A 102,165-nucleotide genomic window follows, 5' to 3' on the forward strand; every position below is an offset into this window, starting at 1 on the left:
AGGCCGGCATCTCCGCGCTCGGGCAGACCTACTACCCGCCATCGCTGGCCGCCGCGCTCGACCGCACCTGGCGCAAGGACGCCGAACTGTATCCGGAGCGCCGGCTGCAGCGCCTGATCGGCGAGTTCAGCGCCCGCAACCTCGAGGGCCGCCTCTACGCGCGGGCACAGAACGTCCGCGGCACCTTCGTCGCGGCATACGACCGCGCGCTCACCGACGTCGACGTCCTCCTCATGCCGACCTGCCTGACCACGGCACCGGCCTATCGCGAACGGCCGGACTTCCCGGCACTCCTGACGTGGGCCGAAGGCAACGACGACCGCGCCATGGGCCTGCCCGGCCTGCGCAACACCCTCCCGTTCAACTACACCGGCCACCCAGCCATCACCATCCCCTGCGGACGCTCCGACGGCCTCCCGGTCGGCATGCAACTGGTCGGCCGCCACCTGAACGAGGCCACCATCCTGCGCGCCGGCTACACGTACCAGCACTCCGTGCCGTTCGACGAGCTGATCAGGGTCGGCTCCGGCCGCTGAGCCGCTCCGTTCACGCACTCGTAACGCGCGAGTGGCGCATGTCACGTGGCCGTAATGGTCGCCGCACGCCCGAGTAACGACGGATCGCCACGATCACAGGGACGTGGCCGGCCTGTGAACGGGTCCGGCGTTCCGACTCGGCTAGGAGCCAACGATGCCCGAACTCAGCGCGGGCGACACCGCGTGGGTGCTCACGAGCGCGGCCCTCGTTCTGCTCATGACCCCTGGACTGGCCTTCTTCTACGGCGGCATGGTGCGCGCCAAGGCGGTCCTCAACATGCTCATGATGAGCTTCCTCTGCCTGGCGATCGTGCCGGTGATCTGGGTGCTGTGGGGCTACTCGCTGGCGTTCGACGGCAGCAACGGCGGCCTGATCGGCGGGCTGGGGAAGGTCGGCCTGGACGGCGTGGGCGTCGACAGCATGGCCGCGGCTCCGATCCCGGAGTTCGCCTTCGTCGCGTTCCAGGCGGTGTTCGCGATCATCACCGTCGCGCTGATCAGCGGCGCCGTCGCGGAGCGTGCGACGTTCCGGGGGTGGGCGCTGTTCGTGCCGCTGTGGGTGACCATCGTGTACTTCCCGGTGGCGAACTGGGTGTGGGGCGGCGGCTGGATCTTCGAGCTGGGCGCGCTCGACTTCGCCGGCGGCACGGTCGTGCACATCAACGCGGGCGCGGCGGGCTTCGCGCTGGCGCTGGTCCTGGGCAAGCGGGTGGGCTGGCCGAAGCAGCCGATGCGGCCGCACAACCTGCCGTTCGTGCTGCTGGGCGCCGGGCTGCTGTGGTTCGGCTGGTTCGGGTTCAACGCGGGCTCGGCGCTGGGCGCCAACGGGCTGGCGTCGGCGGCGTTCGTGAACACGCTGGTGGCGACGGCGGCCGCGGTGCTGGGCTGGCTGCTGGTCGACGTCGTGAAGCAGAAGCATTCGACGACGCTCGGTGCGGCGTCCGGCGCCATCGCCGGTCTCGTCGCCATCACGCCGGCCTGCGCGTTCGTCAGCCCGATCGGCGCGATCGTCATCGGCGTCGTCGCGGGCGCGGTGTGCGCGCTGTGCGTCGGGCTGAAGTACCGGTTCGGGTACGACGACTCGCTCGACGTGGTCGCGGTGCACCTGGTGGGCGGTGTCGTCGGCACGCTGATGATCGGCCTGCTCGCGTCGGCCGACTTCACCGGCGGCCCCGAGGGCCTGTTCTACGGTGGCGGCGTCGACCTGCTGTGGCGGCAGGCGGTGGCGGCCGCGGCCGTGATCGTGTTCTCCTTCGTCGTCGCCTACGCGCTGGGGAAGGTCATCGACCGGACGCTCGGGTTCCGGGTCAGCGAGGAGGAGGAGGTCGACGGCATCGACCTGAACAGCCACCTCGAGACCGGCTACGAGCTCACCTCGACGTCGGCCGGCCCCACCCGCGGCGTGCCCGCGCCCGCACCCGCCCGCGTCGACTCCACCCAGGGAGCATGACCTCATGAAACTCGTCACCGCCGTCATCAAGCCGTTCAAGCTGGACGAGGTCCGCAAGGCGCTGGAGGCGTTCGGCGTCAACGGCATGACCGTCACCGAGGCCAGCGGCTACGGCCGGCAGAAGGGCCACACCGAGGTCTACCGGGGTGCGGAGTACACCGTCGACCTCGTCCCGAAGGTGCGGCTGGAGGTGCTGGTCGACGACTTCGACGTCGACCAGGTACTGGGGGTCGTCGCCGAGGCGGCCCGGACCGGCAAGATCGGCGACGGCAAGATCTGGGTCACGCCGGCCGAGGCGGTCATCCGCGTCCGCACCGGGGAGACCGGGCCGGACGCGCTCTGAGCGCCACCACCGACCGGTTCGTCGCGCTGCGCCGGGCGATCGTCGACGACGACCGCCTCGGCGCGGCGCAGCGGGCCGCGACGCTGTCCGAGCTGGCCGACGGCTGGCTGGCCCGGCTGTTCGCCGACGTCCCGGCCGCCGCGCGGCAGGGCTTCGCGCTCGTGGCCGTCGGCGGGTACGGACGGCGCGAGCTGCTGCCCGGCAGCGACCTCGACGTGCTGCTGCTGGTCACCGGCCGCGGCGACCCGGCCGCCGTCGCCGACGCCGTGTTCTACCCGGTGTGGGACGCCGGGCTGGCGCTGGACCACTCGGTCCGCACGCCCGGCGAGGCGCTCTCCGTCGCGGCCGGCGACCTCAAGGTGGCGCTGGGGCTCATCGACGCCCGGCACGTGGCCGGCGACGAGGGGCTGACGGACGAACTGCGGGCCGGCGTCCGCGACGGCTGGCGCAAGCAGGCCGCCGTCCGGCTGCCGGAACTGGCTGCGATGTGCCGCTCGCGGGCGGCGAGCGTGGGCGAGCTGGCGCACCTGCTGGAGCCGGACCTCGTCCAGGCCTACGGCGGGTTGCGCGACACGCTGGCGCTGCGGGCCGTCACGGCGTCCTGGATCGCCGACCGCCCCCGCACCGCCGGCGTCGATCTCGCCCGGCAGTGGCTGCTGACCGTCCGCGACGCGCTGCACCGCACGACCGGGCGGCGGCAGGACCGGTTGCTGTTCGAGAACCAGGACGACGTCGCCGTCGCGCTCGGCCTCCCGGACGCCGACGCGTTGCTGCGCCGCGTCGCCGAGGCCGGCCGCAGCATCGCCTATGCCTCCGACGTCACCTGGCGCGACGTCGAGCGGACGCTGGCCGGGCTGCGCCGCCGCGGACGGCGCCGGCCCCTGGTCCGCCGCCCCCTCGCCGACGGCGTCGACGAGTACGACGGCGAGGCCGTGCTGGCCCGGTCCGCCGACCCCGTCCGTGATCCCGTCCTGCCGTTGCGCGCGGCCGCCGCGGCGGCGCAGGCCGGGCTGGTGCTGGGGCCGCAGACGCTGGCCCGGCTGGCCGCCGAGTGCCCGCCGTTGCCCTCGCCGTGGCCGCCCGCGGCGCTGGACGCACTGGTCAGCCTGCTGGGCGCTGGGCCGGGGATCGTGGCGGTGTGGGACGCGCTGGAGGCGGCCGGGCTGGTCGTGCGGTGGTTCCCCGAGTGGGAGCGGATCCGGTACCGCGCCACGCGCACCCCCGTCCACCGGCACACCGTCGACCGCCACCTCGTCGAGACCGCGGTCGTCGCGTCTCGGCTGACCCGCCGGGTGACGCGGCCGGACCTGCTGCTGCTCGCGGCGCTCGTGCACGACCTCGGCAAGGGGGTGCACGGCGACCATTCGGTGGCGGGTGAGCCGATCGCCGTAGAGCTCGGCCGCCGGGTCGGGCTGCCGTCCGGCGACGGTGCGCTGCTGGGCCGGCTGGTCCGGCACCACCTGCTGCTGCCGGAGATGGCCACCCGCCGCGACCCGGACGACCCGGCGACCCTCGCGACGGTGGTCGATGCCGTCGAGACGCCGGAGTTCCTGGACCTGCTCGCCGGCCTGACCGAGGCGGACGCGACGGCGGCGGGGCCGGTCGCATGGACGTCGCTGCGCTCCCGCCTGGTCGGCGACCTCGTCGAGCGGACCCGGCGTGCCCTGGCCGGCGGAGCAGCGGCGTCGGCGGTGGAGTCGCTGGTGGCGGCGTCGGCGTCGGCGGGAGTCTGTCGGTGCCCGCCCGTAGGGTGGGCACCCTCCCTAGAGGGGCGGGTCATACTTACCACGGCGCACGCGGACGAGCTCGCGCCGGCGGACGGCGATCGGGCCGGGCTGGCAGTCGAGATGACGCCGCCGGACGGCGACGGGGCCGGGCTGGCGGCCCAGGTGAGGCCGGCGGACGGCGACGGGGCCGGGCTGGCAGTCGAGATGACGCCGCCGGATGGCGACGGGGCCGGGCTGGCGGCCCAGGTGAGGCCGGCGGACGGGAACGGCGATCGGGCCGGCCTGACGGTCGAGGTGACACCGCCGGATGGCGACGGGGCCGGGCTGGCCACGGTCACGGTCGTCGCGGCGCGAGAGCCGCGGGTGCTGGGCGTCGTCGCGGGGGTGCTGGCGCTGCACCGGCTCGACGTCCGGTCGGCCCGTGCCCACACCGCCGGCGACGCCGTCGTGCAGGTGTGGCGGGTGGTGGCACGTCGCGGCGAGGGGCCGGACGGGGTGCGGTTGCGCGAAGACGTCGCCCGGGCGCTGGCCGGTCACCTGGACCTGACCGCCCGGCTGGCGGCCCGCGCGGCCGAGTGGCGGGGGGGGCGGGTCATCCAGCATGCCCGGCCACGGGTGGAGCTGCTGCGCGACGTGTCGGCGGACGCGACGGTGCTGGAGGTGCGCGCGCACGACGAGCCCGGCCTGCTGCACCGCCTCGCGACGGCGCTGAGCGCGCAGGGCGCGCAGGGCAGGCCAGGCGCGCCGGGCGTGGAGGTGCGGTCGGCCGTCGTCGGGACGCTCGGGTCCGAGGCGATCGACGTCTTCTATCTGGTCGACGGGGAGACCGGCGGGCCGCTGGGGGAGCGGGCCGAGGAGGACGCCGTGGCGGCCGCTCATGACGCGTTGGGAGCCGGCCGCGCCGACGAGTGAGCGGTGTCAGTATCGACGGGTATCGTCGGCGCTGTCGCCTGCGAAGACACCGGAAGGAACCGCCCATGCCTCGTGTTGCCCTGGTCACCTGCGCCGAGTTGCCCGAGCTCGACACCGACGACCAGCTGGCGGTCGAGCCGCTGCGCGCGCTCGGCGTCGAGGTCGAGACGCCGGTGTGGGACGACCCCGCCGTCGACTGGACGGCGTTCGACCTCGTCGTGCTGCGCAACCCGTGGGACTACGCGCGCCGCCGCGAGCAGTTCCTGGCCTGGACGCACACCGTGCCGCGGCTGCTGAACCCGGCGAAGGTGGTCGAGTGGAACACCGACAAGGTGTACCTGCGCGAGCTGGCCGCCGCCGGCCTGCCGGTCGTCCCCACCACCTGGCTGGCGCCCGGCGACGCCGCCGAGCTGCCCGAGAGCGGCGAGTACGTCGTCAAGCCGTCGGTCAGCGCGGGCTCGGCCGACACCGGCCGCTACGACCTCGCCGACGACGCCCAGCGCGCGCTCGCCGTCGCGCAGGTCGAGAAGCTGCTGGCGCGCGGGTCCACCGTCATGCTGCAGCCGTACCTCAGCGCCGTCGACACCGCCGGCGAGACCGCCATGCTGCACATCGGCGGCGCGTTCAGCCACGCCATCCGCAAGGGCGCCCTGCTCGACGGGCCCGACCTCCGCGACGGCGAGCCGCTGTGGAGCGAGCAGATCGAGCCGCGCGAGCCGACGGACGCCGAGCGCGAGCTGGCCCGCCGCACCCTCGACGCCATCCCGGGCAGCGACACCCTGCTGTACGCCCGCGTCGACACCATTCCGGGTCCCGACGGCACGCCCGTCATCCTCGAGGTCGAACTCACCGAGCCGAGCCTGTTCCTGGCCACGTCGCCGGGCGCGCCCGAACGTCTGGCGCACGCGATCACGGCCCGCCTCTAACCGCTACCATCGACCCCGGCCAGAACCCCCACACCAAGGAGCACGTCGTGTCCGAACAGATCCGTGTCGTCGTCGCCGGAAGCGAGCGACAGGTCGATGCGGGCACGACGGCGGCCGAGCTGTTCGCCGACGACGCCGCGGTGGTCGCCGCTCGCGTCGGCGGCGCGCTGGTCGACCTCGCCCAGGTGCTGGCCGACGGCGACGAGGTCGAGCCGGTGGCCATCGACAGCCGCGACGGCCGCGACATCCTGCGGCACTCGGCGGCGCACGTCATGGCGCAGGCGGTGCAGCAGCTGTACCCCGCGGCCAAGCTCGGCATCGGCCCGCCGGTCGAGAACGGCTTCTACTACGACTTCGACGTCCCCGAGCCGTTCACCCCCGACGACCTCAAGAGCATCGAGAAGCGGATGCAGCAGATCGTCAAGGAGCGGCAGTCGTTCGTCCGCCGCCCGGTCAGCGACGACGACGCCCGCGAAGAGCTGGCCGCCGAGCCGTACAAGCTGGAGCTGATCGGCCTCAAGGGCGGCGCCGCCGAGCAGGCCGCCGAGGGCGCGTCCGCCGAGGTCGGCGGCGCCGAGCTGACCATCTACGACAACGTCAAGCCCGACGGCGAGCTGGCCTGGAAGGACCTCTGCCGCGGCCCGCACCTGCCGACGACGCGGAACATCCCGGCGTTCAAGCTCATGCGGGTCGCCGCCGCCTACTGGCGGGGCAGCGAGAAGAACCCGCAGCTGCAGCGCATCTACGGCACCGCCTGGGAGAGCCGCGACGCGCTCAAGGACTACCTCGAACGCCTCGCCGAGGCCGAGCGGCGCGACCACCGCAAGCTGGGCCGCGAGCTCGACCTCTTCAGCTTCCCCGACGAGTTGGGCTCCGGCCTGCCGGTGTTCCACCCCAAGGGCGGCGTCATCAAGCGCGAGATGGAGGACTACGTCCGCCGCCGGCACCTGGAGGAGGGCTTCCAGTACGTCGGCACGCCGCACATCTCCAAGCAGGGCCTGTTCGAGACCTCCGGGCACCTGCCCTACTACGCCGACGGCATGTTCCCGCCCATGGAGCTGGAGGGCAGCTCGTACTACCTCAAGGCGATGAACTGCCCCATGCACAACCTGATCTTCCGCTCCCGCGGCCGGTCCTACCGTGAGCTGCCGCTGCGCCTGTTCGAGTTCGGCTCGGTGTACCGGTTCGAGAAGTCCGGGGTGGTGCACGGCCTCACCCGGGTGCGCGGCATGACGCAGGACGACTCGCACTCGTACGTCACCCAGGAGCAGGCCGCCGGCGAGATCACGCACCTGCTGAACTTCGTCCTCGGCCTGCTGAAGGACTTCGGTCTCGACGACTACTACCTCGAGCTGTCCACACGCGACCCCGAGTCCGACAAGTTCATCGGCACCGACGAGCAGTGGGAGCAGGCCACCCGCACGCTCGAGGAGGTCGGCGTGGCGTCCGGCCTCGAGCTGGTCCCCGACCCGGGCGGCGCCGCCTACTACGGCCCCAAGATCTCCGTGCAGACGCGCGACGCCATCGGCCGCACCTGGCAGATGTCGACCATCCAGCTCGACTTCAACCAGCCGGCCCGGTTCGAGCTGGAGTACCAGGCCGCCGACGGCACCCGGCAGCAGCCGGTCATGATCCACTCGGCGAAGTTCGGCTCCATCGAGCGGTTCATCGGCGTGCTGGTCGAGCACTACGCCGGCGCGTTCCCGCCTTGGCTGGCGCCGGTGCAGGCGGTCGGCATCCCGATCTCCGACGAGCACGTCCCGTACCTCGCGACGGTGGCGGCGAAGCTCGCCGAGCAGGGCATCCGGGTCGAGGTCGACGACTCCGACGACCGCATGCAGAAGAAGATCCGCAACGCGCAGAAGCAGAAGATCCCGTTCATGCTGATCGCGGGCGACGACGACGTCGCGAAGGACGCGGTCTCGTTCCGCTACCGCGACGGCAGCCAGAAGAACGGCGTGCCGGTCGACGACGCGGTCGCCGAGATCGTCGACGCCGTCCGCCGCCGCGTGCAGGTCTGACCGGTGCCGGAGGCCGACCGCCTGGAACGGCTGTGGACGCCGTACCGCATGGCGTACATCACCGGCGAGCCGGGCAACGGACGCGACGGCGACGGCTGCCCGTTCTGCGAGATCCCGCGCAAGTCCGACGAGGACGGGCTGATCCTGCGGCGCGGTGACACGGCCTACGCGGTGCTGAACCTGCATCCGTACAACCCGGGCCACCTCATGGTCGTCCCGTACCGGCACACCGGCGAGTTCGAGACGCTCACCGACGACGAGTCGCGGGAGCTGACGTCGATGACGCAGGACGCCGTCCGCGCGGTGAAAACGGCGTCACGCCCGCAGGGCTTCAACGTCGGCCTCAACCTCGGCGGCGTGGCTGGCGGGTCGCTCTCGTCGCACCTGCACCAGCACGTCGTGCCGCGGTGGAGCGGCGACGCCAACTTCATGACGGTGCTCGACAACACCAAGATCATGCCGCAGCTGCTGGCCGACACCCGGGCGCTGCTCGCCGCCGCCTGGCCCGAGTAGTCCGCCCTAGTCGTCCGCGAGACCGAGCGCCTTCATGGTCTCCGTGGCCCGCTCGGTCCGTTCGTAGAGCACCCGCCGGCCCTGCCGGCGACGCCGTACCAGGCCGGTGCGGTGCAGCCGGGCGAGGTGGTACGAGACCGTCGACGGCGCCAGCCGCTGGCGGGCGGCGAGCTCGCTGGTGGTACGGGCGACGCCGAGGTCGGACAGCAGCCGGGCCCAGCCGTCGCCGAACAGCCGCGCCGCACGCGCCGGCGCGTCCGAGCCCGCCCAGACCTGCCCCTGGCGCAGCGCCGGGTACCCGAGCATCGCGGTGCCGCTCCAGCCGTGCCAGACCGCCGGGTGGGGCAGGAACGCCGACGGCACCAGCACCACGCCGCCGGACGGCTCGAACGTCAGGTCGAACGGCCGGGGGAGGACGACCCGCGCGCCGTCCCAGCTCAGCCGCGGGTCCAGCAGCTCCACGACGGAACCGATGCCGCGGCCGGCCGCCTCGAACGCGTGCTCACGCACGTCCGCGTCGTTCACGGCACGCACCGACGGCCACAGCGGCGCGAGCGCGGCGTGCCAGAACCACTCGAGCTGCCGGGCCAGACACCGGCAGAGCCCGTCCACGCCCTGCCGCTCGAGGACGGAGGCGACGGGCGCGGGGAGCGCTCGGCGAGGCTCGCCCAAGACGCCGCTGAGCTGCGCGAACGGGTCCGGCTGCGGCGGCGGGTCCAGCCGGTAGGCGAGCGCGAGCTCCCGCTGGACGCGACCGGCCGGGGCCGTCGCCACCGCATGCAGCTCGTCGTCGAGGCTGGACTCGTACGCGGCCGGCACGGGAGCGAGGAAGTCCGGGACGTACCAGGTGGCCTCCTCGGCCAGCGCGAGCAGGACGCCGATGCGGTCGCGGTCGACCAGGCGCGCCGTGTCGGCCACCCAGTGCCGGGCGTACGGCGCCCGGCCCGGGTGGACGAGGACCTCGACGGCGTTCAGCAGCTCGGCCAGCTTGGGCAGCGCGAACCTGGTCAGGGCCAGGCGGGGCGCGTCGAGCGAGATCCCGAGCACGCGCAGGCACCTCGGCTTTCGATGATCGTCGAATCATTGGCCAGGCCATCGGCCCGCCTGGTCGACTTTGCCACGGCAACGCCACCACCCACGGACCAGGGAGGCACCATGTCCGACCCCACCGCGCCGGGCTCGCCGGCCGCACGGCACGGCATCGGCCGGCGCCCGTTCGTCGTCGCCGCGCTCGGCGCCGGGCTGACGGCGGCGGCCGCACACGTGACGGCGAGCGCGGGCCCGGCCGGCCGGCGGGTCTCGTCCGCGGCCCGCCACCAGGTCGGCGGGCTGGAGGTGATCGCCCTGCTGGACGCGTCCGGGCCGTTCCCCGCCGCCTGGACGGAGATGTTCCCCGACGCCACCGACACCGACTGGGCGGCGGCCCGGGCGATCGACCCGGCCGCGTTCGGCGACGACGGCCGCTGGCACCTCGACTTCCACTGCTACGCCGTCCGCCGCCCGTCGGGCCGGGTGATGCTGGTGGACAGCGGCGTCGGACCGGCCGGCAGCCCGGCGTCGGGCTGGGCGCCGGTGCCGGGCCGGCTGCCCCGGGCACTCACCGAGGCGGGCATCGCCGCCGGCGACGTCGACCTCGTGGTGATGACGCACCTGCACGAGGACCACGTCGGCTGGGCCGTCGGGCCGGACGGGACGCCGATGTTCCCCGACGCCCGCTACCTGGTGCAGCGCGACGAGGTCGACCATCTCGCCGGCGACCCCGGCAGCGTCGTGTGGGGCTACGTGGTCGAGCCGCTGCTGCGGACCGGTCAGCTGCACCAGGTGCGCGGTGCGGCCCGGCTGCCGGCCGGCCGCCGGGGCGAGCGGGTGCTGGCCGTGCCGACGCCCGGGCACACTGTCGGGCACCAGTCAGTGGTGGTCGGCGGGCCCCGCGACGAGGTGATCATCACCGGAGACGTGCTGGTCCACGCCGTCCAACTGGCCGACCCCGGTGTCGCCTACGCGCTGGAGAACGACCAGGCGACGGCGCGCGCGACCCGGCGGGCGCTGCTGCGGCGCGCGGAGCGGGCGGACGCGGTGCTGGCCACCGCGCACCTGCACACCCCCTTCGTCCGCAGCCGCCAAGGCCGGTGAGGCGGCGAATCGACCCGCGCCGATAGGGTCGGCGGCTGTGAGCGACCCCGAACCGAAGCCCAAACCCAAGGACGACGACGTCCCGCATCTCGAGGACGAGCTGGTCGTCACTCACCACGTCCTCGACATCCCGGACGGCCCGCTGCACTACACGGCCAAGGCCGGCCGGGTCGTGCTGTGGGAGGACAAGGTCGAGGACGACGTGTGGAAGGGCCGCCGGCCGCGCGCCCAGGTCGGCCTGACGGCGTACACGCTCGACGACGCCGCCCCCGGCACCCGCCCGGTGACCTTCGCCTTCAACGGCGGCCCGGGCTCGGCCAGCGTGTGGCTGCACCTCGGCGTGCTGGGGCCGCGCCGCGTCGTCATGGGCGACGCCGGCGAGCTGGCCCCGCCGCCGTACGGGCTCGCCGACAACCCGGAGTCGCTGCTCACCGTCAGCGACCTCGTCTTCATCGACCCCGTCTCCACCGGGCGCTCCCGCGTGGTCGACGGCGAGAAGGCCGGCGACTTCCACGGGTTCACCGCGGACATCGAGTCGGTCGGCGAGATCATCCGCCAGTGGGTCACCGCCGAGGGCCGCTGGCTCTCGCCGAAGCTGCTGGCGGGGGAGTCCTACGGCACCACCCGCGCGGCGGCGCTGGCCCAGCACCTGCAGGGCTCCGGCATGTACCTCAACGGGCTCATGCTGATCTCCTGCGTCCTCAACTTCGGCGCCCACGACTTCACGGAGGGCAACGACACCGCCTACGCGCGGTTCCTGCCGTTCTACGCCGCGACCGCCCACTACCACGGCAGGCACGCGGGCCGGGAGCTGCGCGACGTCGTCGCCGAGGCCGAGGAGTACGCCGGCCGCGACTACCTCTACGTGCTGGCCCGCGGGTCCCGCCTGAGCGACCAGGAGCGCGCCGACGCCGTCGCGACGCTGGCCCGCATCACCGGCGTCGGCGAGGACTACGTCGACCGCGCCGGCCTGCGGCTGGAGCACTGGCGCTACTTCACCGAACTGCGCCGCACCGACGGCCTGAGCGTCGGCCGCCTCGACTCCCGCTTCACCGGCCCGGCCGGCGACGGTATCGCCGACGGCATGGACGCCGACCCGTCCATGGACGCGATCCTCGGCCCGTACGCGACGGCGTACCAGCACTACGCCCGCGCCGAGCTCGGCATCGAGGACACCTCGCCGTTCCATGTGTTCGGCCGCGACGTCATCGGCAAGTGGAGCTACAAGGAGTTCGAGAACGCGTCGGTGTCGGTGCTCGACCGCCTCTCCCGGGCCATGCGGCAGAACCCGCACCTGCGCCTCCACGTCGCCTTCGGCTACTACGACGGCGCCACCCCCTTCTCCTGCGCCGAGGACGACCTCGCGCACCTGAACATCCCGGCTGAGCTGCAGGGGAACATCGAGCGCCGGTACTACGAGGCCGGCCACATGATGTACGTGCACGAGCCCAGTCGCCTGCGCCAGAGCGCCGACCTCGCCGACTTCGTCCGCCGGGCGACCACGACCTGAGGGGTGCGTCTCCGGGCACCTCTCAGGGGACGGGGGCAGTTGGGGCACACCTCGGGCATCGGGGACGACCAACGGCGCACCCGCGACGGCCGACGTCGCCGACGAGACGCCGACACGATCAAGCAGATCACGGAACTAGGGTCGGTCCGCCGTCACCTTGGCGGCGAGGTTGTGCGGCATCGGCTCGTAGCGGGAGTAGCGGCGGGTGAAGGTGCCGGTGCCGTGGCTCATGGCGCGCAGGTCGATCGCGTACCGGACGATCTCCGTCTGCGGCACGTGGGCCCGCACGACCGTGCGCCCGGAACCCACCGTGTCGGTGCCCAGCACCCGGCCGCGCCGACCGGCGAGGTCGCCCATGACGGCGCCCACGTAGTCGTCCGGGACCATGACGGAGATCTCGTCGACCGGCTCCAGCAGGTTCACCCCGGCCGCGGACGCCGCCTCGCGCAGCGCCAGGCCGCCGGCCGTCTGGAATGCCATGTCGGACGAATCGACGCTGTGCGCCTTGCCGTCGTGCAGCGTCACCCTGATGTCGACCATCGGGTAGCCGGCGACGGTGCCGCGCTCCATCTGCGCACGCACGCCCTTCTCCACCGACGGGATGAACTGGCGCGGCACCGAACCGCCGACGACCTTGTCGACGAACTCGAAGCCGCCGCCCTCGGGGAGCGGCTCGACCACGATCTCGCAGACGGCGTACTGGCCGTGGCCGCCGGACTGCTTGACGTGCCGGCCGCGGCCGTTCGCCTTGCCGGCCAGCGTCTCGCGCAACGGCACCCGCAGCGCGACGGTGTCGATGTTGACGCCGTGGCGGGTGCGCAGCCGGTCGAGGACGAGGTCGGCGTGCGCCTCGCCCATGGTCCAGAGCACCAGCTGGTGCGTCTCGCCGTTGTTCTCCACCCGCAGCGTCGGGTCCTCGGCCACCAGCCGGGCCAGCCCCTGGACCAGCTTGTCCTCGTCGGCCTTCGCGGACGGGACGATCGCGAACGGCAGCAGCGGCTCGGGCATCGTCCACGGCCGCATGAGCAGCGGATCGTCCTTCGCCGACAGCGTGTCGCCGGTCTCGGCGCGGGACAGCTTGGCGATGGCGACGATGTCGCCGGCATGCGCCTCGGCCACCGGCCGCTGCGTCTTCCCGAGCGGGCAGGACAGCGCGCCGACGCGCTCGTCCTCGTCGTGCTCGTCGTGCCCGCGGTCGGCCAGGAAGTGGCCGGAGACGTGCACCGTCGCGTCGGGGCGCAGCGTGCCGGAGAACACCCGGACCAGGCTGACCCGGCCGACGTACGGGTCTGACGTGGTCTTGACGACCTCGGCCAGCAGCGGGCCGGCCGGGTCGGCGGTGATGCCGTCGCGGGGCGTGCCGTCCAGCGTCGTGACCTCGGGCAGCGGGTGCTCGGCGGGGGAGGGGAAGCCGCCCGCGATGACCTCCAGCAGTTCCTGCGTGCCCAGGCCGGACGCGGCGCACACCGGGATCACCGGATGGAACGACGCCCGCGCGACCGCCCGTTCGAGGTCGTCGACCAGCACCTTCAGCTCGATGTGCTCGCCGGCGAGGTAGCGCTCCATCAGTGTCTCGTCCTCGGACTCCTCGATGATGCCCTCGATCAGCTCGCCGCGGGCCTCCTCCAGCAGCGCGGCCTCGTCGTCCGACGGGTCTCGCTCGGCGCGCCGGCCGCCGTCGTACGTGAAGACCCGCTCGCTGAGCAGGCCGACCAGCGCATCGGTCCCGCTGGGCAGGTAGAGGGGGAGCACCTGGTCGCCGAAGCCGTCGCGGATCGCGGCCAGCGTGCCGGCGTAGTCGGACCTGGGGTGGTCCAGTTTGGTGAGGACGACGACGCGCGGCATGCGGACCGCCTCGCACTCGGCCCAGAGCAGCCGCGTCGTGCCGTCGATCGGTTCCGCGGTCGAGACGACGAACAGCGCGCAGTCGGCGCCGCGCAGCCCGGCCCGGAGGTCACCGACGAAATCGGCGTAGCCGGGGGTGTCGAGCAGGTTGATCTTCGTCTGCTCGTACAGCAGCGGGGCGAGCGCGAGACCGACCGACCGCTGCTGGCGGATCTCGCTCTCGTCGTGGTCGCTCACGGTGGTGCCGTCCTCGACCCGGCCGGCCCGGTGGATCGTCCCGGACGCGACGAGGAGGGCCTCGACCAGCGTGGTCTTGCCGGAGGACGTCGGGCCGACGACGGCGACGTTGCGGACGTCCACCCCGTCGGCCGGAGGTACGCCTCCGGCGTCGGACTGTTCTCCTGCCTGGTGCCGTGCCGCCATGGGCCAGCCTCCTGACTCGCAGGCGACGCGCGGCCCGGCGGTCCCAGCGCCTCGTTGCGCCGCCGCGGTTCGTAGATGTGGTGATGGCCACTTTGCTGCCGGACGCGTGGATGCGCAAGGGTGATCGGCATATCGCCAGTAGCATGGCGGCGCCGGGTGCCGCTCAACCAGCGGGCCGGTTTCGAACACTGGAGTCGAACGGACGGGCGATGCTCGACAAGTACACCCGGGTCTACTCGACCCGCATCCTGACCCCGGCGGCGCGCGGGATGCTGCGACTCGGGCTGGGCCCGGATGCGGTGACGGTCATCGGCACCCTCGGCGTCGTGGCCGGTGCGCTGATCTTCTACCCGCAGGGCGAGTTCCTCTGGGGCACGCTGTTCATCACCGCGTTCGTGTTCTTCGACAACATTGACGGCATCATGGCGCGGTTGCAGGGCCGTACCAGCAAGTGGGGGGCGTTCCTCGACTCCACGCTGGACCGCTTCGGCGACGCCGCGATCTTCGGCGGGCTGGCGCTGTGGTTCGCCGGCGACGGCGACAACCTGCGCATGGTGGCGCTGCTGATCGCTTGCCTCACGCTGGGCGCCGTCGTCTCGTACGCGAGGGCGCGGGCCGAGAGCCTCGGCTACACCGCCGGCGGCGGCATCGCCGAGCGGGCCGACCGGCTGGTCGCCATCCTCCTCATCACCGGGCTGGTCGGCCTGCTCGACCTCCCCGTCGCGGTGCTCGAAGTGTTGTTGTGGCTGCTGACGGCGGCCAGCGCGTGGACGGTGTGGCACCGCATCAACACGGTGCGGCGGCAGGCGGCGCTGGAGTGAGTGCGTTCGGCGACCGTCGCCAGCTGTGGCTCTACAGCACCGGCTGGAAGGCGGTCCAGCACATGCCGGAGCGGGCGGCGTACCGCTCGTTCCGGACCATCGCCGACTTCTTCTGGCGTCGCCGCAGCCCTTCGGTGCGGCGGCTGGAGCTGAACCTGGCCCGTGTCGGCAAGTACGACCCCGACGAGCTGCGCGAGCTGACCCGCCTGGGCGCCCGCTCGTACATGCGGTACTGGTGCGACGCCTTCCGGATGTCGGAATGGAGCCACGAGCGCATCATCGAGGGCGTCCGCGTCGAGGGCGAGCACCACTTCCGCGACGCCCTGGCGGCCGGCCGCGGCGTCGTCGTCCCGCTGCCGCACATGGGCAACTGGGACTGGGCCGGCGCGTGGGCCTGCCTCACCGGCGCCCCGCTGGCGACGGTGGCCGAGCGGCTGCGTCCGGAGGCGCTGTACGAGCGGTTCGTCACCTACCGCGAGGCGCTGGGCATGACGGTGCACCCGCTGGGCGGCGACGGCGTCATGAGCGCGCTGTCGGACCACCTGAACCGCGGCGGGCTGGTCTGCCTGCCGGCCGAGCGGGACCTGTCGCGCCGCGGCATCCCCGTCACCCTGTTCGGCGAGCCGACCCGGATGCCGGCCGGCAGTGCGATGCTGGCCCTGCGCACCGGGGCCGCGCTGATCCCCGTCACGCTGTCGTACGAGGGCCGCGAACCGGAGCACCGCCTGGTCATCCGGTTCCACGAGCCGATCGACCCGCCGGAGGAGCGCGGCGAGCGGCTGGTCACCATGACGCAGCGGATCGCCGACGTCTTCGAGATCGGCATCCGGGCCAACCCGGAGGACTGGCACATGACCCAGCGGCTGTTCCTGGCCGACCTCGACATCAACGACCCGCGACGGCGGCCGCAGCAGGTGGCGCCGTGAAGGTCGGCATCGCCTGCCCGTACGCGTGGGACGTCCCGGGCGGCGTTCAGGTGCACATCCGCGACTTCACCGAGGAGCTGACCCAGCGCGGCCACAAGGTCTCCGTCCTGGCGCCCGGCGATGACGACGACGACCTGCCGCCGTACGTCACCACCGTCGGGCGGCCGCTGGCGATCCCGTACAACGGGTCGGTCGCGCGGGTCGCGTTCGGGCCCCGCATCGCCGCGCGGGTGCGCCGCTGGCTGGTCGACGGCGACTTCGACGTCGTGCACGTGCACGAGCCGGCGTCGCTGTCGCTGGGGCTGATCACGACGCTGTGGGCCGAGATCCCGATCGTCGCGACGTCGCATTCCGCGATGCGGCGGTCGCGGGCGATGAGCGCGGCGCAGGGGATCCTGAAGTCGGCGTTCGAGAAGTTCACCGCCCACATCGCCGTCTCCGAGGAGGCCCGGCGCACCGTCGTCGAGCACCTGGGCGTCGACGCCGTCCTGATCCCGAACGGCCTGTTCGTCGACCGGTTCGCCGTCCCGCCGCGCGAGTCGTGGCGCTCGCCGGAGGGGACGCTGTCGTTCCTCGGACGGCTGGACGAGTCGCGCAAGGGCCTGCAGGTGCTGCTCGAGGCGTGGCCGGCCATCCACGACGCGTTCCCCAAGGCGCGGCTGCTGGTCGCCGGCCGGGGCGAGATCGACGACATCCGCCGCGGCATCGAGCCTCGGTATCGCGACGCGGTCGAGTTCCTGGGCGGCGTCAGCGACCACGACAAGGCGACCATGCTGGCCAGCAGCGACATCTACGTCGCGCCCCATATCGGCGGCGAGTCGTTCGGCATCGTCCTGGCCGAGGCGATGGCGGCCGGCGCGCCGGTGCTGTCCAGCGACCTGGAGGCGTTCCAGGCCGTGCTGGACAACGGCCGGCTGGGCGCCATGGTGCCGGCGGGCGACTCGTCCGCGCTGGCCGCCGAGGCGATCGCCCTGCTCGGCGACCCCGCGCGGCGGGCCCGCTACCGCGCGGCCGCGTCGCTGGGGGTGCGCCGCTACGACTGGTCCCGGGTCGCCGACGAGGTGCTGGCCGTCTACGAGATGGCCGTCGCCGTCGGGTCCGGCGGCCACATGTTCAAACTGCCGGGGCTGCCGTGAACTGGGAATGGCTGTTCGTCACCATCGCCGTGCTCGCCGCCCTGGGCGTCTATCTCTCCTGGACGGCCGGCCGGCTGGACCGGCGGCACGCGCGGTTGGAGGCGTCGCGGGCGGTGCTCGACGCCGAACTGCTGCGGCGGTCCGGGTCGGTGCTCGACCTCGCGACGGCCGGGCTCCTGGACCCCGCGACGTCGGTCGCCCTGGCCGACGCGGCGTCACGGGCCCGGACCGCTTCGGAAGGGGTCGAGCGGTACCAGGCCGAGAGCGACCTCACCGCGGTGCTGACGGCGGTCCTGGACGACCCCGCCGACCTCGACGGGCTGCGCACGGACCCGGCCGCCGCCGCCGCGCTGGACGAACTCGCGATGGCCTGCCGGCGGGCGGCGCATGCGCGGCGATTCCACAACGAACTGGTGCGGGGCGCCGTCAGGTTGCGGCGGAAAGCCCTCGTGCGGTGGCTCCGGCTGGCCGGCTATGCGCCGATGCCGGAGACCGTCGAGCTGGACGACACCGTGCCGCGGGGGTTGGCTTCCGAGTAGCTCGCTGGCGTCTCTCCCATGATCATCAAAGAAAAGCGGCGCCAGGACGCCCCGAAACTTTGATGATCATGGGGAAGCGCGCAGGAATGGGGCGCGAGGGCGTCACCCGCGAGGACGTACCATGGTGCTGTCCACCACTCCGTCGACTCATGGGGTACGAGCAGCAGTGTCCGAAGAGACGCAGTCCACCGTCGGTACCGCCCGGGTGAAGCGCGGCATGGCCGAGATGCTCAAGGGTGGCGTGATCATGGACGTGGTCACGCCCGAGCAGGCCCGCATCGCCGAAGACGCCGGCGCCGTCGCCGTCATGGCGCTCGAGCGGGTGCCGGCCGACATCCGCGCCCAGGGCGGCGTGGCGCGCATGAGCGATCCCGACCTCATCGACGGCATCATCGACGCGGTGTCGATCCCGGTCATGGCGAAGGCCCGCATCGGGCACTTCGTCGAGGCGCAGCTGCTGCAGAGCCTCGGTGTCGACTACATCGACGAGTCCGAGGTGCTCACGCCGGCCGACTACGAGCACCACATCGACAAGTGGAAGTTCACCGTGCCGTTCGTGTGCGGCGCGACGAACCTGGGCGAGGCGCTGCGCCGCATCGCCGAGGGCGCGGCCATGATCCGCTCCAAGGGTGAGGCCGGCACCGGCGACGTCTCCAACGCGACGACGCACATGCGGCAGCTGCGCGACCAGATCACCCGGCTGGCGTCGCTGCCCGAGGACGAGCTGTACGTGGCGGCGAAGGAGCTGCAGGCGCCGTACGAGCTGGTCAAGGAGGTCGCGCAGGCCGGGAAGCTCCCGGTGGTGCTGTTCACCGCCGGCGGCATCGCCACCCCGGCCGACGCCGCCATGATGATGCAGCTGGGCGCCGAGGGCGTGTTCGTGGGGTCGGGCATCTTCAAGTCCGGCGACCCCGCCCGCCGCGCCGAGGCCATCGTCAAGGCCACCACGTTCTACAACGACCCCGACACGCTGGCCAAGGTGTCGCGCGGCCTCGGCGAGGCCATGGTCGGCATCAACGTCGCCGACGTGCCCGAGCCGCATCGGCTGGCCGAACGCGGCTGGTGACGGCGCAGCCTGAGCATCGCCACGCTGCCCGGGTGATCGTCCTCGACGAGGCCGGGCGGGTGCTGCTGATGCGCGGCTTCGACCCGGCCGACCCGTCGAACGTCTGGTGGATCACGCCCGGCGGCGGGCTGGAGCCGGGTGAGGACGAGCGGGCCGGCGCCGTCCGCGAGCTGTTCGAGGAGAGCGGGCTGCGGGTCGGGCCGGACGAACTGTCCGGCCCGGTCGCGGCCCGCACCGCGTTCTTCAGCTTCATGGGGCGTCCGTACCGCCAGGACGAGGTGCTGTTCTACACCCGGCTGACCGGCGCGCCCGACATCGACGGGTCCGGGTGGACGGACATCGAGCGGGCGTCGGTGACGGAACTGCGCTGGTGCACGGCCGACGAGGTCGACGCGGTCGGCGAGCCGGTGTACCCGCCGGCGCTGCCGTCGATCGTGCGCGGACTGCTCGACGGCGGCTGGGACGGCGCGCGGCATGAGGTCGACTGACCGGCCGGGCGGTAAAATCGAAGGCCGGAACCCGAATGAGAGGCATGCCGTGTCCCAGCCCACCGTGGGCGTCCTCGCCCTGCAGGGCGACGTCCGCGAACACCAGCGCATGCTGGCCGACGCCGGCGCCGCGAGCACGCCGGTGCGCACGCCGGCCGAGCTGGCCGCCGTCGACGCGCTCGTGCTGCCCGGCGGCGAATCCACCACCATGTGGCGCCTGGCCAGGACGTTCGGGCTGCTCGAACCGCTGCGCAAGCGCATCGCCGCCGGCCTGCCGGCGTACGGGTCGTGCGCGGGCATGATCCTGCTCGCCGACCGCATCGAGGGCGGCGTCGCCGGCCAGGAGACCGTCGGCGGCATGGACATCACGGTGCGCCGCAACGCGTTCGGCCGCCAGGTCGACTCCTTCGAGGCCGACCTCGACTTCCCGGCGCTCGGCGCCGGCCCGCTGCACGCGGTGTTCATCCGGGCGCCCTGGGTCGAGAAGGTCGGCGACGGCGTCGAGGTGCTCGCCCGCGTGGCGAACGGCCGCGCCGCCGGTAATATCGTCGCGGTCCGGCAGGGACGGCTCCTGGCCACGTCCTTCCACCCGGAACTGACCGCGGACGCGCGTGTGCACGCGCTCTTCCTCGACATCGTGAAGGAGGCTTGACCCTCTATGTCCGGCCACTCCAAGTGGGCGACCACCAAACACAAGAAGGCCCTGGTCGACGCGAAGCGGGGCAAGCTCTTCGCCAAGCTGATCAAGAACGTCGAGGTGGCGGCCCGCACCGGCGGCGGCGACCCCGCCGGCAACCCGACGCTCTACGACGCCATCCAGAAGGCGAAGAAGTCGTCGGTCCCGAACGACAACATCGACCGCGCCGTCAAGCGTGGCTCCGGCGCCGAGGGCGGCGGGGCCGAATACCAGACCATCATGTACGAGGGTTACGGCCCCAACGGCGTCGCGGTGCTGATCGAGTGCCTCACCGACAACCGCAACCGCGCGGCCTCCGAGGTCCGCGTCGCCATGACCCGCAACGGCGGCTCCATGGCCGACCCCGGCTCGGTGTCGTACATGTTCGACCGCAAGGGCGTCGTCGTCGTGCCGGCGGCCCAGGAGGGCGGCCGCACGATCACCGAGGACGACCTGCTCGAGGCCGTGCTCGACGCCGGCGCGGAAGACGTCGAGGACCTCGGCGAGGCGTTCGAGATCCGCAGCGAGGCCACCGACCTCGTCGCCGTCCGCACCGCCGTCCAGCAGGCCGGACTCGACTACGACTCCGCCGAGTCGTCGTTCGTCCCGTCGGTCAACGTCCCGCTCGACGAGGACGGCGCCCGGAAGATCTTCCGGCTCATCGACGCCCTCGAAGACAGCGACGACGTGCAGAACGTGTGGGCCAACTTCGACGTCTCCGACGACGTCATGGCCGCGGTCGGCTGACGGCGCGCCTGCGTCGCCCGTGCAACGCCCGCCGGTAGGGTCGGCACCGAACTGGTGTTCGGTGAAGGGTGCTGCATGCGGGTGTTGGGGGTCGATCCAGGGCTGACGCGCTGCGGCCTCGGCGTCGTCGAGGGGTCGCCCGGGCGGCCGCTGAGCCTCGTCGCCGTCGACGTCGTCCGCACGCCCGCCGACGCCGAGCTGGGGCACCGGCTGCTGGCCATCGAGGCGGCGATCGAGGAGTGGGTGGCCGCGCACCGGCCCGACACCGTCGCCGTCGAGCGGGTGTTCAGCCAGCACAACGTCCGCACCGTCATGGGGACGGCGCAGGCCAGCGGCGTCGCCACTCTGGTCGCGGCGCGCCACGGCATCCCCGTCGTCACGCACACGCCCAGCGAGGTGAAGGCCGCCGTCAGCGGCAGCGGCCAGGCCGACAAGGCGCAGGTCGCGTTCATGGTGACGCGGCTGCTGCGGCTCGACGCCCGGCCCAAGCCGGCCGACGCCAGCGACGCGCTGGCGCTGGCGATCTGCCAGGTGTGGCGCGGGTCCGCGCAGAACCGGCTGCAGGCCGCGGTCGCCGCGGCGGGGAGGGGACGACGGTGATCGCTTACGTCCGTGGCCAGGTCACGGTGGTCCGCCCGACGGAGGCCGTCGTCGACGTCGGCGGCATCGGGCTGGCGCTGCACTGCACGCCGGCCACCACGTCGGCGCTGCGGCTCGGCGAGGTCGCCCAGCTGGCCGCCAGCCTCGTCGTCCGCGAGGAGTCGCTGACGCTGTACGGCTTCGCCGACGAGGACGAGAAGACGGTGTTCGAGCTGCTGCAGACCGCCAGCGGCGTCGGGCCGCGGCTCGCGCAGGCCATGCTGTCGGTGCACTCGCCCGACGACCTGCGCCGCGCGGTCGCCACCGATGACCTCGTCGCGCTGACGAAGGTGCCCGGCATCGGCAAGAAGGGCGCCCAGCGCATCGTCATCGAGCTCAAGGACAAGCTCGGCCTGCCCGGCGCCGGCCCGTCGCTGGCCGCCGTCCCGTCCGCCCCGGCGGCCGGCGGCGACAGCTGGCAGGTCCAGGTGCACGAGGCGCTGCTCGGCCTCGGCTGGTCCACCCGCGAGGCCGACCGTGCCGTCGACACCGTCGCCACCGAGCTCAACGGCGACGCCGGTGACCACGACGTCTCCGCGCTGCTGCGCAAGGCGCTGCGTACCCTGGCCAGGACATGAGCTTTCCCGACGACCACGTGCACCGGCTGGTGGGCGGCGACGCCGACCAGGAGGAGCGGACCGTCGAGGCGGCGCTGCGGCCGCGCACGCTGGCCGAGTTCGTCGGGCAGGAGCGGCTGCGCGAGCAGTTGTCGCTGGTCCTCGACGCCGCCCGGGCGCGTGGACGCAGCGCCGACCACATCCTGCTGTCCGGCCCACCCGGCCTCGGCAAGACCACGCTGGCGATGATCGTGGCCGCTGAGATGGAGGTGCCGCTGCGCATCACCAGCGGCCCGGCCATCCAGCACAGCGGCGACCTCGCCGCCATCCTGTCCTCGGTGAACGAGGGCGACGTGCTGTTCTTCGACGAGATCCATCGCATGGCCCGGCCGGCGGAGGAGATGCTCTACACCGCGATGGAGGACTTCCGCGTCGACGTCGTGGTCGGCAAGGGCCCCGGCGCTACGGCCATCCCGCTGGAGCTGCCGCACTTCACCATGGTCGGCGCCACCACGCGCACCGGGCTGCTGCCCGGGCCGCTGCGCGACCGGTTCGGGTTCACCGGGCACCTGGAACTGTACGAGCCGGCCGAACTGGAGCTGGTGCTGCGCCGCTCCGCCGGGCTGCTCGGCGTCGAGCTGAAGGGCGACGGGACGGGCGAGATCGCCGGCCGGTCCCGCGGCACGCCGCGCATCGCCAACCGGCTGCTGCGCCGGGTCCGCGACTTCGCCGAGGTCCGCGGCAACGGCGTCATCACCGGCGACGTCGCGCGCGCGGCGCTGAAGGTGTTCGCCGTCGACGAACTGGGGCTGGACCGCCTCGACCGCGCCGTGCTGACGGCGCTGTGCAAGAGCTTCGGCGGGGGACCGGTCGGGCTCGGCACGCTCGCCGTCGCCGTCGCCGAGGAGCGCGAGACGGTCGAGGAGGTGGCCGAGCCGTTCCTCGTCCGGGCCGGGCTGCTGGCGCGCACCCCACGCGGGCGGGTCGCCACGCCGGCCGCGTGGACGCATCTCGGGCTGTCCGTGCCGGCGCAGACGGCGTTCGGACGCGGGTTCGACGAGCCCGACCTGTTCTCGGCCGCCGACGGGGCGTAACCTTCGCCCGCGACGCGGGTAGACTCGTACTTTCGGCGGTCACCGGGACCGCCGGCCGCCGCACGGCCTCCGCACCTGGTTGTCGTGGAAAGGATGCTTGTCCACATCATGGAAGCATTGCTGCTCCCGATCCTGCTGATCGCTGTCTTCTACTTCCTGCTCATCCGGCCGCAGCAGAAGCAGCGGCGCCAGATGGCGGACCTGCAGCAGTCGGTCGCGCCCGGGACGAAGGTCATGACGACGGCCGGCCTGCTGGCCACGGTCGTCGAGGTCGACGACGACGAGGTCGTGCTCGAGGTCGCGCCCGGCGTGCACAGCCGCTACGTGCGCCGCGCCATCGCCAACGTCGTCCTGCCGAAGGAGCCGGTCGCGCCCGCGCCCGACGACCTCGTGGCCGACACCTCGGCCGACACAGTGGCCGACGCCGACGACGCGCCGAAGCACGAGGTCGTCCAGGCGAAGGCCGAGGACCGCACCAACGGCGACGACATCCGCTGATCCGGCCGGTGTGCGCCGGGCGTCCACGCGATACCCTCTGACCTCGTGACAAGCTCTCGAGCGTCCTCCGCCGGACCGGCTGCGAGCCCGCCGGCGATCGCCGATTCCGACCGCGACCTGCTGCTCTCCCGCATCCGGGACGTCCCGGACTGGCCGGAACCGGGCGTGGTGTTCAAGGACATCACGCCGCTGCTGCGCGACCCGGCCGCGTTCGACACGATGACGGAGCTGCTCGGCGCGGTCGGCGGCGAGGGCGTCGACGTCGTCGTGGGGATCGAGGCGCGCGGGTTCATCCTCGGCGCGCCGGTCGCGCACCGGCTCGGCGCCGGGTTCGTGCCGGTGCGCAAGGCGGGCAAGCTGCCGTGGCAGACGGCGTCGGCCAGCTACTCGCTGGAGTACGGCGAGGCGACCATCGAGGTCCACGTCGACGCGTTCCAGCCCGGTGAGCGGGTCCTCATCATCGACGACGTGCTGGCCACCGGCGGCACGGTCCGCGCGACGGTCGACCTGGTGCGCGGCGCCGGGGCCGACGTCGTGGGCGTCGGGATCCTGATGGAGCTGGGCTTCCTGCACGGCCGCGACAAGCTCGACGACGTCAACGTGCGGTCGCTGCTGCTCGTCTGAGACGCCACGCCACGCCCAGCGGGATCGCGCTGCGTTACCCGTCGGGAACACCGACCCCCTAAGCTGTGTTGTGTCCTTCACACGGGGCGAAAGGGGGCCTGTGGCCGAGCAGACAGTTCCCAGCGGCGCGCTGACCCCGGTCAGGGTGCGGGCGAGGCTCGCCCGCCTGACCGCGCAACGTCAGCAGTCCGATCCCGCTCTGGAACCGCTGTTCCGGATCATCCGGGCCAACCACCCGAAGGCCGACCTCGAGGTCATCGAGCGTGCCTATCGCACCGCCGCGCGCGCCCACAGCGGGCAGAAGCGCAAGAGCGGCGACCCGTACATCACGCACCCGCTGGCGGTCACCACCATCCTCGCCGAGCTGGGCATGACGCCGCCCACGCTGGCCGCGGCGCTGCTGCACGACACCGTCGAAGACACCGAGTACGGCCTCGACCAGCTGCGCGGCGAGTTCGGCGACGAGATCGCCATGCTGGTCGACGGCGTCACGAAGCTCGACAAGGTCAAGTACGGGCAGGCCGCGCAGGCCGAGACCGTCCGCAAGATGGTCATCGCCATGGCCAAGGACATCCGCGTCCTGGTCATCAAGCTGGCCGACCGCCTGCACAACGCCCGCACCTGGCGCTACGTGCCGAAGGAGTCGGCGCGGCGCAAGGCGCACGAGACGCTGGAGATCTACGCCCCGCTGGCGCACCGGCTGGGCATGAACACCATCAAGTGGGAGCTCGAGGACCTCTCCTTCGCCACCCTGCACCCCAAGGTGTACGACGAGATCGTGCGGCTGGTGGCCGAGCGGGCGCCGTCGCGCGACGACTACCTCGCCTCGGTCATCGACCAGGTGCAGGGCGACCTGCGGGTGTCGAAGCTCAAGGCCAACGTCTACGGGCGGCCGAAGCACTACTACTCGATCTACCAGAAGATGATCGTCCGCGGCCGCGACTTCGCCGACATCTACGACCTCGTCGGCATCCGCGTGCTGGTCGAGTCGGTGCGCGACTGTTACGCCGTCCTGGGCATCGTGCACGCCCGCTGGAACCCGGTGCCCGGCCGGTTCAAGGACTTCATCGCGATGCCGAAGTTCAACATGTACCAGTCGCTGCACACCACGGTCATCGGGCCGGGCGGCAAGCCGGTCGAGCTGCAGATCCGCACCCACGCCATGCACCGCCGGGCCGAGTACGGCATCGCCGCGCACTGGAAGTACAAGGAAGACTCCAACGCCGGCCGCGAGGCCGACAAGCACGTCAGCCACGGCGACGCCGCCGGCAACGACATGGCCTGGCTGCGCCAGCTGCTCGACTGGCAGAAGGAGACCGAGGACCCGGGGGAGTTCCTCGAGTCGCTGCGGTTCGAGATGGAGTCCAACGAGGTCTTCGTCTTCACCCCGAAGGGCGACGTCGTCGCGCTGCCGGCCGCGGCCACGCCGGTCGACTTCGCGTACGCCGTCCACACCGACATCGGCCACCGCACCATCGGCGCGCGCGTCAACGGCCGGCTGGTGCCGCTGGAGTCCAACCTCGACAACGGCGACGTCGTCGAGGTGTTCACCTCGAAGGCGCAGGGTGCCGGCCCGAGCCGCGACTGGCTGACGTTCGTCACCAGCGCCCGGGCCCGCAACAAGATCAAGCAGTGGTTCTCCAAGGAGCGCCGCGAAGAGGCCATCGAGCACGGCAAGGACGCCATCGCGCGGGCCATGCGCAAGCAGGACCTCCCGCTGCAGCGCATGATGAGCCAGGAGTCGCTCAAGGCCGTCGCCGACGACATGCGCTACCCCGACATCTCCGCGCTGTACGCGGCGGTCGGCGAGGGCAACGTCTCCGCGCAGAGCATCGTGCAGAAGCTGGTGCAGATCCTCGGCGGCGAAGAGGGCACCACCGAGGACGTCGCCGAGGCGGCCACGCCCGACCGTCCCCGCCGGCGCAGCGGCGGCGACCCCGGCGTCGTCGTCAAGGGCGTCTCCGACGTGTGGGTCAAGCTGGCCCGCTGCTGCACCCCGGTGCCCGGCGACACCATCGTCGGCTTCGTCACCCGCGGTTCCGGCGTGTCGGTGCACCGCGAAGACTGCGTGAACGTCGACGGCCTGCGCCGCCAGCACGGCCGCATGGTCGAGGTCGAGTGGGCACCGACGGCCAACAGCATGTTCCTGGTCGCCATCCAGGTCGAGGCGCTCGACCGCGCCCGGCTGCTGTCCGACGTCACCAGGGTGCTGTCCGACCAGCACGTGAACATCCTGTCGGCCACGGTCTCCACCAACACCGACCGCATCGCCACCAGCCGGTTCACCTTCGAGATGGCCGACCCGAAGCACCTCGGCCACGTGCTCAAGGCGGTCCGCGGCGTCGAGGGCGTCTTCGACGCCTACCGGCTCACCAGCGGCATCCCGGCGCCGACCCACTGAGTCGGCGCCGGCGGCGTCAGCTGGTGAACTCCTCCAGCGCCTGCTGAGCCTGCTCGAGCCACGACTTGCGGGCGGTGATGGCCTCCTCGGCCTCGCGCAGCTTGCGCTCGTTGCCGGCCTCGCGGGCCTTGGCGGCCTTCGACTCCAGGTCGGCGATCGACGCCTCGAGCTGCGTGACCGTGGCCTGAGCACGCGCCCGGGCCTCGGGGTTGGACCGCTGCCACTCGTTCTGCTCGGCCTCGCGGATGGCGTCCTCGACCTTGCGCATGCGGCCCTCGATCGAGCGCATGGAGTCGCGCGGCACGTGGCCGGCGTCCTCCCAGCGCTCCTGCAGCCCACGCAGCTGCTGGCGGGCGGCCTTCCAGTCGGTGATCGGCAGCAGCGCCTCGGCCTGCGTGAGGATGCCCTCCTTGACCTCGAGGTTGGCCACCTGCTCGTCGTCGCGCTGGGACTGGTGCGTGGTCCGGGCGCCGAAGAAGATGTCCTGAGCGGCCCGGAACCTCTTCCACAGGCTGTCCTCGACGCCGCGCGGCGCCGGCCCGGCGGCCTTCCACTGCGACATCAGCTCGCGGTAGCGCCGCGACGTCGGACCCCAGTCGGTCGAGCCGCTGATCTCCTCGGCCTCGGCGAGGATGCGCTCCTTGATGACGCGGGCCTCGTCGCGGCGCTCGGCCAGCTCGGAGAAGTGCGCCTTGCGCCGGCGGGTGTAGTGCGTGCGGGCGGACGAGAACCGGCGCCACAGCTCGTCGTCGGTGCCGCGGTCGAGCCGGGGCAGGCCCTTCCACTCCTCGAGCAGGCCGCGCAGGGTGTCGGCGCCGTTGCGCCAGTCGTTGCCCTCGGCGATGGCCTCGGCCTGCGACGCGATCTGCTCCTTGCGCCCGCGCGCCTCGTCCAGCGCCTTCGCCCGGGCGGCGCGGCGCTCGGCCCGCCGCTCGGCGATGCGGGCGTCGAGGGCGTCGAGCCGGGTCGTCAGCGCGCCGAGGTCGCCGATGGCGTGCGCCTCGGCGATCTGCGCGCGCACCTTCGAGACGCCCTGGGCGGTGTCGTCGGGCGCGGCGGCGCCGGACTCGAGCCGGGTCTCCAGCAGGTCGACCTGCACGGCGAGGTCCTCGTACTTGCGCACGAAGAAGGCCAGCGCCTCCTCGGGCTTGCCGACCTGCCACGAGCCGATGCTGCGCTCGCCCTCGGCGGTGCGGACGTACACCTCGCCGGTCTCGTCGACGCGGCCCCACTCGTTGGAGGCGACGGTGGGCGCGGCCGGCCCGGCAGGTGCGGGCGCCGGCTCAGCGGCCGCGGGCTCAGCGGGCGCGGGCTCAGCGGGCGCGGGCTCAGCGGGCGGGGCCTCGGCGGCCTCGGGCTCGGCCGCAGCGGGCGCCGGCGCCACGTCGGCCGGGGTCGGCACGGGCGCCGGTTCGGGAGCGGCGTCCTCGGCCGGCGCTCCGGCCGGCTCCGATGCTTCCTCCGACGGCACGTCCGGCGCTGCCTCCGACGGCGCCTCGGCCGCGAGGGCTGCGGGCGTGGCGGCTTCGGGCGCCGGCTCGGCGGCGCTCGGGGACTCGGGGGCCGTGGGCTCGACTTCCGCGGCAGGCGTCGCCGGGTCGTCGTGCTCGGGGCTACCAGTCGTGTTCGTCACGGTGTCCTCATCCGGGTCAGGCGGTGGTGACGGAATCGAGGGTGACCGGGGTGATGGGCGCGCCATCGTCCGATCCGTTGTCAGTTCCAGCGTCGGCGATACCGGTGATCACGTCCAGACCGGAGGTGATCTGGCCGAAGACGGTGTAGTCGGGCGGCAGCTGGGAGTCGCCGTACACCAGGAAGAACTGGCTGCCGTTGGTGTTCGGCCCGCCGTTGGCCATCGCCACGGTACCGGCCGGGTAGGTGGCGCCGTCGGTGTTCTCGTTGTCGTACTCGTAGCCGGGGCCGCCCGAGCCGGTGCCGGTGGGGTCGCCGCACTGCAGCACCTTCAGGGAGTCCGACGTGGTCAGGCGGTGGCAGGTGGTGGCGTTGTAGTAGCCGGCGGCGGCCAGGAAGGTCAGCGAGTTGACGGTGCACGGCGCGCCGGCGTCGAGGGTGACGGTGACCGGCGCCCCGTTGATCGTCAGCGTCGCGGTGGTCGGCAGCGGCGTCGTGAGCGCGGCAGGGTCGACGGCCGGAGGCGTGCCGAGGTTCGGGACGGCCGACTCGCCGGCGGCGCGGTAGGCGCAGGGGCCCGCTGGGGCCTCGGCGGACGGCGAGGTCTCGGAGCCGGCCGCGACCGGGTCGTCGTCGCCGCCGAGCGCGCCGGACACCAGCAACGTGCCCATGACCAGCGCCACCACGACGATGGCGGCGCCCACGACGAGGCCGATCCTCCGCCGGCGCGCCGCCTCGGCGGTCCGCCGCGCCTGCTGGCGCTCGTGGTGCTGGCGCGCGAGCTCACGTCGCCGTTGCTTGGAGCTCTGGGCCACCGGCCATCCTCCCGCTTCGTCGCAAAACGTCCGGGAAGGCCGCGGCGACCCCCCTCCACGTCTGTGGTACGCGGAGACAGTCTAGGCAGTACACGGCGGGAATCAGGTAACGAGTTCGCGGCGATGAGTGGCCCGCCGGTAACCTGCGTGGGTGCTCCTACTCACCGTCGTCGCGCCCGTCCTGGGCACCAACTGCTACGTCGTGGCGGCCGGGACCGGCCGCGAGTGCGTCGTCGTCGACCCCGGCATCGGGGTCGGTGAGCCGCTGGCGAAGCTGGTCGCGGAGCACGGGCTGACGCCGGTCGCCGTCCTCGTCACCCACGGTCACCTCGACCACACCCATGGGCTGAGCGAGTTGCCCGGCCTCCCCGTCCACCTGCACGAGCGCGACGCGTACCGGCTGGCAGACCCGCTCGGCTCGCTCGGGCCGCAGCTGGCGGCGCAGTTCGCCCAGTTCGGCGCCGCGTGGACGCCGCCGTCCGACGTCCGCACGTTCGACGGCGCCGAGACCGAGTTGGACCTCGCCGGCGTCGGGCTGCGCGCGATCCACGCCCCGGGCCATACCGAGGGGTCGACGCTCTACTACGCCCCCGCCGACGGCGTCGTCCTCACCGGCGATGTGCTGTTCGCGGGCACGGTGGGCCGCACTGACCTCCCCGGCGGCGACGACGCGCTCATGCGCGCGACGCTGACCCGGCTCGCGTCGGACGACGAGTTGCCCGGACTCACCACCGTCCGGCCCGGCCACGGCCCGTCGTCGACCCTCGACCGCGAACGCGCATCCAACCCGTACCTGCGAGGACTGTAAGACGTGACTGAACCTGCCTTCCGTGCCCCGAAGGGCACCTTCGACCTCGTGCCGCCGCGCGGCGAGGCCATGCTCGCCGTCCGCGACGCCATGGCCGCCCCGCTCCGCACGGCCGGCTACGGCTACGTCGAGACGCCCAGCTTCGAGGAGACGACGCTGTTCGCCCGCGGCGTCGGCGAGTCGACGGACATCGTCAGCAAGGAGATGTACTCCTTCACCACCCGCGGCGGCGACGACGTCACGCTGCGGCCGGAGGGGACGGCGCCGGTGCTGCGCGCCGTGCTCGAGAACAACCTGCACCGTGGCGCGCTGCCGGTGAAGCTGTGGTACTCCGGGTCGTACTACCGCTACGAGCGGCCACAGAAGGGCCGGTACCGGCACTTCTCGCAGGTCGGGGCCGAGATCCTGGGCACCGAGGACGCCGCCAGCGATGCCGAGCTGATCGTCCTCGCCGTCGACGCCTACCGGGCGCTCGGGCTGACCGGCGTGCGGGTGCTGCTGAACACGCTCGGCTCGCACGAGTCCCGTCCGGCCTACCGCGAGGCCCTGCAGGAATACCTGCGCGCCCTCGACCTCGACGACGAGACCGCGCGGCGGGTGGAGCTCAACCCGCTACGGGTGCTCGACGACAAGCGGCCGGAGATCCAGAAGGCGCTGGCGTCGGCCCCGCTGATCACCGACTTCCTGTCGCCGTCCGACCGCGCCCACCACGACACCGTCCGCGCCCTGCTGACGTCGGCCGGCGTCGAGTTCGAGGACGACCCGCGGCTGGTGCGGGGCCTCGACTACTACACCCGCACCCTGTTCGAGTTCGTCCACGACGGGCTCGGCTCGCAGTCCGCGGTCGGCGGCGGCGGCCGCTACGACGGCCTGTCCGAGCTGATCGGCGGGCCGTCGCTGCCCGGCGTCGGCTGGGCGCTCGGAGCGGACCGCACACTGCTGGCGATGGAGGCCGAAGGGCTGCCGCTGCCGGGAGCCACCGGCGTCGACGTCTTCGCCGTCCCTCTCGGAGACGAGGCGGCGGCGTGGGCGTTCGGCCTGGTGACGTCGCTGCGGCGTGAGGGCGTCGCGGCCGACCTCGCCACCGGCGGCCGCGGCCTCAAGGGCGCCATGAAGGCGGCCGACCGCAGCGGCGCCAAGTACGCCGTCGTCGTGGGGGAGCGCGACCTCGCCGAGGGCGTGGCCCAGGTGAAGGACCTCACGACCGGCGACCAGCAGGCGGTCTCGGTGAACGGTCTGGTCACCCACCTCAAACGGCTGGTGTAGCCGCCAGCGCTGGTGATGATCATCGGCGATCGACCACATGATGACGTGGTCGATCGCCGACGGTTCGCCGGTCATCGTGCGCCGGCCGCCCCGCCCGCGGCGCGAGGTTGTCGGTGCCCGCCCATAGGGTGGGCACCCTCCCTAGAGGGGCGGGTCATGCCTACCCGAACGCGACGCCCGCGCTGCCCCAGTCCTCGCCGTTGATCATCAACCTTCTGTGCTGCTATCACAACGCAAAAGGTTGATGTTCAACCCGAGAGCGGCTAGCGGAGCCGGCCGAACGCCCGCCAAGGTGAGCGGCCGGGCAAAAATTGCGTGGCGCCGGCCGGGTTCGCCGACCACACTGTGGGCGATGCTGATCGATCACTTCCCCGTCTTCGGGCTCCGGGTGCGGACCCCGAGGCTGGAGTTGCGGCTGCCCGCGCCCGAGGAGTTGGCCGAGCTGGCCGAACTGGCCATGGACGGCATCCACGAGCCGGACCTCATGCCGTTCGGGAACCCGTGGTCCGAGCTGCCGCCCGCCGACCGCGCCCGCCGGGTCATCCAGCGCCACTGGAGCACCCTGGCGGAGCTCAAGCCCGACTCGTGGGCGCTGAACCTGGTCGTCTTCCTGGACGGGCGGCCGGTCGGCGTCCAAGAGGTCGAGGCCGACGACTTCGCCATCCAGCGGCAGGTCCAGTCCGAGTCCTGGCTCGGCCTGCGCCACCACGGGCAGGGCATCGGCACCGAGATGCGCGCGGCCATGCTGCACCTGGCGTTCGCCGGGCTGGGCGCCGACGAGGCGGTGTCGGTCGGCTACCTGGACAACCACGCGTCGCTGCGGGTGTCGCGCAAGCTCGGCTACGCCGAGAACGGCACCAGTCGCGGCATCGCCAGGGGGAAGCTGGCCCTCGAGCAGCGGTTCCGGCTGACCCGGCAGGCGTGGGACGAGCACCGCAGTGTCGACGCGACGATCGACGGGCTCGCGCCGTGCCTGCCGCTGCTGGGGGCCGTGACCTGACTTGCCACCCGTCCGAACGTGTGTTCGAATAGGTGGGTGCGCTGGGATGGTCAGGAGCTTGCGGTGGCCGACGGCGGCGCGCTGCCGGGGCTGCAGCGCATCGCCGGGCTGGTCCGCAGCGTGCGCACGCCCGAGTTCGACGGCATCACGTTCCACGAGGTCACGTCCAAGTCGGCGCTGAACAAGGTGCCGGCGGCGGCGCACGTGCCGTTCCGGTGGACGGTGAACCCGTACCGCGGCTGCAGCCACGCCTGCACGTACTGCCTGTCCGGCTACGCGCCCGTCAGCATGGCCGACGGCTCCACGGTGCCGCTGGCGCGGGTCCGGCCGGGCGACCACGTGCTCGGCACCCGCCGCGAGGGGCAGAGCCGCCGGCTGGTGCGCACCCAGGTGCTCGACCACTGGCGCACGTCGAAGCCGGCGTTCCGGGTCGAGCTCGACGGCGGCACGTCCATCGTCGCGAGTGGCGACCACCGGTTCCTGACCGCCGACGGATGGAAGCACGTCGCTCCGGGCGGCGACGGCGAGCCGGAGCGGCCGCACCTGACCACCCGCGACCGCCTGATGGGCCTGCGCCGCAGCGTCGTCGGTGCGGCGGTGCGGCCCGGCGACGCGCTGGCGGTCAGCTACGTGCGGGCGATGGACGTCGAGCTGCCGATGTTCGACCTCACCACCGGCACCGGCGACTTCATCGCGCACGGCGTCGTCAGCCACAACTGCTTCGCCCGCAACACCCACACCTACCTCGACCTCGACGCGGGCGCTGACTTCGACCGGCAGGTCATCGTCAAGGTCAACGTCGCCGACGTGCTGCGGTGCGAGGTCGCCCGGCGCACCTGGGCGCGCGAGCACGTCGCCATGGGCACCAACACCGACCCGTACCAGCGCGCCGAGGGCCGCTACCGGCTGATGCCCGGCGTCATCGAGGCGCTGGCCGGGTCCGGCACGCCGTTCAGCATCCTGACGAAGGGCACGCTGCTGCGCCGCGACCTCCCGCTGCTGCGGCGCGCCGCCGAGGACGTCCCGGTCGGCATCGGGGTGTCGCTGGCGCTGCTCGACGAGACCCTGCACCGCTCCGTCGAGCCGGGCACGCCGACGCCGAAGGCGCGGCTCGACCTCATCCGGGCCGTGCGCGCGGCCGGGCTGCCGTGCACCGTCCTGCTGGCGCCGATCCTGCCCGGGCTGACCGACTCCGAGGAACAGCTGTCCGCGCTGGTCGCGGCCGTCGCCGAGGCGGGCGCCACGGGCATCAGCCACATCCCGCTGCACCTGCGGCCGGGCGCGCGGGAGTGGTATCTGGGCTGGCTGGAGGCCACCCGGCCCGACCTGCTGCCGCTCTACCGGCGGCTCTACCACGGCGGTTCGTACTCCGATCAGCGCTACCGCGACTGGCTGCGTGCCCGGGTCGAGCCGCACCTGCGCAAGCACCGGCTCCGTGACGACGACGAACCGTCCGACCGGCCGCTCGACGACCGCCGGCACCCGCTGCACGGCAAGCGCTGGGGCCCGCGGCTCACGCCCGAGCCGGCGCCGGCAGAGCCCGGCCAGGACGCACTGTTCTGACCGGGGTAATCGCCTCGCCGTCCGCGCGGCGTGTTACGTAGGATCGCGGGGTCAGCACAACGACCCCGAGAGGACCATCCGTGCTCCGCACCCACGAGGCCGGCACCTTGCGTGCCGGCCACGCCGGCCAGACCGTCACCCTCACCGGCTGGGTGGCCCGCCGCCGCGATCACGGGGGAGTGGCGTTCCTGGATCTGCGCGACGCGTCCGGGGTGGCGCAGGTGGTGGTGCGCGACGAGGCGGTGGCCCATGGGCTGCGCAACGAGTTCTGCGTGCGGGTGACGGGTCAGGTCGGCCGCCGTCCGGACGGCAACGAGAACCCGAACCTGCCCACCGGCGAGATCGAGGTCGTCGCCGACGACGTCCAGGTGCTGAGCGAGGCCGAGCCGCTGCCGTTCCAGATCGACGACCACGTCGACGTCGGCGAGGAGGTGCGGCTGAAGTACCGCTACCTCGACCTGCGCCGATCCGGCCCGGCCGCGGCCATCCGGCTGCGCAGCGCCGTCAACAAGGCCGCCCGCGACGTCCTGCTGGCCGAGGACTTCGTCGAGGTCGAGACGCCGACGCTGACCCGTTCGACGCCGGAGGGGGCGCGCGACTTCCTGGTGCCGGCCCGGCTGCGGCCGGGGTCGTGGTACGCGCTGCCGCAGTCGCCGCAGCTGTTCAAGCAGCTGCTCATGGTGGCCGGGCTGGAGCGGTACTTCCAGATCGCCCGCTGCTACCGCGACGAGGACTTCCGCGCCGACCGCCAGCCCGAGTTCACCCAGCTCGACATCGAGATGAGCTTCGTCGAGCAGGACGACGTCATCGCGCTGGCCGAGCGGGTGCTGACGGCGCTGTGGGCGCTGGTCGGCCACGAGGTCACGACGCCGATCCCGCGCATCACCTACCGCGACGCCATGGACCGCTTCGGCTCCGACAAGCCGGACCTGCGCTTCGGCCAGGAGCTGACCGAGGTCACCGAGCACTTCGCGAACACCGCGTTCCGGGTCTTCCAGGCGCCCTACGTCGGCGCCGTCGTGCACCCGGGCGGCGCGTCGCAGACCCGCAAGGAGCTCGACGGCTGGCAGGACTGGGCCAAGGCGCGCGGCGCCCGCGGCTTGGCGTACGTGCTGGTCGGCGCCGACGGTGAGCTGTCCGGGCCGGTCGCGAAGAACCTGTCCGAGGACGAGAAGGCCGGGCTGCCGAAGCTGGTCGGCGCGGTCCCGGGCGACGCGGTGTTCTTCGCCGCCGGCGCCCGGCGCGGGTCGCAGGCGCTGCTCGGCGCGGCCCGGCTGGAGATCGGCCGTCGCGCGGGCCTGATCGACGAGAGCGCCTGGGCGTTCACCTGGGTGGTCGACGCGCCGCTGTTCGAGCCGGTCGACGAGACCGACGACGTCGCCGTCGGGTCCGGCGCCTGGACCGCCGTGCACCACGCGTTCACGTCGCCGAAGCCCGAGTCGCTGGATACCTTCGACACCGACCCCGGCAACGCGCTGGCCTACGCCTACGACATCGTCTGCAACGGCAACGAGATCGGCGGCGGGTCGATCCGTATCCACCGGCGCGACGTGCAGGAGCGGGTCTTCCGGGTCATGGGCCTGAGCCAGGAGGAGGCGCAGGAGAAGTTCGGCTTCCTGCTCGACGCGTTCAAGTTCGGCGCCCCGCCGCACGGCGGCATCGCGTTCGGCTGGGACCGCATCACCGCGCTGCTGGCCGGCTCCGACTCCATCCGTGAGGTCATCGCGTTCCCGAAGACCGGCGGCGGCTACGACCCGCTGACCGCCGCGCCGGCGCCGATCACCGCCCAGCAACGCAAGGAGGCCGGCATCGACGCCGTCGCGGAGAAGCCCGAGAACTGAGTGCCGCCCGCGCCTCAGCCGAGGATCGGGCGGATCGCGATGCTGATCAGGTTGCGCCCCTTCAACGCGTAGAGGGCGCGGCCGTTGGGTGCGATGTTGAGCCGGGAACCGCCGCCGAACCAGTCGCTCGCGAGCCCGTCGACGATCTTCTTCGCCCTGAAGGGGACGAGGTCGATCCGGTAGACGGCGTTCACGTCGCTGGTGTAGGCGGTGAACCCGGCGATCAGCAGGTCGCCGCCTCGCTCGCTGACCTTCAGCGTCCGGGTGATCTTGCGCTCCACCAGGCTGTACTCGAACAGCACACCGGTGTTGGTGATGCCGTACACGGCCAGCGGGGTGTGCCCCAGGTCCATGATGGCGCCGATGCCCGGGAGCACCTCCAGTTCCCACTTCACCGTCCTGGTGCGCAGGTCGAAGGCGGCCAGCTTGGCGGTGGGGGTGACGGGCGGCGAGCCGAGGCCCTCCTGCGTACTGGTGCCCAGAAAGAGCGTTCCGGCGACGGCGGTCAGCGAGAACACCGTCTGCCGCTCGATGACCGGGCGGTAGGTGTCCAGCTTGCCGGTCCTGGGGTCGTACAGGTCCAGGGCGCCGTTGGGGTGGCCGGGCTCGGGCTGGGTGGACATGGCGATCAGGCCGGTGGCGCGGTCGTAGGCCAGGTCCTTGGGCCGGTCCTGGTTGTGGCCGGTGCGGAACAGCAACTCGGCCTCCGCGTCGCCCCTCCGGTGGGAGTAGAGCGCGGCCTGGGTGTAGATGCCGAGGTAGGTGGTGCCGTCGACGGTGACGGCCGTCTTGGGCTCGCCCGGGATGTCCAGCCGGGTGACCTCGCCCGAGGCCAGGTCGTGCAGGTCGGCTCCGCTCTTGCCGCCGACGTAGACGACCTTGCCGTCGGAGTGCACCGACATCGGCGCCTCGGCGGCGGCGCGGAAGCCGCGCTGGACATGGCTGACGTAGTCCATCGAGCCCGTGGCCGGGTCGTAGACGAAGATGCCGGGGTCCTGCAGGCCGTAGATCCGCCCGCCGTGCTCGAGGAGGCGCACCGTCTGCGCCTCCGGGAACGGCACGCCCAGAACCTCCACCTCACCGCCGTTCACCGGGACGCGGTAGACCGTCCCGGTGGGGCGGCCGGCGAAGTAGACCCAGTCGTCGTGGATGAGGACGGCGACGGTGTACTTCTCGCCCGCGGCGCTGGCCTTCACGATCCGGTACTTGCCGGGGTCGGCCTTGTCGAGGACGACGAGCTCGGCGGTGGAGTTGAGCCCGCCGGCGATGTGAGTGGCGCTGATGCTCATGCTGGAGACCCAGTCGCGGTCCAGCAGCTCCGCGGGCAGCAACTCGCGCTTCTCACCGGTCTGCCGGTGGATGGCGATGAGGTGGGCATTGGCACCGATGCCGGCGTAGACGTAGGTGTCGTCGGCCTGGATGCTGCGCACGTAGGACTCGCCGGGTGCGGGCTGACCCAGGTCGCGGCTGGCGCCGGTGGCCGGGTCGTACTCGACGACGCGCCCCGGCTCCGACATCCCCATGTAGATCTTGCCGTCGGGGGAGGCGGCCATGGTCCAGATGAAGTGGTCGGGGTACTCGGCGAGCTTGCTCACCTCGCCGCTGATCGAATCGATCCGGTAGAGGTCGGAGCGCGAGTGCGTGCCGACGTAGACGTCGGTGCCGACCTTGCACATCGCCCAGATGCCGATGCCCGTCTGGATCTCGAAGTGCTCGGCGATGGTGTCGGTGCCCAGGTCCCAGGCGCCGACGACGTTGGGGGCCAGACCGCGCGAGCCCATGTAGAGGACGTCGCCGACGAACTCGCCGTTGCCCAGAGGGCTGGCCACGCTGGCCGGTCCGAGGTCGGTGACGGTGCCCTCGGCCGGCCGGGTGGCGGCCGAGGCGGGGAGGGAGGTGACGGCGGGAAGGGTGACGGCCGCGCCGGTGGCGGCGGCTGCCTGGAGGAAGCGGCGGCGGGGAATCATGCGCGGGATGCTATTACGGTCCGGACCGTAATGTCTAGGTTTGAGGCGCCCCACTGCGTTTCGCGAGGTGTGCTCCGCACCCACGAGGCCGGCGCGCTGCGTGCCGGAGCAGCCCCGGAGCTGACGCACCGGAAATCATTTGCCCGGGCGCGGGCGAGAGTGGCATCATCGATATCGATGTGATCTGACACGTGACTCTCGCCCGCGCCCGAGGTGTGTCCACCCGGCGGGCCCCCAGCAACCTCGTCGAGGTCGTCACGTGTCTCTCCTCTCCGTACGCGCTGTTTCCATCTCCTACGCCGGCCGCCGGGTCCTCGACGGGGTCGGCTACGACGCCGCCGCGGGCGAGCGGCTGGGGATCGTCGGCGAGAACGGTGTCGGCAAGACGACGCTGCTGCGGTTGTCGGCCGGGGTGGAGCGGCCCGACTCCGGCGCCGTCGAGCGGCACGGCACCCTCGGCTACCTCACCCAGGAGCCCGACCTGCCGGCCGGCGGCACCGTCGACGATGCCGTCGACGCCGCGCTGGCGGAGTTCCGCGTCCTCGAGCAGCGCATGCGCGCCGCCGAGGCGCGGCTCGCCGACGGCGACCAGTCGGTGCTGGACGAGTACGGCGACCTGCTGGCCGAGTTCGAGCACCGCGACGGCTGGTCGGCCGACGCCCGGGCGGCCCGCGCGCTGGCCGGGCTCGGCCTGGCCGACGTCGCGGGGGAGCGGCCGGTCGACACGCTGTCCGGCGGCCAGCGGTCCCGGCTGGCGCTGGCGCTCGCGCTGGTGCGGGCGCCCGACGTGTTGCTGCTGGACGAGCCGACGAACCACCTCGACGACGACGCGATCGCGTTCCTCGAGGAGGCGCTGCGGGCGCACCGCGGCGCCGTCGTCGTCGTCTCGCACGACCGCGCGTTCCTCGACGGCGTCGCGACGTCCATCCTCGACCTCGACCCGGCGCTGACGGTCGACCGCGACGGCGCCCCGCACATCGGCCCGGCCCGCTACACCGGCACATACACCGATTACCTGGCCGGCAAGGCCGCCGCCCGGGCCCGGTGGGAGCAGGCGTACGCCACCTGGACCGACGACGTCGACGCCGCGCGCGCCGTCGTCAAGCAGGACGCTCGCCGGGTCGGCCACGAGGGCCGCGGCCGTCGCGACAACGACAAGTTCGTGGCGTACTTCCTCAGCCAGAAGGTCGACGCGGCGGTGTCGCGGCGGGTCCGCGACGCCGAGAGCCGGCTACGCCGGCTGGAGGAACTGCGCATCCCGAAGCCGCCGCGGCTGCTGACGTTCGATGCCGCGCTCGGCGCCGACGTGCCCGACGGCGTGCTGATCGCCGTCCGCGACGTCAAGGTGCGCGGCCGCATCGCCGCCCGCGCGCTGGACGTCACCCGCGACACGCGGCTGATGATCACCGGCCGCAACGGCTCCGGCAAGTCGTCGCTGCTGGCGGTGCTGGCCGGGGCGCTGGAGCCGGAGACCGGTGACGTGCTGCGGTCGCGCCGGCTGCGGATCGGCTGGCTGCCGCAGACCGGCAGTTTCGCCGACCTGGAGCTGACGGCGGTGCAGGCGTTCGCGGCCGGCCGCCCCGGCCCGGCGGACGAGTACCAGGCCGAACTGGCCGGCCTCGGCCTGCTGCCCGGCCCGGCGCTCGCGTCCCCGGTCGGCGCGCTGTCGGTCGGCCAGCAGCGGCGGCTCGCGCTGGCCCGGCTGCTGGTGACGCGGCCGCAGGTGCTGCTCCTCGACGAGCCGACGAACCACCTGTCGCTGGGGCTGGTCGAGGAACTCGAGGCGGCGGTCGACGGCGCCGGCCTGGCGGTCGTCGTGGTGACGCACGACCGGTGGGCGCGGCGCCGCTGGCAGGGCGAACGCGCCGAGGTTGTCCACAACGAGCTGCTGCTCGGCTAGTTGTCCACAATTCGCGGATCGGCGAGTGCGGCGCGTGCTGATCCGAGGGAGCGTCAGTGGCGACCGAGCCCGGAAAGGGGCACCATGACAACCATGACGGTGATGCCACATGCAGTCGAACGATGGACTGTCGCCGACCTCGAGAAGACGCCGGCCGACGGGCTTCGCTACGAACTCATCGACGGGATCCTGCACGTGAGCCCGGCTCCGCGACCCGTGCACCAGGATGCGTTGCTCGAACTCGCCGTCATGCTACGCGCGGCTGTCCCCAAGCCGATGAAGGTGTACGTCGCTCCGTTGGACTGGCAGCCCGACAACGTGACGTCGCTGCAGCCCGACCTGCTCGTCGTCCGGCGGGCCGACGTCCTCGAGCGCAACGTCGTCGCGCCGCTGGTACTGGCGGTCGAGGTGTTGTCGCGCAGCACGCGGCGCTACGACGAGGTCCTCAAGGCGTCCGTCTATGCCGAGCACGAGGTGGCGTCGTACTGGCTCGTCGACCCCGACGTGCCGTCGATCGTGGCGTACGACCTGAAGGACGACCGCTACGTCGAGGTGGGGCGGGCCAGCGGCGACGAGAGCGTCACGCTCACCACGCCGTTCGAGGTCACCGTCACGCCGAATTCGTTGGTGTCCGGCTGAGGCCGGCCGGTTGGCTGCAACCAGCGGGGTGCAGGCGTTCGCGGTCGGCCGCTCCGGCCCGGCGGAGGAGTACCAGGCCGAACTGGCCGGCCGCAGGGCGAACGCGCCGAGGTCGTCGACGGCGGACTGCTGCGGTGAGCGGCGACGCGCCTAGCGTCAGCCCGGTGCGAAGGGGTCGCGCAGGTCGTACCGCGCGATGAGGTCGGCCATCCACTCCGGCTGGTGCAGCTCGAGCCCGTGTGCCGCGGCGAGCTCCATCATCCGCGGCACCGGCGGCGGCCCCTCCGCCACCAGCTCGGCCATGCTGTGGAAGAAGTGTTCGAAGCCGGCCGGCGTGATGATCTCGATCATGCGAGCCGGTTCGCGGCCGGCGTTCCACATCGTGTGGATCTCGCCGCGCGGCTTGGTGATGTAGCCGCCGGGCCCGAGGACGACCTCGCGGTCGCCGGAGCGGAAACCGATCTCGCCCGCGGTGACGATGGAGAACTCGTCCTCGCGCGTATGCCGGTGAGCGGGCACCAGGGCGCCGACGGGGAACGGGTGCTCGACGACCGAGAGTTGTTCCCCGGTGTCGCGGCCCCAGAGTTTGAACTGCACGCCGATCGAGCCGAGGTCGCCGACCTCACCCTCGCCTGGCGCGACGACGGTCAGCGCAGGTGCTTCGGCACTGGTCATGGGTATACACGTCCCCCCGATTTCGTGATACACCTATGTTCAATCAAGTGTTTAGCCACGAAGCCGGAGTGTCAAGGGTTGAGTGAACAGGTCCGTTCCGCGAACGTGCGTGGCTACCGCATGACGAGGCGCGCCGAGCAGGTGGAGGAGACGCGCCAGCGCATCGTCGACGCCGCCGTGGAGGTGCACGGCACGCTGGGCCCGTCCGCCGGCAGCATCTCGGCGATCGCCGAGCGGGCCGGAGTCACCCGGCTCACCGTCTACCGTCACTTCCCGGACGACGAGGCGCTCTTCGCCGCCTGCAGCGCGCACTGGCTGGCCGGGCAGCACCCGCCGGATCCCGCCGCCTGGGCCGCCATCGACGATCCCGCGCGCCGGCTGGAGACAGGTCTGACCGACCTCTACCGCTTCTACCGCGACGGCCAGCCGATGCTCACGAACATCTACCGTGACAAGGCCGCCTTGCCGGCCGGCAGCCGGTCCGGGCTGGAGGCGAACGACGCCGCCATCGCCGACCTGCTCGCGGCGCCGTTCGATGGCGCGGCCGAGCGCCGTCGTCTGGTCCGCGCGCTGGTGGGGCACGCGACGTCGTTCTGGACCTGGCGCTCGCTCTGCGTCGACCACGACCTCACGCAGGCCCAGGCGGTGGCTGCGATGACAGACCTGGTGCTGCGGTCCGGCCGCTGACGGCTCCGCAGCCGGACGGCCGGCGACCTCGAGCGGCTTCCCGACGAGGGCCTTCGGGACGAGTTGTCACGCTCACGACGCTGTTCGAGGCCACCGTCACGCCGAATTCGCTGGTGTCCGGCTGAGGCCGGCCGGTAGCCTGGACACCATGGGAGCGACAAACTTCAGCGCTGTGGCGTACTGGCGCATACGCCGGCACGTCACGGCGTAGCTTCACGTACCACCGGCTGACCCCGGCTGAACGGGGTCCGGGCCGGGAATCACGGGAGCACGCCGCGGCCGCGTCCGTCCCCTCGGTGACCACACCCGAGGCGCACGGCGCGGCTCTTCGACGTCCGCGTCCTTCCGTGCTCCCGATTGGTCGTGATGGCCCATGCCACGGCACTCCCGCACCCACCAGCGCCCGAACCGCCAGAACCGTCCCGGCCGCCGCACCGGCACCCGCGACGAGCCGAACCACGCCGGCATCCACCTGCTCCGGGACCCGTCGGTCAGCGCTCGCATGGTGCGCTCGTCCGGCGCCGGGCCGGGCGACCTGGTCATCGAACTGGGCGCCGGGCTCGGCGCGCTGACCGCGCCGCTGGCGGCCACCGGCGCCCGCGTCATCGCCGTCGAACGCGACCCGCGGTTCGTGGCGAAGCTGGAGCGGCGCTTCGCCGACGCCGGCGAGGTGCGCGTGGTCGAGGCCGACGCGCGCAGCGTCATGCTGCCGCGCCGCCCCTACTCCGTGGTCGCGAACATCCCGTACGCCATCTCGACGGCGCTGCTGCGCCGGCTGCTGGACCCGGAGGCGACGTCGGTCGAGAGCGCGGACCTGCTGGTCGAGTGGGGGTTCGCCAAGCGCATGACGGAGGCCCGGCCACGTGACCTGGAGGTGGCGTGGTGGCAGGCCCGGTTCGAGCTGAGCATAGCCGGACGGGTCCGGCCGGGCAGCTTCCGGCCGGCGCCGTCGGTCGACTCCGCGCACCTGGTGATCCGCCGCCGCCCGGACGTGTCGCGGCCGCAGGCCCGGCTGGCCCGCAAGCTGCTGCAGGACGCCTACCGTGCGCCGCGGCGGCCGGCCCGCGAGGTCCTCGGGGCGCACGTGCCGAAGAAGCGCGCCCACCGGTTGCTCACGTCGACCGGGATCGACCCGCCGGTCGTCGCCGGGACCATCCCGACGACGACCTGGCTGGCGCTGGCCGGTGAGCTCAGCGCCGATGCCGCGGATGCAGGTCGAACCGGGCCAGCTGACGGCCGGCGACGCCCCACGCCTTCCAGCCCCGCTCGAACTCCAGCTGAGGAACGGTGAACCAGCTGGCGACGAGCGGCCCGGCCAGTTGCTCCGCGTCGTGGTCGGGCCGCAGCCGGTAGAGGTAGTCGCCGAAGTTGGTCGCCGCGAAGACCTGGTCGTTGTGCACGACGATCTCGCCGTAGCCGCTGAGCTTGCCCTGACGGACGACGGTGCCGGTGGCGAGGTCCAGCGCGAACCAGGTGCCGCTCACCCGCTTGTACACGCCGTACAGGAACCCGTCGTGCACCTCGACGTGCTGGAGGCTGGCCTGCCCGGCGATCGGCTCGGCCCGCCACAGCACCGTCCGGGTCTCCAGGTCGAACGCGGCCACCTGCGCGGCCGGCTGCGTCGGTGTGGCGCCGCCGCCTCCCCAGGTGTCGCCGGCCAGGTACGCGATGCCGTCGTGCAAGGTCACCGACATGACGCCCTGATCCGGCAGCACGCCGACGTAGGCGTCCATCGCGCCGGTCTCGAGGTCCAGTACGGTCAGCGCGCCGTTCAGCCGGCCGGTCCCCGGCGCCGACGCGACGAGGAGCAGGCCGCGCTCGGCGTCGAGGGCCAGCTCCCACGGACGCTGCTGGTCGTTCCCGAGCAGGCCCAGCGACGTGACGGTGTCGGTGGCCGGGTCGACGCTGATCAGCTCGCCGCTCGGGTAGAGGGCGGCCAGCACCCGGCCCTGGTGCGGCTGCATCGCCTTGACCTCGCCGGCCACCCGGATCCGGCGCGGCTCGGCGCCGGCCCACGGCCGGTGCACGGTGAGGTAGAAGTGCCCGCCCACGTACGCGGCGCTGCCGTCGTACGCGATCGACTGGACGAGATCGGGACCGGCCACGCCGGCCTGCTCGGTGAGGTCGAACGTCTCGGTGTCGCCAGTGGCCAGGTCGTGGAACCACAGCGTCCCGCTGCCGCCGCCGCCCAGCAGCACCGACCCGTCGCGCAGCGAGATGCCACGGGTCTCGTCGCCCACGTTGACGGTGCCCACCTGCTCGAGCGCGTCGCCGACCCGCCGGTACAGCGCGCCGGTGCGGCGCGCGGCGCCCAGCAACTCGCCCGACGGTGTCAGCGTCAACGCGTCGATCATGGTCGACGGCTCGGGCGGGGCGATCACCTTGTAGTCGGATCCGTCGGGCGCGAGATCGAGCACCTGGCCGCCGGCCGAGACGAGCACCCGGCCGCCGGTCGCGATGATCGGGTCGACCGACCCGGCCCGTTCCAGCTCCGCCGGGTAGATGTCGCGCTTCGCCCCGGTGGCGCGGTCGACGGCGATGACGTGGCGCAGCGGCGTCGTGCCCACGTACACCGTCGTGTCGTCGGCGGCGACGACCCGGGCGAACTGGGTGTCCGTGGCCACCCGGCCGAGGTTGCGCAGCACCCCGGTGTCGGGCCGGTACTCCCAGAGCTCGCAGCGCGGCGATGTGCCCGCGTACACCGTGCCGTCGGGCGCCGTCGTCAGACACCAGACGAAGCCGCCGGACGGCCCAATGGTGCCGAGGAGCTCGACCTCGCCGGTGGCGGGGTCGTAGCGGTAGAGGTCGGGGGTCGGGTAGGTGCCGACGTAGACCTGCCCGCCGGAGATCGTGCAGGCCCAGCCGCCGTCGCCGCGGTCGAGCCGGTCGATCCGGGTCACGGTCCGGCTGGCCAGGTCGACGGTGACGATCTTGGGCGGGGTCTGGCCCCGGGTCACGATGTAGCCGGTGTCGCCCTCGACCGCCATGCCGACGACGGCCGCCGTCACGGCCGCGGGCCCGAACAGCTCCGGCGCCGGCGCGCCCGCGGCGGCAGCGGTGCCCGCGACCCCCGGCAGGATCGGCAGGGCGCCGGCCGCGGCGGCGGCGGACAGGAACGTGCGGCGGCTGAGTTCGGTCATCGGGAGGTCCTCTCCGGAGCGGTGACGGTGACGGTCTCGGACACCTCGACGGCGCCTCGCGGCAGCGACGGGTGGGTGACGCCGGTGATGTCGACGGTGACGGCGTCCGCGTCGGGCACGGTGCGGCGCAGCACGCAGCTGCCGTCGTCGCCGGTCACGCAGGTGGTGGCCCGGTCGGGCCGCCACGCGGCCGACACGCTGGCGCCGGCCAGCGGGGCACCGTCGCGGTCCAGCACGGTGACGGTGACGAACGCCTGCCACAGCCGGGACCGGTCCGGGTGGCCCACCCACGACGACGTCGCCGACGCGGACACCGGGGCGAACAGCTCGCCGGGCACGTCGAGACGCACGAGCGTGCGGCCCTGCACGGCGAACAGCGCCGTGCCGTCCGGCGTCGCGGCGACCGAGGGCGGGCCGTACCACTCGCCGGCGAGGCCGGTGTAGACGGTCGAGACGACCGGCGCGCCCGGTTCGGGCCAGGTCAGCCGGAAGATCGACTTGCCGTCGGTCGTGTAGACGCCGGTGGCCGACGGCGTCAGGATCGACGCGTTGACGCCCAGGGCGTGCTCCCACCGCACCGCGCCGGTCGCGGGGTCGAGCCCGAACAGCCGGCCGGTCGAGGTCAGGCCGACCAGCTCGGCGCCGATCAGCTGGAGATCGCCGACGACGGTGGCGCCGGCGGGTGCGGGCACCGACCAGCGCACCGCGCCGGTGTCCGCGTCGACGGCGGCGACCTCGGCACGGGTCGCGATCGGGGTGGTGCCGTTGCCGGTCTTGATGTCGCTGCCGATATAGACGGTGCCGCCCTCGGCGGTGACGGCGGAGATCGTCTGGTCCTCGACGATGTCGCGGTAGACGTCGAGACCGCCGTTCGCGGTGTCGTACACGGCCAGCGCGCCGCCGTAGCGGCCGTAGTCCGGCTCGGTGCCGACGTAGAGCCGGCCAGTGCCGTCGTCGAGGAACGAGTCGCGCGGCCGGGTCTGCTCGTGGCCGATCTCCGCGAGTGGACGCACGGGCCCGGCGACCGAGGGCAGCTCGTAGATCAGCGCCCTGGTGTAGACGGACAGATAGACGGTGTCGCCGGCAGGCCACAGCGACTTCGCCTCGCCGGGGACGAAGACCCTGCTGCTGGTGCCGGTGGCGAGGTCGTGGATCTGGACGCCGCCGGAGCCGGACACGTACACGTGCTCGCCGTCGGTGGCCAGCGCCATCGGCCCTTCCGGGCTCGGGGTGACGCCGGCGGCGTCCAGCGGCAGCCCGGTGACGGCGCCGTCGCCCGGGTCGTAGGCATAGGCGAGGCCGTCGACCAGGCCCCAGACCCGGCCGTCGTGGAAGGTGAGGCCGCTGGCCGCCTTCTCCGGCGCCGGTACGGCCAGCGCCTCGGCGGTGCCCGACCACAGGTCGTAGCCGTACAGCGTTCCCGACGGGCGGGCGGCGAAGTAGGCGCGGCCCGGCTCGCCACCGGTGACCGCGACGACGAACGTCTCCGCCGGCGCCTGGACCAGCTCGTACCGGGACGGGTCCGCGGTGTCCAGCGCGAGCAGCTGGCCGCGCGGCGAGATGCCACCGAGCAGCACGCCGTCGTGCAGGGCCAGCGACGACACGAAGGTGGCGCCGGCGAGGTCCGGGGGAGTGAGGTCGGTGACCTCGAGGGTGGCCCGGTCGATGCGCACCAGCGACGCGGCCGAGCCGATGCCGGCGTAGAGGTAGCGCTCGTCGGACACCAGCGCACGCACGTAGTCCTGGCCCGGCACGGTCACGCCCAGGTCGGTGACGGCCCCGGTGGCCGGGTCGTAGGCGAAGATCCGCCCGCCGGACGACTCGAAGGTCCCGGCGTACACCATGCCGTCGGGTGCGACGGTCAGCGCGTAGACGACCGCGCCGGAGCCGCCGGCCGTCAGGATCTCCTCGGCCGTGCCGGTCACGGTGTCGACGCGGAAGAGCTTGGCCGGCGTGTACGTGCCGACGTAGACATCGGTGCCGGACACCGCGCTGACCCAGGCGCCGGATCCGGCCGGCAGTGGGATCTGGTCGACCGCGAGACCGGTGGCCGGGTCCAGCCCGATCAGGGCCGGCGGTTTGGCCTGCCGGGTCGAGAACCACAGCACGTCGCCGATGAAGTCACCCGAGCCCGTCGGCGTCGCCACGCTGGCCGGCCCGAGCGGCTCGGCGGTCCACGCCGCGTCCTCGGCTGGTGTGGACGCGGCCGCAGGCCATGGCACCAGCAACGAGAGCACGAGCACGAGTAGGGCGAGCAGACGTGGACGCATACGGCCTCCTTGGCTGAAGTGGCCGCAGCGTAGCCGCGCCGATATATACGGTCAAGGCCGTTATTATGGGTTGCTGGATATCGATCGGCGAACAACCCGCGACGCGCGGCCCGCGGCACCTTGACGGCTGACATCGGCAGCTGTAGTTTCGGCCCAGGCCGGTATTCGCCGGCTCCTGGGCAAGGAGGATTCCGGTGCGAGTTCGAAGTGTGGCAGTCGCGGCGGCAGCCGCGCTGACCGTGGCCGCGTGCGGCGGGTCTGATGACGACACGGCCGGTGGTGATGGTGGCGGCTCGGCCGAGGTCACGGTGTGGATGTACCCGGTCATTCCGGACCAGGACGCCAGCATCGCGTTCTGGGACCAGGTCGAGGCCGACTTCGAGGCCGAGCACGACGACATCGACCTGACCATCGAGCAGCAGCCGTGGGAGGGCAGGGACGAGAAGATCGCCACCGCGATCGCCTCCGGCCAGGGCCCGGACCTCGTGCTGCTCACGCCCGACCAGACCCTGCAGTACCAGGTCAGCGGCGGCCTGAAGCCGCTCGACGGCGCCGTCGAGGACGACCGCGACGCCTACCTGCCGAGCGCGCTGGACGTCGTCACCTTCGAGGACGAGCTGTACGGTGTGCCGATCTACCACACCAGCACCACGACGGCCTACAACATGGCCGCGTTCCAGGCGGCCGGCTTCACCGAGCCGCCGGCCACGTGGGACGACGTCATGGCGGCGGCGCCCGCGCTGGCGGCGAACGGCGTCTCGGTCCTCGACTACTCCGGCTCCCCGGAGACGACGCTGAACCTCACCTTCTACCCGCTGTTGTGGCAGGCCGGCGGCACCGTCTTCACCGAGGACGGCTCCGACGTGGCCTTCGACGGGCCGGAGGGCCTGGAGGCGCTGCAGTTCCTGCTCGACCTCCAGGAGGCCGGCGGGCTGCCGGCCGAGGCGGCGACGAAGACGAACCTCGTCGACGGCGGGCCGCTGACCACGGGCGCGACGGCCATGACGTACTCCATCACGCTGCCGGACATCCAGATCATGCGCACCAGCCTCGGCGCCGAGAACGTGGTGGTCGGCGCGCCGCTGGCCGGCGAAGAGCAGGTGAGCTTCGGCATCCCCGGCGTCCTGGCGCTGACCAGTATCAACGACGACGAGGATGCGGCGTACGAGGTGGCGTCGTTCATCGCGAGCCCGGACGTCAACGCGGCGCTGAACGCGGAGGCCGGCACGTTCCCGGCCCGCACCGACGTCGAGGACCCCACCGGCGACGACGCGCTGGCGACGCTCAGCGACGCGCTGCAGTACGCTCGCCCGGGCGAGGTCGAGCCGACCTCCCGTCAGGTCATGACGGTGCTATCGGCGCAGCTGCAGGCCGCTCTGCAGGGCTCGAAGTCGCCCGAGGACGCGCTGGCCGACGCCGCCTCGGAGGCGCGCGACCTGATCGCCCGTGGCGGCTGACGCCCCGGCCGACACCGCCGTGACCAGGGCGGCCGCCGACGCGGCGGCCGCCCTGTGGCGGGCGAGGAGAACCGAATGACGTTGCAACGCACGGCACCGCCTCGCCCGACGTGGCGGCAGCGGGTCCGCGACCCGGGCTGGGGCGTGATCTTCGTCCTGCCCATGCTCGTGCTGTTCGTGATCTTCCGGTTCGTGCCGAGCCTCGGCGCCGTCGGGATGAGCTTCACCGACTACCGGCTGAGCGGGGACTTCGAGTTCATCGGCGCGGAGAACTACCGCCGGCTGATCGAGGACGACCTGTTCTTCGACAGCCTGCGCGTCACGCTGATGTACGCGCTGATGTACGTGCCGCTGACGCTGGTGGTGTCGTTGGGCACGGCGACGATGCTGCACCACGTGATCCGCGGCCGGGGGCTGTTCCGCGGGCTGTTGTTCCTGCCGTACGTCACCTCGTTCGTCATGGCCGGCATCATCTGGATCTGGATCTACGACACCGACGGCCTGATCAACGGCGCGCTGGAGCGCGTCGGCCTCGGGCCGGTGCCGTTCATCACCGGCAACCAGGCGATGGTGCTGGGGTCGCTGGCCGTGGTGTCGGTGTGGAAGAGCTTCGGGTACTCGATGCTCATCCTGCTGGCCGGGTTGAAGAACATCCCCGAGGACGTCATGGAGGCGGCGACGCTCGACGGCGCCGGCGCGGGGGCGAAGTTCCGCCGCATCACGCTGCCGCTGCTGAAACCGGTGCTCTTCTTCGTGGTGGTCATCGAGACGATCGTGGCGTTCCAGGTGTTCGACACGATCTACGTCATGACCGGCGGCGGTCCGGCCCGCGCGTCGTACGGATTGGTGTACATGCTGTACGACCAGGGCTTCAAGTTCTTCGACTTCGGCTACGCCGCCACCATCGGCGTCATGCTGTTCCTCGTGGTCCTCGCGATCTCGCTGGTGCAGCGCTACGTCCTGGACCGGGAGAACACGTGACCACGCTCACCGCACCGCCCGCGACGGCGACGACGCGGCCGCCCACGCGGAAGCGCCGACGCCGTTCCGGGGCCAACGCCTGGCTGACCGTCCTGCTGATCCTGGCGTCGGTCTTCACCGTGCTGCCGTTCATCGCGGTGTTCGTGCTGGCGATCACGCCCGAGGGCGCGCAGACCATCCCGCAGAAGATGCCGGACGAGGTGACGCTGGACAACCTGTCCGCGGTGCTGTCGGCGTCGTCGTTCCTGCGCTGGACGCTGAACTCGTTCGTCTTCTCGATCGTCTCCGTGGTGATCATCCTGCTGGCGGCCGCGATGGCCGGGTACGCCTTCGCCCGCAAGCGGTTCCCGGGCAGCAACGCGCTGATGTGGTCGTTCCTCGCGACGCTGATGGTGCCGGCGCAGGCCACGCTGATCCCGATGTTCGTGCTGGTGTCGCGGATGGAGGGCGTCAACACGTTCTGGGGGCTGATCGTCCCGACGCTGGCGAACTCGCAGTCGGTCTTCCTGATGCGGCAGTTCATCAAGGACCTGCCCGACGACCTGTTCGACGCGGCGAAGATCGACGGCGCGGGGGAGTGGACGGTGTTCTGGCGGCTGGTGCTGCCGCTCACCAAGCCGGTCCTGGCGACGTTGGGCATCTTCGTGTTCCTGTGGCACTGGAACGACTTCCTGTGGCCGCTGGTGATCGCGCAGACCGACGACATGCGCACGCTGACGGTCGGCCTGTCGACGCTGAACGCCGAGACGGTGACGCGGGCGCGCATCATGGCGTCGGCGGCCATCAGCGTGGTCCCGTGCCTGATCATCTTCGGCGTGTTGCAGCGATACCTGGTGAACAGCATCGCGACGACCGGTTTGAAGGGCTGACACCCCCTAGTGCGGATCTTCGACGCCCACCGGCTGCTCGGCCCGATCCCCGGCGACCACGTGCCGTCCGCGGACGTCGCGGGGCTGCTCGCGGAGTTGGACCACCTCGGCATCGACGGCGCCGCCGTCACGCCGAGCGGCGGGCTGTACGGCGACCCCGCCACCGAGCAGCCCGCCGAGGCCCGGCACGAGCGGCTGGTCACCGTCCCGGTCGTCCTGCCCGCGGTGCCCGGGGCCGGCTGGCCGGGCGACCCGGGCATCGTCGTCGCGTCCGCACCGGCGATGGTGCGGGCCTGCCCGGTGCGGCACCGGTTCGCGCTGACCGGGCCGGTGGCGCTGGGCTGGTGGCAGGAGCTGGCCGCGGCCGGCATCCCGCTGGCGCTGGACGCCGGCGAGACCGGCCTGGACCGCATCCGCGCCCTGCTGACGGCGGTGCCGGAGCTGCGGGTGCTGGTGCTCTCGCCCGGCTACCGGTCGCTGCGCGAACTGGCCGAGTTGCTGGCCGCCCACCCGGGCGCGTCCGTCGAGACCGGCACGCTGGTCGCGGCCGGCGCGATCGAGTGGCTGGCCCGCCGGGCCGGCGCGCACCGGCTGGTGTTCGGCACCGGGGCGCCGGTGTGGGACGACGCCGGCCCGCGGTTCCAGCTGGAGCACCTGCGGCTGCCGGACGCGGACGTCGAGCTGATCGCCTCCGGCTCGTTCGACGCGCTGCGGGCGGGGGAGCGGCCATGAGCCCGGTCATCGATGCGCACGGCCACGTCGGCGCGTGGGCGGACTTCTTCGTGCCCGAGCCGGACGCGGCCTGGCTGCTGGACACCAACGCGGCGATCGGCATCGACGCGGTCGGCGTGTCGCACCTGCTCGCCGTCGGCCGCGACACCGTCGCCGGCAACGAGCTGGCGCTCGCGGAGGCCGACCGGTACCCGGACCGGCTCGGCGTCTGGCTGGTCGCCGACCCGCACCATCCGGACGCGGCCGCGCTGCTGCGCGACCAGCTGGACCGGCCCGGCGTCTGGGGCCTGAAGCTGCATCCGGACACCCACCTGTGCCCGGCGACCGACCCGCGGTACGAGCCGCTGCTCGAGCTGGCCGCCGCGGCGGGCGTCCCGGTGCTGTCGCACGGGCAGACCCGCTCGCCGTACTCCGACCCCGGTGACCTCGCCGAGCTGGCCCGCCGCCACCCGGACGTCGCGCTGCTCGTCGGGCACGCCGGGCTGTGGCCGGACGGCTACGACAGCGCCGCGCGACTGGCCGCCGCCCAGCCGAACCTGTACCTGGAGATCTGCGGCTCCCGGCTCACCACCCGCTGGCTGGAGCGCATGGTCGCGATCGCCGGCGCGGACCGGGTGCTGTTCGGCACCGACGCGTGCTTCCTCGACCCGCGGCCGGGCCTGGGGAAGGTACGCCTGGCCCGTTTGTCAGACGCCGACCGCGCGCTGGTGCTGGGCGGCAACGCCGCCCGGCTGCTCGGCCGGCGCCTTCCCACCGCCCTGCAGGAGATGCCATGACGACCCTCGCGATCGACGGCGGCACGCCCGTCCGCACCGCACCCTGGCCGGCCTGGCCGCCGCCCGCGTCGGACGCGCAGCGCAAGTTGCTCGCCGAGGTGGTCGACAGCGGGCACTGGGGCGCGACGTCCGGACCGCTGTGCGAGCGGCTGGCCGCGGAGTTCGCCGGGCGGCACGGCGCGAAGCACGGCGTCGTGCTGACGAACGGCACGCTGGCGCTGTTCGTGGCGCTGCGCGCGGCCGGCGTCCGGCCCGGCGACGAGGTGGTCGTGCCGGCCTACACGTTCGTCGCCTGCGCGACGGCGGTGCTGCTGCTCGGCGCGGTGCCGGTGGTCGCCGACGTCGACCCCGGCCACCTGCACCTGACGGCCGGCACCGTCCGGCCGGCACTGACCGACCGGACCCGCGCCGTCATGCCCGTCCACCTGGCCGGCAGCCCGGCGCCGCTGGACGAGCTGCTGGCGCTGGCCGCCGAGCACGGGCTGGCCGTCATCGAGGACAGCGCGCAGGCGCACGGTGCGTCCTACCGCGGCCGGCCGGTCGGGTCGCACGGGACGGCGGGGACGTTCAGCTTCCAGTCCAGCAAGGCGATGACGGCCGGCGAGGGCGGGCTGATCGTCACGAACGATGACGACCTGGCCGCCCGCGTGTGGTCGGCCTGCAACGTCGGCCGGGTCCGCGACGGCGCCTGGTACCACCACGCCGAGGTCGGCTGGAACCTGCGCATGACGGAGCTGCAGGCGGCGCTGCTGCTGCCGTGGCTGGACCGCCTGGACGACGAGGTCGCCGCGCGCGACGCGTTCGCCCGGCGGGTGGCGGCCGGCCTGGCCGCCGCGGACCGCCCGGTCGCGGTGGTGCCGCAGCCCGCCGGGACGACGGCCGACTCGCGGCACCTGCTGATGCTGCGGGCCGCGCCGGGCGTCGATCGCGACTGGGTGAGCCGCGCCCTGGAGGCCGAGGGCGTGCCCGTCGACGCCGGTTACCCGCCGCTGGGCGGGCTGGAGCCGCTGCGGGGCCTGGCCCGGGCGCTGCCGGCGCCCGGCGCGGAGGGCGCCGCCGCGACGGTGTTCTGGTTGCGCCAGCCGCAGCTGATGGCCGGACCGGACGGCGCCGACGACGTCATCGCCGCGGCGGAGCGGGTGTTCGGCGACGACCGGGCCTTCCCGGCGTCCCGGTGACCTCGGGCCGGCGCCGGATCACCACTGGGTGACGAGCGGCGGGCCCGGCTCGTGCCGCCGCCAGGCCTCGGCGAGGCGGAGGAGGCGGGCAGGTGCGGCGACGCCGTGGACGGCGGCGATCCTGCCGCCGGTGAGGTCGAACGTCACCGCGCCGACGACGTGGTCGCCGAGCACGAAGAGGATGGCGGGGGAGCCGTTGACGAGCGCGTAGTGGACGGCGGGCGTGCCACCGGCGAATCGCCGTTTCGCGGAGGTGGGCGTGAAACCGGCCCGGGCGATGGCCGCGATCCGTTGCGGTGTGTCGTACCGCAGCAGCGTCTCGGTCAGGCCGGCGCCGTCGGAGATCGCGGTCGCGTCGTCGGTGAGCAGCGCCACCAGCGGTTCGGTGCGGCCCGAGGCGGCGGCGGTGAAGAACTCCTCGACGATCCTGCGGGCGGCCGCCGGGTCGACGTCGCCGCCGCGGGGACGCGACGCGGTGACGCGGCGGCGGGCCCGGTGCAGGTGCTGCTGGCTGGCGGACTCGGTGATGTCGAGGATCTCGGCGATCTCGGCGTGCGGGTAGGAGAAGGCTTCGCGCAGGAGGTAGACGGCCCGCTCCAGCGGCGACAGGCGCTCCATGAGCGTCAGAACGGCCAGTGAGACCGATTCACGCTGCTCGTAGGTGTCGGCCGGGCCGAGCATCGGGTCGCCGGCCAGGAGCGGTTCGGGCAGCCAGGCGCCGGCGCTGCGTTCGCGGCGGACCCGCGCCGAGCGGAGCCGGTCGAGGCACAGGTGGGTGACGACCTTGGTCAGCCAGGCTTCCGGTACCTCGATCCGCTGCCGGTCGGCGGCCTGCCAGTGCAGGAACGCATCCTGCACGGCGTCCTCGGCCTCGATGGCCGACCCCAGCAGCCGGTAGGCCAGCGAGGCCAGCCGGTTCCGGCTGGCCTCGAACCGGCCGGTGTCGAAGCGATCGGTGGCGGTGCCGTCCACGCGGACCACGCTAGACGGTCACCGGACCGTCGTCCGGGCGTCGTCCGACACGGTGGCCAGGCGGCGCCGGCGCCTGGGCCGGCCGAACGCCGCCGGGTGCTTGGTTCCCTGCAGCGCCCCCCATTGGATGCCCGCCTTGATCCGCACGGCCTTCCGGCCGCGCACGAACGTCGGCCTGGCCTGCGCGGCGCCGTCGATCAGCTGCAGGATCCCGTCGCGCCGTCCGAGGCTGATGGCGTTGTACCAGTAGACGAGCTTGACGTTCGCGATCTCGCGGCCGGTCAGGCGTCCCACGATCGCCTCGATGGCCTGCCGGCCGGTGAAGCCGGCCGAACCGCAGTTCATCGGCAGCTGCCGGCCGTTCTCGCCGATGATGTGGACGCTGTCGCCGACGGCGTAGACGTCCGGGTGCGAGACCGACCGCATGGTGCGATCGACGACGATCTGACCGTTCTCGGTGACCTCCAGGCCGCTCGCGGCGGCGATGGGGCTGACGGCGAACCCGGCCGTCCACACCGTCGCGTCGGACGCCAGGACGGTGCCGTCGGCGCACCGCACCCGCGTGGCCTCGACGGCTTCGACGCCGGTGTGCTCCAGCACGGTGATGCCCAGCCGGTCGCAGGCCCGGCGCAGGTGGTCGCGGGCGCCGTCGGAGAGCCGGGCGGCCAGCTCGCCGCGGGCGAGCAGCGACACCGACAACCCGGGCCGGGCCTCGGCGATCTCGGTGGCGGTCTCGATGCCGGTCAGCCCGTCGCCGACGACCAGCACCGTGCCGCCGTCGCCCCGGGCGTCCAGGCCGTCCAGGTGCTCGCGCAGCCGCAGCGCGGACGGCCGGCCGGCGACGTCGAAGGCGTGCTCGGCCACCCCGGGCACGATGTGGCCGGCGACGTGGCTGCCCAGCGCGTACACCAGCGTGTCGTAGCCGACCTCGCCACCGCCGTCGGCGTCGGCCACCGCGACGACCCGGCGCTCGGGGTCGACGGCGGTGACCCGGGCCAGCCGCAGCTGGATCTGCGTGCCCGCGAAGACCTCGGTGAGCGGCGGGGCCGGGACCTCCCGGCCGGCTGCGAGCTGGTTCAGCCGCTGCCGCTGGACGAAGTCCGGCGCGGCGTTGACCACGGTGATCTCGGTGTCCGCCGGGGACAGCCGGCGGGCCAGGTTCCCGGCCACGTAGGCCCCGGCGTAGCCGGCGCCGAGAACGACGATGCGGTGCTTCATGTGTGCTGCTCCTGTCGGTCCGTTCTGCTCGTCGTGAGTTGAACGGGACAGCCCTCCGATTCCTGACAGGAACCGCATGACACAGGTCACAGTCGATCTCGTGCTCGTGCCCCGGCCCGGGCTCGGCGGGTGGGGAGTTGTCGGCGCGGGGGGTGACCAGGGCGCCAACAGTTGGCGCTGGCGTCAACACGCCGGATCGTGATCGGGCGGGCGGGGGATGACGTACCGCGACACAACCGGACGAACCCCCGGGCGCCGTCCCTCAATGTGAGACTTCCGCTTGCGCGTTCCCGGGCGGTCGGGACGATCATGGAGCCAGCGTTGTCCCCACCACTGCAGGGAGTGGCGATGGGTCAGAAGCTGGCTAAGAGGTTCATGGTCGCGTTCGGACTAGGGCTGTTGCTGGCCCTGATCTTCGACCATTCCGCGGCGGGCTTCGCCGTGGGGTTCGCCATCGTCTACGGGGCCGGCCTGGCCGCCGAATAACCGCCCGTTTCAGCGCAAGTTCCCGTCTTGACATCATCCTGCTCCGACAAATACGGTCTAGACCGTAAGTACGGATGATGGAGGGTGCGGGTGCGGAGCATCGACGAGCTCGACGAGCGGTTGTCGCGGCCACGGGCGGGCCTGGTGGCGGATCTGCGCCGGCTCGACGGCGATGTGGTGGTGTTGGGGGCGAGCGGCAAGCTGGGTGTGAGCTTGGTGCGGCTGGCGGTGCGGGGCATCGAGGAGGCCGGTACCGGTGCCCGGGTGTTCGCGGTGTCGCGTTACGGCGGTGCGGGCGCGCGTGAGGCGATGGAGGCGACCGGCGCTGAGGTGGTCGCGGCCGACATCGCCGACGACGACCAACTGGCGGGGTTGCCGGATGCGGCGAACGTCGTCTACCTGGTGGGCGCGAAGTTCGGCACCGAGGGCAATCAGGCCGGCACCTGGGAGACCAACGTGTACCTGCCGGGGCGGGTGGCGCGGCGGTATGCGGGCAGCCGCGTCAGCGCGTTGTCTACCGGCAACGTGTACCCGCTGACCGGTGTCGGCAGTGGCGGCGCGACGGAGGAGACGCTGCCGGGCCCGATCGGCGAGTACGCGATGTCCTGCCTGGGCCGCGAGCGGGTCCTGCAGGCCGCGTCGCAGCGTGACGGCACCCCGATGGCGATCATCCGGCTCAACTACGCCGTCGAGATGCGCTACGGGGTGCTGATCGATCTGGCGCAGACGATCGACGCGGGCGAGCCGGTCGACGTGACGATGGGCAGCCTGAACCTGGTCTGGCAGGGCTACGCGAACGAGGTGACGCTGCGGGCGCTGCTGCACGCGTCGACGCCGCCGCTGCTGCTGAACCTGACCGGCCCGGAGACGCTGGGGGTGCGGCGCCTGGCCACCGACCTGGCGGCCGCGCTGGACCGGCCGGTGGAGTTCACCGGTGAGGAGGCGTCGACGGCGCTGCTGAGCAACGCGCAGCGTTGTCACGCGCTGTTCGGCTACCCGGATGTGACGGTGCCGGAGTTGGTCGAGGCGAGCGCGCACTGGGTGCGTGCGGGGTTGCCGACCTTGGGGAAGCCGACCAAGTTCCAGCGACGGGACGGGAAGTTCTGATGGCGGCGCTGGACCGGTTCCTGGCCGGTGGTGTGATCCCGGCGCACCCGCTTGCCCTGGACGAGGACCGCAAGCTGGACGAACGGCGGCAGCGGGCGTTGTCGCGGTACTACGTCGAGGCCGGCGCGACCGGTCTGGCGGTGGCGGTGCACACCACGCAGTTCGCGGTGCACGAGCCGGGCCGCGGGCTGCTGGCGCCGGTGCTGGAGCTGGCCGCCGAGACCGCCGCGGAGTACCCCGAGCAGGCGCCGGTGCTGGTCACCGGGATCGTCGGGCCGGCGGAGCAGGCGGTCGCCGAGGCCGAGTTGGCCCGTGACCTGGGCTACGACCTCGCGCTGCTGACCCCGTACGGCACCGGCGACGCGTCGGAGGACGAGCTGCTGGACCGGGCCCGCGCGGTCGGCGAGGTGATCCCGGTGATCGGGTTCTACCTGCAGCCGGCGGTCGGCGGGCGGGTGCTGGGGCGGGAGTTCTGGCGGCGGCTGGCCGAACAGCCCACCGTCGCCGGGGTGAAGGTCGCGCCGTTCGACCGGTACGCCACCCTCGAGGTGGTGCACGGGCTGGCCGCGTCCGGGCGGGCCGGTGACATCGCGCTCTACACGGGCAACGACGACCACATCGTGATGGACCTGCTGACCGGCTACGACGTCGGCGGGCAGCGGATCGAGGTGGTCGGCGGGCTGCTCGGGCAGTGGGCGGTGTGGGTGCGCGGCGCGGTCGACATCCTCGCCACGGCCCGGAAGGCGCGGGCCGGTGACGACGCGGCGCTGCGTGAGCTGCTGGCGGTGAACCCGGCCCTCACCGACGCCAACGCCGCGATCTTCGACGCCGCGCACGCCTTCCACGGCTGCGTGCCCGGCATCCACGAGGTGCTGCGCCGCCAGGGCCTGCTGGCCGGGCTCTGGTGCCTGGACGAGACCGAGGTGCTCTCACCCGGCCAGCTCGACGAGATCGACCGCATCTGGGCGGCCTACCCCGGCCTGCGCGACGACACCTTCATCGCCGAACGGCTGGACCACTGGCTCCGAGCGTGAGCTCCCGGCGAGATGTCACAGCGTGATCCGGTACAGCGTCAGCGGCCGCCCGATGGTCCCCGAGTCCAGGCTGCCCGACCGCTCCGCACACCCCGCGAGTTCCAGTCGCTGCAGGATCCGGCGTGCCGTCCGCAGTTGCACACCGAGTCCGTCGGCGACGTCGCGCGTGGTGAGCGGGCGGTCGGCGGTGGCCGTGGTGATCTCGCGGAGGCGGTCCAGCGTGCCGACCGAGAGCCCGACGCGGCTGGCGACGACGGCCCGGCTCTGGTCGGGCTTCGGCGCCTGGGCCGGCGCGACGGTCTCGAGCAGGATGTCGACGTCGTTGCGCGAGGACACGACGGCGGCGACGTCGCCGTGGCTGCGGGCCCGGGCCAGCGCCCGGCGGGCCAGCCGCTCGGCCTCGGCGCCGCTGTGCCCGATGCCGAAGCCGATGCGCACGACGTCGTGCCGCTGGCCGAGGCGGTGCAGCAGCGGCAGCGCGGTGAACCCGTGCGAGGCGTCGTGCAGCGGCCCGCGGGTGGTGACGATCAGCGACAGCGTTTCGGAGTACTGCGACAGCGAGCCGCCCAGCAGCCCCACCTCGCGGGCGAGGTCGTCGAGTTCGGACGCGGGGGAGACCTCGACCAGGCCGAGCGCGACCTGGGCGTCCTCCTGGATCTGGCTGGTGGCCGAGAGCAGCAGCTGGCGCAGCGCGCCGCGGACCGACTGCCGCGACGGCGCCAGCCGGAACACCGGCAGCTCGCTGGCGAGCTGGTCGTGCACCGACGCCAGGCACGTGACGGCGACGGCGCCCTGGTGACGGGCGGCGTGGCGGCGGTGGAAGGCGGCGAAGTCGGCCGCCGTGGCGCCGGGCCGGTACGGCAGCGCGCGCACCTCGGCGACGGGTACGCCGGCGTCGCGCAGCGTGCCGTGCACCTGCGCGGGATCGAGGGTGTCGACGGAGAGCCGGGTGACGTCGTGCCCCTCGCGCAGCAGCCGCACCAGCGCCTCCAGCAGCGTCGACCCGCTGTAGTCGACGAACGCGGCCGGGCGGGTCAGCGCGTCGTGCGCGAGGGTGTACGGCACGATGCCGGTGAACAGCCAGGCGTCGACGCCGGACGCGTGCGTCGTCACCATGGCCGACGCGTGCGTCTCGTGGTCGTAGTCGAACCGGTGCACCCGCACCCCGGCCTGTTCTTCGCAGACCGTCGCGACGCTGTCGACCAGGTCGTGTGGGCCGACCACGCCGATCGAGGTGTCCATGCGACAACTGTAGCCACCTGGGCCAGATTTCGGGCCAGGCCGATACGATGAACGTCATTCGACAGGAAGCAGGCGAGGCTGTGGGAACGCTGGCCATCGACGGCGGCACGCCGGTGCGCACCGGGCGGCCGTTGCCGTCGGCCCTGGAGGCGAGCGGGCGCACCATCGGCCCGGAGGAGGAGGCCGCCGTCCTGCGGGTGCTGCGCAGCGGCATGCTGGCCAGCGTCTGGGGCACCGAGGTGAACGCGCTGACCGAGGAGTTCGCCGCGCTGATCGGCACCCGGTACGCGGTGGCCTGCAGCAGCGGCACCGCGGCGGTGCACCTGGCCGTCGCGGCCGTCGACCCGGAGCCCGGCGACGAGATCATCGTCCCGCCGATCTCCGACATGGGCTCGGTCGCCCCGATCATCGCGCAGAACGCGGTGCCGGTGTTCGCCGACGTCGACCCGCTCACCGGCAACCTCGACCCCGACGCCGTCGAGGCGCTGATCGGGCCGCGCACCCGCGCCGTCATCGCCGTCCACCTGTTCGGCAAGCCGGCCCCGGTGGCGCGGCTGCGCGAGCTGACCGACCGCGCCGGCATCATGCTGATCGAGGACTGCGCGCAGGCCTACCTCGCGCCCGTGCGCCCCGGCGGGCCGCTGACCGGCACCGTCGGCCAGCTGGGCTGCTTCAGCCTGCAGCAGTACAAGCACATCACCGCGGGCGACGGCGGCCTGGTCACCACCGACGACCCGGACCTCGCGCTGCGGCTGCGCCGGTTCGCCGACAAGGGCTGGCCGCGCGAGACGGGGGAGCGGGCCTACCTGTCGTACGCGCTGAACTACCGGATGACGGAGCTGGTCGGCGCGGTCGCCCGCGAGCAGCTGCGCAAGCTGCCCGCCGTCGTCGAGCGGCGCCGGGCGACGGCGGCGGCGTTCGCGGGCCGGGTGGCCGGGCTGCCCGGACTGGGGCTGGCGCCGGACGACGGCGACCACGTGTACTGGTACTACCCGTTGCTGGTCGACGGCCTGGACGAGGCCGGGCTGCAGCGCTACGCGGCGGCGCTGACGGCCGAGGGCGTGCCGTCGCTGGCCGGCTACCTGGCCCGGCCGCTCTACGCCGAGCCGGTGCTGCGCAAGCCGCTCACCTACGGCTCGTCCGGCTTCCCGCTGACCGGCCGCGACTACCCGGACGGCCTGTGCCCGGTGGCCGAGGACCTCGTCTACCGGCGCCTGGTCGTGGTGCCGTGGAACGAGAACTTCACCGCGGCCGACGTCGACGACATCGTCGACGCCGTCGCCAAGGTGCACACGGCGGTGGCGGCGTCGTGATCCTGGACGGCGACCTGCTGGTCGGGCGCGACCTCGCGACCGGCGACCGGCTCACCGGCCCGGCGCTGGCGGCGTCGCTGGGCCCGCTGGGCATCGGCGGCGGGCTGGTGACGTCGCTGCGCGCGCTGCTGTTCGACGCGCCGAGCGGCAACGACGAGGCCCGCGCGGCCGCCGCGGCGCACGGCTGGCACACGGCGTTCGGGGTCGACCTGCGCGACCCGCTGACGGCGCTGGCGGAGGTGGAGCGGGCGGCGCGGCTGGGCGTGCGCGCGGTGCGGCTGGCGCCGGACCGGCAGGGCGTCCCGGCGACGGCGCCCGGCCTGCGCGCGGTGGCCCGGGCCGTGGCCGCGGCCGGCCTCGTACTGCTGGTCGAGGGCGACGTCCGGGTCGTCGGGCCGGCGCTGGCCGGGCTCGGCGTCCGCGCGGTCTTCGTCGACGCGCACTTCTACCACCTGGGCGACTTCGTGCTGCTGGCCCGCGACGAGCCCGGCTTCCACGCGTCGACCCGGCTGCTCGGCGACGTCGACGGCTGGGAGCTGCTGGCCGCGGACGCCGGCGCCGAGCGGCTGGTGTTCGGCAGCCGGCCCGGCTGGTTCGAGGCGGCCGCCGTCGTCGACCGGCTGGCGGCCAGCGGCCTGACGCCGCCGGAGCGCGAGCTGGTGACCGGCGGGAACCTGCGGCGGCTGCTGGAGGCGGCGTGATCATCGACGTGCACGGCCACTGGGGCCCGTGGTTCTTCAGCACCGACGTCGGCGACGCGGCGGTCAACCTGCGGGTGATGGACGACTGCGGCATCGACCTGCAGCTGGTGTCGGCGGTCGAGGCGGTGGTGTACGACCCGCTGACCGGCAACCCGGCACTGCTGCCCGTCCTGCGCGAGCACCCGCGGCTGCGCGGCCTGCTGGTCGTCGACCCGCGCGAGCTGGACGTCGCCGCGGCGCAGCTCGCGCAGCTGCTGCCGACCGGGCTGTTCTCGGGCGCGAAGATCCACACCCAGTACGCCCGGTCGCCCGGCGGCTCGGCCGCCATGGCCGACGCGCTGCGGCTGCTGGCCGAGCACGACCTACCGGCGCTCGTGCACACGTGGGGCGACGAGATCGTCGGTCTCGCCGACGTCGTCGCCCGGGTCGACGGCGCCCGCGTCGTGGCCGCCCACCTCGGCGGGCCGGACTGGCGGCTGACGCCGTCGGCGGCCGCGCGGACCGACCGCATCTGGTTCGAGCCGTGCTGGTCGACGCCCGCGCCCGGCCGCATCCGGTGGGTGCTGGACCGCGTCGGGCCGGAGCGGCTGATGTTCGGCAGCGACGCCACGCTCATCCACCCGGCCGTCACGCTGGGCGCCATCCGGGCGGCGGAGCTCAGCGCCGCCGAGGAGGAGCTGGTGATGTGGCGCAACGCGGCCGAGGTGTTCGGCCTGGACACCGGCGGGTCAGCGGCCGATGCCGTCGAGCAGCGTGGTCAGTAGCAGGCCGGGCGCGTCGAGCGGGGCGAGCCGGCCGAGGTCGATCATCTCCCAGGCGCCGTAGACGGCGCCGTTGAGCGACGAGACCAGCCACCACGCGGGGAGGTCGGCGCGCAGCACCCCGGCCTGCTGGCCGCGCCGGACCAGGCCGGACACGAGGTCGTCCAGCGCGTCGAAGCGGGCGTGCAGGCCGTGCTCGTCGTCGAGCGAGCGCTCACGGTGGACGAACTCCAGCTGCGGGCCGAGCGGGATCAGCGCCGTGAGCAGCCGGCGCAGAGCTGCCTCCGCGTCCTCGCCCGCGGCGTCCAGGCCGGCGTCGGCGTAGGCCCGCTCGACGCGGTCGACGGAGTGCTCGGCGACCGCGAGCAGCAGCGCCTGCCGGGTGGGGTAGTGCCGGTGCAGGGTGGTGCGGCTGACGCCCGCGGCGGCGGCCACCTCGGTGAGCGAGGCGCCGGGGCTGGCGAGCAGCGCCTCGGTGGCGACGTCGAGGAGCGACCGCGGTGTCCGGCTCATGCCGCGAGGGTAGCAGTCACGTGCCAGATGGAACAGAGTTGTTTCAAACAGAGCGCCGATGTACGTTCGCCGCATGGCTCACCTCACGACCGGCCTGACCCGACGCGGGCTGCTGACGGCGTCGGCCGCCGCCCTGCTCGCCGCCGGCTGCGACGGCTCCGGGCGCCGGCCGGCCGACCGCGTGATCACCGGCGGCCGGGTATACACGCTGGATCGCCGCCGGCCGTGGGCCGAGGCCGTCGCGATCTCCGGCGACCGGATTCAGGCGGTCGGCGACCGCGCCGCGCTCGACCCGCTGATCGGTCCGCGCACCGAGGTCGTCGACGCCGCGGGCGGGCTGGTCCTGCCGGGCTTCCACGACGTGCACTGCCACCCGATCGAGGGCCGGTCCGGCGGCGGCTGCCTGCTCGGCTACGACGCCGACGCCGCGCAGTTGGTCCGCCAGCTGCGCGACTGCGCTGGCGGCGGCCCGCCCGGCTGGGTGATCGGCGCCGGCTTCGACGTCACCCGGCTGACCGAGGCGCGCCGCCCGCCGTGCGAGCTGCTGGACGACGCCGTGCCGGACCGGCCGGCGCTGATGTTCGACTCCAACGGCCACGCCGCCTGGCTCAACACCCGGGCGCTGGCCGCGCTCGGCATCGGGCCCGGCACCCCCGAGGTGACCGGCGGCATCACCCTGCGCGACGCCGCCGGACGGCCCACCGGGCTGCTGCTCGACAACGCGATGCTGGTGCACTCCGCGCGGCTGGCCGAGCTGCTGCCACACGACGAGTACCCGCTGCTGCTGGAGAGCCAGGACGCGCTGGCCGCGGCCGGCATCACCTCCGTCGCCGACGCCCGCGTCTTCTGGCGCGAGCCGAACGACCAGCTGCGGCTGTGGCAGCGCGCCGAGCGTGAGGGCCGGCTCAAGGCCCGGACCACCCTCGGCCTCTGGGCCTACCCCGAACTCGCCGATGACCAGCAACTGGCCGAGCTGCGCCGCCTGCACCGGCGCGAGCCGGCCGGGCCGCTCAGCGTCGCCGAGGTGAAGATCTGCGTCGACGGCATCACCAGCAACCTGACGGCGGCGCTGCTCGATCCCTATCTCGTCGGCACCCCGGTCCCGGGCGACCGCGGCCTGAACTACTTCGACGCGGCCAGGACGGCCCGCTACGTCACCGAGCTGGAGCGCGACGGCTTCAGCGTGCACCTGCACGCGATCGGGGACCGCGGCGTGCGCGAGGCCCTCGACGCGATCGAACACGCCCGCCGCCGCAACGGCGACCTCGGCGCGCGTCACCGCATCACCCACATCGAGTACCCGGACCCGGCCGACCTCGAGCGGTTCGCCCGCCTCGGCGTGGTCGCCGACTTCCAGACCTCCGCGCCCGGCATCGACGACCCGGAGTACCGGCGCGGCGACGAGCCGGTGCTCGGCGCCGAACGCACGGGCCGGCTGCAGCCGATCCGCACCCTGATGGACACCGGCGCCACCGTAACCCTCAGCAGCGACTTCGACGTCGGCGACCTGTCACCGCTGGCCAACATCGCGACGTCGCTGCGCATCGGCCCGCACGCCGTCCCCGGCCTCGAACGCGCGATCCGCGCCTACACCCTCGACGCCGCCTACGCGTTGCGCCAGGAGCGGCTGACCGGATCCATCGAGGCGGGCAAGCTGGCCGACCTCGTCGTGCTGGACCGCGACATCCTCAGCCGCCCGGTCGAGGAGCTGGCCGAGGCCACCGTGCGGCGGACGATCCTCGGCGGCCGCGACGTCCACACGGTGCCCTGACGCCGTCAGGGCACCCGGACCGGGCGCCAGCCCAGCGCCTCCTGCGTGTCGTCGGGGACGATGGACGCCCCGGCGACGTCGGCGGTGACGCTGAACGGACGGTACGGCCCGGTCCACCGCAGGGCGCGGTCGATCGCGGCCGCGAGGTCGGCCGCGGCCAGCGCCGGGATGGGGGTGCCGTCGCGCATGCGCATCTCCCGCGGCGGGAAGCCCTCCGGCGAGCGCCACTGCGGCCAGTCGGCATCGGGCGTCGGGAAGATCATCCGCAGCGAGCAGGCCGGCAGTTTCAGCGCCGGCGACAGCGCCGCCACCACCTGCTCGCCGAGCCGCTTCGTCAGCCCGTAGACCTCGCCGGAGTCGGGCGCGGCCGTCGGGTCGATGCGCCGCGCGGCGTAGTCGCCGAACACCGACATCGTGCTGACGTGCACGAACGAGCGTGCCCCGGCGGTCGCGGCCAGCGACATCGCCAGGTGCAGCGACCCGACGTTGACCTCGAAGGCCAGCCCGTTCGCGACCGGGTCGTACCCGCCCACCCGGGGGACCGCCGCGGCCATGTGCACGACGCCGTCGATCCCCTCCAGCGCGGCCGCGACGTCGGCGGGGGAGCGGGCGTCACCGGTGACCGACTCGACGCCCTCGGCGGTCACCGTCCGGGGGTCCAGCACCCGGACGGTGTGCTGCTGCGCGAGGTGCGGCACCACGTTGCTGCCGACCATGCCGGCGCCGCCGATGACCAGGACGCGCATGCCGCCGCTCCTCCCGTCTGAACCAGGGGTCACAGCGTCGCACACTGCCCGGAGCGCGCACCACGGATCCGGTTCGCGACGCCGTTGTCCGTCGGCGCCTCGGCGTTGCCCGAGCAGGCCAGCGACCCGACGATCGTCGACCCGGAGATGACGGCGGCCGGTGCCGGGCCGTTCACCAGCGTGACCGCGCCGCGCACCGTCGCGCCGTCGATGACCACCGGCGAGGCGCCGTCGGCGCTGACGGACCCGAACACGGCGCCGCCGTCGATGCGCAGGCCGGCGCCGCCGGTGACGCTGACCGAGCCGCGCACGGTCGCGTCGTCGAGGCAGAGCGTGCCGGTCGACGCGGTCAGGTCGCCGCTGTGGCTGCCGGTGACCGTCGTCGTGCAGCGCGGCGTGAACCGCAGCAGCTCGTCGCCGGAGGAGAGGTACACGTCGCCGTCGCTGTGCGCGGCGAGGTGGGTCGTCGTCCCGGTCCGCAGCGTCTCGACGGCCAGCGTCGACGGGTCCACCCGGACCAGCCGGTTGCCGGCCGGCGAGGCGTAGAGCATGCCGTCGGCCGGGTTGAGCGCGAGGTCGCCGGAGCTGCTGCCGCTCGTCCCGAAGCTCAGCCGCTGCACCACGGAGGCGGCGTCGACGTCGATGGCGAACAGGCCGGTCCCGGCCAGGCCCCACAGCCGCCCGGCCTCGTCGAACGTCAGCCCGCCGATGGTCGGCTTGCCCTGCGCCGGGTTCAGCTCCCACAGCAGTCGCTTCTCGGCCACCGACCACGCGAACACGGTGGCCTCGGGCTGCGTCGGCGGCGTGGCGCTCTGCCCGCTGTAGATGCTGGTGGCGCCGTAGACGACGCCGTCGCGGTAGGCCAGCGCGACGATGCTCTCGTCGTCGATCAGGTCCCGCTCGGCGTGCACCAGCTCGCCGCCGGCCGCGTCGTACAGCGCGAACACGCCGCCCAGCTCGCCGAGGTCGGGCATGGTGCCGACGGCGAGGTGGTCGCCGGCCGAGGTCAGCGCGCGCGGGCGGATCTGCCGGTCGGCCTTGAAGTCGAACAGCCGGGCCGGGTTGTCGGCGACGCCGGGGTCCGGCGACGGCGAGTACTCGGGGCTGTGCCACGGCAGCGCCGGGTCGTAGGCGTAGACGCGGGCGTCCGGGTAGGCGCCGACGTAGAGCTTGCCGGCATGCGTCGTCATCGCCTCGCTCTGCGAGAAGGTGTGGAACTCCTCGCGGACGCCGGTGTCCGGGTCGACGGCCGCGAAGCCGCCGTTGAGGAAGCCGCCCGCGTAGACCCGCCCGTCCGGGCCCTCGCTGAGCGCGGTGATGTCGATCGGCTCGCCCTCGATGGTGGTCTGGACGAACGAGCTCGCGCCGGTGGTGGGGTTGTAGCGGAACATCATGCCGCGCCAGAGCAGTCCGACGATGCTGCGGCCGGGGTAGTCGGGCAGCCCCAGCTCGGCCCAGCCGATGCCGCGGGTGTTCGCGACCCGGCCGGTGAACGGCACGCTGGTGCTCACCGTGCTGCCGTCGCGGGGGTCGTAGCGGACCAGCTCGCCGGCCACGATCAGGTGGACGCGGCCCTGCTCGTCCGGCGGCGACGGCTCCAGCCCGTGCGCCGACGCGATGCTGTCGACCCACTGACCGGCGGCGATGTCCCAGACGTGGAGCGGGCTCGGCGACGCGGTGCCGTAGCGGACGTAGAGGTAGTCGCCGACCACGTCGACGTCGTACGCCCAGGCGGCCGAGACGTCCAGGCCGTCGGGCACCGGCAGCGCGGTGCTGCCGCCGGTCGCGCGGTCGACGGCGAACACGGCGGCGGGGTTCTCGGTGCCGGCGAAGATCGTGTCGCCGTGCACAGCGACGCTGCGCACGTAGGCATGCGCGGGGGAGAGCCGGCCGTAGTCGCGGAACGCGCCGGTGCCCGGGTCGTAGCCGAACAGCTTCCCGCTCGGCGACGTGCCGCCGTACACCTGGCCGTCGTCGGCGACGGAGACGTCCCAGACGAACGTCTCGCCGGGGATCGGGTTGCCGAGCGCCTGGACGCCGCCCGCCGCCGTCCAGCGGTAGAGGCCGGCCGCGCCGTAGGTGCCGACGTACACCGAGCCGTCCGCACCGGCGTCGACCGCCCACGAGCCGCCGGCCCCGGTGAGGTCGAACCGGCCGACCGCCTCGCCGGTGGTGGGGTCGACGGCGTTCAGGTGCGCGGGCGCGCCGGACGACGCGCTCCACAGCACCGGCGCGCCGTCCGGGCCGGCGCCGAGCGTGCCGCCGATCAGCAGCACGTCCTGCAGCGGTGTGCCGAGCGAGGTGACCTCGCCTGGCGGTGGCGCGTCCATGGGCTCGTCCTCAGCGGCGGCGGGCGGTGCCACCACCGCGGCGCCGAGGGCGAGCACGAGGACGGCCGATCCGGGCAGCAACGCTCTCATCGCGGGACCTCCGAGACGGCGGGACGGGGGATCTGACCCCGGAGGCTATCGGCACGGCGGATATCGGGCAAGGCCGAAATTGCTCGACCTCTTGCCGCCGCCCGCGCGCGGCTGCCAGGATGACCGCCTAACGGGCCAGGCCGAAATGTGACGTTCGCGAGGAGGACCCTTGACCAGGCTGTACCGATCGTCGCTGGCGGCCGTCGCCGCCGCACTGGTGCTGTCGCTGACTGCACCGGTGGCCGATGCTGAAACCACCCCGGCCGCGCCGCGGGCCGCCGTCGCCGGAGCCGAGGAGTCGCTCGGCTACCCGATCGAGGGCCGCGTGCTGTCGCAGGAGCAGTCGCAGGGCGTCGACGCGCAGGGCCGGCCGCAGGCGTACTGGGTCACCGCGGGCAACGAGGAGACGCCCGGGATGTTCCAGGTCACCGACCTGCGCAGCGGCGAGGTGGTGTTCGCCGAGCGGCTGCCGGCCGGCGTCAACAGCTGGGCCAGCACGTTCAGCGCCGCCGACGGCACCGTCTACTTCGGCATGACCGAGGGCCAGCTGTACTCCTGGACGCCGGGCGACGACGCGGTGACGGAGCTGGGCGTGCCGTTCCCCGGCGAGGGGATCTGGCGCCTCGACGCGGCGCCGGACGGCGTCGTCTTCGGTGGCACCTACCCGGGCGGCGAGCTGTTCTCGTTCGACCCGGCCACCGGCGAGTTCGTCAACCACGGCCAGGCGGTGCCGGGCGAGACCTATGCCCGCACGCTGGAGGCGGACGAGCACGGCGTGTGGGTCGGCACCCAGCCGCGCGCCCGGCTGACCCGCTTCGACCGCGCGTCGGGTGCGTTCACGCAGGTCGCGCTGCCGCCGCAGTACGACACCCACGAGGTCGTGTACGACATGACGCTGGCCCGCGAGTACCTGCTGCTGCGGGTGCAGCCGTCGAACGACCTGCTGGTCTACGACACCGGCAGCGGCGAGTTCGTGAACATCGTCCCGGGCATCTCCGGCCGCGCCATCTCGGCGCCGGACCCGTCGGGGCGCTACGTCTACTTCCGCATCGCGGCGCAGGGCATCGTCGCCTACGACCTCGACACTCACACCTACGCGCCGGTCGGCTGGGGACCCAACGCGTTCCCCGGCAGCTGGGCGTGGATCGACCTCGCCGACCCCGACTTCCCGGGCCTGTCGCTGGCGATGACCTACTACTACGGGCGCATCTATGTCTGGAACCCGCAGACGAGGAAGACGAAGTACCTCAGCGAGGCGGACCTGCAGGGCGCGCCGAACACCATCACCACGCTCGGCTCCGGACCGGACGGCGGCGTGTACGTCGGCGCGTTCCTGTCCCCGCCGGGGATGGCCCGGTTCGACCCGGCCACCGGCGCCACGACACTGCTGCCCGGCGCCGGGCAGATCGAGGGGTTCGGCACCTACGGCGACCACCTGGTGTTCGGCCGCTACCCGAACGCCGGGCTGCTGGACTTCGACACGTCGCAGCCGTGGAGCGTCGGCACCAACCCGGGGCCGCCCGCGGCCATCGCGGACGAGCAGGACCGGCCGCAGGCGTTCGTCCAGGTCGGTGACGTGCTGGCGGTCGGCAGCGTGCCGAAGTCGGGCCGGCTCGGCGGCGCGCTGAGCCTGTGGGATCCGGCCACCGGCGAGGTCGTGACGCACCGCGACGTGGTGCCGGACCAGAGCGTGGTGTCGCTGGCCGAACGCGACGGGCTGCTCTACGGCGGCACCTCGATCTACGGCGGCTACGGCATCGACCCGGTGGCCACCGAGGCGGAGCTGTTCGTCGCCGACCCCGCCACCGGCGAGGTACTCTCCACGATCATCCCGGTTCCGGGCGGCGGCGCGGTCAGCGGGCTGACCTTCGACGACGACGGCACCCTGTGGGGCGTCTCGGACGGCACGCTCTTCACCTACGACCCCGGCACCCGCGCCGTCACCCGGGCGGAGTTGCTGTTCCCGCGCAGCACCAGCAGGTACGGCCACGACCGGCAGCTGTACTTCCGCGCCGACGGCTACCTCTACGCCACCAGCTCCGGCAGCCTGTGGCGGGTCGACCCGGCCACGTGGGCGACGACCGAGCTGGCGTCGTCCGGGGTCAGCTCACTGGCCACGGACGAGGCAGGCAACCTCTACTACGCCCGCGGCGCGGCGCTGTACCGGTGGAACTTCGCGCTGCGGCCGCAGCCGGCCTGCGACGTCACGGTGACCGGCCCGCACGCCGGCCCCGTCACCGTCACCGCCGGGACCACCTGCCTGTCCGGCGCCGACGTCAGCGGCCCGGTGCAGGTCAGTCCGGGCGCGGTGCTGGTCGCGGAGGACTCCTCGGTGCTCGGCCCGGTGCGCGCCGTCGGCGCCGGCGGCGTGATCCTCGACCGCGTGACGGTGACCGGCCCGGTGTCGGTGACCGGCAGCGTCGGCGCCGTCTGGCTGGTGGACACCACCGTCACCGGACCGGTCAGCTGCTTCGGCAACGACCCGGCGCCGGTCATCCAGAACCTCGACGTCACCGGCCCCGTGGCCGGGCAGTGCAAGGAGGACTGATGCGACGCCTGCTCACCTGGCTGAGCGCGGTGCTGGTCGCGGCGGCCACGCTGACCGTGACGGCGGACGCCGCCGAGTACCCGTCGTTCAAGGACATCGGCGGGCTGCCACTGGACACCATCACCGCGCCCGGGTCCGCCGTCGGGCAGGGACCGGACGGCGAGCCCTGGCTGTACCTGGTGTCGTCCGGCACCCCCGCGGTGTTCAGCGTCGTCGACGCCCGCGACGGCAGCCGGGTGCACGAGTTCCCGCTGCCCGGCTCGTCCGGCTCCTGGGCCGTGGACGTCACCCCGAACGGCGACGTCTACGTCGGCACCTACGGCGAGGGACGCGTGTACCGGTGGCGGCCGGGCGCGGCGTCGGTCGAGGACCTCGGGGTCGCCGTGCCGGGCGAGACGTTCGTCTGGTCGATCACGCACGACGAGAACGGCGTCGTCTACGGCGGCACCGGCCAGTCCCGCGCCAACGTGTTCCGGTACGACCCGGCCACCGGCACGACGACGAACCTCGCCTCGCTCGCGCCGACGGCCGACCCGCTGATCGTGCGCGGCATCGCCACCTCCCAGGGCAAGGTGTACGCCGGCACGCACGCCACCGCGTCCGTCGTCGAGATCGACGCGGCCACGGGGGAGCGGCGCGACCTCGGGCTGCCGCCCGGCGCCGACCCCGCGGCGGGCCTCTACGACCTCGAGGTCCGCGGCCGGCTGCTGTTCGCCCGGTTCAGCCAGTCCGGCTCGCCCACGCCGCTGCACGTCTACGACCTCGACGCCGGCGCCTGGGTGCAGGAGATCCCGGACGCATACGGGCTGAACCTGTCGCCGGTGGCGGCCGACGGGCGCACCGTCTACTTCGTCCGCGACCGCACCCTGCACACGTACGACCTCGTGGACCGCTCCTACGCGGCCACCGCGCTGACCGGCATCGGCGACGTCCGCGGCATCGACTTCGTGGACCTCGGCGACCCGGCGTGGCCCGGCGACACCCTCGTCGGCCTGGACCACCAGGGCGGCTACTTCGTCTATTCGCCGCGGACCGGGGTGTCGGAGCCGCGCCGCGCGGACGCCGTCGCCGCGCCGGCCTCCGTCCGCTCATTCACCGAGGGCCCCGACGGCCTGCTCTACGCCGGCAGCTTCCTGGCCGGCGGGCTGGCGAGCTACGACCCGGCCACCGGCGCCAAAGTGGGCTTCGCCGACGAGGTCGGCCAGGCCGAGGGGATGGTCACCCACGACGGCGCGCTCTACGTCGGCACCTACCCGTGGGGCGAGATCTTCCGCTACGACCCGGCGCAGCCGGCCGAGCCCGGCGTCAACCCGGCGTCCGTCCTGCGGCTGTACGAGGAGCACGGCCAGTCCCGGCCGTTCGCGCTGGCCTCGGCCGGCGACCACCTCGCCATCGGCACGGTGGCCAAGAACGGCGCGCCCGGCGGCGGCCTGACGCTGCTGAACACCCGCACCGGCGAGTCCTGGTTCACCGACGTCGTGCCCGGTCACAGCGTCGTCGGACTGACCTACCGGGACGGCGTCCTTTACGGCGCGACGTCGGTCTACGGGGGCGTCGGCGGACCCCGTCCGACCGAGAAGGACGCCGTGATCTTCGCCTACGACGTCGAGCAGCGGCGAAAGCTCTGGGAGGTCGTGCCGATGCCCGGCGAGGGCGCCATCGGCGAGATCGCGTTCGACGAGAACGGCAGGCTGTGGAGCCACACCCCCGTGTCGGTGTTCCGGCTGGACGTCGAGACGCGGGAGGTCGAGGCACGTCGCACCTACGAGCCGTATCCATGGGACACCATCGCCTACGCGCACGTCGGATCGCGGCTCTGGTGGGACCCCTACGTCGACAAGCTGTACGTGGTGTCGCAGGCGAAGATGTTCACCATCGACCCGGTGACGCTGGACCGCACACGGGTGTTCCAGCCGGTGTCGCACGGCTTCCTGCACACCAACGGCAACGTGTTCCTGGGCCGCGACGCGCGGGTGTGGGAGTACACGCCGAGCGCGCGGCCGGCGGCCGCCGCGGCTGCCGCGGCCGAGTCGGTGCCCGCGGGCCGGCCGCAGACCGTCACGTTCACCGGGCTCGGGCCGGGCGAGGAGGCGGAGCTGTGGCTGCGCCCGGACGCCCGGCAACTGGGCACCGTCCGGGCCGATGCCACCGGAACGGCGTCGCTGACCTTCACCGTCCCGCTGGACCGGTCCGGCGAGCTGACGATCGAGGGCCGGCGGCTCTCCACCCGGGGCGCGCTGTGGACGTCGTTCCAGGCCGCGGCGCCGCTGTGCGACGTCATCGTGACCGGTCCGCACGCGGAGCCGCTGCGGGTGCGGACCGGCACGACCTGCCTGACCGGGGCGACGGTGTCGGGTCCGGTGACCGTGAGCCCGGGCGCCATGCTGACCGTCACCGACTCGGCGGTGTCCGGCCCGCTGCGCGCCGACCGAGCCGGGGGCGTCGTGCTGTCCGGCGCGACGGTGTCCGGCTCGGTCACGGTGACCGGCAGCGCCGGCGTGGTGTCGATCCGGGACTCGGTGGTGAGCGGCTCGGTCACGCTGGCCGGCAACACCGGCGGCGTCCGGTTCGCCGGCAACCGCGTCACCGGCGGGCTGTCCTGCTCGGGCAACGACCCGGCGCCGGTCCTGGACGAGCCGAACGACGTCACCGGGCCGGTACGGGGGCAGTGCTAGCTGGCTTGGTCTCCGAAGCTCCGACACTGTGTGTTTGCCGGGTGGCGTCGCTGTCGCCAGAGCAACTGACACCGTGAGGTGGGGATCCCGCAACAAGGACGCGCCGGCCACGGTTCCGCCGTCTGCGCACCTCATCCGGCCCGGTCCGATGAGAACCATGATCATGGCGCTGTTGATGCTGCTCTGGCGACACAAAGAGCGCCATGATCCTGGTTCTGACCGGTAGGTGGTGCCGACTCGCGCCAGTTCTTCGCGCTCGTGGGGGAACCTCACGTGCGCCACGACCGGATCGAGACCGAACCGGCGCCCCTGATGCGTCACGCGACGGGTGAGGTGTGTCCGCCGCCGGGCGTGGAAACCATTTCGGTCGCACCCAGCGCCGGGCCGCCGCCAATCAGACGCCCTCTTGGGGCGGACGGCCGTGACCGGCGGCCGCCGGGCACTGGGTAGTCTGCATCGGTGGCCAACACGCGAGGTGCGGCGGAGCTGACCGGACGGCTGCGGTGGTCCCTGGTGGCCGCGGCGGCGACGCCGATGCGGGCCGACGGCAGCACCGACCCGGAGGTCTGCGAGGCGTACTTCGGGCAGCTGGTGCGCGGCGGCGCCGGCGGGCTGGCCGTCGCCGCGCACACCGGACGCGGCGACCACCTGTCCGTCGCCACCAAGGCCGAACTGGTCCGCCGCGCCGCCACGCTGGGCGTCCCGGTGCTGGCCGGCGTCGGCGCCAGCGTCGAGGGGCGCGCGCACGACCTCGAGTGGGCTGCGGCGGCCGGTCCGGCCGGCGCCGACGCGCTGCTGGTGTTCCCGCCCGCCGAGACCGAGCCGGACGCCGTCGTCGCCCACCACCGGGCGGTGGCCGACGCGTCCGGGCTGCCGTTGGTCGCGTTCGACCTCTACACCCGGCCGCACCCGCTCGAGACGCTGACTATGGTGCTGGACCTCCCGGAGGTGTGCGCGTTCAAGCCGGCCCGGCTGCACGACGCCATCGCCTGCCAGGAGACCATCGCCGCCGCCCGCTCCCGCGGCCTGCTGGTGCTCAGCGGCGAGGACCGCATGTTCGGCGCGTCGCTGATGTGGGGCGCCGAGGGCGCACTGGTCGGCCTGGCGGCGGCCGCGGTGCAGATCACCGTCGCCGCGGTCCAGACGTTCGCGGCGGCCGTGCACACGTCCTCGCGCGACGCCGCGGCCCGGTTCCTGGAGGTGTCCGCGATCGTCGACGAGGTGGCCCGGGTGACGTTCCGGCCGCCGTACGAGGGCTACGTCCAGCGCATGCTCTGGCTGGCCGCCGACGAGGGCATCGTGCCGGCCGAGCTCGCCGTCGACCCGTACCGCCCGGCCGAGCTCGACGACGCCGAGCGCGACGAAGTGGTCCGGGTCGTGCGGCAGTGCCGCGACCAGGTCCGTGGCTAGGGTCGTTCCCATGGAGCAGGAAGGTCTGTTCGGCGGCGGCACGCCGTCGGTGCCCGCCGGGTCGCTGTCCGGCGCCGACGACGACATCGCCGGCCGGCCGCTGGCGGTGCGCATGCGCCCGCGCACGCTCGACGAGATCGTCGGGCAGCAGCACCTGCTCGGGCCGGGCACGCCGCTGCGCCGGCTGGTCGAGGACGACCAGCCGATGGCGCTGGTGCTGTGGGGGCCGCCCGGCACCGGCAAGACCACGCTCGCCTACGTCGTCAGCCGGGCCACCCAGCGGCGGTTCGTCGAGCTGTCGGCCGTCACGGCCGGGGTGAAGGACGTCCGCGCCATCATCGACACCGCCCGGAAGGAGCTGGCCCGCGGCGGCGCCGGCACCGTCCTGTTCGTCGACGAGGTGCACCGCTTCTCCAAGACGCAGCAGGACGCCCTGCTGCCGGGGGTGGAGAACCGGTGGGTGTCGCTGGTCGCGGCCACCACCGAGAACCCGTACTTCGCGCTGATCAGCCCGCTGCTGTCGCGGTCGCTGCTGCTCACGCTCGAGCCGCTCGACGACGACGCGATCCGCGAGGTCATGCGCCGGGCGCTGGCCTCGTCCCGCGGGCTCGACGGCGCCGTCAGCATCGACGACGACGCGCACGACCACCTGCTCCGCCTCGCCGGCGGCGACGCCCGCCGCGCGCTGACCTACCTCGAGGCGGCCGCCGGGGGAGCCGTCGACGGCGTCATCAGCCTCGACGTCGCCGAGAAGGCCGTCGACCGCGCCGCCGTCCGCTACGACCGCGACGGCGACCAGCACTACGACGTCACCAGCGCCATGATCAAAGCGATTCGCGGCAGCGACGCCGACGCCGGCCTGCACTACCTCGCCCGCATGGCCGAGGCCGGCGAGGACCCGAAGTTCCTGGCCCGCCGGCTGGTCATCCTCGCCAGCGAGGACATCGGCATGGCCGACCCCACCGCGCTGCAGACCGCCGTCGCGGGCGCCCAGGCGGTGCAGCTGATCGGCTGGCCGGAAGCGCAGATCACGCTGGCCCAGGTGGTCATCGCGCTGGCGCTGGCGCCGAAGTCGAACAGCGTGGTCACCGCCATCGGCGCCGCCGTCGCCGACGTCCGCGCCGGGCTGGCCGGCCCGGTCCCGCCACACCTGCGCGACGCCCACTACTCCGGGTCGAAGAAACTCGGCCACGGCACGTCCTACGCCTACGCCCACGACGACCCCCGCGGCGTCGTCGAGCAGCAGTACGCGCCCGACGCCGTCGCCGACAAGCAGTACTACCAGCCGGGCACCCGCGGCGCGGAGCGCGACTACGCCGACCGCTACGCCAAGCTGCGCCGCATCATCCGCGGCTCGGCGACCGAAGGTGCGCCGTGATCGCGTCGAGCAGCGCCACCGGAGCCACCATGGCCGCCGCCTCGTCGTCCGACGGCGGCGCGCCCTTCTCGGCGATGGTCATGAACCGGTCCAGCACCGGGGCCAGGTAGTCCGGCGGCAGTGCCAGCTCGCGGGCTTCGATGCCGTCCGCCCGCACCACCGTCGCGTGGAACGGCGCCTGCGCGGCGACGAACGTCAGCGTGACGTGGGTCCGGCCGATGGTGGTGAGCGCCGTGACGGCGCCGTCGCCGGTGCGCACGTCCACCTTGCCGGCTGCTTCGGTGGCCCCGATCAGCTGGGCCGCGGCCTCGGCCAGATGGACGCCGTAGTAGTAGAGGCCGCCGTAGGGTCCGGCCGGGTCGGCGGGGCCGGTGACGTGGACGGCGAGCGGCCGATTGCCGTCCAGCTCGGTGATCGCCGGGACGAACCGCAGCGCCGACCCCTCGTAGAGCGGCACGCCGTGCGCCCGGGCCGCGTCGACGATCGCCGTCGCGTCGGCCGCCGACGCCGCCAGCGGCTTGTCGACGAACACCGGCAGCCCGGCCTCGATCAGCGGGACCGCCTCTGCCCGGTGTGCCCGGCCGTCGCGCGAGCAGATCAGCACCGCGTCGACGGCGCCGACGAGGTCGCGCGGCGCGTCGACCAGGTGGGGTGCGCCCGCGGCGGCCGCGGCGAGCGCGCGGTTGCGCTCGGTGTCGCCGCCGGCCAGCGCGACGACCCGGGCGTCGCCGTAGCGCCGCTCGACGTTGAGCAGGCGGAGGAAATGGTCGACGTGGCTGCTCTCGGTCCCGACCACTCCGATGCGCATCACGGTCAGCCAGCCTACGGCAGCCGGCGGCCAGCCGGATGACAGTGGCGCGACAGGCGGGCCGGGGACCGTGGTCGCATGATGCTGCGAAGAGAGCAGGGCCGGGTGGAACGCGATGGTGTGGGGATCGCGTACGAGCAGGTGGGGCACGGCGAGCCCACCCTGCTCCTGCTGCCGGCGTGGATGATCACCAACAGCGGGCTGTGGGCGGCCCAGCGTGACGGGCTGGGCGATCGGTTCCGCTGCCTGTCCTACGACGCCAGGGGGAGCGGCCGGTCGGACCGGCCGGCCGAGCCGGAGCGCTACCGGGTCACCGAGCTGGTGGCCGACACGCTCGCGGTGCTGGACGCGGCCGGCGCCGACCGGGCCGTGCTCGTCGGCAACTCCCTCGGTGGGCTGGTCGCCTACCTGACCGCCGCGCTGCATCCGGACCGGGTGGCCGGGCTGGTGCTGATCTCCGCGGCAGCCGATCTCACCGGCGACGAGCATGCGCCGCTGGTGCGCGCCATCGCGACCTTCGACGAGGAGCGACCGGGCGACGACGGGTGGGCGTGCTACAACCGGCGGGCCTGGCAGCGTGACTACCCCGGCTTCGCCCGGTGGTTCGTCGACACGGCTCTGGGCGACGAGGCCACGGCCGAGGCTCGCGAGGACGGTGTCCGGATGGCGCTGGACGTCACACCGGAGGTGCTCGCCGCCGGTGTCACCGCACGCTCGGGCCCGCCGGCCGGCGTTCAGGCCGCCAAGCTGCGTCGATTGGCGGCGCAGCTCACCTGTCCGGTCCTGCTGATCCACGGCGACCGGGACGCCGTCGTGCCGCCCGCCTGGTCGGCCGCGCTCGCCGCGACCCTGGACGCCGTCGTCACCCCGCTGCCGGGCGCGGGCCACTGCCCGCAGGTCACCCGGGCCGCCGAGGTGAACGGCCTGATCAGCGAGTTCGCCACCGGAATCGGGACCTCGAGGTCGGCGGCATGAGCGAGGCGGGGGCGAGGGTGAGACACCGCATCAGCAACCCGGTCCGGGGCCGTCTGAACGCCGCCACGCTGCGCGCCGCCGACCGCTACGCCCAGCTGCTCGTCGGCGGGCGGAAGCGGGCGCTGTTCGCGGACCTGCCCGAGCAGGTGGTGGAGATCGGTCCCGGCACCGGCGCCAACCTGCGCTACTACCGGCCCGGCACCCGGCTGGTGGCGATCGAGCCGAACGTCCACATGCACGGCCCGCTCCGGGCCGCCGCCCGGCGCCACGGCATCGAGCTGGAGCTTCGCACCGCGACCGCCGAACGGATGGCGTTGCCCGACGCCAGCGTGGACGCCGTGGTGAGCACGCTGGTGCTGTGCACGGTGCCCGATCCGGTCGCGGCCGTGGAGGAGGTGTGGCGGGTGCTGCGGCCCGGCGGGCGGCTGCTGTTCCTCGAGCACGTACGGGCCGACGGCGGCTATGGGCGCCTGCAACGGCTGACCGCCCGGCCTTGGCACTGGCTCTTCGAGGGCTGCGACGTCCGCCGCGACACCGAACGCACCATCCGCGACGCGGGCTTCACCTCGGTGGACCTCCAGCACTACAGCATGCGATCGGCGTTCCTCCCCATCAACCCCCAGATCGCTGGCACGGCGATCCGCTAGCACCCTTGCGTGCGACGATGAGCGCCTCACTGCCATCGGCGAGGGACGCGGCGGATGAAGTTCTGGGTGCTCGGGTCGGTCGAGGCCGTCGATGCGGACCAGCCGCTTCCGCTCAGCAACCGTCAGCGTGCCCTGCTGGCCGCGCTGCTGGCCCGTTCCGGCGAGGTCGTCTCGGCCGATCGGCTGGCGGAACTGCTGTGGGGCGACGCGCAACCCGCAGATCCGGTGAGCGCGCTGCACAGCCTGGTCTCCAGGCTCCGCCGCATACTCGGCCCGGAGGTGCTCACCACCCGTCCCCCCGGCTACGCCCTGCGTCCGGACCAGGTGGAGATCGACGCCGTCCGGTTCGAGGACCTGCTGGAACAGGCACGGCAGGCGCCGCCGGCCGTGACCGTCAGCCTGCTCGATGACGCGCTCGGGCTGTGGCGCGGCACCGCCTTCGCCGAGTTCGCCGACACCGACGTGGCGAGGCTGGCGGCGATCCGCCTGACCGAGGCGCGGCTGACGGCGGTCGAGGCCAGAGCGGCCGCGCTGCTGGAGTGCGACCGGCCGGCCGAGGCACTGCCGTCCCTCGAGCCGTTCGTGGCCGAGCACCCGCTCCGGGAACGCGGCCGCGCCCTGCTGATGCGCGCGCTCTACGAACTCGGGCGCCAGGCCGACGCCCTGCAGAGCTACCGGGCATACAAGGACCACCTGGCCGACGAGCTCGGCCTGGAGCCGTCCGAGCCGATCCGGCGGCTGGAGCTGGAGATTCTCCGGCACGAGGTCCCCGGCACACCCGCGGACCCGCCACCGCTCGCCGGCCTGCGGGCCCGCTACGCCTCCGCCGGTGACCGTACGATCGCCTACGCCGAGATCGGCACCGGCCCGCCACTGATCGCGCTGCCCGCCTGGGTCTCCTCCATCGAGGTGACCGCCTCCGGCCGCGACCCGCGCTCGTCCCTCCTCCAGCGCCTGGCCGGGCACACCCGCCTGACCCTGTACGACCGGTACGGCACGGGCCTGTCTCGCGGCGGCGTCCCCGGCGACTACGGCCTGGAGCCCAGCGTCACCGAACTGGCCGCCGTGATCCGCCGGACCGGCGGCCGGGCGAGCCTGCTGGCCATGTCACAGGCCGGCCCGGTGGCGATCGCCTGCGCCGCCCGCCACCCGGAGCTCGTCGACCGCCTCATCTTCTTCGGCACGTACGCCAGCGGCCCGTCCGCGTTCATCCACACCGACCTCAACCGCACCCTGGTCGACCTGGTCCGCGCCCACTGGGGCCTGGGGTCCCGCCTGATGGCCGACCTCTACCGCCCGGGCGCCTCCGACGCCGCCGCCTTCCACCTCGCCCAGGTCCTGCGCGACTCGGCACCTCGCGAGGTGGCCGCCGGCTACCTGGAGGCCGTCTACGACATCGACGTCTCCGAGCTGCTGCCCCAGATCACCGCGCCCTCCCTGGTCCTGCACTACAACCACGACCGCGTCGTCCCCTTCGCCGGCGCCCGCCAGCTGGCCACCGCCCTCCCACACGCCCATCTCGTCCCCCTCGACGGCCCCTACCACCTCCCGGACGCCGCCGACCTGCCCGCTGTGGTCACAGCCATCCGGGACTTCCTCACCTCCTGACCGGGCGTCGACCAGCGCCGCGTTTGGTTCACATCGTGTTCGCGGCCGGGTTCCTACGGTCGTCGCATGACCAGATTCCTGCCGGCCCTGCTCGCCGCCGCCGCGGTGCTGCTCGCCGCCTGCACGTCCGACGCCGAGAGTCCCGCGAGCCCGGCGGGCTCCGCGAGGTCTGCGGGCTCCGCGAGCGATGGCTGCGACGCCGCGCTCGACGCGTGGGCCGACGCGGGCTTCAGCGGCTCGGTCGCCATCACCACGGCTGGCGAGCCGGTGTGCGAGGCGGGCTACGGCGCCGCCGACCGCGCCGCCGATCGCCCCAACACCGCCGACACCGTCTTCGCCATCGGCTCGGTCACCAAGGCGTTCACCGCGGCCGCCGTCCTCGGCCTCGCTGACGACGGCCGGCTGACCCTCGACGACCGGGTCGGCGACCTGCTGCCGGAGCTGCGCGGCCCGGTCGCCGACGCCACGGTGCGGCAGCTGCTGGTGCACACCAGCGGGCTGAACGGCTCGGCGGGCGCCGACCACCAGCCGCTGAGCCGCGACGACGCGCTGGCGGCCATCGGCGCCATGGAGCAGGCATTCCCACCCGGCACCGACTATCTGTACACCAACGCCGGGTACACGCTGCTGGCGCTGGTGGTCGAGGAGGTGGCCGGGAGCTACCGCGAGCATGCGGCCACGCGTGTCCTGCGCGACCTGCCGTCGGCCGGCTTCTGGGACGGCTCCCCGGCGGCGCGCGGCGACCGCGCCGTCGGCTACCTCGACGACGGCAGCACCGGCGCCGCGGGCGACTTCACCGGACCGCACTGGGCGCTCGACGGCAACGGCGCGCTGGCCATGAGCATGCCCGACCTCGCCGCCTGGACGCGGTCGCTGTTCACCGGCGGTGTCGTGTCGCAGGAGGCGGCGGAGGTCCTCGCCACCCCTGAGGTCGACCTCGGCGACGGCGTGGGCGAGACACCGGGGTGGGTGGCCTACGACGCGTCCGCGTTCGGCGTGCCGTTCCTGGCCTCGGCGGGCGGGGGCGGCGACGTCGGCCACGAGGCCATGGTCGTCTGGATCCCCGACGGCGAGCGGGTGCTGGCGGTCGCGTCCAACGGCCCCGAGGTCACCGCCGAGGAACTGGTCGAGGCCATCGGCCCGGCGCTCGCGGCGGGCGAGCCCATCCCGGGGCCCGACGTCCCGGGCGGCACCGTCGATCCCGGCGTCGCCGCGGCTATCGTCGGCGACTACCGGCTCGACACGGGAGGTGCGTACCAGGTGAGCGACGACGACGGCCTGCGCATCGCCGCGCACGGCGCCGACGCCGTCCGCGCGCTGTTCCCGCCGGGCGACCCCGACGCCGTCCGCGAGCACGAGCGGGCGGTCGCGGCGCTGCTGGCGGGCGAGACCGAGGCCGGCCGCGAAGAGCTCGTCGCGCTCGACGACGACTTCGGCCCGATCGGCGGCGCCGAGCCGGCCGGCACCGTCCTCGCCGACGGCGAGCTGCGCACGTACGTCACGCTCGACACCGGGGGAGGGCCGCTGCTGGCCTGGTACGCGCTGAACGACGAGGGCGGCGTCGACGGCGTGGATGTCGGCACCGACCCGCCGGCGGTCCCGTTGGCGCCCAACGGCGACGGGTTCCGGCCGGCCGACCCGGCGGGCGCGGGCCCGGACGTCACGGTGTCATTCGGCGACGACACCGTCACGGTGGGCGACGTCACGGCGCGGCGGGGCTGACCATGCGGATCCTGCTGGTCGAGGACGACCCCGACCTCGCCGACGTGGTGGCGCTGGGGCTGCGCAACGAGTCGTACGCCGTCGACCACGCCGGCACCGCCGCCGCGGCGGAGGAGCTGCTGACCACCACCGGCTACGACGTCGCCTGCCTCGACCTCGGGCTCCCCGACGGCGACGGACTGGAGTTGCTGCGCCGCCTCGGCGCCGACCCGGTCCTGCGGCGGCCGCGGCGCACCCTGGTGCTGACCGCCCGCGACGCCGTCGCCGACCGCGTCGCCGGGCTCGACGGCGGCGCCGACGACTACCTCGTCAAGCCGTTCCACTTCGCCGAGCTGGTGGCCCGGGTCCGGGCGCTGGGCCGGCGGGCCGACGAGACCGGCGCGACGCTGCGGGTCGGCGACCTCGGCATCGACCTCGCGGCGCACCGGGCCTGGCGCGGCGGCACCGACCTGCGGCTGACGGCGCGTGAATTCTCGCTGCTGCGCTACTTCATGCACCATCCCGGCGAGGTGCTGTCCGCCGAGCAGCTGCTTGAGCACGTGTGGGACGTCAACGCCGACCCGTTCACCACCTCGGTGCGGGTCATCCTCAGCCGGCTGCGCCGCAAGCTCGGCGACCCGCCGCTCATCGACACCGTCACCGGCGTCGGCTACGTCCTGCGAACGGCGCCGTGAGCCGGCCGTGGTCGGTGCGGGCGGCGCCGTGGTCGTCGCTGCGGGCAGCGCCGTGAGCCGGCCGTGGTGGTCGCTGCGGGTGCGGCTGGCGGTGGCCGGGTTCCTGGCCAGCTATTTGCCGGTGCTGCTGCTGTTCGGCGTCACCATCGCCACCGAGTACGACACCTCCACCGAGGTGGTCAACGGCGTCGAGGTCACCACCGACTCGTCGATCACGTGGCCACCATCGATCACCGCCACGGTGCTGGCGCTCGGCCCGGCCGCCGCGGGGCTGGCGTGGTGGTGGGCCGGGCGGGCGGTGCGGCGGTACGAGCAGATGTACGACCGGCTCCAGCACGCGGCCGACGCCCAGCGGCGGCTGATCGAGGAGACCAGCCACGAGCTGCGCATCCCGCTGTCGGTGCTGGCGACCAACGCCGAGGTGCTGCTCGCCCATCCGCAGCCGACGCTCGAGGTGTACCGGGAGGGTCTGGAGCGCTCCGGCCGGGCCGCTGACCGGCTGCGCGCGGTCATCGACGAGCTGCTGGTCGACGCCCGCGGCCGGGCCCGCACGGTCGACCGCCACCCGGCCGACGTCGCCGCGCTGGCCCGCGCCGTGGCCGACGACGCCCGCGTGCTGGCGGCCCGGCGCGAGGTGTCGGTGGTGGTCACGGCGCCGCCGCGGCTGATCGGCGCGGTGGACGAGGCGACGGTGCGCCGGGCGGTCGCCAACCTCGTCGACAACGCCGTCCGTCACGCCCCCTCCGGCTCGGTGGTCTCGATCACGGCCGAGCGGCGCGGCCCCGAGCTGGCCGTCGTCGTCACCGACCACGGTCCCGGCGTCCCTGCCGACGACCTGCCGCACGTCTTCGAGCCGTTCTGGCACGGCCACGACGGGCTCGGCACCGGCCTCGGCCTGCCGATCGCCCGCCAGATCGCCCTCGCCCACGGCGGCGACGTCACCCTCGCCGGCCCCGGCCCCGGCTGCGTCGTCACCCTCACCGTCCGCCCCTAGTCCGAGAATGGCGGTGATGCCGGCTGCCGAGGGCGCCTTGGGTGCGGCAGTGGGCCGGATGCCGACGGTTCGCCGGCTTGGCCACGTGGGCCGTCCCCCTGCTGCCCATTTTCTCAGCCGCGGCACCGCGCCTCAAGCGGAGCCCAACGGCGCGCTTCGCGCGAGCGAAGCACCGCTTGACCCGCGGCACCGCGGCCAAGAACGGGCAGCTATCAGGGGGACGGGGGAAGTGCGGGCAGAGCCCGCGCCGCGCACCGTTCGCCGTTCGCCGTTCGCCTGGCTGGCTGGCGTTCGCTGTTCCTGTCGGTGCACCGTTGGGTCGTCCTCGATTCCCGGAGCCGTCTTCGATGGCGGGAGTCGTGTTCCGGGTGCCGTTTGGACGATTCTCGCCATCGAAGACGGCCCAGAGAGTCGACGTCACTCGCGTGGTGGGCACGTCACCCGCCGTAGCACCGGATGGGCGTCGTCGGCGGCGGTCATACGGTCCTTGCGCGAGTGAGGTGCACCCGCCCCGCGTGAAGTGGCCGCCCCACCCCCGGCGGCTCGGTGGTGGGGTGCCACACCGAACCGGGCCACGGCAGCGGACGATGAGGTGTGCCCAGATCGCCCCCGTCCCCCTGATAGGTGCCCGTTCTTGGCCGGGAGCGCGCGGGTCAAGCGGACACCCAACGCGCGAAGCGCCATCCGGGTCCGCTTGAGGCGCGGTCACGCGGCTGAGAAAATGGGCGCCAGGGGGACGGCCAACGCGCGGACCACGGCCAACTGCCGCAAAGCGGCGAACGCGGCAGACCCGGGCGCGTCGGCCGGCCAGCCAACGAGAAGCCCGGCCGACCGAGTCGACCGGCCACCGAGTCGACCGGCCACCGAATTGACCGGGCCACCGCCGCGTGGACCGAGCCGACCAGCCTGATGCACCGGTCGGCAGCGGCTGAGGTCCCGGGAGACCCCCATCCTCGGACCCTGGCCGGCGCCGGTCCCCTCCCGGCAGCACCGGCCGCATTTGGGTGCACCCTTGATGGGTGAGATCGCTTGCCGCCCGGCGACAGTCGCCTCACCCGGTCACCGGCCACCACCTTGGCTAGGCTGACCGCCGCGTGGACGTCCGGTTCGTCCCGATATCCAGCATGGCCAGCAGTGCCAAGGCACCCGCGGCGAGCAGCCCACCCACGCTGCGTAGATCACGAGGACTCGTTCATCAAGGCTGTGTCCCATAGGCCCCGCCGTCCCACGCTCCCCGCCGCAGTCGCGGTCGCCGCCGTCCCGCCGCGTCCCGGCGACACCCCCCGGGCACCGCCTCCGCAGGTTGATCTTGGAGTAAGCGGGGAGATGCCGCCCGAAATGCCTGGCTGATTCCCCGGTTGCTCCAAGATCAACGTGGCCGGGCGGCGGCGGGGAGTGGGCGGGGCGGCGGCGGGAGCGGGATGGGGCGGGATGGCGGCGGGAGACACGCGGTCAGCCGGCGGCGGAGAGGTACCGCTCGGCCAGCGAACGCAGGTGGTCGCGCAGTTCCGGCGGGTCCAGCACCTCGAACGGTACCCCGAGGCTGCCGAGGTAGCCGGCGAGGTCGTGCCAGGAGTCGCCGCCGGTCTGGAGCAGGCAGCTGCCGTCCTCCAGCTCCGTCACCAGGCCGCCCATCGCGGTGATCTTGTCGCGGACCACCTCGATCGGCGCGTCCAGTCGCACCCGGGCCTGCTCCCGGTACGCCCGCGACCCGACGCCGCTCAGCACGTGCGCCACCGCGTCGCCGCCCGGCGGCGGGCGGGGCGTGAACCGGGGCCCGGTCGGGATCTTCGGCCGCACGCGGTCGGCGCGGAAGGTGCGCCAGTCGTCCCGGTCGAGGTCCCAGGCGAGCAGGTACCAGCGGCGGCCGGTGTAGACGAGGCGGTGCGGCTCGGTCCGCCGCACCGATGACGTGCCGTCGTGGCCGGCGTAGTCGAACCGTAGCTGCTCGTGCCCGTGCACGGCCGCCGCGACCGCCGTCAGCACGTCCGCGTCGACCCGGCCGTCGACGCCCGGTGCGGACGCCGTCGCGGAGCGAAGGGCGTCGACGCGGTGCCGCAGCCGCGACGGCAGCGTCCGCTCCAGTTTGGCCAGCGCCCGCAGCGACGTCTCCTCGATGCCGGTGACGGAGCCCGCGGCGGCCGCGCGCAGCCCCAGTACCACCGCTACCGCCTCGTCGTCGTCCAGCACCAAGGGCGGCAGCGACGACCCGGCGCCGAGGCGGTAGCCGCCGGCCGGGCCGGTGAACGACTCGACCTCGTAGCCCATGATCCGCAGCCGCTCGATGTCGTTGCGGACGGTCCGCGTGGTCACGTCCAGCCGCGTCGCCAGCTCCGAGCCCGACCACTCCCGCCTGACCTGCAGCAACGACAACAGCCGCAGCAGCCGCACCGACGTCTCCAGCATGAATCGAAGTGTCGCACGAATTGAGGAACCGAACGTTCCACAACCGCCCGTACCGTCGTTCTCACCAGCAAACGAACAGCACAAGGAGAGATCGATGAGCATCGAACTGCGCGGCTTCTGCACCCTGAACTTCTACGCCGACGACATGGCCGCGGCCCGCGAGTGGTACACCGGCGTGCTCGGCCTGGAGCCGTACTTCGAGGCGGTCGACCCGGCGTCGGGGCTGGTCGGCTACTACGAGTGGCGCATCGGCGACCACCAGGACGAGTTCGGCGTCATCAACCGCGCGTGGCGGTCGCCGGCCGACCCGACCACGCCGGACGCGCCCGGCGGCGCCGTCATGAACTGGCACGTCGACGATCTCGACGGCACGCTGGCCCGGCTGGTCGAGCTGGGCGCCACGGTGCACCAGCCGCGGGTCGACCGCGCCGAGGGGTTCGCCAACGCCACCGTCGCCGACCCGTTCGGCAACCTGCTCGGCCTCATGTACAACCCGCACTGGAAGGCCATGGCGGACGGGGCAGGCGCGTGAGCGACCCGCTCACGTTCGTGGACGCGGCCGGCTGGGACGCCTGGCTCGCCGCGCACCACGGCACCAGCGACGGCGTCGTCCTGCGCATCGCGCGGAAGGGCGCGCCGGGCCTGACGATCCGGGCGGCGCTGGAGGTGGCGCTGTGCCACGGCTGGATCGACAGCGTCCGCCGCCGCGGCGACGACCACCACTTCCTGCAGCGCTACTCGCCGCGACGCAAGGGCAGCCCGTGGTCGGCGGTCAACGTCGCGCTCGTCGAGGAACTGACGGCGGCCGGCCGGATGCGCCCCGGCGGACTGGCCGAGGTCGAGGCGGCGAAGGCGGACGGACGGTGGGCCGCGGCGTACGCGTCGCAGGCCACCGCCGCCGTCCCGGACGACCTCGCCGCGGCCCTGGCGGCGGACCCGGCCAAGGCGGCGGCGTTCGACGCGCTGACGAAGGCCGGCCGGTACGCGATCCTGCTCGCGCTGATGAAGACCCGCACGCCGCAGGCGCGGGTGAAGGCGCTGGACAAAGCGTTGGCCGGGCTGGGTTGAGGTCGCCTACGCTGGGGGAATGGACATGCTGCCGATGCCCGGGCGAGCACCCGCGGCCCGCCCCGCGGCCGTCTCCCGGTCGTGACCGCGCCGGGTGGTCCGGCGCGGTAGGGTCAGACGCTTGAGACGACCATCCGAAGAGAGGCAGCTCCACCCATGTCCGTAGGCGAAGTCGCCGGGTTGCTGGCCGCCGCTGCCCTGGTGGCGCTGGTCGGTTTCCTCGCCGTGCCGATACTCAAGCTGGGCCGCACCGTCGACGAGTTCACCCTCGTCGTGCGCGACCTGCGCCAGGAGCATGTCGCGAAGACCGCGGTGACGGTCGACGAGACCAACGAGCTGCTCGCCTCCACGAACGCGCAGCTGCAGCGCATCGACGCCATCACGTCGAACGCGCAGACGGTCACCACCAACGTCGCCGCCATGTCGTCGCTGTTCGCGGCCACGCTGGGCGGCCCGCTGGTGCGCACGGCCGCGTTCACCTACGGCGTCCGCCGGGCCATCTCCGCCCGCCGCGACGGCGCGGCCGCCGGCAACGGCCGCCGCCGGCGGTTCGGGAGCCGATGATGGGCAAGTTGTTCTGGATCGCGCTCGGCGCCACCGCCGGGGTGCTGGTGGTCCGCCGGCTCACGAAGGCGGCTGAGAGCCTGACGCCCGAGGGCGCGGCCGACCGCGTCGCCGGCGGGCTGCGCAGCGTCGGCGACGCCGTCCGCGAGTTCACCGACGAGGTTCGCGCCGGCATGGCCGAGCGCGACGCCGAGCTGCGCCACGCGCTGGGCATCGCGCCCGACGGCACCGGCACGCAGGGCGTCGCCGACCCCGACGCCGTCGACGACCTGTTCCACCCGCACTCGAGAGGCACGTTCTGACCATGGAGACCGCCGAGATCCGGCGCCGGTTCCTCGACCATTTCGAGCAGAACGGGCACGCCGTCGTCCCCAGCGCCTCGCTGATCTCGCCCGACCCGTCGCTGCTGTTCACGGTGGCGGGCATGGTGCCGTTCATCCCGTACCTCACCGGGCAGCAGACGCCGCCGTGGCAGCGCGCCACCAGCGTGCAGAAGTGCATCCGCACCGGCGACATCGACGAGGTCGGCAAGACCACGCGGCACGGCACGTTCTTCCAGATGAACGGCAACTTCTCGTTCGGCGACTACTTCAAGGAAGGCGCCATCGGGTACGCCTGGGACCTCATCACGAAGTCCCGGGACGACGGCGGCTACGGCTTCGCCGAGGACCGCGTCTGGGTCACCGTCTTCCACGACGACGACGAGGCGGCCGAGTTGTGGAAGAAGGTCGCCGGCCTGCCCGACGAGCGCATCCAGCGCCGCGGCCTGCTCGACAACTACTGGCACACCGGCCAGCCCGGCCCGGGCGGCCCGTGCAGCGAGATCTACATCGACCGGGGTGCCGAGCACGGCCCCGACGGCGGGCCGGTGGTCGACGAGGACCGCTTCCTGGAGATCTGGAACCTGGTCTTCATGCAGGAGCAGATCACCGACGTCAAGGCGAAGGACGACTTCACCGTCGTCGGCGACCTCCCGTCGAAGAACATCGACACCGGCATGGGCCTCGAGCGCGTCGCGTACCTGCTGCAGGGCGTCGACAACATGTACGAGATCGACCAGGTGCGCCCGACGCTGCAGCGCGCGGCCGACCTCTCCGGCAAGCGCTACGGCGCCGACCACGTCGACGACGTCCGCATGCGGGTTGTCGCCGACCACGTGCGCAGCTCGCTCATGCTGATCGGCGACGGCGTCACGCCGTCGAACGAGGGCCGCGGCTACGTGCTGCGCCGGCTGCTGCGCCGCTCCGTGCGGGCCATGCGGCTGCTCGGCGTCGACGGCACCAGCATTCCCGGGCTGCTGCCGGTCGCGAAGGACTGCATGAAGGCGGCCTACCCGGAGCTGGAGACCGACTTCGACCGCATCTCGTCGGTCGCGTACGCCGAGGAGGAGGCGTTCCGGCGCACGCTGCAGACCGGCACGCAGATCTTCGATCTCGCCGCCGACGAGGCGAAGCGGGCCGGCGAGTTCGCGCTGCCCGGCGACACCGCGTTCAAGCTGCACGACACCTACGGCTTCCCGATCGACCTCACCCTCGAGATGGCGTCCGAGCAGGGGCTGAAGGTCGACGAAGGACACTTCCGCCGGCTGATGACCGAGCAGCGCGAGCGGGCCAGGGCCGACGCCAAGGCGAAGAAGACCGGCGGGGCCGACACCAGCGCGTACCGCGAGCTGCGCGACGCCGGCCCGACGCCGTTCACCGGCTACCAGGAGCTCGAGACCGACAGCAAGGTCCGCGGGCTGCTGCTGGACGGCGTCGCCGTCCCCGGCGCCAGCGAGGGCGAGACGCTCGAAGTCGTGCTGGAGCGCACGCCGTTCTACGCCGAGTCCGGCGGCCAGGACAGCGACGCCGGTGTCATCACCGGCGACGGCTTCGAGCTGGAGGTGCTCGACGTCCAGCGGCCGGTCAAGGGCCTCGTCGTGCACCGGGTGAAGGTGCTCAAGGGCGAGGTCATCAGCGGCCAGGACGTCCACGCCAAGGTCGACCAGGAGTGGCGGGTCGGCGCCTGCCAGGCGCACTCCGGCACGCACATCGTCCACGCGGCGCTGCGCCAGGTGCTCGGCCCGCAGGCGCTGCAGAGCGGGTCGTACAACAAGCCCGGCTACCTGCGGCTCGACTTCGCGTGGGGGCAGGCGCTGGGCGCGCAGACCCGTAGCGAGGTCGAGGAGGTCGCCAACCTCGCGGTCCGCCGCGACCACTCCGTCTCGGCCACGTACATGCCGCTGGAGCGGGCCCGCGAGCTCGGCGCGCTGGCGCTGTTCGGCGAGACGTACGACGAGGAGGTGCGCGTCGTCGAGATGGGCGGTGCGTGGTCGCGTGAGCTGTGCGGTGGCACGCACGTGGCGCACTCGTCGCAGGTCGGGCTGATCACGCTGACGGGGGAGAGCTCGGTCGGCGCGGGCTCACGCCGGGTCGAGGCGTTCGTCGGCATCGAGGGTTTCCGGTACCTGGCGAAGGAGCGCACGCTGGTCAGCCAGCTGGCCGACCTCCTCAAGGTGCAGCCCGACCAGCTGCCCGACCGGGTCGAGCGGCTCGTCGCGCAGGTCCGCGACGCGGAGAAGGAACTGGCGAAGGCCCGGTCGTCGCAGCTGGGCGAGCGCGCGGGCGAGCTGGCCGCGTCCGCCCGCGACGTCTACGGCGTGTCGCTCGTGGCGCACGCGGCGCCCGACGGCACGGCCGCCGACGAGTTGCGCTCGCTGGCGCTGGACGTCCGCGGCCGGCTCGGCGCCGAGCGGCCCGTGGTGGTCGCGGTGGCCGGTGTCGGCGACAGTGGGCGGCCCAGCGTCGTCGTCGCCGTCAACGAGCCCGGCCGCGAGTGGGGCGTCAAGGCCGGCGCGTTGGTGCGCGTGGCGGCGCAGGCGCTCGGCGGGGGCGGTGGCGGCAAGGACGACGTCGCACAGGGCGGCGGTACCGATGCCGGCAAGGTCGGTGAGGCGTTGATGCAGGTGGAGCACGCCATCGGCCAAGCCGTGACGAACTAGTGCGGCGCGGCGTCAGACTGGGGGTTGATGTCGGGACGGTCCGTATCGGGGTCGCCTCGTGTGATCGCGACGGGCTGATCGCCACGCCGGTCGAGACGGTCCGCCGCGGGAAGGGTGACCTGCGGCGGCTCCGCGATCTGGCGCACGAGTACGACGCGATCGAGATCGTGCTCGGATTACCGCGTAGTCTCGATGGGAAGGAGCACGCGGCGGCCGAGCACGCTAGGGCCTTTGGTGCCGATTTGGCCCGATATGTGGCACCATGCCCGGTGCGGCTGGTCGACGAACGGCTGAGCACGACCGTCGCCGCGCGCGGGATGCGAGCCAGCGGTGTCTCGTCGCGTGCTGGACGTGCGGCGGTCGACCAGGCCGCGGCGATGGTGATCCTGCAAGATGCGCTGGACGCCGAACGTGCGACCGGCGGGCCGCCTGGAGAGGTGCTGACGGTATCGGATGAGTGACCTGTTCACGTCGGAGGAGGAGATCGTCCGCCCCCGGCGGCAGCGGCGCCGCAGGCGCAAACGCAGCCGGTTCGGTTCGTTCGTGGCGGTGCTGGCCTCACTGACCGTCATCGGCGCGGTCCTGGGCGGCATCTACTACGGCGGCAGCGCGGTGCTCAACAGCGTCGACGGCCTGTTCGGTGATCCCGAGGACTTCCCGGGCCCGGGCACCGGCGAGGTCCCGGTCACCATCCAGGACGGCGCGACGCTGCGGGCCATGGGCGCCACGCTGGTCGACGCCGGTGTCGTCGCCAGCCAAGACGCGTTCATCGCCGCCGCCGACGACAACCCCGAATCCCGTGGCATCCAGCCCGGCAACTACGTGCTGCGCAGCGAGATGACCGCCGCCGACGCCGTCGCCGCACTGGTCGCGGGGGAGGGCGGCGAACGGGTCTCGCTGCCCGAGGGCCTGCGCGTCCGCCAGACCGTGGACCGGCTGGCCGAGACGTCCGGGTTCACCGCCGAGGAGCTGCAGGCCGCCGTCGACGCCGCGACGCTGCCCGACTACGCCGAGGGTGAGGCCGAGGGCTTCCTCTACCCGGCCTCCTACGACCTCGGCGGCGAGGTGACGCCCGAGTCGCTGGTCGCCGGCATGGTGGCCCGGTTCGAGCAGACCGCCACCGACGTCGACCTCGTCAACCGCGCCGAAGCGCTCGGCTACACGCCGCGCGAGATCGTCACCGTCGCCAGCATCGTGCAGCGCGAGGTGCGCCGCGAGGAGGACATGCCCCGGGTCGCCGAGGTCGTCTACAACCGGCTCACCGGCGCGTGCGCCGCCAACGGAGTGCCGGCGGAGCGGCTGCAGATGGACTCCACCGTCCACTACGCCTTCGACGACTACTCGACCGTGTACACGTCGCCGGAGCAGCGGCAGAGCGAATCGCCGTACAACACGTACCTGGTGTCCGGCCTGCCGCCCGGCCCGATCGCCTCGCCCGGCGACGCGGCGCTGGCGGCCGCGCTCAACCCGTCCAGCGACGGCAGCTGCTACTTCGTCGCCGTCAACCTGGAGACCGGCGAGACCGCGTTCGCCGTCACCGCGGCGGACCACGACGCGAACATCGCCCGGCTGGACGAGTACTGCGCGGAGAGCGACCTGTGCTGAACCGTTGCGCGGTGCTCGGCTCGCCGATCGCGCACTCGTTGTCGCCGGTGATCCATCGCGCCGCGTACCGGCAGCTCGGGCTGGACTGGGAGTACACCGCGCATGAGGTCGGCGAGGACGAACTCGCCGGGTTCCTCGCCGGCCTCGGCCCGGAATGGCGCGGCCTTTCCTTGACGATGCCGCTCAAGCGGGTGGCCCTCAAGCTGGCCGCGACCGCGTCCGACGTCGCGGCGACGGTGGGCGCGGCGAACACGCTGATCCGCCGCGCCGACGGCGGCTGGGACGCCGACAACACCGACGTGCCGGGCGTGGTGGCGACGCTGCGCGAGGCCGGCGCCGGGCTGGCGGTGGCCGCGCCGGTGTGCCTGTGGGGCGGCGGCGCGACGGCGGCGAGCGTGCTGGCGGCGCTGGCGTTCCTGGAAAGCGGTCCGGTGCACGTGCACGTCCGGTCGGCGGCCCGTGCGGAGGCGGCGCTGGCCGTGGCGGCCGCGCTGGGCCACCCGGCCGAGCCCGCCCCCTGGGCCGTCCTGCCCGCCTGCGCCGACGCCGGTGTCACGGTGTCCACGGCGCCGTCCGGTGCGCTCGACCAGCTCGCGCCAGCCCTCGTCGCGAGCGGAGCCGGGGGCAGGGTGCTGTTCGACGTCGTGTACGACCCGTGGCCGACGCCGGTGGCGACGGCGTGGCAGTCGGCCGGCGGCGTGGTCGCCAGCGGCCTGGACCTGCTCGTCCACCAGGCGACCGGCCAAGTGCGCCTGATGACCGGCGCCGACGTCCCGGTGGACGCGCTGCGGTCGGCGGCGATCGGCGCCCGGGCGTGACCCTCGCGCTGGTCCTGGCAGCCGCCGGCCTGTTCGCCGGCGCCCTGTTGCCGCGTCTGATCGCCCGTATCCCGGACCGCCCGCAGGTGACCGTCCCGGCCACCGAACCGGCGCCCGCGGAGACCGTCGCCCCGGAGCTGATCGAGGGCGGCCACCCGCCGACCCCGGTCCCCTACCGGGAGCTGGCCGCCGCGCCCCGGCTGGCGGCCTGGCTGGCCGTGGCGACGGCGGCGGTGTGGGGACTGCTGACGATCGCCCGCGACGGCGCGGCGAACGCGCCCGAGGACCTGCCGGCCTACCTCGCGGTGGGGCTGATCGGCGTCGCCCTGGCGTACGTGGACCTGCGCACGCAGCTGCTGCCCGACTGGCTGACCCTGACGGCGTTCGGCGCGGCCGGCGCGTGGCTGACGGTCGCCGCCGCCCTCACCGGCGACTGGAGCGCCTACGGACGCGCCTGGGCGGCGGCCGCCGCGTGCCTGGCCTTCTACCTGCTGCTGGCGCTGCTCCGCCCGGCCGACCTCGGGCTCGGCGACGTGAAGCTGTCGGCGTCGCTGGGGCTGCTGCTGGGGTGGGTGGGCTGGCCGGCGGTCGCGTCGGGGGTGTTCCTGGCGTTCGTGGCCGGCGGGCTGATCGGGATCGCGCTGCTGGCGGCGGGGCGGGCGGGCCGGCGGACGAGCCTGCCGTTCGGCCCGCCGATGCTGCTCGGCGCGCTGGCGGCGCTGCTCCTCGCCTGACTGGACCCAACGGGACAGTCCACCTGATCGGGTGGACGGTTCGCCGTCGTGCGGCGGTTTGCCGGCATGGCCACGTGGGCCGTCCCCCTGCTGCCCATGGTCTCAGCCGCGCCCGTGCGCCTCAAGCGGACTTGTGGGGCGCTTCGCGCGGGCGAAGGTCCGCTTGACCCGCACGCGCGCGGCCAAGTACGGGCAGTTATCAGGGGGACGGGGGAAGTGCGGGCAGAGCCCGCCCGGTGCGCCGTGATCATCAACCGGTGGCGACGTCATGATGTCGCTGACCGTTGATGATCAGGTCGATTCGCCCGAGTGCACCGTTCGCCGGGCTGGCTGCTCCTGGCCGCTGCGCACACAGTGCGCCGTTGGGTCGGACGACGTTCGCTGTTGAGGACGACGGGGTGGGTCGTGGTCTGGTGTGACGTCCTGGTCTGTGGTCGCGTTTTCTGGCGGTTTCGGGGCTGGTGGCGTGACGGGGGACCAGGACGTGACACCAGACCAGGACGCCAACGACGCAAGGTCCCGCGAACGGCACACACGGCCCGGGCTGTGCCCGGTTCTCCCCCGTCCCCCTGATAGGTGCCCGTTCTTGGCCGCGGGACCGCGGGTCAAGCGGACACCCGCCGCGCGAAGCGCCCATCCGGGTCCGCTTGAGGCGCGGTCACGTGGCTGAGAAAATGGGCGCCAGGGGGACGACCAACGTGGCGGCCTCCGGCGAACCGTCGCAGGGCGGCGAACGCGGCAGACCCGGGCGCACGGTCGGCCAGCCAACGCGACGCCCGCTCACAGCTCGGTTCGAGTGTCGGAGTTTCGGAGACCAAGCGAGGTTACGTGCGGCCGTCGGTCTCCTGGGCGCCGAACAGCGTCGGGTCCGAGCGGCCCCACTCGGCCTCGTAGACGGTGAACCCGGCGGCCCGGGCAGCCGAGCAGACGGCGGCATCGTCGTCGACCAGCATGGCGACCTCGCGGTGTGCCGCCAGCCGCCGCAGCACGCCGACCTTGAACTGGCGGGCCGGGCGGCGGTCGTCGTCGGGCCGGAGCATGATGGTGCCGGCCGGTGCGCCGTGCGCGGCCAGCCACGCCCGGGTGACGCCGCGGGTGCGCTCGGGCCGGCCGCTGAGGTAGACGACCTCGTGCTCGTTCGCCAGCAGCGTCACCAGCTCGATGCCCTCGGCGTACGGCGTGTCGTCGCCCATCGCGCCGAAGAAGCCGGCCCAGTCCTTCGGCCGCCGCTTCAGATGGTGCAGCCGGTGCTGGACGTCGGCGAGGACGCCGTCGATGTCGACGACGGCGACGGGGCGGGTCATGGGTCTCCAGGCAGGACGTAGCGGTAGCCGGCGGCGTCGAGGCCGGTCAGGATCTGGTCGAGGGCCGCGACCGTCTGTGACCGGTCGCCGCCGCCGTCGTGCAGCAGTATGACCGACCCGGGCTCGACCTGGCCGAGGACGTCCTGCACGATCGACGCCGAGCCGGGGCGCGACCAGTCGCGCGGGTCGACGGTCCAGTCCAGCGGCTCCAGCTCGTCGTCGTCGAGGACGGCCCTGACCTGCGGCTGCACGTACGTGCCCGGCTGGCGGAACCAGCGCACCTCGGTGTCGCCGCCGACGGCGGCGTCGAGGGCCTCGTCGGTCTCGCCGATCTGCCGCTCGATCTGCTCGCGGGTTCGCCCGGACAACTGCTCGTCGTGGCTGTCGGTGTGGTTGCACAGCGCGTGGCCGGCGTCGACGACCTGGCGGACGACCTCGGGGTGCTCGCGGGCGCGCTGGCCGACCATGCAGAAGACGGCGATGGCGTCGTGCTCCTCGAGCAGCTTCAGCACCTGCTGCGTGTACACCGGGTGCGGGCCGTCGTCGAAGGTGAGCGTGACGGTGTTGGCCTCGGTGCTGCCGCCCGTGTCGGGATTCGTCTCACCGCCACCGGACCCGCCACCGGACCCGGAGTCGGGGGTGGCGGACGGCGACTCCGACGCGCTCGCCGACGGCTCGTTCTGCCCGACGCCGGCGTTCTCGGCCGCGCCCGCGATGAGCCCCAGGACGATGCCGAGGATGATGGTGGCGGGCCACGACAGGTTGTTCATCGCTGCCACCTCCCTCGGGCGCTCGTCGACCCAAGATCATAGGGTTCGCCGCCGCCGAAACCGGACAGGCGCGCCACGCGGTCAGCAGTTGGGGCGGCACTGCCGTTCGATCATGGCCTGGATGAACACGCTCTGGATGTCGCTGGGATCCTCGGCGTGATAGGCCGTCGTGCCGGTGGCGGCGGAGATCTGCTGCAACGCGTCCATGTCGGCCTCGGGGCCCATGCCGATGGTGATGATCGGCACCGGCTCGGCCGGGTCGAACTGGGCGGTGAGCTGGGTGAGCAGCGTCTCGAGGTCGATGCCGTCGGGGTCGTCCTCGTTGCGGCCGTCGGTGAGCAGCACGACCGAGTTCACCATGCCGGCCTCGTAGCTGCTCCGCACCGACTGGAACGCGGCCAGGGCGGTGTCGTAGAGCCCGGTGCCGCCGTCGGCCCGTGACGGCAGCGACTGCGCCGCGACGACCAGCGCCTCCTGCCGGGTGCTGCCGTTGAGCAGCCGCTCGTTCATCGGCCCGACGTCGACCAGCTCGACGTAGTCGTTCGGCGGGTCCTGCTCGATCGAGAACGCCCACAGCCCGACGGAGGCGTCCGGCGGGAACAGCTGCAACGCCGCCAGGGCGGCGTCGCGGGTCAGCTCGATGCGGGTGGCGCCGCCGTTGACCTGCTCGTTCATCGACCCGGACACGTCGATGACGGCGAGCATCCGCATGTCCAGCGCGAGCGCCGCCCACTGCCGGGACAGCTCGGTGATCACCTCCGGGTCGGGCGCGGGCAGCAGCTCGGGCAGCGCCGCGCGGATGCCGTCGACGATGCCCGCGTCGGCGGCCGCGGTGCCGTCGGGGCTGCGGAAGCCGGCCCGGCGGAGCGTCTCCTGCGCCTCGGCCGTCTCGAGGTGGGTGACGAACGCGGCGGCGGCCGAGCGCGCGGCGGAGTCGTCGTCGGCGCCGGTGACCGCGAACGCCGGGTAGTCGAACCCGAACGTGCCCTCGGCGGGGTAGAGGGCGGTGAGCCGCGGGCCGGAGGCGTCGCGGTTGTACGCGACGACGGACTGCTCGGTCGCGGTGATCGCGGTCGGCCCCCCTGCCGTGGCGGCGAACGCGGCCTCGACGGTGGGCACGGCGGCCTGCGAGACGCTCGTCATGATCTCGACCAGCTGGTCGCGCTCGAGTTGGTCGCCCAGCGCGGTGCGGACGGCGACCAGGCTGGCCAGGCCCTCGTCCGTGGCGCCGGGGTCGGCGATGACGGCGGACGCGTCGCCCTGCACGAGCGCGGCCCACGAGATCTGCCCGTCGTCGTCGGCGACCGCCGCGGCCGCCTCCTGCGGCATCGCCACGACCAGCGGCGACAGCGCGATGTTGGCCAGCGGCTCGATCAGTCCTTCGTCGACGGGCGGGCCGAACGCGCGTGTCTTCGGGATCCACAGGTCCGGCGCCTCGGCGCCGCCGAACGTGGGCACGGCCGCCGCGGCGGTGGTGGCCTCGATGCCGATCTCGACGCACCGGTCGCCCTGACGCGGCTCGGTGCCGGCGTAGCCGCGGGCGAGTTCGGTGAGCACCGGCACGAGGGTCGGGTCGGCGGCCACGGTGACCGGCAGCGTCGCGTCGCACTCGCCGTCAGCGCGGTCCAGGATGGACACCACGCCGAGCCCGGCCGCGCCGATCAGCGCGACCGCCATGACGGACAGGCCGAGCCGGCGCGGCCAGGGCGACGGCGCGGCGGTTCGGTGCGAGGCGTGGCGTCCTGGCATGAATGGCGGCTCCGGGCGGGGTCGTGGGACAGCAGACTAACCGGGAGCAATAGGACTCTGGTAATGACGAGTCGCTTGTGCCGCTCATGACCCACGTGGTCACGGGCGGATGCCGCCGAATGGGCCGGGTCGTGGTCAGTCGGCCGCCGGCTCCGTCGGCACGACGTGTGCGTCAGTGCCCGGATAGACCAGGCACTGCGCGCCGTCTGACCAGCGGACCAGGAACGGCGGGCCACCGTCGGGTCCGTGGGTTTCCAGCACCTCGCCCTCGCGGCGCCCGGACCCGACCTTCGTTCCCTCGACCACCAGATGATCGCCGTCGTGTGCGCGCACGGTTCTCGGCCTCCCTCCAGCGGAGCCGGACGGTCTTCCTCCAGCGTCCTCCGACCGGCCGCCGACGGCAACCGGTCAGCGGCTCAGGTTCTGGTAGCGCCGGATGGACAGTGGCACGAAGATCGCGAGGATCAGCAGCGGCCAGGCGACGGCCAGCAGCAGGCTGTGCTGCGCGGCCCACGAGTCGCCGCCGAAGCCGGGGTTGCCGAACAGCTCGCGCGACGCGGCCACCGTCGAGGAGAGCGGGTTCCACTCCGACACCGCGCCCATCCAGCCGGGCATCAGCTCCGGCGCGACGAATACGTTGGACAGCGCGGTCAGCGGGAACGCGGCCGGGAAGACGATGACGCCGACGGTGTCCGGGTTGGGCACGACGAGGCCGAGGTAGATGCCGATCCAGGTGATCGCGAACCGCAGCAGCAGGATCAGCCCGACGGCGATCAGCGCGTCGCCGATGCCGTTGCGCCACTGCCAGCCGACCAGCAGCCCGCACACCACCAGGGTCGTCATCTCCAGGAGGGCACGGACGATGTCGGCGCCGCTGCGCCCGACGACCAGCGCCGAGCGGGCCATCGGCATGGACCGGAACCGGTCGACGACGCCGCGGTCGACGTCGAAGGCGATGCCCGTGGCGGTGGCGCCCAGCCCGTACAGCATGGTCATCGCGAACACGCCGGGCAGCAGGAACTCGCGGTAGTCGCCGCCGCCGGGCAGTGCCATGCCGCTGCCGAACACGTAGCCGAAGACCAGCACGAACATGATCGGCAGGGTGAAGTAGATGACGACCTCTTCGGGCGCCCGGACGACGTGCGCGAGGTTGCGCTTCGTCATCACCCAGCCGTCGGCCAGGGCCCAGCGCAGCCGGGCCAGCGGGGTGCGGGCCGGCGGGGGAGCGACGAGGGTCGGCGGTTGCTGCAGCGCGATGCTCATGCGGCGGTCTCCTCGGTTGCGGTGGCCTGGTGGCCGGTGAGGTGCAGGAAGGCTTCGTCGAGGGTGGGACGGCGCAGGCCGATGTCCTCGGCGGCGACGCCGGCGGCCTGGAGCTCGCGGACGGCGTCGGTGAGCGCGGCCATACGATCGGCCACCGGGGCGCTGACCCGCCGGGTGTCGGCGTCCAGCTCCGGCTCGGCGGTCCCGATGCGGGCGACGACGGCGGCGGCGGCGCCCAGCTGCTCGGCGTCGCGGACGACGACCTCGATGCGGTCGCCCCCGATGCGCGCCTTCAGCTCGTCGGCGGTGCCCTCGGCGACGACGCGGCCGGTGTCGATGACGGAGATGCGGCCGGCCAACTGGTCGGCCTCCTCCAGGTACTGCGTGGTCAGCAGCACGGTCGTGCCGCCGGCGACCAGCGAGCGGACCGCGTCCCAGACGTCGTTGCGGCTGCGCGGGTCGAGGCCGGTCGTGGGCTCGTCGAGGAACAGCACCTCGGGGGCCAGGATGAGACTGGCCGCGAGATCGAGCCGGCGCCGCATGCCGCCGGAGTACGTCCGGCCAGAGCGGTCGGCGGCGTCGGTGAGCGCGAACTGCTCGAGCAACTCGTCCGCCCGCCGCTTCGCCTGCCGCGGGCTCAGGTGGTAGAGCCGGCCGAACATCACCAGGTTCTGCCGCCCGGACAGCGTCTCGTCGACCGCGGCGTACTGGCCGGTCAGGCCGATGCGGCGGCGCACCTCGTCGGCCTCGGCGACGACGTCGTGCCCCGCGACCCGGGCGCTGCCCTCGTCGAAGCTGAGCAGCGTCGACAGAATGCGGACGGCGGTGGTCTTGCCGGCGCCGTTGGGGCCGAGCAGCCCGTGCACGACCCCGCGCTCGACCGTCAGGTCCAGCCCGTCCAGTGCGTAGCTCTGGCCGTATCGCTTGCGCAGCCCCTGTGCGGCGATCGCCGCGTCGTTCGTGGTCACTTCCACCCTCCCGGCAAACTGTTTACGTCGTATAGCAAGTAGTTTATGATGTACACAGTGTTTATGTTGTACACAGTTCTAGGATGGGCGTCAAGCGAGTTCGCACCTTCGAAGGGGGAGCATGGCCATCGACCAGCGTCAGGCCGATCCGAATCGCACGCTCGAGCTGCTGTGGGACGTCCAGGCGGCGCCGACGCGGGGACCCAAGCCCGCGCTGTCGCTGCGGCAGATCGTCGACACCGGCATCGCGATCGCCGACGCCGAAGGGGTGGCGGCGGTCTCCATGCGGCGGGTGGCCGACGAGCTCGGTTACACGACGATGTCGCTGTACCGGTACGTGCCCAGCAAGACCGACCTGCTCGAGCTCATGGTCGAGCACGCCTCGCGGACCGCCGATCCGCCGGCGGGGCTCACCGGCTGGCGCGAGCAGCTGCGCTGGTGGGCCAACGAGATCGTCGAGGTCTACCGGCGCCGGCGCTGGGCCCTGGACGTCCCGCTGAACGCGCCGCCGATGGGGCCGAACCAGATCCGCCGCATGGAACAGGCGCTGCGTGCGATGGACGGGACCGGCCTCAGCGGGGGGGAGATGCTCGGCATCCTGGTCGTGCTCAGCGGCTACGTGCGCGGGCACGCGCAGCTCGCGAGCACCCTGGCCGACGTCGAGGCCCGCACCGGCACGCCGCAGGCGGCCTGGGACCAGGCGTACGGCCGCATGCTGACGACGTTCGTGAACCCGGCCGAGCACCCGACGCTGGCGCGCATCGTCGCCGAGGAGGGCTTCGAGGGTTACGCCGAGCCGGACGACGAGTGGCTGGGCGACGACTTCGCGTTCGGCCTCGACCTGGTCCTCGATGGCATCGCCCGCTACATCGAGCGCCGCGTGTCACCCGAGTGACGTCGCCACTGTCACCCGAGTGCCAGTCACCCGGTCGCCGCACCTGCAGCGAGCCCTGATGGCGTCCGCGACTACGTGGCCGCCGCGGAGCGTGCGGTGATGCCGGCACGGGTGTTGACGCTGCTGCCAACCATTGGCGCTGGTGTCACCACCCCGTGCAGGGAGCGCCGACACTCGGGAGGCGGCCGCGGCCACGTCGGACCGGACGCCGAAGGGTGAGCGGCGCGTGGCTCCTCACCCGGGTGGCGTTCTGACCGGTCGAGGCAGGCTCGGCATACTGGTGCCGGCGGCGGCCGCCGTCAGACCCCCCGGCAGGCGCGACAGGAGCAGGCACTGATGGCTGGAACGGCACAGATCGGCGTCACCGGGCTCGCGGTCATGGGCCGCAACCTCGCGCGCAACTTCGCCCGGCACGGGTACACCGTCGCGCTGCACAACCGCACGGCGAGCCGCACCCGCGACCTCGTCGAGCGGTTCGGCGACGAGGGCACGTTCGTCCCGGCCGAGACCGCCGCGGAGTTCGTCGCCGCGCTGGAGCGGCCGCGCCGGCTGGTCGTCATGGTGAAGGCGGGCGCCCCGACCGACGCCGTCATCGACGAGTTCGCGCCGCTGCTCGAGCCCGGCGACATGATCATCGACGGCGGCAACGCGCACTTCGCCGACACCCGGCGACGCGAGGCGGCGCTGCGCGAGCGCGGGCTGCACTTCGTCGGCACCGGCATCTCCGGCGGCGAGGAGGGCGCGCTGAACGGGCCGAGCATCATGCCCGGCGGATCGGCCGAGTCGTACGCGTCACTCGGCCCCATGCTGGAGAACATCTCCGCGAAGGCCGCCGACGGATCGCCGTGCTGCACGCACATCGGGGCCGACGGCGCCGGGCACTTCGTCAAGATGGTGCACAACGGCATCGAGTACGCCGACATGCAGCTCATCGCCGAGGCGTACGACCTGCTCCGGCACGCCGCCGGGTACGAGCCGGCCCGCATCGCCGAGGTGTTCCGCGGCTGGAACGCCGGCCGCCTCGACTCCTACCTGATCGAGATCACCGCCGAGGTGCTCGCCCACGTCGACGCCGCCACCGGGAAGCCGTTCGTCGACGTCGTCCTCGACCAGGCCGAGCAGAAGGGCACCGGACGCTGGACGGTGCAGATCGCGCTCGACCTCGGCGTCCCGGTCAGTGGCATCGCCGAAGCGGTGTTCGCCCGGTCGCTGTCCGGGCACGCCGATCTCCGCGCCGTCGGCCGCGGGCTGGCCGGGCCGGCCCCGTCGCCGCTGCCCGCCGACCAGGCCGCGGCGTTCGCCGCGCAGGTCGAGGAGGCGCTGTACGCGTCGAAGCTGGTGTCGTACACGCAGGGCTTCCACCAGCTGCAGGCGGCAGGTGCGGAGTACTCGTGGACGCTGGACCTCGGCGCCATCGCCGGTATCTGGCGCGGCGGCTGCATCATCCGGGCGGCGTTCCTCGACCGCATCACCGCGGCGTACGCGAAGGATCCGGCGCTGCCCAGCCTGCTCGCCGACGAGGGGTTCGCGGCCGAGCTGGGCGCGGCGCAGGACGCGTGGCGGACGGTGGTCGCCACGGCGACGCGCCTCGGCATCCCGGCGCCCGGTTTCGCGACCGCGCTGGCCTACTACGACGCGCTGCGGGCGCCGCGGCTGCCGGCGGCGCTGACCCAGGGCCAGCGCGACTTCTTCGGCGCCCACACCTACCACCGCGTCGACCGCGACGGCGTCTTCCACACGCCGTGGTCGGACGACCGCGTGGAGGAGCAGCAGAGCTGACCATGAGTGAGGTGTTCGCGGGTCGCTACGAACTGGTCGACGTGCTCGGCCGCGGCGGCATGGGTGACGTGTGGCGGGTCTGGGACCTGCGCGAACACGTCTTCCGGGCGGCGAAGCTGCAGCGCCAGTCCGACGGCGCGGCGCTGCTGCGCTTCGTCCGCGAGTCCTCCACCCGGGTCGACCACCCGCACGTCCTCACCCCGTCCAGCTGGTGGGCCGACGACGGCCGTGTGCTGTTCGTGATGCCGATCGTCGCCGGCGGGTCGGTCGCGGTGCTGCTGGCCGACCACGGCGCGCTGGGGGACTGGTGGACGGCGACGCTCGGCGGCCAGCTGCTGGCCGGGCTGGCCGCGGTGCACGAGGCGGGCCTGGTGCACCGCGACGTCAAACCGTCCAACCTGCTGCTCGAGCCGACCGGCGTCGGCGCGCCCGTACTGCGGCTGTCCGACTTCGGCATCGCCGCCCGGCTGGACGAGCCGCGGCTGACCAGCGCGGCGGAGGTCGTGCACACGCCCGGCTACTCGGCGCCCGAGGTCCGGCGCGGCGCCGATCCGGATCCGCGGCAGGACCTCTACGCCGCCGGGGTCGTGCTGATCGAACTGCGCACCGGCCGGCGCCCGGGGGAGTCGGGCGCGCCGGTGCCGGACGGGCCGCTGGCGGGGGTGATCGGCCGGCTGGTCGCCGCCGATCCGGACGACCGGTTCGCCTCGGCCGCTGAGGCGCTCGCCGCGCTGCGGGCCGTCCCGATCCCGCCGCCCCCGCCGTCGGCCGAGCCGGTGGAGGGGTTCGAGC

The 102,165-nt window shown here is 73.3% G+C and carries 90 protein-coding genes; 68 read left to right on the forward strand and 22 right to left on the reverse strand.

Annotated features, from left to right (window positions below):
* From ACW62_RS00005 to ACW62_RS00035, 7 genes are all read left to right on the forward strand, one after another.
* A partial coding sequence (locus ACW62_RS00005; protein WP_240477184.1) for an amidase family protein occupies nucleotides 1-536 on the forward strand: 536 nt, incomplete at its 5' end.
* 154 nt (nucleotides 537-690) lie between these two features.
* Nucleotides 691-1,986 (forward strand): ammonium transporter, encoded by a 1,296-nt coding sequence (locus tag ACW62_RS00010; protein WP_053202046.1) that lies wholly within the window; start codon nucleotides 691-693, stop codon nucleotides 1,984-1,986.
* Nucleotides 1,987-1,990: 4 nt separating this feature from the next.
* On the forward strand, nucleotides 1,991-2,329 hold the full coding sequence (locus tag ACW62_RS00015; RefSeq protein WP_053202047.1) for a P-II family nitrogen regulator: 339 nt from the start codon (nucleotides 1,991-1,993) through the stop codon (nucleotides 2,327-2,329).
* Nucleotides 2,326-4,968 (forward strand): [protein-PII] uridylyltransferase, encoded by a 2,643-nt coding sequence (locus ACW62_RS00020; RefSeq protein ID WP_083458942.1) that lies wholly within the window; start codon nucleotides 2,326-2,328, stop codon nucleotides 4,966-4,968. The genes ACW62_RS00015 and ACW62_RS00020 overlap by 4 nt, the downstream gene beginning before the upstream one ends.
* Before the next feature lie 65 nt (nucleotides 4,969-5,033).
* The gene (locus tag ACW62_RS35570) at nucleotides 5,034-5,894 is read left to right on the forward strand and encodes an ATP-grasp domain-containing protein (RefSeq protein ID WP_053202048.1); all 861 of its coding nucleotides are present in this window, start codon (nucleotides 5,034-5,036) and stop codon (nucleotides 5,892-5,894) included.
* 47 nt (nucleotides 5,895-5,941) lie between these two features.
* A complete protein-coding gene (gene thrS / locus ACW62_RS00030) occupies nucleotides 5,942-7,915 on the forward strand; it encodes a threonine--tRNA ligase (RefSeq protein WP_053202049.1) in 1,974 nt (657 codons plus the stop codon).
* A gap of 48 nt (nucleotides 7,916-7,963) precedes the next feature.
* The gene (locus tag ACW62_RS00035) at nucleotides 7,964-8,428 is read left to right on the forward strand and encodes an HIT family protein (protein ID WP_083459087.1); all 465 of its coding nucleotides are present in this window, start codon (nucleotides 7,964-7,966) and stop codon (nucleotides 8,426-8,428) included.
* Nucleotides 8,429-8,434: 6 nt separating this feature from the next.
* Here ACW62_RS00035 and ACW62_RS00040 read toward each other — a convergent pair whose 3' ends face one another.
* A complete protein-coding gene (locus ACW62_RS00040) occupies nucleotides 8,435-9,475 on the reverse strand; it encodes an ArsR family transcriptional regulator (RefSeq protein ID WP_053202051.1) in 1,041 nt (346 codons plus the stop codon).
* A gap of 108 nt (nucleotides 9,476-9,583) precedes the next feature.
* Between ACW62_RS00040 and ACW62_RS00045 the strand changes: the two genes are divergently transcribed.
* On the forward strand, nucleotides 9,584-10,561 hold the full coding sequence (locus ACW62_RS00045) for an MBL fold metallo-hydrolase (protein ID WP_083458944.1): 978 nt from the start codon (nucleotides 9,584-9,586) through the stop codon (nucleotides 10,559-10,561).
* A gap of 37 nt (nucleotides 10,562-10,598) precedes the next feature.
* A complete protein-coding gene (locus ACW62_RS00050; protein ID WP_053202052.1) occupies nucleotides 10,599-12,071 on the forward strand; it encodes a S10 family peptidase in 1,473 nt (490 codons plus the stop codon).
* A gap of 135 nt (nucleotides 12,072-12,206) precedes the next feature.
* On the opposite strand, the gene ACW62_RS00055 is transcribed toward ACW62_RS00050, so the two are convergent.
* Nucleotides 12,207-14,339 (reverse strand): elongation factor G-like protein EF-G2, encoded by a 2,133-nt coding sequence (locus ACW62_RS00055; protein WP_053202053.1) that lies wholly within the window; start codon nucleotides 14,337-14,339, stop codon nucleotides 12,207-12,209.
* 209 nt (nucleotides 14,340-14,548) lie between these two features.
* Here ACW62_RS00055 and pgsA point away from each other — a divergent pair, with 209 nt between their 5' ends.
* From pgsA to ACW62_RS00125, 14 genes are all read left to right on the forward strand, one after another.
* Entirely contained in the window at nucleotides 14,549-15,160 is a 612-nt protein-coding gene (gene pgsA / locus ACW62_RS00060; RefSeq protein ID WP_053202054.1) for a phosphatidylinositol phosphate synthase, read from the forward strand.
* The gene (locus ACW62_RS00065; protein WP_053202055.1) at nucleotides 15,157-16,086 is read left to right on the forward strand and encodes a phosphatidylinositol mannoside acyltransferase; all 930 of its coding nucleotides are present in this window, start codon (nucleotides 15,157-15,159) and stop codon (nucleotides 16,084-16,086) included. Before pgsA ends, ACW62_RS00065 begins: the two co-directional genes overlap by 4 nt.
* Nucleotides 16,083-17,222 (forward strand): glycosyltransferase family 4 protein, encoded by a 1,140-nt coding sequence (locus tag ACW62_RS00070; protein ID WP_083458946.1) that lies wholly within the window; start codon nucleotides 16,083-16,085, stop codon nucleotides 17,220-17,222. Before ACW62_RS00065 ends, ACW62_RS00070 begins: the two co-directional genes overlap by 4 nt.
* Entirely contained in the window at nucleotides 17,219-17,761 is a 543-nt protein-coding gene (locus ACW62_RS00075) for a hypothetical protein (RefSeq protein ID WP_053202056.1), read from the forward strand. The genes ACW62_RS00070 and ACW62_RS00075 overlap by 4 nt, the downstream gene beginning before the upstream one ends.
* 121 nt (nucleotides 17,762-17,882) lie before the next feature.
* Nucleotides 17,883-18,827: a pyridoxal 5'-phosphate synthase lyase subunit PdxS gene (gene pdxS, locus ACW62_RS00080; protein ID WP_157574237.1), complete on the forward strand. Its 945-nt coding sequence runs from the start codon at nucleotides 17,883-17,885 to the stop codon at nucleotides 18,825-18,827.
* On the forward strand, nucleotides 18,824-19,315 hold the full coding sequence (locus ACW62_RS00085; RefSeq protein WP_276202918.1) for an NUDIX hydrolase: 492 nt from the start codon (nucleotides 18,824-18,826) through the stop codon (nucleotides 19,313-19,315). The genes pdxS and ACW62_RS00085 overlap by 4 nt, the downstream gene beginning before the upstream one ends.
* A gap of 109 nt (nucleotides 19,316-19,424) precedes the next feature.
* Entirely contained in the window at nucleotides 19,425-19,967 is a 543-nt protein-coding gene (pdxT, locus tag ACW62_RS00090; RefSeq protein WP_240477211.1) for a pyridoxal 5'-phosphate synthase glutaminase subunit PdxT, read from the forward strand.
* A gap of 6 nt (nucleotides 19,968-19,973) precedes the next feature.
* Complete coding sequence (locus ACW62_RS00095; protein WP_053202060.1) at nucleotides 19,974-20,738, forward strand: YebC/PmpR family DNA-binding transcriptional regulator; 765 nt, start codon at nucleotides 19,974-19,976, stop codon at nucleotides 20,736-20,738.
* A gap of 75 nt (nucleotides 20,739-20,813) precedes the next feature.
* Nucleotides 20,814-21,338, forward strand: a complete 525-nt coding sequence (gene ruvC, locus ACW62_RS00100; RefSeq protein WP_053202061.1) for a crossover junction endodeoxyribonuclease RuvC — start codon at nucleotides 20,814-20,816, stop codon at nucleotides 21,336-21,338.
* Nucleotides 21,335-21,955 (forward strand): Holliday junction branch migration protein RuvA, encoded by a 621-nt coding sequence (gene ruvA / locus ACW62_RS00105; protein ID WP_053202062.1) that lies wholly within the window; start codon nucleotides 21,335-21,337, stop codon nucleotides 21,953-21,955. Before ruvC ends, ruvA begins: the two co-directional genes overlap by 4 nt.
* Entirely contained in the window at nucleotides 21,952-23,028 is a 1,077-nt protein-coding gene (gene ruvB / locus ACW62_RS00110; RefSeq protein ID WP_053202063.1) for a Holliday junction branch migration DNA helicase RuvB, read from the forward strand. Before ruvA ends, ruvB begins: the two co-directional genes overlap by 4 nt.
* 108 nt (nucleotides 23,029-23,136) lie before the next feature.
* On the forward strand, nucleotides 23,137-23,526 hold the full coding sequence (gene yajC, locus ACW62_RS00115; protein WP_205629040.1) for a preprotein translocase subunit YajC: 390 nt from the start codon (nucleotides 23,137-23,139) through the stop codon (nucleotides 23,524-23,526).
* 96 nt (nucleotides 23,527-23,622) lie between these two features.
* On the forward strand, nucleotides 23,623-24,150 hold the full coding sequence (locus tag ACW62_RS00120; protein WP_053202545.1) for an adenine phosphoribosyltransferase: 528 nt from the start codon (nucleotides 23,623-23,625) through the stop codon (nucleotides 24,148-24,150).
* Between the two features lie 100 nt (nucleotides 24,151-24,250).
* Nucleotides 24,251-26,551 (forward strand): RelA/SpoT family protein, encoded by a 2,301-nt coding sequence (locus ACW62_RS00125; RefSeq protein ID WP_053202064.1) that lies wholly within the window; start codon nucleotides 24,251-24,253, stop codon nucleotides 26,549-26,551.
* Between the two features lie 16 nt (nucleotides 26,552-26,567).
* Here ACW62_RS00125 and ACW62_RS00130 read toward each other — a convergent pair whose 3' ends face one another.
* Nucleotides 26,568-28,184 (reverse strand): DUF349 domain-containing protein, encoded by a 1,617-nt coding sequence (locus ACW62_RS00130; RefSeq protein ID WP_240477185.1) that lies wholly within the window; start codon nucleotides 28,182-28,184, stop codon nucleotides 26,568-26,570.
* A gap of 16 nt (nucleotides 28,185-28,200) precedes the next feature.
* A complete protein-coding gene (locus ACW62_RS00135; RefSeq protein WP_053202065.1) occupies nucleotides 28,201-28,998 on the reverse strand; it encodes a peptidylprolyl isomerase in 798 nt (265 codons plus the stop codon).
* A gap of 151 nt (nucleotides 28,999-29,149) precedes the next feature.
* On the opposite strand from ACW62_RS00135, the gene ACW62_RS00140 reads away from it, so the two are divergent.
* The 5 genes from ACW62_RS00140 (at nucleotide 29,150) to aspS (ending at nucleotide 35,476) form a co-directional block, all read left to right on the forward strand.
* Entirely contained in the window at nucleotides 29,150-29,806 is a 657-nt protein-coding gene (locus ACW62_RS00140; RefSeq protein ID WP_053202066.1) for an MBL fold metallo-hydrolase, read from the forward strand.
* Between the two features lie 3 nt (nucleotides 29,807-29,809).
* On the forward strand, nucleotides 29,810-31,072 hold the full coding sequence (gene hisS / locus ACW62_RS00145; protein ID WP_053202067.1) for a histidine--tRNA ligase: 1,263 nt from the start codon (nucleotides 29,810-29,812) through the stop codon (nucleotides 31,070-31,072).
* A gap of 352 nt (nucleotides 31,073-31,424) precedes the next feature.
* Nucleotides 31,425-32,072, forward strand: coding sequence for a GNAT family N-acetyltransferase (locus ACW62_RS00150; protein WP_053202068.1), 648 nt, complete (start codon nucleotides 31,425-31,427; stop codon nucleotides 32,070-32,072).
* A gap of 36 nt (nucleotides 32,073-32,108) precedes the next feature.
* Entirely contained in the window at nucleotides 32,109-33,635 is a 1,527-nt protein-coding gene (locus tag ACW62_RS34955; protein WP_276202919.1) for an Rv2578c family radical SAM protein, read from the forward strand.
* An 80-nt stretch (nucleotides 33,636-33,715) separates the two neighbouring features.
* Complete coding sequence (gene aspS, locus ACW62_RS00160) at nucleotides 33,716-35,476, forward strand: aspartate--tRNA ligase (RefSeq protein ID WP_053202070.1); 1,761 nt, start codon at nucleotides 33,716-33,718, stop codon at nucleotides 35,474-35,476.
* A 14-nt stretch (nucleotides 35,477-35,490) separates the two neighbouring features.
* On the opposite strand, the gene ACW62_RS00165 is transcribed toward aspS, so the two are convergent.
* Nucleotides 35,491-37,443 (reverse strand): twin-arginine translocation signal domain-containing protein, encoded by a 1,953-nt coding sequence (locus ACW62_RS00165; RefSeq protein ID WP_053202071.1) that lies wholly within the window; start codon nucleotides 37,441-37,443, stop codon nucleotides 35,491-35,493.
* A gap of 259 nt (nucleotides 37,444-37,702) precedes the next feature.
* On the opposite strand from ACW62_RS00165, the gene ACW62_RS00170 reads away from it, so the two are divergent.
* From ACW62_RS00170 to ACW62_RS33655, 3 genes are all read left to right on the forward strand, one after another.
* Nucleotides 37,703-39,343, forward strand: a complete 1,641-nt coding sequence (locus ACW62_RS00170) for an ABC-F family ATP-binding cassette domain-containing protein (protein ID WP_053202072.1) — start codon at nucleotides 37,703-37,705, stop codon at nucleotides 39,341-39,343.
* 93 nt (nucleotides 39,344-39,436) lie between these two features.
* Nucleotides 39,437-39,982, forward strand: coding sequence for a Uma2 family endonuclease (locus ACW62_RS00175; RefSeq protein WP_053202073.1), 546 nt, complete (start codon nucleotides 39,437-39,439; stop codon nucleotides 39,980-39,982).
* A gap of 10 nt (nucleotides 39,983-39,992) precedes the next feature.
* The gene (locus ACW62_RS33655) at nucleotides 39,993-40,136 is read left to right on the forward strand and encodes a hypothetical protein (protein ID WP_157574241.1); all 144 of its coding nucleotides are present in this window, start codon (nucleotides 39,993-39,995) and stop codon (nucleotides 40,134-40,136) included.
* 2 nt (nucleotides 40,137-40,138) lie between these two features.
* On the opposite strand, the gene ACW62_RS00180 is transcribed toward ACW62_RS33655, so the two are convergent.
* Nucleotides 40,139-40,657, reverse strand: coding sequence for a cupin domain-containing protein (locus ACW62_RS00180; protein WP_053202074.1), 519 nt, complete (start codon nucleotides 40,655-40,657; stop codon nucleotides 40,139-40,141).
* Between the two features lie 120 nt (nucleotides 40,658-40,777).
* Here ACW62_RS00180 and ACW62_RS00185 point away from each other — a divergent pair, with 120 nt between their 5' ends.
* Both ACW62_RS00185 and ACW62_RS00190 read left to right on the forward strand, forming a co-directional pair.
* Nucleotides 40,778-41,344, forward strand: coding sequence for a TetR/AcrR family transcriptional regulator (locus ACW62_RS00185; RefSeq protein ID WP_053202075.1), 567 nt, complete (start codon nucleotides 40,778-40,780; stop codon nucleotides 41,342-41,344).
* A gap of 373 nt (nucleotides 41,345-41,717) precedes the next feature.
* Entirely contained in the window at nucleotides 41,718-42,635 is a 918-nt protein-coding gene (locus ACW62_RS00190; protein WP_083458955.1) for a ribosomal RNA small subunit methyltransferase A, read from the forward strand.
* On the opposite strand, the gene ACW62_RS00195 is transcribed toward ACW62_RS00190, so the two are convergent.
* Nucleotides 42,535-44,484, reverse strand: coding sequence for a PQQ-binding-like beta-propeller repeat protein (locus ACW62_RS00195; RefSeq protein WP_053202076.1), 1,950 nt, complete (start codon nucleotides 44,482-44,484; stop codon nucleotides 42,535-42,537). The genes ACW62_RS00190 and ACW62_RS00195 overlap by 101 nt on opposite strands.
* Nucleotides 44,481-46,754 carry an outer membrane protein assembly factor BamB family protein gene (locus ACW62_RS00200; RefSeq protein WP_157574243.1) on the reverse strand — a complete coding sequence of 758 codons (2,274 nt, stop codon included), beginning with the start codon at nucleotides 46,752-46,754 and terminating at the stop codon, nucleotides 44,481-44,483. Before ACW62_RS00200 ends, ACW62_RS00195 begins: the two co-directional genes overlap by 4 nt.
* A 194-nt stretch (nucleotides 46,755-46,948) precedes the next feature.
* Here ACW62_RS00200 and ACW62_RS00205 point away from each other — a divergent pair, with 194 nt between their 5' ends.
* The 6 genes from ACW62_RS00205 to ACW62_RS00230 all read left to right on the forward strand — a co-directional run bounded on the left by ACW62_RS00205 (nucleotide 46,949) and on the right by ACW62_RS00230 (nucleotide 52,747).
* Nucleotides 46,949-48,211 (forward strand): extracellular solute-binding protein, encoded by a 1,263-nt coding sequence (locus ACW62_RS00205; protein ID WP_053202078.1) that lies wholly within the window; start codon nucleotides 46,949-46,951, stop codon nucleotides 48,209-48,211.
* Nucleotides 48,212-48,286: 75 nt separating this feature from the next.
* Nucleotides 48,287-49,192 (forward strand): carbohydrate ABC transporter permease, encoded by a 906-nt coding sequence (locus ACW62_RS00210; RefSeq protein ID WP_053202079.1) that lies wholly within the window; start codon nucleotides 48,287-48,289, stop codon nucleotides 49,190-49,192.
* Entirely contained in the window at nucleotides 49,189-50,061 is an 873-nt protein-coding gene (locus ACW62_RS00215; RefSeq protein WP_205629041.1) for a carbohydrate ABC transporter permease, read from the forward strand. Before ACW62_RS00210 ends, ACW62_RS00215 begins: the two co-directional genes overlap by 4 nt.
* Nucleotides 50,062-50,070: 9 nt before the next feature.
* Nucleotides 50,071-50,793, forward strand: a complete 723-nt coding sequence (locus ACW62_RS00220; RefSeq protein WP_053202080.1) for an amidohydrolase family protein — start codon at nucleotides 50,071-50,073, stop codon at nucleotides 50,791-50,793.
* A complete protein-coding gene (locus tag ACW62_RS00225; protein WP_053202081.1) occupies nucleotides 50,790-51,569 on the forward strand; it encodes an amidohydrolase family protein in 780 nt (259 codons plus the stop codon). Before ACW62_RS00220 ends, ACW62_RS00225 begins: the two co-directional genes overlap by 4 nt.
* The gene (locus ACW62_RS00230; protein ID WP_053202082.1) at nucleotides 51,566-52,747 is read left to right on the forward strand and encodes a DegT/DnrJ/EryC1/StrS family aminotransferase; all 1,182 of its coding nucleotides are present in this window, start codon (nucleotides 51,566-51,568) and stop codon (nucleotides 52,745-52,747) included. Before ACW62_RS00225 ends, ACW62_RS00230 begins: the two co-directional genes overlap by 4 nt.
* An 18-nt stretch (nucleotides 52,748-52,765) precedes the next feature.
* Here ACW62_RS00230 and ACW62_RS00235 read toward each other — a convergent pair whose 3' ends face one another.
* Both ACW62_RS00235 and ACW62_RS00240 read right to left on the reverse strand, forming a co-directional pair.
* On the reverse strand, nucleotides 52,766-53,719 hold the full coding sequence (locus tag ACW62_RS00235) for a sigma-70 family RNA polymerase sigma factor (RefSeq protein ID WP_205629042.1): 954 nt from the start codon (nucleotides 53,717-53,719) through the stop codon (nucleotides 52,766-52,768).
* An 18-nt stretch (nucleotides 53,720-53,737) separates the two neighbouring features.
* A complete protein-coding gene (locus tag ACW62_RS00240; protein ID WP_053202084.1) occupies nucleotides 53,738-54,937 on the reverse strand; it encodes an NAD(P)/FAD-dependent oxidoreductase in 1,200 nt (399 codons plus the stop codon).
* Nucleotides 54,938-55,285: 348 nt separating this feature from the next.
* Between ACW62_RS00240 and ACW62_RS33660 the strand changes: the two genes are divergently transcribed.
* From ACW62_RS33660 to ACW62_RS00250, 3 genes are all read left to right on the forward strand, one after another.
* Nucleotides 55,286-55,423, forward strand: a complete 138-nt coding sequence (locus ACW62_RS33660) for a hypothetical protein (protein ID WP_157574245.1) — start codon at nucleotides 55,286-55,288, stop codon at nucleotides 55,421-55,423.
* Between the two features lie 90 nt (nucleotides 55,424-55,513).
* The gene (locus ACW62_RS00245) at nucleotides 55,514-56,530 is read left to right on the forward strand and encodes an NAD-dependent epimerase/dehydratase family protein (protein ID WP_053202085.1); all 1,017 of its coding nucleotides are present in this window, start codon (nucleotides 55,514-55,516) and stop codon (nucleotides 56,528-56,530) included.
* A complete protein-coding gene (locus tag ACW62_RS00250) occupies nucleotides 56,530-57,564 on the forward strand; it encodes a dihydrodipicolinate synthase family protein (RefSeq protein WP_053202086.1) in 1,035 nt (344 codons plus the stop codon). Before ACW62_RS00245 ends, ACW62_RS00250 begins: the two co-directional genes overlap by 1 nt.
* Before the next feature lie 15 nt (nucleotides 57,565-57,579).
* On the opposite strand, the gene ACW62_RS00255 is transcribed toward ACW62_RS00250, so the two are convergent.
* Nucleotides 57,580-58,806 carry a response regulator gene (locus ACW62_RS00255; RefSeq protein ID WP_053202087.1) on the reverse strand — a complete coding sequence of 409 codons (1,227 nt, stop codon included), beginning with the start codon at nucleotides 58,804-58,806 and terminating at the stop codon, nucleotides 57,580-57,582.
* Between the two features lie 80 nt (nucleotides 58,807-58,886).
* Here ACW62_RS00255 and ACW62_RS00260 point away from each other — a divergent pair, with 80 nt between their 5' ends.
* The 3 genes from ACW62_RS00260 to ACW62_RS00270 are packed head-to-tail and all read left to right on the forward strand — an operon-like array spanning nucleotide 58,887 to nucleotide 61,584.
* Nucleotides 58,887-60,119: a DegT/DnrJ/EryC1/StrS family aminotransferase gene (locus ACW62_RS00260; protein WP_205629043.1), complete on the forward strand. Its 1,233-nt coding sequence runs from the start codon at nucleotides 58,887-58,889 to the stop codon at nucleotides 60,117-60,119.
* The gene (locus ACW62_RS00265) at nucleotides 60,116-60,820 is read left to right on the forward strand and encodes an amidohydrolase family protein (protein WP_053202088.1); all 705 of its coding nucleotides are present in this window, start codon (nucleotides 60,116-60,118) and stop codon (nucleotides 60,818-60,820) included. Before ACW62_RS00260 ends, ACW62_RS00265 begins: the two co-directional genes overlap by 4 nt.
* Nucleotides 60,817-61,584 (forward strand): amidohydrolase family protein, encoded by a 768-nt coding sequence (locus ACW62_RS00270; protein WP_053202089.1) that lies wholly within the window; start codon nucleotides 60,817-60,819, stop codon nucleotides 61,582-61,584. The genes ACW62_RS00265 and ACW62_RS00270 overlap by 4 nt, the downstream gene beginning before the upstream one ends.
* Here the strand turns inward: ACW62_RS00270 and ACW62_RS00275 are convergent.
* Nucleotides 61,549-62,094, reverse strand: coding sequence for a TetR/AcrR family transcriptional regulator (locus ACW62_RS00275; RefSeq protein WP_053202090.1), 546 nt, complete (start codon nucleotides 62,092-62,094; stop codon nucleotides 61,549-61,551). The two genes, ACW62_RS00270 and ACW62_RS00275, sit on opposite strands and share 36 nt — an antisense overlap.
* A gap of 73 nt (nucleotides 62,095-62,167) precedes the next feature.
* Between ACW62_RS00275 and ACW62_RS00280 the strand changes: the two genes are divergently transcribed.
* Nucleotides 62,168-63,865, forward strand: a complete 1,698-nt coding sequence (locus tag ACW62_RS00280) for an amidohydrolase (protein WP_053202091.1) — start codon at nucleotides 62,168-62,170, stop codon at nucleotides 63,863-63,865.
* A 5-nt stretch (nucleotides 63,866-63,870) separates the two neighbouring features.
* On the opposite strand, the gene ACW62_RS00285 is transcribed toward ACW62_RS00280, so the two are convergent.
* Together ACW62_RS00285 and ACW62_RS00290 are read right to left on the reverse strand one after the other, a co-directional pair.
* The gene (locus ACW62_RS00285) at nucleotides 63,871-64,611 is read right to left on the reverse strand and encodes an NAD-dependent epimerase/dehydratase family protein (RefSeq protein WP_053202092.1); all 741 of its coding nucleotides are present in this window, start codon (nucleotides 64,609-64,611) and stop codon (nucleotides 63,871-63,873) included.
* A 29-nt stretch (nucleotides 64,612-64,640) separates the two neighbouring features.
* Nucleotides 64,641-67,031 (reverse strand): PQQ-binding-like beta-propeller repeat protein, encoded by a 2,391-nt coding sequence (locus tag ACW62_RS00290; RefSeq protein ID WP_083458961.1) that lies wholly within the window; start codon nucleotides 67,029-67,031, stop codon nucleotides 64,641-64,643.
* 169 nt (nucleotides 67,032-67,200) lie between these two features.
* Between ACW62_RS00290 and ACW62_RS00295 the strand changes: the two genes are divergently transcribed.
* From ACW62_RS00295 to ACW62_RS00310, 4 genes are all read left to right on the forward strand, one after another.
* Nucleotides 67,201-69,579: a ligand-binding sensor domain-containing protein gene (locus ACW62_RS00295; protein WP_053202094.1), complete on the forward strand. Its 2,379-nt coding sequence runs from the start codon at nucleotides 67,201-67,203 to the stop codon at nucleotides 69,577-69,579.
* On the forward strand, nucleotides 69,579-72,254 hold the full coding sequence (locus ACW62_RS00300; protein ID WP_053202095.1) for a hypothetical protein: 2,676 nt from the start codon (nucleotides 69,579-69,581) through the stop codon (nucleotides 72,252-72,254). Before ACW62_RS00295 ends, ACW62_RS00300 begins: the two co-directional genes overlap by 1 nt.
* 459 nt (nucleotides 72,255-72,713) lie before the next feature.
* Nucleotides 72,714-73,664, forward strand: coding sequence for a dihydrodipicolinate synthase family protein (locus tag ACW62_RS00305; protein ID WP_053202096.1), 951 nt, complete (start codon nucleotides 72,714-72,716; stop codon nucleotides 73,662-73,664).
* 10 nt (nucleotides 73,665-73,674) lie between these two features.
* Nucleotides 73,675-75,042, forward strand: coding sequence for a replication-associated recombination protein A (locus ACW62_RS00310; RefSeq protein WP_053202097.1), 1,368 nt, complete (start codon nucleotides 73,675-73,677; stop codon nucleotides 75,040-75,042).
* Here ACW62_RS00310 and ACW62_RS00315 read toward each other — a convergent pair.
* Complete coding sequence (locus ACW62_RS00315; protein ID WP_053202098.1) at nucleotides 75,008-75,850, reverse strand: Gfo/Idh/MocA family oxidoreductase; 843 nt, start codon at nucleotides 75,848-75,850, stop codon at nucleotides 75,008-75,010. The genes ACW62_RS00310 and ACW62_RS00315 overlap by 35 nt on opposite strands.
* Before the next feature lie 78 nt (nucleotides 75,851-75,928).
* On the opposite strand from ACW62_RS00315, the gene ACW62_RS00320 reads away from it, so the two are divergent.
* The 6 genes from ACW62_RS00320 to ACW62_RS00345 all read left to right on the forward strand — a co-directional run bounded on the left by ACW62_RS00320 (nucleotide 75,929) and on the right by ACW62_RS00345 (nucleotide 82,470).
* Nucleotides 75,929-76,825 (forward strand): alpha/beta fold hydrolase, encoded by an 897-nt coding sequence (locus ACW62_RS00320; RefSeq protein WP_083458963.1) that lies wholly within the window; start codon nucleotides 75,929-75,931, stop codon nucleotides 76,823-76,825.
* Nucleotides 76,822-77,472, forward strand: a complete 651-nt coding sequence (locus ACW62_RS00325; protein WP_053202100.1) for a class I SAM-dependent methyltransferase — start codon at nucleotides 76,822-76,824, stop codon at nucleotides 77,470-77,472. The genes ACW62_RS00320 and ACW62_RS00325 overlap by 4 nt, the downstream gene beginning before the upstream one ends.
* 54 nt (nucleotides 77,473-77,526) lie before the next feature.
* Nucleotides 77,527-79,080 carry a bifunctional AfsR/SARP family transcriptional regulator/alpha/beta hydrolase gene (locus ACW62_RS00330; protein WP_053202101.1) on the forward strand — a complete coding sequence of 518 codons (1,554 nt, stop codon included), beginning with the start codon at nucleotides 77,527-77,529 and terminating at the stop codon, nucleotides 79,078-79,080.
* Nucleotides 79,081-79,146: 66 nt separating this feature from the next.
* Entirely contained in the window at nucleotides 79,147-80,802 is a 1,656-nt protein-coding gene (locus ACW62_RS00335; protein ID WP_053202102.1) for a serine hydrolase domain-containing protein, read from the forward strand.
* Between the two features lie 2 nt (nucleotides 80,803-80,804).
* Nucleotides 80,805-81,476, forward strand: coding sequence for a response regulator transcription factor (locus tag ACW62_RS00340; RefSeq protein ID WP_053202103.1), 672 nt, complete (start codon nucleotides 80,805-80,807; stop codon nucleotides 81,474-81,476).
* Nucleotides 81,477-81,483: 7 nt separating this feature from the next.
* On the forward strand, nucleotides 81,484-82,470 hold the full coding sequence (locus ACW62_RS00345) for a sensor histidine kinase (RefSeq protein WP_053202104.1): 987 nt from the start codon (nucleotides 81,484-81,486) through the stop codon (nucleotides 82,468-82,470).
* A 1,452-nt stretch (nucleotides 82,471-83,922) separates the two neighbouring features.
* Here ACW62_RS00345 and ACW62_RS00350 read toward each other — a convergent pair.
* Nucleotides 83,923-84,876, reverse strand: a complete 954-nt coding sequence (locus ACW62_RS00350) for a helix-turn-helix transcriptional regulator (protein ID WP_053202105.1) — start codon at nucleotides 84,874-84,876, stop codon at nucleotides 83,923-83,925.
* Between the two features lie 94 nt (nucleotides 84,877-84,970).
* Here ACW62_RS00350 and ACW62_RS00355 point away from each other — a divergent pair, with 94 nt between their 5' ends.
* From ACW62_RS00355 to ACW62_RS00395, 9 genes are all read left to right on the forward strand, one after another.
* Nucleotides 84,971-85,408 carry a VOC family protein gene (locus ACW62_RS00355; RefSeq protein ID WP_053202106.1) on the forward strand — a complete coding sequence of 146 codons (438 nt, stop codon included), beginning with the start codon at nucleotides 84,971-84,973 and terminating at the stop codon, nucleotides 85,406-85,408.
* Nucleotides 85,405-85,944 carry a YdeI/OmpD-associated family protein gene (locus ACW62_RS00360; RefSeq protein WP_053202107.1) on the forward strand — a complete coding sequence of 180 codons (540 nt, stop codon included), beginning with the start codon at nucleotides 85,405-85,407 and terminating at the stop codon, nucleotides 85,942-85,944. The genes ACW62_RS00355 and ACW62_RS00360 overlap by 4 nt, the downstream gene beginning before the upstream one ends.
* Nucleotides 85,945-86,100: 156 nt before the next feature.
* Complete coding sequence (locus ACW62_RS00365) at nucleotides 86,101-86,508, forward strand: DUF948 domain-containing protein (RefSeq protein WP_053202108.1); 408 nt, start codon at nucleotides 86,101-86,103, stop codon at nucleotides 86,506-86,508.
* Complete coding sequence (locus tag ACW62_RS00370) at nucleotides 86,508-86,810, forward strand: DUF6167 family protein (RefSeq protein WP_205629044.1); 303 nt, start codon at nucleotides 86,508-86,510, stop codon at nucleotides 86,808-86,810. The genes ACW62_RS00365 and ACW62_RS00370 overlap by 1 nt, the downstream gene beginning before the upstream one ends.
* A gap of 2 nt (nucleotides 86,811-86,812) precedes the next feature.
* Nucleotides 86,813-89,488, forward strand: coding sequence for an alanine--tRNA ligase (gene alaS, locus ACW62_RS00375; protein WP_053202109.1), 2,676 nt, complete (start codon nucleotides 86,813-86,815; stop codon nucleotides 89,486-89,488).
* Nucleotides 89,488-89,949 carry a Holliday junction resolvase RuvX gene (ruvX, locus tag ACW62_RS00380; RefSeq protein WP_053202110.1) on the forward strand — a complete coding sequence of 154 codons (462 nt, stop codon included), beginning with the start codon at nucleotides 89,488-89,490 and terminating at the stop codon, nucleotides 89,947-89,949. Before alaS ends, ruvX begins: the two co-directional genes overlap by 1 nt.
* Nucleotides 89,942-91,093: an endolytic transglycosylase MltG gene (mltG, locus tag ACW62_RS00385; protein ID WP_053202111.1), complete on the forward strand. Its 1,152-nt coding sequence runs from the start codon at nucleotides 89,942-89,944 to the stop codon at nucleotides 91,091-91,093. The genes ruvX and mltG overlap by 8 nt, the downstream gene beginning before the upstream one ends.
* Entirely contained in the window at nucleotides 91,087-91,911 is an 825-nt protein-coding gene (locus tag ACW62_RS00390) for a shikimate dehydrogenase (protein ID WP_205629045.1), read from the forward strand. Before mltG ends, ACW62_RS00390 begins: the two co-directional genes overlap by 7 nt.
* On the forward strand, nucleotides 91,908-92,645 hold the full coding sequence (locus ACW62_RS00395) for a prepilin peptidase (protein ID WP_053202112.1): 738 nt from the start codon (nucleotides 91,908-91,910) through the stop codon (nucleotides 92,643-92,645). The genes ACW62_RS00390 and ACW62_RS00395 overlap by 4 nt, the downstream gene beginning before the upstream one ends.
* A gap of 824 nt (nucleotides 92,646-93,469) precedes the next feature.
* On the opposite strand, the gene ACW62_RS00400 is transcribed toward ACW62_RS00395, so the two are convergent.
* The 6 genes from ACW62_RS00400 to ACW62_RS00425 all read right to left on the reverse strand — a co-directional run bounded on the left by ACW62_RS00400 (nucleotide 93,470) and on the right by ACW62_RS00425 (nucleotide 98,699).
* Nucleotides 93,470-93,949 carry a phosphatase domain-containing protein gene (locus ACW62_RS00400; protein ID WP_053202113.1) on the reverse strand — a complete coding sequence of 160 codons (480 nt, stop codon included), beginning with the start codon at nucleotides 93,947-93,949 and terminating at the stop codon, nucleotides 93,470-93,472.
* Nucleotides 93,946-94,719, reverse strand: a complete 774-nt coding sequence (locus ACW62_RS00405) for a polysaccharide deacetylase family protein (protein WP_053202114.1) — start codon at nucleotides 94,717-94,719, stop codon at nucleotides 93,946-93,948. Before ACW62_RS00405 ends, ACW62_RS00400 begins: the two co-directional genes overlap by 4 nt.
* A gap of 81 nt (nucleotides 94,720-94,800) precedes the next feature.
* The gene (locus ACW62_RS00410; RefSeq protein ID WP_053202115.1) at nucleotides 94,801-96,468 is read right to left on the reverse strand and encodes a substrate-binding domain-containing protein; all 1,668 of its coding nucleotides are present in this window, start codon (nucleotides 96,466-96,468) and stop codon (nucleotides 94,801-94,803) included.
* Nucleotides 96,469-96,603: 135 nt separating this feature from the next.
* On the reverse strand, nucleotides 96,604-96,801 hold the full coding sequence (locus ACW62_RS00415; RefSeq protein WP_053202116.1) for a DUF1918 domain-containing protein: 198 nt from the start codon (nucleotides 96,799-96,801) through the stop codon (nucleotides 96,604-96,606).
* Between the two features lie 75 nt (nucleotides 96,802-96,876).
* On the reverse strand, nucleotides 96,877-97,731 hold the full coding sequence (locus tag ACW62_RS00420; protein ID WP_053202117.1) for an ABC transporter permease: 855 nt from the start codon (nucleotides 97,729-97,731) through the stop codon (nucleotides 96,877-96,879).
* Nucleotides 97,728-98,699, reverse strand: coding sequence for an ATP-binding cassette domain-containing protein (locus ACW62_RS00425; protein ID WP_053202118.1), 972 nt, complete (start codon nucleotides 98,697-98,699; stop codon nucleotides 97,728-97,730). Before ACW62_RS00425 ends, ACW62_RS00420 begins: the two co-directional genes overlap by 4 nt.
* A gap of 121 nt (nucleotides 98,700-98,820) precedes the next feature.
* Between ACW62_RS00425 and ACW62_RS00430 the strand changes: the two genes are divergently transcribed.
* From ACW62_RS00430 to ACW62_RS34960, 3 genes are all read left to right on the forward strand, one after another.
* Complete coding sequence (locus ACW62_RS00430; protein ID WP_053202119.1) at nucleotides 98,821-99,594, forward strand: TetR/AcrR family transcriptional regulator; 774 nt, start codon at nucleotides 98,821-98,823, stop codon at nucleotides 99,592-99,594.
* A gap of 336 nt (nucleotides 99,595-99,930) precedes the next feature.
* A complete protein-coding gene (gene gndA / locus ACW62_RS00435; RefSeq protein ID WP_053202120.1) occupies nucleotides 99,931-101,373 on the forward strand; it encodes an NADP-dependent phosphogluconate dehydrogenase in 1,443 nt (480 codons plus the stop codon).
* Between the two features lie 2 nt (nucleotides 101,374-101,375).
* Nucleotides 101,376-102,165 (forward strand): serine/threonine-protein kinase (locus ACW62_RS34960; RefSeq protein WP_205629046.1); only part of this gene is annotated, 790 nt, incomplete at its 3' end.

The organism is Jiangella muralis (assembly GCF_001270745.1).
In the GTDB taxonomy this organism is placed as follows: Bacteria; Actinomycetota; Actinomycetes; order Jiangellales; family Jiangellaceae; genus Jiangella; species Jiangella muralis.

Excerpts from the sequence above, each read along its gene's own strand:
- ACW62_RS00320 (WP_083458963.1), top strand. The coding sequence starts at position 75,929 with ATGATGCTGCGAAGAGAGCAGGGCCGGGTGGAACGCGATGGTGTGGGG.
- ACW62_RS00290 (WP_083458961.1), bottom strand. The coding sequence starts at position 67,031 with ATGAGAGCGTTGCTGCCCGGATCGGCCGTCCTCGTGCTCGCCCTCGGC.
- ACW62_RS00340 (WP_053202103.1), top strand. The coding sequence starts at position 80,805 with ATGCGGATCCTGCTGGTCGAGGACGACCCCGACCTCGCCGACGTGGTG.
- ACW62_RS00095 (WP_053202060.1), top strand. The coding sequence starts at position 19,974 with ATGTCCGGCCACTCCAAGTGGGCGACCACCAAACACAAGAAGGCCCTG.
- gndA (WP_053202120.1), top strand. The coding sequence starts at position 99,931 with ATGGCTGGAACGGCACAGATCGGCGTCACCGGGCTCGCGGTCATGGGC.
- ACW62_RS00200 (WP_157574243.1), bottom strand. The coding sequence starts at position 46,754 with ATGCGTCCACGTCTGCTCGCCCTACTCGTGCTCGTGCTCTCGTTGCTG.
- ACW62_RS00430 (WP_053202119.1), top strand. The coding sequence starts at position 98,821 with ATGGCCATCGACCAGCGTCAGGCCGATCCGAATCGCACGCTCGAGCTG.
- ACW62_RS00410 (WP_053202115.1), bottom strand. The coding sequence starts at position 96,468 with ATGCCAGGACGCCACGCCTCGCACCGAACCGCCGCGCCGTCGCCCTGG.
- ACW62_RS00225 (WP_053202081.1), top strand. The coding sequence starts at position 50,790 with ATGAGCCCGGTCATCGATGCGCACGGCCACGTCGGCGCGTGGGCGGAC.
- ACW62_RS00275 (WP_053202090.1), bottom strand. The coding sequence starts at position 62,094 with ATGAGCCGGACACCGCGGTCGCTCCTCGACGTCGCCACCGAGGCGCTG.
- ACW62_RS00350 (WP_053202105.1), bottom strand. The coding sequence starts at position 84,876 with ATGCTGGAGACGTCGGTGCGGCTGCTGCGGCTGTTGTCGTTGCTGCAG.
- ACW62_RS00420 (WP_053202117.1), bottom strand. The coding sequence starts at position 97,731 with ATGAGCATCGCGCTGCAGCAACCGCCGACCCTCGTCGCTCCCCCGCCG.
- mltG (WP_053202111.1), top strand. The coding sequence starts at position 89,942 with ATGAGTGACCTGTTCACGTCGGAGGAGGAGATCGTCCGCCCCCGGCGG.
- ACW62_RS00250 (WP_053202086.1), top strand. The coding sequence starts at position 56,530 with ATGGCGGCGCTGGACCGGTTCCTGGCCGGTGGTGTGATCCCGGCGCAC.
- ACW62_RS00045 (WP_083458944.1), top strand. The coding sequence starts at position 9,584 with ATGTCCGACCCCACCGCGCCGGGCTCGCCGGCCGCACGGCACGGCATC.
- alaS (WP_053202109.1), top strand. The coding sequence starts at position 86,813 with ATGGAGACCGCCGAGATCCGGCGCCGGTTCCTCGACCATTTCGAGCAG.
- ACW62_RS00335 (WP_053202102.1), top strand. The coding sequence starts at position 79,147 with ATGACCAGATTCCTGCCGGCCCTGCTCGCCGCCGCCGCGGTGCTGCTC.
- ACW62_RS00365 (WP_053202108.1), top strand. The coding sequence starts at position 86,101 with ATGTCCGTAGGCGAAGTCGCCGGGTTGCTGGCCGCCGCTGCCCTGGTG.
- ACW62_RS00285 (WP_053202092.1), bottom strand. The coding sequence starts at position 64,611 with ATGCGCGTCCTGGTCATCGGCGGCGCCGGCATGGTCGGCAGCAACGTG.
- yajC (WP_205629040.1), top strand. The coding sequence starts at position 23,137 with ATGGAAGCATTGCTGCTCCCGATCCTGCTGATCGCTGTCTTCTACTTC.
- pgsA (WP_053202054.1), top strand. The coding sequence starts at position 14,549 with ATGCTCGACAAGTACACCCGGGTCTACTCGACCCGCATCCTGACCCCG.
- ACW62_RS00240 (WP_053202084.1), bottom strand. The coding sequence starts at position 54,937 with ATGAAGCACCGCATCGTCGTTCTCGGCGCCGGCTACGCCGGGGCCTAC.
- ACW62_RS00370 (WP_205629044.1), top strand. The coding sequence starts at position 86,508 with ATGGGCAAGTTGTTCTGGATCGCGCTCGGCGCCACCGCCGGGGTGCTG.
- ACW62_RS00405 (WP_053202114.1), bottom strand. The coding sequence starts at position 94,719 with ATGAACAACCTGTCGTGGCCCGCCACCATCATCCTCGGCATCGTCCTG.
- ACW62_RS00400 (WP_053202113.1), bottom strand. The coding sequence starts at position 93,949 with ATGACCCGCCCCGTCGCCGTCGTCGACATCGACGGCGTCCTCGCCGAC.
- ACW62_RS00185 (WP_053202075.1), top strand. The coding sequence starts at position 40,778 with ATGACGAGGCGCGCCGAGCAGGTGGAGGAGACGCGCCAGCGCATCGTC.
- ACW62_RS00280 (WP_053202091.1), top strand. The coding sequence starts at position 62,168 with ATGGCTCACCTCACGACCGGCCTGACCCGACGCGGGCTGCTGACGGCG.
- ACW62_RS00255 (WP_053202087.1), bottom strand. The coding sequence starts at position 58,806 with ATGGACACCTCGATCGGCGTGGTCGGCCCACACGACCTGGTCGACAGC.
- ACW62_RS00310 (WP_053202097.1), top strand. The coding sequence starts at position 73,675 with ATGGAGCAGGAAGGTCTGTTCGGCGGCGGCACGCCGTCGGTGCCCGCC.
- ACW62_RS00210 (WP_053202079.1), top strand. The coding sequence starts at position 48,287 with ATGACGTTGCAACGCACGGCACCGCCTCGCCCGACGTGGCGGCAGCGG.
- ACW62_RS00150 (WP_053202068.1), top strand. The coding sequence starts at position 31,425 with ATGCTGATCGATCACTTCCCCGTCTTCGGGCTCCGGGTGCGGACCCCG.
- ACW62_RS00330 (WP_053202101.1), top strand. The coding sequence starts at position 77,527 with ATGAAGTTCTGGGTGCTCGGGTCGGTCGAGGCCGTCGATGCGGACCAG.
- ACW62_RS00355 (WP_053202106.1), top strand. The coding sequence starts at position 84,971 with ATGAGCATCGAACTGCGCGGCTTCTGCACCCTGAACTTCTACGCCGAC.
- ACW62_RS33660 (WP_157574245.1), top strand. The coding sequence starts at position 55,286 with ATGGGTCAGAAGCTGGCTAAGAGGTTCATGGTCGCGTTCGGACTAGGG.
- ACW62_RS00165 (WP_053202071.1), bottom strand. The coding sequence starts at position 37,443 with ATGATTCCCCGCCGCCGCTTCCTCCAGGCAGCCGCCGCCACCGGCGCG.
- ACW62_RS00180 (WP_053202074.1), bottom strand. The coding sequence starts at position 40,657 with ATGACCAGTGCCGAAGCACCTGCGCTGACCGTCGTCGCGCCAGGCGAG.
- ACW62_RS00230 (WP_053202082.1), top strand. The coding sequence starts at position 51,566 with ATGACGACCCTCGCGATCGACGGCGGCACGCCCGTCCGCACCGCACCC.
- ACW62_RS35570 (WP_053202048.1), top strand. The coding sequence starts at position 5,034 with ATGCCTCGTGTTGCCCTGGTCACCTGCGCCGAGTTGCCCGAGCTCGAC.
- ruvB (WP_053202063.1), top strand. The coding sequence starts at position 21,952 with ATGAGCTTTCCCGACGACCACGTGCACCGGCTGGTGGGCGGCGACGCC.
- ruvC (WP_053202061.1), top strand. The coding sequence starts at position 20,814 with ATGCGGGTGTTGGGGGTCGATCCAGGGCTGACGCGCTGCGGCCTCGGC.
- ACW62_RS00190 (WP_083458955.1), top strand. The coding sequence starts at position 41,718 with ATGCCACGGCACTCCCGCACCCACCAGCGCCCGAACCGCCAGAACCGT.
- ACW62_RS00055 (WP_053202053.1), bottom strand. The coding sequence starts at position 14,339 with ATGGCGGCACGGCACCAGGCAGGAGAACAGTCCGACGCCGGAGGCGTA.
- ACW62_RS00175 (WP_053202073.1), top strand. The coding sequence starts at position 39,437 with ATGACGGTGATGCCACATGCAGTCGAACGATGGACTGTCGCCGACCTC.
- ACW62_RS00325 (WP_053202100.1), top strand. The coding sequence starts at position 76,822 with ATGAGCGAGGCGGGGGCGAGGGTGAGACACCGCATCAGCAACCCGGTC.
- ACW62_RS00035 (WP_083459087.1), top strand. The coding sequence starts at position 7,964 with ATGGCGTACATCACCGGCGAGCCGGGCAACGGACGCGACGGCGACGGC.
- ACW62_RS00015 (WP_053202047.1), top strand. The coding sequence starts at position 1,991 with ATGAAACTCGTCACCGCCGTCATCAAGCCGTTCAAGCTGGACGAGGTC.
- ACW62_RS00300 (WP_053202095.1), top strand. The coding sequence starts at position 69,579 with ATGCGACGCCTGCTCACCTGGCTGAGCGCGGTGCTGGTCGCGGCGGCC.
- ACW62_RS00010 (WP_053202046.1), top strand. The coding sequence starts at position 691 with ATGCCCGAACTCAGCGCGGGCGACACCGCGTGGGTGCTCACGAGCGCG.
- pdxT (WP_240477211.1), top strand. The coding sequence starts at position 19,425 with ATGCTGGCCGACGCCGGCGCCGCGAGCACGCCGGTGCGCACGCCGGCC.
- pdxS (WP_157574237.1), top strand. The coding sequence starts at position 17,883 with ATGGTGCTGTCCACCACTCCGTCGACTCATGGGGTACGAGCAGCAGTG.
- ACW62_RS00315 (WP_053202098.1), bottom strand. The coding sequence starts at position 75,850 with ATGCGCATCGGAGTGGTCGGGACCGAGAGCAGCCACGTCGACCATTTC.
- ACW62_RS00195 (WP_053202076.1), bottom strand. The coding sequence starts at position 44,484 with ATGACCGAACTCAGCCGCCGCACGTTCCTGTCCGCCGCCGCCGCGGCC.